Origin of the sequence: Sulfitobacter sp. 1A15258 (genome assembly GCF_043557045.1) — a bacterium.
GTDB classification, from domain to species: Bacteria; Pseudomonadota; Alphaproteobacteria; order Rhodobacterales; family Rhodobacteraceae; genus Sulfitobacter; species Sulfitobacter faviae.
Genome location: NZ_JBIFFK010000003.1, coordinates 111,301 through 223,747 on the forward strand (window position 1 = coordinate 111,301; position 112,447 = coordinate 223,747).

104 protein-coding genes, 2 tRNA genes and 2 riboswitches (2 of these 108 running past the window's edge) are annotated in these 112,447 nt (G+C 62.6%); of the genes, 59 read left to right on the forward strand and 47 right to left on the reverse strand.

What is annotated here, in order from left to right:
- The 3 genes from ACGYK9_RS07860 to ACGYK9_RS07870 all read left to right on the forward strand — a co-directional run.
- A protein-coding gene (locus tag ACGYK9_RS07860; RefSeq protein ID WP_394409247.1) for a uroporphyrinogen-III synthase crosses the window boundary here: on the forward strand, positions 1-679 show its 3' portion. 20 nt of this gene lie to the left of the window's left edge; 679 of the gene's 699 nt are visible here — the last part of the coding sequence; the start codon falls outside the window, past its left edge; its stop codon occupies positions 677-679.
- A 71-nt stretch (positions 680-750) separates the two neighbouring features.
- Positions 751-2,301: a hypothetical protein gene (locus tag ACGYK9_RS07865; RefSeq protein ID WP_394409250.1), complete on the forward strand. Its 1,551-nt coding sequence runs from the start codon at positions 751-753 to the stop codon at positions 2,299-2,301.
- Between the two features lie 10 nt (positions 2,302-2,311).
- Positions 2,312-3,817 (forward strand): heme biosynthesis protein HemY, encoded by a 1,506-nt coding sequence (locus ACGYK9_RS07870; protein ID WP_394409253.1) that lies wholly within the window; start codon positions 2,312-2,314, stop codon positions 3,815-3,817.
- Here ACGYK9_RS07870 and ACGYK9_RS07875 read toward each other — a convergent pair.
- The 5 genes from ACGYK9_RS07875 to ACGYK9_RS07895 all read right to left on the reverse strand — a co-directional run bounded on the left by ACGYK9_RS07875 (position 3,807) and on the right by ACGYK9_RS07895 (position 8,776).
- A complete protein-coding gene (locus tag ACGYK9_RS07875) occupies positions 3,807-4,256 on the reverse strand; it encodes a GNAT family N-acetyltransferase (RefSeq protein ID WP_394409256.1) in 450 nt (149 codons plus the stop codon). The genes ACGYK9_RS07870 and ACGYK9_RS07875 overlap by 11 nt on opposite strands.
- A gap of 44 nt (positions 4,257-4,300) precedes the next feature.
- Entirely contained in the window at positions 4,301-5,146 is an 846-nt protein-coding gene (nadC, locus tag ACGYK9_RS07880) for a carboxylating nicotinate-nucleotide diphosphorylase (RefSeq protein WP_394409259.1), read from the reverse strand.
- Between the two features lie 2 nt (positions 5,147-5,148).
- A complete protein-coding gene (locus ACGYK9_RS07885; RefSeq protein ID WP_394409262.1) occupies positions 5,149-6,705 on the reverse strand; it encodes an L-aspartate oxidase in 1,557 nt (518 codons plus the stop codon).
- A gap of 11 nt (positions 6,706-6,716) precedes the next feature.
- Entirely contained in the window at positions 6,717-7,769 is a 1,053-nt protein-coding gene (nadA, locus tag ACGYK9_RS07890; protein ID WP_394409265.1) for a quinolinate synthase NadA, read from the reverse strand.
- A 134-nt stretch (positions 7,770-7,903) separates the two neighbouring features.
- Positions 7,904-8,776: a MurR/RpiR family transcriptional regulator gene (locus ACGYK9_RS07895; RefSeq protein WP_271692706.1), complete on the reverse strand. Its 873-nt coding sequence runs from the start codon at positions 8,774-8,776 to the stop codon at positions 7,904-7,906.
- 120 nt (positions 8,777-8,896) lie between these two features.
- On the opposite strand from ACGYK9_RS07895, the gene ACGYK9_RS07900 reads away from it, so the two are divergent.
- The 7 genes from ACGYK9_RS07900 to ACGYK9_RS07930 are packed head-to-tail and all read left to right on the forward strand — an operon-like array spanning position 8,897 to position 16,589.
- Complete coding sequence (locus ACGYK9_RS07900) at positions 8,897-9,664, forward strand: N-formylglutamate amidohydrolase (protein WP_394409268.1); 768 nt, start codon at positions 8,897-8,899, stop codon at positions 9,662-9,664.
- Positions 9,661-10,227 (forward strand): TRAP transporter small permease subunit, encoded by a 567-nt coding sequence (locus ACGYK9_RS07905; RefSeq protein ID WP_394409271.1) that lies wholly within the window; start codon positions 9,661-9,663, stop codon positions 10,225-10,227. The genes ACGYK9_RS07900 and ACGYK9_RS07905 overlap by 4 nt, the downstream gene beginning before the upstream one ends.
- Positions 10,227-11,552: a TRAP transporter large permease subunit gene (locus tag ACGYK9_RS07910; protein ID WP_067268276.1), complete on the forward strand. Its 1,326-nt coding sequence runs from the start codon at positions 10,227-10,229 to the stop codon at positions 11,550-11,552. Before ACGYK9_RS07905 ends, ACGYK9_RS07910 begins: the two co-directional genes overlap by 1 nt.
- A 50-nt stretch (positions 11,553-11,602) precedes the next feature.
- On the forward strand, positions 11,603-12,640 hold the full coding sequence (locus tag ACGYK9_RS07915) for a TRAP transporter substrate-binding protein (protein ID WP_136720278.1): 1,038 nt from the start codon (positions 11,603-11,605) through the stop codon (positions 12,638-12,640).
- 59 nt (positions 12,641-12,699) lie between these two features.
- Positions 12,700-14,064, forward strand: coding sequence for a glutamine synthetase family protein (locus ACGYK9_RS07920; protein WP_394409274.1), 1,365 nt, complete (start codon positions 12,700-12,702; stop codon positions 14,062-14,064).
- A gap of 2 nt (positions 14,065-14,066) precedes the next feature.
- The gene (locus ACGYK9_RS07925; protein WP_394409276.1) at positions 14,067-15,440 is read left to right on the forward strand and encodes an aldehyde dehydrogenase family protein; all 1,374 of its coding nucleotides are present in this window, start codon (positions 14,067-14,069) and stop codon (positions 15,438-15,440) included.
- Positions 15,441-15,443: 3 nt separating this feature from the next.
- Positions 15,444-16,589, forward strand: coding sequence for an iron-containing alcohol dehydrogenase (locus tag ACGYK9_RS07930; protein ID WP_271688672.1), 1,146 nt, complete (start codon positions 15,444-15,446; stop codon positions 16,587-16,589).
- 58 nt (positions 16,590-16,647) lie between these two features.
- Here the strand turns inward: ACGYK9_RS07930 and ACGYK9_RS07935 are convergent, their stop codons facing one another.
- Complete coding sequence (locus ACGYK9_RS07935) at positions 16,648-17,118, reverse strand: c-type cytochrome (protein WP_394408100.1); 471 nt, start codon at positions 17,116-17,118, stop codon at positions 16,648-16,650.
- Between the two features lie 195 nt (positions 17,119-17,313).
- On the opposite strand from ACGYK9_RS07935, the gene idi reads away from it, so the two are divergent.
- Both idi and hemF read left to right on the forward strand, forming a co-directional pair.
- Positions 17,314-17,844 carry an isopentenyl-diphosphate Delta-isomerase gene (gene idi / locus ACGYK9_RS07940; protein WP_394409279.1) on the forward strand — a complete coding sequence of 177 codons (531 nt, stop codon included), beginning with the start codon at positions 17,314-17,316 and terminating at the stop codon, positions 17,842-17,844.
- A gap of 18 nt (positions 17,845-17,862) precedes the next feature.
- The gene (hemF, locus tag ACGYK9_RS07945; RefSeq protein ID WP_394409282.1) at positions 17,863-18,744 is read left to right on the forward strand and encodes an oxygen-dependent coproporphyrinogen oxidase; all 882 of its coding nucleotides are present in this window, start codon (positions 17,863-17,865) and stop codon (positions 18,742-18,744) included.
- Between the two features lie 193 nt (positions 18,745-18,937).
- On the opposite strand, the gene hemE is transcribed toward hemF, so the two are convergent.
- Positions 18,938-19,978, reverse strand: coding sequence for a uroporphyrinogen decarboxylase (gene hemE, locus ACGYK9_RS07950; RefSeq protein WP_394409285.1), 1,041 nt, complete (start codon positions 19,976-19,978; stop codon positions 18,938-18,940).
- An 84-nt stretch (positions 19,979-20,062) separates the two neighbouring features.
- Between hemE and hemC the strand changes: the two genes are divergently transcribed.
- The 5 genes from hemC to ACGYK9_RS07975 all read left to right on the forward strand — a co-directional run bounded on the left by hemC (position 20,063) and on the right by ACGYK9_RS07975 (position 26,579).
- A complete protein-coding gene (hemC, locus tag ACGYK9_RS07955) occupies positions 20,063-21,010 on the forward strand; it encodes a hydroxymethylbilane synthase (protein WP_394409287.1) in 948 nt (315 codons plus the stop codon).
- On the forward strand, positions 21,007-21,939 hold the full coding sequence (locus ACGYK9_RS07960; protein WP_394409290.1) for a LysR family transcriptional regulator: 933 nt from the start codon (positions 21,007-21,009) through the stop codon (positions 21,937-21,939). Before hemC ends, ACGYK9_RS07960 begins: the two co-directional genes overlap by 4 nt.
- Before the next feature lie 62 nt (positions 21,940-22,001).
- Positions 22,002-24,077, forward strand: coding sequence for a hydantoinase/oxoprolinase family protein (locus ACGYK9_RS07965; protein WP_394409292.1), 2,076 nt, complete (start codon positions 22,002-22,004; stop codon positions 24,075-24,077).
- A gap of 4 nt (positions 24,078-24,081) precedes the next feature.
- On the forward strand, positions 24,082-25,791 hold the full coding sequence (locus ACGYK9_RS07970; protein WP_394409295.1) for a hydantoinase B/oxoprolinase family protein: 1,710 nt from the start codon (positions 24,082-24,084) through the stop codon (positions 25,789-25,791).
- A gap of 98 nt (positions 25,792-25,889) precedes the next feature.
- Positions 25,890-26,579, forward strand: coding sequence for a fumarylacetoacetate hydrolase family protein (locus ACGYK9_RS07975; protein ID WP_394409298.1), 690 nt, complete (start codon positions 25,890-25,892; stop codon positions 26,577-26,579).
- A gap of 15 nt (positions 26,580-26,594) precedes the next feature.
- On the opposite strand, the gene ACGYK9_RS07980 is transcribed toward ACGYK9_RS07975, so the two are convergent.
- The 4 genes from ACGYK9_RS07980 to gabT all read right to left on the reverse strand — a co-directional run bounded on the left by ACGYK9_RS07980 (position 26,595) and on the right by gabT (position 31,383).
- A complete protein-coding gene (locus tag ACGYK9_RS07980; RefSeq protein WP_394409301.1) occupies positions 26,595-27,962 on the reverse strand; it encodes a tetratricopeptide repeat protein in 1,368 nt (455 codons plus the stop codon).
- On the reverse strand, positions 27,959-28,768 hold the full coding sequence (locus ACGYK9_RS07985; RefSeq protein WP_394409304.1) for an alpha/beta fold hydrolase: 810 nt from the start codon (positions 28,766-28,768) through the stop codon (positions 27,959-27,961). The genes ACGYK9_RS07980 and ACGYK9_RS07985 overlap by 4 nt, the downstream gene beginning before the upstream one ends.
- Complete coding sequence (locus ACGYK9_RS07990) at positions 28,761-29,750, reverse strand: P1 family peptidase (protein WP_394409987.1); 990 nt, start codon at positions 29,748-29,750, stop codon at positions 28,761-28,763. Before ACGYK9_RS07990 ends, ACGYK9_RS07985 begins: the two co-directional genes overlap by 8 nt.
- A gap of 232 nt (positions 29,751-29,982) precedes the next feature.
- Positions 29,983-31,383, reverse strand: a complete 1,401-nt coding sequence (gene gabT, locus ACGYK9_RS07995; RefSeq protein ID WP_394409307.1) for a 4-aminobutyrate--2-oxoglutarate transaminase — start codon at positions 31,381-31,383, stop codon at positions 29,983-29,985.
- 180 nt (positions 31,384-31,563) lie between these two features.
- On the opposite strand from gabT, the gene ACGYK9_RS08000 reads away from it, so the two are divergent.
- Entirely contained in the window at positions 31,564-32,115 is a 552-nt protein-coding gene (locus tag ACGYK9_RS08000; RefSeq protein ID WP_394409310.1) for a cupin domain-containing protein, read from the forward strand.
- Positions 32,116-32,185: 70 nt separating this feature from the next.
- On the opposite strand, the gene ACGYK9_RS08005 is transcribed toward ACGYK9_RS08000, so the two are convergent.
- The 4 genes from ACGYK9_RS08005 to ACGYK9_RS08020 form a co-directional block, all read right to left on the reverse strand.
- Entirely contained in the window at positions 32,186-32,353 is a 168-nt protein-coding gene (locus tag ACGYK9_RS08005) for a hypothetical protein (protein WP_209216953.1), read from the reverse strand.
- 139 nt (positions 32,354-32,492) lie between these two features.
- Complete coding sequence (locus tag ACGYK9_RS08010; RefSeq protein ID WP_394422474.1) at positions 32,493-34,187, reverse strand: sensor histidine kinase; 1,695 nt, start codon at positions 34,185-34,187, stop codon at positions 32,493-32,495.
- A gap of 32 nt (positions 34,188-34,219) precedes the next feature.
- Positions 34,220-34,777, reverse strand: coding sequence for an RNA polymerase sigma factor (locus ACGYK9_RS08015; protein ID WP_067264157.1), 558 nt, complete (start codon positions 34,775-34,777; stop codon positions 34,220-34,222).
- Positions 34,777-34,947, reverse strand: coding sequence for a NepR family anti-sigma factor (locus ACGYK9_RS08020; RefSeq protein WP_197470876.1), 171 nt, complete (start codon positions 34,945-34,947; stop codon positions 34,777-34,779). The genes ACGYK9_RS08015 and ACGYK9_RS08020 overlap by 1 nt, the downstream gene beginning before the upstream one ends.
- A gap of 93 nt (positions 34,948-35,040) precedes the next feature.
- On the opposite strand from ACGYK9_RS08020, the gene ACGYK9_RS08025 reads away from it, so the two are divergent.
- The 3 genes from ACGYK9_RS08025 (at position 35,041) to ACGYK9_RS08035 (ending at position 36,613) form a co-directional block, all read left to right on the forward strand.
- A complete protein-coding gene (locus ACGYK9_RS08025; RefSeq protein WP_067264155.1) occupies positions 35,041-35,850 on the forward strand; it encodes a response regulator in 810 nt (269 codons plus the stop codon).
- Positions 35,851-35,956: 106 nt separating this feature from the next.
- On the forward strand, positions 35,957-36,262 hold the full coding sequence (locus ACGYK9_RS08030) for a YqjD family protein (RefSeq protein WP_394409317.1): 306 nt from the start codon (positions 35,957-35,959) through the stop codon (positions 36,260-36,262).
- On the forward strand, positions 36,263-36,613 hold the full coding sequence (locus ACGYK9_RS08035) for a phage holin family protein (protein ID WP_394422476.1): 351 nt from the start codon (positions 36,263-36,265) through the stop codon (positions 36,611-36,613).
- Here ACGYK9_RS08035 and ACGYK9_RS08040 read toward each other — a convergent pair.
- On the reverse strand, positions 36,564-36,935 hold the full coding sequence (locus tag ACGYK9_RS08040) for a hypothetical protein (RefSeq protein WP_394422478.1): 372 nt from the start codon (positions 36,933-36,935) through the stop codon (positions 36,564-36,566). The two genes, ACGYK9_RS08035 and ACGYK9_RS08040, sit on opposite strands and share 50 nt — an antisense overlap.
- A gap of 90 nt (positions 36,936-37,025) precedes the next feature.
- Here ACGYK9_RS08040 and ACGYK9_RS08045 point away from each other — a divergent pair, with 90 nt between their 5' ends.
- On the forward strand, positions 37,026-37,754 hold the full coding sequence (locus ACGYK9_RS08045; RefSeq protein WP_394409326.1) for a Crp/Fnr family transcriptional regulator: 729 nt from the start codon (positions 37,026-37,028) through the stop codon (positions 37,752-37,754).
- Between the two features lie 3 nt (positions 37,755-37,757).
- Here ACGYK9_RS08045 and ACGYK9_RS08050 read toward each other — a convergent pair whose 3' ends face one another.
- From ACGYK9_RS08050 to ACGYK9_RS08060, 3 genes are all read right to left on the reverse strand, one after another.
- A complete protein-coding gene (locus tag ACGYK9_RS08050; protein WP_394409329.1) occupies positions 37,758-38,693 on the reverse strand; it encodes a YihY/virulence factor BrkB family protein in 936 nt (311 codons plus the stop codon).
- Positions 38,694-38,735: 42 nt separating this feature from the next.
- A complete protein-coding gene (locus tag ACGYK9_RS08055; RefSeq protein WP_394409332.1) occupies positions 38,736-39,581 on the reverse strand; it encodes a formate/nitrite transporter family protein in 846 nt (281 codons plus the stop codon).
- A gap of 167 nt (positions 39,582-39,748) precedes the next feature.
- On the reverse strand, positions 39,749-41,011 hold the full coding sequence (locus tag ACGYK9_RS08060; protein ID WP_394409335.1) for an Hsp70 family protein: 1,263 nt from the start codon (positions 41,009-41,011) through the stop codon (positions 39,749-39,751).
- A gap of 158 nt (positions 41,012-41,169) precedes the next feature.
- Here ACGYK9_RS08060 and ACGYK9_RS08065 point away from each other — a divergent pair, with 158 nt between their 5' ends.
- Positions 41,170-42,654: an ABC transporter substrate-binding protein gene (locus tag ACGYK9_RS08065; RefSeq protein WP_394409338.1), complete on the forward strand. Its 1,485-nt coding sequence runs from the start codon at positions 41,170-41,172 to the stop codon at positions 42,652-42,654.
- A 77-nt stretch (positions 42,655-42,731) separates the two neighbouring features.
- Here the strand turns inward: ACGYK9_RS08065 and ACGYK9_RS08070 are convergent, their stop codons facing one another.
- Positions 42,732-43,169, reverse strand: coding sequence for an HdeA/HdeB family chaperone (locus tag ACGYK9_RS08070; protein WP_394409341.1), 438 nt, complete (start codon positions 43,167-43,169; stop codon positions 42,732-42,734).
- Between the two features lie 251 nt (positions 43,170-43,420).
- Here ACGYK9_RS08070 and ACGYK9_RS08075 point away from each other — a divergent pair, with 251 nt between their 5' ends.
- From ACGYK9_RS08075 to ACGYK9_RS08125, 11 genes are all read left to right on the forward strand, one after another.
- On the forward strand, positions 43,421-44,368 hold the full coding sequence (locus ACGYK9_RS08075) for an ABC transporter permease (protein WP_322329653.1): 948 nt from the start codon (positions 43,421-43,423) through the stop codon (positions 44,366-44,368).
- Entirely contained in the window at positions 44,365-45,180 is an 816-nt protein-coding gene (locus tag ACGYK9_RS08080) for an ABC transporter permease (RefSeq protein ID WP_067268208.1), read from the forward strand. The genes ACGYK9_RS08075 and ACGYK9_RS08080 overlap by 4 nt, the downstream gene beginning before the upstream one ends.
- Positions 45,177-46,778: an ABC transporter ATP-binding protein gene (locus ACGYK9_RS08085; protein WP_394409344.1), complete on the forward strand. Its 1,602-nt coding sequence runs from the start codon at positions 45,177-45,179 to the stop codon at positions 46,776-46,778. The genes ACGYK9_RS08080 and ACGYK9_RS08085 overlap by 4 nt, the downstream gene beginning before the upstream one ends.
- 222 nt (positions 46,779-47,000) lie before the next feature.
- Positions 47,001-47,960, forward strand: a complete 960-nt coding sequence (locus ACGYK9_RS08090) for a TAXI family TRAP transporter solute-binding subunit (protein WP_067268205.1) — start codon at positions 47,001-47,003, stop codon at positions 47,958-47,960.
- A gap of 102 nt (positions 47,961-48,062) precedes the next feature.
- The gene (locus ACGYK9_RS08095) at positions 48,063-50,816 is read left to right on the forward strand and encodes a TRAP transporter permease (RefSeq protein ID WP_394409347.1); all 2,754 of its coding nucleotides are present in this window, start codon (positions 48,063-48,065) and stop codon (positions 50,814-50,816) included.
- Between the two features lie 12 nt (positions 50,817-50,828).
- Positions 50,829-51,260, forward strand: coding sequence for a universal stress protein (locus ACGYK9_RS08100; RefSeq protein WP_067268202.1), 432 nt, complete (start codon positions 50,829-50,831; stop codon positions 51,258-51,260).
- 67 nt (positions 51,261-51,327) lie between these two features.
- Positions 51,328-52,410 (forward strand): carbon-nitrogen hydrolase family protein, encoded by a 1,083-nt coding sequence (locus tag ACGYK9_RS08105; protein ID WP_136720276.1) that lies wholly within the window; start codon positions 51,328-51,330, stop codon positions 52,408-52,410.
- 66 nt (positions 52,411-52,476) lie between these two features.
- Positions 52,477-55,212, forward strand: coding sequence for an aminotransferase class I/II-fold pyridoxal phosphate-dependent enzyme (locus ACGYK9_RS08110; RefSeq protein ID WP_394409350.1), 2,736 nt, complete (start codon positions 52,477-52,479; stop codon positions 55,210-55,212).
- A gap of 17 nt (positions 55,213-55,229) precedes the next feature.
- Positions 55,230-56,687, forward strand: a complete 1,458-nt coding sequence (locus tag ACGYK9_RS08115; RefSeq protein WP_394409353.1) for a biotin carboxylase — start codon at positions 55,230-55,232, stop codon at positions 56,685-56,687.
- Positions 56,688-56,704: 17 nt separating this feature from the next.
- Positions 56,705-57,676, forward strand: coding sequence for a C45 family autoproteolytic acyltransferase/hydolase (locus tag ACGYK9_RS08120; RefSeq protein WP_394409356.1), 972 nt, complete (start codon positions 56,705-56,707; stop codon positions 57,674-57,676).
- On the forward strand, positions 57,673-58,776 hold the full coding sequence (locus tag ACGYK9_RS08125; RefSeq protein WP_394409359.1) for a CaiB/BaiF CoA transferase family protein: 1,104 nt from the start codon (positions 57,673-57,675) through the stop codon (positions 58,774-58,776). The genes ACGYK9_RS08120 and ACGYK9_RS08125 overlap by 4 nt, the downstream gene beginning before the upstream one ends.
- A gap of 50 nt (positions 58,777-58,826) precedes the next feature.
- Here the strand turns inward: ACGYK9_RS08125 and ACGYK9_RS08130 are convergent, their stop codons facing one another.
- Positions 58,827-59,387: a type 1 glutamine amidotransferase domain-containing protein gene (locus ACGYK9_RS08130; RefSeq protein WP_394409362.1), complete on the reverse strand. Its 561-nt coding sequence runs from the start codon at positions 59,385-59,387 to the stop codon at positions 58,827-58,829.
- A 157-nt stretch (positions 59,388-59,544) separates the two neighbouring features.
- Between ACGYK9_RS08130 and ACGYK9_RS08135 the strand changes: the two genes are divergently transcribed.
- The 7 genes from ACGYK9_RS08135 to ACGYK9_RS08165 all read left to right on the forward strand — a co-directional run bounded on the left by ACGYK9_RS08135 (position 59,545) and on the right by ACGYK9_RS08165 (position 68,463).
- Entirely contained in the window at positions 59,545-60,192 is a 648-nt protein-coding gene (locus ACGYK9_RS08135) for a paraquat-inducible protein A (RefSeq protein ID WP_067268191.1), read from the forward strand.
- Positions 60,150-60,809 (forward strand): paraquat-inducible protein A, encoded by a 660-nt coding sequence (locus ACGYK9_RS08140; protein WP_394409990.1) that lies wholly within the window; start codon positions 60,150-60,152, stop codon positions 60,807-60,809. The genes ACGYK9_RS08135 and ACGYK9_RS08140 overlap by 43 nt, the downstream gene beginning before the upstream one ends.
- Complete coding sequence (locus ACGYK9_RS08145) at positions 60,802-62,886, forward strand: MlaD family protein (protein WP_394409365.1); 2,085 nt, start codon at positions 60,802-60,804, stop codon at positions 62,884-62,886. The genes ACGYK9_RS08140 and ACGYK9_RS08145 overlap by 8 nt, the downstream gene beginning before the upstream one ends.
- A 3-nt stretch (positions 62,887-62,889) precedes the next feature.
- Positions 62,890-63,456 carry a membrane integrity-associated transporter subunit PqiC gene (locus ACGYK9_RS08150; RefSeq protein ID WP_394409368.1) on the forward strand — a complete coding sequence of 189 codons (567 nt, stop codon included), beginning with the start codon at positions 62,890-62,892 and terminating at the stop codon, positions 63,454-63,456.
- A gap of 122 nt (positions 63,457-63,578) precedes the next feature.
- Complete coding sequence (locus tag ACGYK9_RS08155) at positions 63,579-64,052, forward strand: GbsR/MarR family transcriptional regulator (protein ID WP_394422480.1); 474 nt, start codon at positions 63,579-63,581, stop codon at positions 64,050-64,052.
- 41 nt (positions 64,053-64,093) lie between these two features.
- Positions 64,094-65,335 (forward strand): efflux RND transporter periplasmic adaptor subunit, encoded by a 1,242-nt coding sequence (locus ACGYK9_RS08160; protein WP_394409374.1) that lies wholly within the window; start codon positions 64,094-64,096, stop codon positions 65,333-65,335.
- A complete protein-coding gene (locus ACGYK9_RS08165) occupies positions 65,332-68,463 on the forward strand; it encodes an efflux RND transporter permease subunit (protein WP_394409377.1) in 3,132 nt (1,043 codons plus the stop codon). The genes ACGYK9_RS08160 and ACGYK9_RS08165 overlap by 4 nt, the downstream gene beginning before the upstream one ends.
- Before the next feature lie 37 nt (positions 68,464-68,500).
- On the opposite strand, the gene ACGYK9_RS08170 is transcribed toward ACGYK9_RS08165, so the two are convergent.
- The 15 genes from ACGYK9_RS08170 to pcaF form a co-directional block, all read right to left on the reverse strand.
- Positions 68,501-68,965, reverse strand: coding sequence for a PTS sugar transporter subunit IIA (locus ACGYK9_RS08170; RefSeq protein WP_067630567.1), 465 nt, complete (start codon positions 68,963-68,965; stop codon positions 68,501-68,503).
- 40 nt (positions 68,966-69,005) lie between these two features.
- Positions 69,006-69,572: a ribosome hibernation-promoting factor, HPF/YfiA family gene (gene hpf, locus ACGYK9_RS08175; RefSeq protein ID WP_067267651.1), complete on the reverse strand. Its 567-nt coding sequence runs from the start codon at positions 69,570-69,572 to the stop codon at positions 69,006-69,008.
- Between the two features lie 308 nt (positions 69,573-69,880).
- Positions 69,881-70,639: an LPS export ABC transporter ATP-binding protein gene (gene lptB, locus ACGYK9_RS08180; protein ID WP_136720275.1), complete on the reverse strand. Its 759-nt coding sequence runs from the start codon at positions 70,637-70,639 to the stop codon at positions 69,881-69,883.
- Complete coding sequence (lptA, locus tag ACGYK9_RS08185) at positions 70,636-71,130, reverse strand: lipopolysaccharide transport periplasmic protein LptA (protein WP_271692745.1); 495 nt, start codon at positions 71,128-71,130, stop codon at positions 70,636-70,638. Before lptA ends, lptB begins: the two co-directional genes overlap by 4 nt.
- 5 nt (positions 71,131-71,135) lie before the next feature.
- Positions 71,136-71,744 (reverse strand): LPS export ABC transporter periplasmic protein LptC, encoded by a 609-nt coding sequence (gene lptC / locus ACGYK9_RS08190; protein WP_394409380.1) that lies wholly within the window; start codon positions 71,742-71,744, stop codon positions 71,136-71,138.
- 6 nt (positions 71,745-71,750) lie between these two features.
- Complete coding sequence (locus tag ACGYK9_RS08195) at positions 71,751-72,719, reverse strand: SIS domain-containing protein (RefSeq protein ID WP_394409383.1); 969 nt, start codon at positions 72,717-72,719, stop codon at positions 71,751-71,753.
- Positions 72,716-73,330 carry a ribonuclease D gene (locus ACGYK9_RS08200; RefSeq protein WP_394409386.1) on the reverse strand — a complete coding sequence of 205 codons (615 nt, stop codon included), beginning with the start codon at positions 73,328-73,330 and terminating at the stop codon, positions 72,716-72,718. The genes ACGYK9_RS08195 and ACGYK9_RS08200 overlap by 4 nt, the downstream gene beginning before the upstream one ends.
- Positions 73,331-73,384: 54 nt before the next feature.
- The gene (locus ACGYK9_RS08205; RefSeq protein ID WP_394409389.1) at positions 73,385-74,164 is read right to left on the reverse strand and encodes a PaaX family transcriptional regulator C-terminal domain-containing protein; all 780 of its coding nucleotides are present in this window, start codon (positions 74,162-74,164) and stop codon (positions 73,385-73,387) included.
- Positions 74,154-76,178, reverse strand: coding sequence for a phenylacetic acid degradation bifunctional protein PaaZ (gene paaZ / locus ACGYK9_RS08210; protein ID WP_394409392.1), 2,025 nt, complete (start codon positions 76,176-76,178; stop codon positions 74,154-74,156). Before paaZ ends, ACGYK9_RS08205 begins: the two co-directional genes overlap by 11 nt.
- Before the next feature lie 10 nt (positions 76,179-76,188).
- Positions 76,189-77,253, reverse strand: coding sequence for a 2Fe-2S iron-sulfur cluster-binding protein (locus ACGYK9_RS08215; protein WP_394409395.1), 1,065 nt, complete (start codon positions 77,251-77,253; stop codon positions 76,189-76,191).
- 7 nt (positions 77,254-77,260) lie between these two features.
- Positions 77,261-77,809 (reverse strand): 1,2-phenylacetyl-CoA epoxidase subunit PaaD, encoded by a 549-nt coding sequence (gene paaD, locus ACGYK9_RS08220; protein ID WP_394409398.1) that lies wholly within the window; start codon positions 77,807-77,809, stop codon positions 77,261-77,263.
- Positions 77,803-78,525, reverse strand: coding sequence for a 1,2-phenylacetyl-CoA epoxidase subunit PaaC (gene paaC, locus ACGYK9_RS08225; RefSeq protein WP_394409993.1), 723 nt, complete (start codon positions 78,523-78,525; stop codon positions 77,803-77,805). Before paaC ends, paaD begins: the two co-directional genes overlap by 7 nt.
- 35 nt (positions 78,526-78,560) lie before the next feature.
- Entirely contained in the window at positions 78,561-78,905 is a 345-nt protein-coding gene (gene paaB, locus ACGYK9_RS08230) for a 1,2-phenylacetyl-CoA epoxidase subunit PaaB (protein ID WP_247744734.1), read from the reverse strand.
- A 5-nt stretch (positions 78,906-78,910) separates the two neighbouring features.
- The gene (gene paaA / locus ACGYK9_RS08235; RefSeq protein ID WP_394409401.1) at positions 78,911-79,903 is read right to left on the reverse strand and encodes a 1,2-phenylacetyl-CoA epoxidase subunit PaaA; all 993 of its coding nucleotides are present in this window, start codon (positions 79,901-79,903) and stop codon (positions 78,911-78,913) included.
- Between the two features lie 28 nt (positions 79,904-79,931).
- Entirely contained in the window at positions 79,932-81,137 is a 1,206-nt protein-coding gene (gene pcaF, locus ACGYK9_RS08240; RefSeq protein ID WP_394409404.1) for a 3-oxoadipyl-CoA thiolase, read from the reverse strand.
- A 206-nt stretch (positions 81,138-81,343) separates the two neighbouring features.
- On the opposite strand from pcaF, the gene ACGYK9_RS08245 reads away from it, so the two are divergent.
- A complete protein-coding gene (locus tag ACGYK9_RS08245) occupies positions 81,344-82,891 on the forward strand; it encodes an alkaline phosphatase (protein WP_209219578.1) in 1,548 nt (515 codons plus the stop codon).
- Between the two features lie 57 nt (positions 82,892-82,948).
- Here the strand turns inward: ACGYK9_RS08245 and cobO are convergent, their stop codons facing one another.
- The 3 genes from cobO to aroC all read right to left on the reverse strand — a co-directional run bounded on the left by cobO (position 82,949) and on the right by aroC (position 85,683).
- Positions 82,949-83,554: a cob(I)yrinic acid a,c-diamide adenosyltransferase gene (gene cobO, locus ACGYK9_RS08250; RefSeq protein WP_394409407.1), complete on the reverse strand. Its 606-nt coding sequence runs from the start codon at positions 83,552-83,554 to the stop codon at positions 82,949-82,951.
- A 70-nt stretch (positions 83,555-83,624) separates the two neighbouring features.
- On the reverse strand, positions 83,625-84,563 hold the full coding sequence (locus ACGYK9_RS08255) for a DMT family transporter (RefSeq protein ID WP_067265788.1): 939 nt from the start codon (positions 84,561-84,563) through the stop codon (positions 83,625-83,627).
- 10 nt (positions 84,564-84,573) lie between these two features.
- Positions 84,574-85,683 carry a chorismate synthase gene (gene aroC, locus ACGYK9_RS08260; RefSeq protein ID WP_394409410.1) on the reverse strand — a complete coding sequence of 370 codons (1,110 nt, stop codon included), beginning with the start codon at positions 85,681-85,683 and terminating at the stop codon, positions 84,574-84,576.
- Positions 85,684-85,775: 92 nt separating this feature from the next.
- A riboswitch (TPP riboswitch) is annotated at positions 85,776-85,877 on the forward strand.
- Positions 85,878-85,911: 34 nt separating this feature from the next.
- On the opposite strand from aroC, the gene thiB reads away from it, so the two are divergent.
- Genes thiB through ACGYK9_RS08275 form a run of 3 tightly spaced genes read left to right on the forward strand, consistent with a single transcriptional unit; the run spans position 85,912 to position 89,100 of the window.
- Entirely contained in the window at positions 85,912-86,889 is a 978-nt protein-coding gene (gene thiB / locus ACGYK9_RS08265; protein ID WP_394409413.1) for a thiamine ABC transporter substrate binding subunit, read from the forward strand.
- A complete protein-coding gene (locus ACGYK9_RS08270; protein ID WP_394409416.1) occupies positions 86,865-88,421 on the forward strand; it encodes a thiamine/thiamine pyrophosphate ABC transporter permease ThiP in 1,557 nt (518 codons plus the stop codon). The genes thiB and ACGYK9_RS08270 overlap by 25 nt, the downstream gene beginning before the upstream one ends.
- The gene (locus tag ACGYK9_RS08275; protein WP_394409419.1) at positions 88,408-89,100 is read left to right on the forward strand and encodes an ATP-binding cassette domain-containing protein; all 693 of its coding nucleotides are present in this window, start codon (positions 88,408-88,410) and stop codon (positions 89,098-89,100) included. Before ACGYK9_RS08270 ends, ACGYK9_RS08275 begins: the two co-directional genes overlap by 14 nt.
- Here ACGYK9_RS08275 and ACGYK9_RS08280 read toward each other — a convergent pair.
- Positions 89,097-89,579 carry a 6,7-dimethyl-8-ribityllumazine synthase gene (locus tag ACGYK9_RS08280; protein WP_394409422.1) on the reverse strand — a complete coding sequence of 161 codons (483 nt, stop codon included), beginning with the start codon at positions 89,577-89,579 and terminating at the stop codon, positions 89,097-89,099. The two genes, ACGYK9_RS08275 and ACGYK9_RS08280, sit on opposite strands and share 4 nt — an antisense overlap.
- 77 nt (positions 89,580-89,656) lie before the next feature.
- Positions 89,657-89,796, reverse strand: a riboswitch (FMN riboswitch).
- A 58-nt stretch (positions 89,797-89,854) separates the two neighbouring features.
- On the opposite strand from ACGYK9_RS08280, the gene ACGYK9_RS08285 reads away from it, so the two are divergent.
- The 5 genes from ACGYK9_RS08285 (at position 89,855) to ACGYK9_RS08305 (ending at position 94,654) form a co-directional block, all read left to right on the forward strand.
- Positions 89,855-90,469, forward strand: coding sequence for an FMN-binding negative transcriptional regulator (locus tag ACGYK9_RS08285; protein WP_394409425.1), 615 nt, complete (start codon positions 89,855-89,857; stop codon positions 90,467-90,469).
- Positions 90,470-90,529: 60 nt separating this feature from the next.
- Positions 90,530-91,138 carry a glutathione S-transferase gene (locus ACGYK9_RS08290; RefSeq protein WP_394409428.1) on the forward strand — a complete coding sequence of 203 codons (609 nt, stop codon included), beginning with the start codon at positions 90,530-90,532 and terminating at the stop codon, positions 91,136-91,138.
- A 190-nt stretch (positions 91,139-91,328) separates the two neighbouring features.
- A complete protein-coding gene (gene petA / locus ACGYK9_RS08295) occupies positions 91,329-91,889 on the forward strand; it encodes a ubiquinol-cytochrome c reductase iron-sulfur subunit (protein ID WP_276153787.1) in 561 nt (186 codons plus the stop codon).
- 15 nt (positions 91,890-91,904) lie between these two features.
- Complete coding sequence (petB, locus tag ACGYK9_RS08300; protein WP_067265773.1) at positions 91,905-93,248, forward strand: cytochrome b; 1,344 nt, start codon at positions 91,905-91,907, stop codon at positions 93,246-93,248.
- Between the two features lie 11 nt (positions 93,249-93,259).
- Positions 93,260-94,654 carry a cytochrome c1 gene (locus ACGYK9_RS08305; protein WP_394409431.1) on the forward strand — a complete coding sequence of 465 codons (1,395 nt, stop codon included), beginning with the start codon at positions 93,260-93,262 and terminating at the stop codon, positions 94,652-94,654.
- 271 nt (positions 94,655-94,925) lie between these two features.
- Here the strand turns inward: ACGYK9_RS08305 and mtaB are convergent, their stop codons facing one another.
- The gene (mtaB, locus tag ACGYK9_RS08310) at positions 94,926-96,179 is read right to left on the reverse strand and encodes a tRNA (N(6)-L-threonylcarbamoyladenosine(37)-C(2))-methylthiotransferase MtaB (protein ID WP_394409434.1); all 1,254 of its coding nucleotides are present in this window, start codon (positions 96,177-96,179) and stop codon (positions 94,926-94,928) included.
- Complete coding sequence (gene dapF, locus ACGYK9_RS08315) at positions 96,176-97,009, reverse strand: diaminopimelate epimerase (protein ID WP_394409436.1); 834 nt, start codon at positions 97,007-97,009, stop codon at positions 96,176-96,178. Before dapF ends, mtaB begins: the two co-directional genes overlap by 4 nt.
- Positions 97,010-97,113: 104 nt before the next feature.
- On the opposite strand from dapF, the gene ACGYK9_RS08320 reads away from it, so the two are divergent.
- Positions 97,114-97,189 (forward strand) — tRNA-Lys (locus ACGYK9_RS08320).
- Positions 97,190-97,251: 62 nt separating this feature from the next.
- Here the strand turns inward: ACGYK9_RS08320 and ACGYK9_RS08325 are convergent.
- The 4 genes from ACGYK9_RS08325 to ACGYK9_RS08340 are packed head-to-tail and all read right to left on the reverse strand — an operon-like array spanning position 97,252 to position 101,589.
- Positions 97,252-98,100 carry an ABC transporter permease gene (locus tag ACGYK9_RS08325; RefSeq protein ID WP_394409439.1) on the reverse strand — a complete coding sequence of 283 codons (849 nt, stop codon included), beginning with the start codon at positions 98,098-98,100 and terminating at the stop codon, positions 97,252-97,254.
- A 4-nt stretch (positions 98,101-98,104) separates the two neighbouring features.
- Entirely contained in the window at positions 98,105-99,334 is a 1,230-nt protein-coding gene (locus tag ACGYK9_RS08330; protein WP_394409442.1) for an ABC transporter permease, read from the reverse strand.
- 60 nt (positions 99,335-99,394) lie between these two features.
- A complete protein-coding gene (locus ACGYK9_RS08335; protein WP_067265759.1) occupies positions 99,395-100,438 on the reverse strand; it encodes an ABC transporter substrate-binding protein in 1,044 nt (347 codons plus the stop codon).
- 59 nt (positions 100,439-100,497) lie between these two features.
- Positions 100,498-101,589: an ABC transporter ATP-binding protein gene (locus tag ACGYK9_RS08340; protein ID WP_394409444.1), complete on the reverse strand. Its 1,092-nt coding sequence runs from the start codon at positions 101,587-101,589 to the stop codon at positions 100,498-100,500.
- Positions 101,590-101,838: 249 nt separating this feature from the next.
- Here ACGYK9_RS08340 and ACGYK9_RS08345 point away from each other — a divergent pair, with 249 nt between their 5' ends.
- The 3 genes from ACGYK9_RS08345 to ACGYK9_RS08355 all read left to right on the forward strand — a co-directional run bounded on the left by ACGYK9_RS08345 (position 101,839) and on the right by ACGYK9_RS08355 (position 103,689).
- Complete coding sequence (locus tag ACGYK9_RS08345; RefSeq protein WP_394409447.1) at positions 101,839-102,921, forward strand: NAD(P)/FAD-dependent oxidoreductase; 1,083 nt, start codon at positions 101,839-101,841, stop codon at positions 102,919-102,921.
- Positions 102,922-103,039: 118 nt separating this feature from the next.
- On the forward strand, positions 103,040-103,219 hold the full coding sequence (locus tag ACGYK9_RS08350) for a hypothetical protein (RefSeq protein WP_067265753.1): 180 nt from the start codon (positions 103,040-103,042) through the stop codon (positions 103,217-103,219).
- Positions 103,220-103,293: 74 nt separating this feature from the next.
- Positions 103,294-103,689: a PleD family two-component system response regulator gene (locus ACGYK9_RS08355; protein WP_394409450.1), complete on the forward strand. Its 396-nt coding sequence runs from the start codon at positions 103,294-103,296 to the stop codon at positions 103,687-103,689.
- Between the two features lie 95 nt (positions 103,690-103,784).
- Here ACGYK9_RS08355 and ACGYK9_RS08360 read toward each other — a convergent pair.
- Positions 103,785-103,870: transfer RNA gene (locus ACGYK9_RS08360), tRNA-Leu, on the reverse strand.
- Positions 103,871-104,038: 168 nt separating this feature from the next.
- Here ACGYK9_RS08360 and ACGYK9_RS08365 point away from each other — a divergent pair.
- The 5 genes from ACGYK9_RS08365 to ACGYK9_RS08385 all read left to right on the forward strand — a co-directional run.
- Positions 104,039-105,025 (forward strand): complex I NDUFA9 subunit family protein, encoded by a 987-nt coding sequence (locus ACGYK9_RS08365; protein ID WP_394409453.1) that lies wholly within the window; start codon positions 104,039-104,041, stop codon positions 105,023-105,025.
- Positions 105,025-105,831 carry an undecaprenyl-diphosphate phosphatase gene (locus ACGYK9_RS08370; protein ID WP_271688732.1) on the forward strand — a complete coding sequence of 269 codons (807 nt, stop codon included), beginning with the start codon at positions 105,025-105,027 and terminating at the stop codon, positions 105,829-105,831. Before ACGYK9_RS08365 ends, ACGYK9_RS08370 begins: the two co-directional genes overlap by 1 nt.
- A 159-nt stretch (positions 105,832-105,990) precedes the next feature.
- A complete protein-coding gene (locus tag ACGYK9_RS08375; protein ID WP_394409456.1) occupies positions 105,991-107,424 on the forward strand; it encodes an NAD(P)-dependent oxidoreductase in 1,434 nt (477 codons plus the stop codon).
- A 164-nt stretch (positions 107,425-107,588) separates the two neighbouring features.
- The gene (gene gltB, locus ACGYK9_RS08380) at positions 107,589-112,121 is read left to right on the forward strand and encodes a glutamate synthase large subunit (protein WP_394409459.1); all 4,533 of its coding nucleotides are present in this window, start codon (positions 107,589-107,591) and stop codon (positions 112,119-112,121) included.
- A 120-nt stretch (positions 112,122-112,241) separates the two neighbouring features.
- Positions 112,242-112,447, forward strand: partial view of an SGNH/GDSL hydrolase family protein gene (locus ACGYK9_RS08385; protein WP_394409462.1) — the beginning only. It continues 499 nt past the right edge of the window; 206 of the gene's 705 nt are visible here — the first part of the coding sequence; it begins with the start codon at positions 112,242-112,244; the stop codon falls past the right edge of the window.

Sequence of the window (112,447 nt, forward strand, 5' to 3'; positions counted from 1 at the left end):
TCTGACACGTCCCCAGCCCGGTGCCGCGCAGTTTCTGGATCGGCTTTCGCCTGCGCTGCGCGACGGGGCCGTGATCTCTCCGCTGATCGAGATTACCGCGACGGGTGAGCCTGTCGATCTTTCGCCCTATGCCGGGGTGATCTTTACCTCGGCCAATGCCGTGGCCCATGCGCCTCTGGGGGAGGGGCGGCCTGCCTATTGTGTCGGCCCGCAGACCACGGCGGCGGCGGGCAAAGCGGGCTGGCAGGCGCAGATGGTCGGGTTGGATGCCGAGGCGCTGATCGCGACCTTGGCGGAACGCCCCCAGATCGGCCCGCTCTTGCACCTTGCCGGGCGGCACCGGCGGGCAGATATTGCCGGAATTTTAAGCGCCGCAGGTCTGAAAGTGGAAACCGCCACGGTCTATGACCAGACACTTCTGCCGCTCTCCACCGCCGCGCAGACCCTTCTAAAGGGCCCTAACCCTGTCATCGTGCCGCTGTTTTCTCCGCGCAGCGCGCAGCATTTCGCCCGCGAAGCAAGCTCGACGGAACGGGTCATCGCCCTGTCGATCAGCCGCGCCGCCGCTCAGGCGCTTGAAGCTCTGCCGCTCTATGCGCATGATGTCGCCACAGAACCCACCGGCGAGGCCATGGCAGAGGCGGTTGAAAAACTATTCCGCTGCACCACCTTGCCTTGAGGGGCATAGGTATGCCGGATAAGCTCGCCATTGCGAGTGAATGACAGGTTCAGAATCGAAAGGCGTGAGGCGTGGCAAAACCCAAAAAGACGGTCAGCAAAAGCGAAGCGGACAAGACCTCGGCCGATCAGACGCCTCCCGGGGCGGATAAGGCGACCACGGCAGAGAAGGCCGAGGCCGCGAAACCCAGCCAGACCGTTGGTAAGGGGGCGGAGACGGCAAAACCCGACACGCCAAAAACCGAGGATGCCCTGCCCGACGCGCCGAAAACCGAAACGGGCAAGGCCGACTCGTTGAAGACATCCAGCACCACGCCCACTACGGATAAAGCAACGGCGAAGCCCGCCACTGCAGCCAAGCCGGACGACAAAGCCCCGGCCAAGTCCGAAAGCGCAACGCCGGCTAAAGAGACGAAGCCCCAGACGGCTTTGCCCAAGGACGATCCCAAGACAAGCGCCACCAGCGCTGCACCCAAGGACAAACCGGCTGCCAAAGACAAACCGGCCGCTGATCCCGCGCCCTCGCGCGCCTCGGCGGCTGCGTCTAAGCCGAGCGGTAGCTCATCCAAACCCGCGCCGGAAAAGGCTGAAAAGCCAAGCGCTGCCACGTCCAAACCGACGTCCTCGCCCGCCTCGACCCCGGCGCCTGAGCCTGCCCCGAAAGAGCGCAAGCGCAGCGTGTTCTTCCCCATGCTGCTCGGCGGTGCCATCGCTGCGGGCCTCGGCTTTGCCGCATCGGAGTATGACGTCTTGGGCACCCGGGCACAAAGCGCGGCAGAATTGCAGAGCGCGATGGAAGCGCAGCAGGCCCGCATCGCGGAACTGGAAGCCCGCGTCGAAGAGCCTGCCACCCTGCCGGAAAGCCTGCCGCAGGTCGACGCGCTGCGCGAAGAACTGACCGCCAGCCGCGAGGCCCTCTCGGCGCTGCAAAGCCAATTGGCCGAGATCGACAGCCGCCTCACCACGGTTGAAAAGCAACCCGCAACCGGCGGTGGCAACCAAGTCGCGGTCGCGGCCTTTGAGCGTGAGATGGAAGCTCTGCGCGCCTCCGTCGCCGAACAGCGCAGCGAGATCGAGAGCCTGCTGGAAAACGCTCAGACCGCCGAAGAGGCTACCGCCGCCGCGGCGGAAGCGGCCCGTGCCCAGACTGCGATGACCCAGATGAACGCTGCAATCGGCGCCGGTCGCCCCTTCGAAGCGCCGTTGGCCGAGTTGCAGCAGGCCGGGGTCGAGGACATACCCGAAACCCTGCGTGAAAGCGCCGCCGGCGGTGTCGTCACCCTCGCCAATCTCCAAGCGCGCTATCCCGATGCCGCGCGTGAAGCGCTGGCCACCGCCCGTGCCGCCGTCCCGGAAGAGGGCGAAGGCGGCTTTGGCAATTTCCTGAAACGTCAACTCGGTGCTCGCTCGGTCGCGCCGCGCGAAGGGACGGATGCCGATGCTGTCCTGTCCCGCGCCGAAGCAGCGGTGCGCGATGGCCGTTTGACCGATGCGCTGGCCGAGATCGACACGCTGCCAGCCCCCGCCCAGGATGCGATGGCGGAATGGCTCGCCGATGCCCGCGCGCGTCAGGCGGCTGAAACCGCCGCCAATGAACTCTCCCAACGCCTGACGGCCAACTGAGGAACGAAAAATGCTCTGGTCTCTTATTAAAATCGTTCTCTTTGTCGTGTTGGTCGCCGCTCTGGCTTGGGGCGCAGGCTTCCTGTTGGAAAGCGAAGGTGGCATTCAGCTGACCGTGGCGGGCACGGAATATACCCTTGGGCCGCTGCAATCGGTGATCGCCGTTTTGCTGCTGATGCTTGCGGTTTGGGTGCTGCTCAAGATCGTGTCGCTGCTCTCGGCAGTCTGGCATTTTCTGAATGGCGATGAGACGGCGCTGTCGCGCTACTTTGACCGCAACCGCGAGCGTAAGGGCTATGAGGCGCTGTCGGACGGGTTGATGGCGCTGGCCAGCGGCGAGGGACAGGTCGCGATGGCCAAGGCCGCCAAGGCTGACCGCTATCTCAAACGCCCGGCACTGACCAATCTGCTGACCGCGCAGGCGGCGGAACTGGCGGGGGACCGTCGCAAGGCCGAACGGACCTATCGCAAGCTGGTCGAAGACGAAAAGACCCGTTTCGTCGGCGTGCGCGGTATCATGAAGCAGAAGCTGGCCGATGGAGATACCGCAACGGCGCTGAAACTGGCCGAGAAAGCCTTCGCGCTGAAGCCCAAACATGAGGAAACCGGCGACACGCTCCTGAAGTTGCAGGCCGAGAAACATGATTGGACCGGTGCGCGTGGCACTCTGCAGGCCAAGTATAAAAACGGCCATCTGCCGCGCGATGTGCACAAGCGCCGCGACGCGGTTCTGGCGCTCTCCGAGGCGCGCGAGGTCATCGACGAGGGCAACAGTGTCGAAGCCCGTGAGGCCGCGATCGAAGCCAACCGCCTGTCGCCTGATCTGGTGCCCGCCGCGGTGATGGCTGCGCGCAGCTATATCGCGCAGGACAAGCCGCGCAATGCTTCCAAAGTGCTGCAAAAAGCGTGGAGCGTGCAACCGCACCCCGATCTTGCCGCCGCCTTTGCCGAGATTCAGCCGGATGAGACACCGCCCCAGCGGATCAAACGGTTCCGCGCGCTGACCAAATCTCAGCCCGACCACCCCGAGACCAAGATGCTGCTGGCCGAATTGCACATCGCCAACGAAGACTTCCCCGAAGCGCGCCGGGCGCTTGGCAATCTGGTTGAGACTGATCCCTCGGCCCGGTCCGTCACCCTGATGGCGGCGATCGAGCGGGGCGAGGGCGCGCCGGACACCGTGGTCAAAGGCTGGCTGACACGCGCGCTGAACGTCTCACGCGGGCCGCAATGGATTTGCGAGAACTGCCACCACATCCATGCCGAATGGGTGCCGATCTGCGAGAACTGCAAGAGCTTCGACACACTGGAATGGAAGACGCCGCCGCTGTCGGAGGTGGCCATGCCGAGCGGTGTTCAGATGCTGCCCCTGATCGTGGGCGCGCCGGAAACGACCCCAACGGAGGGGGCGTTGACCACGCGGACGGAGGATATCGAAGATGCGGAACTGGTGACCGAACCGGAAAAGCCGACCGATCCCGAGACGCCCAAGAAAGCGCCGGACCCTACAGCTTGATGTCGTAGGTAACCCAGTTGGTCCGGGTGGCCAGCCTGTCATAAACACCACGGCCGCGGTAGTTATCCTCGGCCGTGATCCAGCGGACGAGGCTCCAGCCGCGCTTTTCGGCGATCTTCTTCACCTCTCCGATCAGCGCATCGGCAGCCCCGCTGCCACGGGCTTCGGGAGACACGAAAAGATCGTCGAGGAAACAGCCCGTCGCCGCAGCAAGCGGTCGGGCGAAATGCCGAAAATGGGTCAGGCCGATCACCCGTCCTTCGGCATCTTCGCAGACCAGCCCTTCGACCTCGGTCAGCGGATCATGCAGCCAAGACCAGACCCGCGCGCGCATTTCCGGCGTCTGCTCGACTTTATAGAATTCGGCATAGCCTTGATAAAGCCGCTCCCAATCGGCGCGGTCATGGTCTCTCACGGTTCGGATGGTAAGGTCGGACATGGCGGGCTCCCTTCGCTGGCTGCGCGATCTTTGCCCCAGTTGGTTCAGAAATCCAGCCCAAGGTCCAGCGTTGTCGCAGAATGTGTCAGCGCGCCCATAGAGATATAGTGCACCCCCGTCGCCGCGACCTCGGCCAAGCGCGGCAGGGTCATGTTGCCCGAAGCCTCCAGCACGATGCGCCCTTGCGCCATTTCGACCGCTTGCGAGAGCGTCGGCGTGTCCATATTATCCAACAGCACCACATCCGCGCCGCCTTCGTCCAAGACCTCTTGAAGCTGCGCCAGCGTGTCGACCTCGATCTCGACCCGGATCATATGCGAGGCATTGGCCTTGACCGCCTGCAACACAGGCCGGATGCCCCCGGCGGCAGCGATGTGGTTGTCTTTGATCAGGATCGCGTCAGAGAGGGAGAAGCGGTGGTTGAACCCGCCGCCATGCAGCACCGCCTGCTTCTCGACCATGCGCAGCCCCGGCGTGGTCTTGCGGGTGCAGGTGATCCGGGTCTCCGTCCCCTTCGTTTCGGCCACGCAGGCCGCTGTCAGGGTGGCGATGCCCGAGAGCCGCCCGGCAAAGTTCAGCGCCACGCGTTCCGCCGAGAGGATCGCGGCGGCGGAGCCTTCGACCTCCATTAGCGTGTCGCCTTTGGCGATTTTGCTGCCGTCTTCTTTCAGCGTGCGCACCTCAAGCGTAGGGTCGACAAGGTGGAAGGCCAGCCGCGCGATCTGCATGCCAGAAACGACCCCCTCGGCGCGGGCGCGCAGCCGGGCGGTATAGGTCGTGCCCTCGGGAATTACGCTGCGGGTCGTGACGTCACCATAGGTGCCGAGGTCTTCCATCAAAGCGGCACGGACCAACGGCTCAAGGATCAGGTCGGGCAGGGCGGTGGTCATCTTCAGGCGTCCTCGGGGTTGGAGCGGCGGGCGGTGGCCTCGGCCAATGTCATGAAGCTGCGGGCGGCTTCGGGGAGCGTTTTGGGATAGTCCGTGCGGCAATGCGCGCCCCGGCTTTCGCGGCGGGCGAGGGCCGCGGCGGCGATGAGCGTCGCGGTGGCGGTCATGTTTTGCAACTGGGCACAATCGGGCTGCGCCGCTTCGATCTCGGCGATGGCCGTCAAGGCGCGGTGCAAGCCCGCCGCATCCCGCAGCACGCCGACCTCTGCGGTCATGGTTTGGCGCAGGCAGGTGACGAGGGTCTCGTTCGGTGTCTCGCCAGCAGGCAAATCCGGCAGCTGTACGGCGTCATCTTCGCCTGCCTCGCATTCCTCAAGCATGTCCTGCGCCGCGCGGCGGGCAAAGACCAGCGCTTCGAGCAGCCCGTTTGATGCCAAACGGTTCGCGCCGTGCAGCCCGGTCGAAGACGCCTCTCCGCAAACCCAGAGCCCGGTGAGGCTTGAGCGGCCATGCGCATCCGTCGCGACGCCGCCCATATGGTAATGCGCCGCGGCGGCGACTGGGATGGGCTGGGTCACCGGATCGATGCCATTGCGCGCGCAGGCGGCTGCGACGGCGGGGTAGTCGGTCAGCACCGCCGCACCCAAGACCGCGCGGGTGTCGAGCATGGGGCGTAGCCCCGCTTGGGTCTGGGCGAAGATTGCGCGGGCCACGACATCGCGCGGGGCAAGCTCGGCAAGGGGGTGAACCGCCTCCATAAAACGCGCGCCGTCGCGGTTGATCAGATGGGCCCCGGCCCCGCGCAGTGCTTCGGTCGCCAAGGGGGCGGGGTCTTCGCCGCAGTCGATGGCGGTGGGGTGGAACTGTACGAATTCCGCATCGGCAATGAGCGCGCCCGCGCGGGCGGCCATGCCGATCACCTGCCCGCGAATGCGGGCCGGGTTGGTGGTCAGCGCATAAAGCCCGCCAGACCCGCCGCCCGCCAGCAAGACCCCTGCGCCGCGCAGCATCACGGGGGCGGAGCCTTCGGGCCGTGCCAGTTCGACCTCGACCCCGGTGACTTTGGTGCCGTCACTTTCCAAACCGCGGGCCAGCACCCCTTCGAGCACTTGGATCGACGGTGTTTCGCGCACCTTTTCGATCAGGGCGCGCATGATCTCGGCCCCCGCTTGATCACCCTGCACGCGCACGACGCGGGCAAAGCTATGCGCCGCCTCGCGTGACATGACATAGCCACCATCGGCGCTGCGGTCGAAGGCGGTGCCGAAATCGGTCAGGGCGAGGATATGGGCCCGGGCCTCATCCGTTACAGTGGCGGCGACGCGCGGCTCGACCGTGCCCGCTCCGGCTTTGATGGTGTCGAGCGCATGGGCCTCGGGGCTGTCGGCCTGCGCCATCGCGGCGGCCACGCCGCCCTGCGCCCAAGCGGAACTGGCCCCTGACCCCAAAGGATCGGGCGAGATCAGCAAAACCGGACGCGGCGCAAGACAAAGCGCGGCATAGAGCGCGCCCAGACCGGCCCCAACGATGATGATCCTGCCGGTTGTGATCTGCTCCACGCGCGCGCCCTTCAGAGGCCGAGTTCGCGGGAGAGGTTGATCATCCGTTGCACGGCCACCCGCGCCTTGCTGGCAACCTCGGCCTCCACTTCGACGGCGCCGGACATCGTGTGAAGCGACCAGAGAACCTTCTCAAGCGTGATCTTCTTCATGTAGGGGCACATGTTGCAGGGGCCGACGAAATCGACCTCGGGCAATTCATCGGCGATGTTCGACGCCATGGAGCATTCGGTGACCAGCATCGCCTTGGCCGGTTTTTCGCGGTGCACATAGTCGAGGATTCCGCTGGTCGAGCCGGAGAAATCCGCCTCCGCCACCACGTCGGGCGGGCATTCGGGATGCGCGATGATGCGGGTGTCGGGGTTCCACTCGCGGTAGTCGGCGATATCTTTTGCGGTATAGCGTTCGTGCACGATGCAGGCGCCGTCCCACCAGACGATGCGCTTTTGCGGCACCTGTTTGGCGATGTTCTGCGCCAGATATTTGTCCGGCGTCATGATGATCGTGTCGGCCTCAAGCGCAGCCACGATCTGCGCCGCGTTCGACGAGGTGCAGCAGATGTCCGACGCCGCCTTCACCTCAGCCGTGGTGTTGACGTAGGTCACCACCGGCGCGCCGGGATATTGCGCGCGCATCTGTGCGACGCCCTCGGCGGTGATGCTTTCGGCCAGTGAACAACCCGCTTCCATGTCGGGGATCAGCACGGTCTTGGCGGGGTTCAGGATTTTCGAAGTCTCGGCCATGAAATGCACGCCGCATTGCACGATGACATCAGCCTCAACCTCGGTCGCCTTGATCGCGAGCTGCAGGCTGTCGCCGACGAAATCCGCGATGCCGTGATAGATGTCGGGCGTCATGTAGTTATGCGCGAGGATGACCGCGTTGCGCTCTTTCTTGAGCTTGTTGATCGCGGCGACATAGGGCGCATGAATGGCCCAATCGGGGGGCGAGACGACACGATCCATCTTGGCGTAGATATCGGCCATTTCAGCCGCCAGCGCTGGCGATGGCGCGAGGTCATAATGGCGCTCAAGCTCGCTGGGCGAAAAGATTTCATCACGCATGGTCGGTCCCCCTCCGGCCTTGGCGCGTGTCACGGCACCGCGCTGGACACCACACCCGGCGTGCTGGCCATAGACGACTGGCGTGGTTTGGGCAAGCCAATACCCTTTATGACAAGGCGTTACTTGCTGGGGGCTTAGGTGAATTTGCGGAACAAACGGGTCTGGTCGAACATGTCTTCCAGCCGTTCGGCGCGGTCCTTTGTATCCTCCCAGTTGATGTCCTGCATGGCCGAGATCACGCTTTCTACCAGCAGCAGCGTGGCCGCCGCGCTGTCCCAAGCCGAGGGCGCGACGATCCGGCTGGAGAAACAGATATCGGCAAGGCTATGCACCGGAGAGCGCCATTGATCGGTGAAGAGGATGATCTTGGCCCCTCGCGCATGGGCCATTTCCGCCAGCTTCAGCGTGTTGTTCTCATAGCGCCGCACGTCGAAAATGACAAAGACATCGCCTTCGCCCACGTCCAGCAGGTAATGCGGCCAAGCGTTTGATGTAGATTGGATATGTGTCACCCGGGGGCGGATGATCTGGGCGTGGAGGAACAGATATTCGGCCATCACATGGGTGATGCGCCCGCCCACGATATAGAGCGGATGCGCAGTATCGGCGATCATGGCGCAGGCGCGGTCGAAGGTGGCAGGCTCGATCTGGCCCAACGTATGGCGGATGTTGTCGATCACCGCATCGGTGAACCGGTTCAACACATGGCCCGAGGGCGCGCCTTCGGTCCAGTTGTCATGTTTGGCGATGGGGTTCTTGGCCTTGGCCTTTAGCTCTTCGCGCAGCTCGTTCTGAAACTCGGGGTAGCCCTTGAACCCCAGCTTTTGCACCATCCGCGCCACGGTAGGGGTCGAGACATTGGCATCCTTCGCCAGCGCCGTCAGCGGGCCGAGGCCGGAGGCGGGGTAGTTTTCCAGAATCGAATGGGCAAGTTGCCGTTCCGCACGGGTCAGCCGGTCCAACTCTTGCTGGATACGGTCGGAAATGGTCAGCGTCGGTTCAGCCATGGATGCCCCTCTTTTGACGAGTAATAACACAAACTGAATGGCGTTGTAATAAATTTGACATTATTCTGTTGACAGAAGCCCCCCGCCCGAATGAGGTTTGATCTAACTGAGGGGGACAGGGTGTCAGAACAGTCAGATCTTTCGAATGAAGCCGTCGAGGTGATCAACGCCGGGGCCAAGGCCCCGCTGGTATTGGTCTGCGAACATGCGGCGCGTGAGATACCGGCCTGCTACGACGGTCTGGGGCTGGATGCCGCGGCCCGCGAAAGCCATGTGGCTTGGGATCCCGGTGCCTTGGGCGTGGCCCGGGTCATGGCGCAGGATCTGGATGCGGTGCTGGTGGCGGGGCGCGTCTCGCGTCTGGTCTATGACTGCAACCGCCCGCCCGAAGCCCCCGGCGCGATGCCAGCGCAGAGCGAAATTTTCGCGATCCCCGGCAATGCCTCGCTTGATGACGCGGGCCGGGCCGAGCGGGTGGCGCGCTATTACGAGCCCTTCCGCGCGACTTTGGCGGCGACGATCAAACGGGTCGATGCGCCTGCGATCGTCACGGTGCATAGTTTCACGCCGATCTACCATGGCAAACCGCGCAGCGTTGAGATCGGCATTCTGCACGACAGCGACACGCGCCTTGCCGATGCGATGCTCGCGGTGGCGTCGGAGTTCACGGACCTCAATGTCGAGCGCAACGCGCCCTACGGCCCGCAGGACGGGGTGACCCATACGCTGAAAGAACATGGGCTGGCCCATGGTCATCCGCATGTCATGCTAGAGATCCGTAATGACCTCATTACGACCGAAGCAGAACAGCGGCAGATGGCCGAGATGATCAGCAATTGGCTCCGTGCCGCCATGGCTCGGCCCGAGATGGAGGAGGTCAAACCATGAGGTTCATCCGGGGCTATATCCGGGGCATCGACGCGATGAACCGGCGGATCGGGCGGTTCATGATGTATGGCATCTTTGTCCTGATGGGGGTGCTGTTGTGGTCCACCGTCAGCAAAGCCTTCTTCGTCCCCTCGCTTTGGACGTTGGAAATGGCGCAGTTCGTCATGGTGGGCTATTACATCTTGGGCGGTCCCTATTCGATCCAACTGGGGTCGAACGTGCGGATGGACCTCCTTTATGGCGATTGGTCGCTGCGCCGCAAAGCGTGGTTTGATCTGTTCACCGTTTTCTTCCTGATCTTCTATCTCTGCGTGCTGCTCTATGGCGCGGTAAGCTCTACGGCCTATTCGCTGGGCTACTGGGGGACAGAGCCGTTCAGCTTTTTCGGCGGCTTGATCACCGGCAGTGAAGAGGTTGGCCATATGGAGCAATCCAGTTCCGCATGGCGTCCCTATCTCTGGCCGATCAAGGTCGTGATGATCGTCGGCATCTTTCTGATGCTGCTGCAATGTCTGTCCGAGCTCGCGAAAGACGTGCTGCGGCTCAAGGGTGAGGCCATCTGATGTCCTATGAAATGATTGCGACATTGATGTTCTCGTCAATGATGCTGATGCTACTGACCGGCCAGCGGGTGTTTGGCGCCATCGGCTTTATCGCCGTGGTTTCGGCGCTGCTGCTCTGGGGCGACAAGGGCGGCTATGACATCGGTTTCGCCGCCGCGATGAAGCTGATGAAATGGTACCCGCTGCTGACGCTGCCGATGTTCATCTTCATGGGCTATGTCCTCAGCGAAAGTCGCATTGCCGATGACCTTTACCGCATGTTCCACGTCTGGATGGGCGGGGTGCGCGGCGGGCTGGCGATTGGCACAATTGGCCTGATGGTGCTGATCTCGGCGATGAATGGGCTCAGCGTGGCGGGCATGGCGATTGGCTCGACCATCGCGCTGCCGGAACTGCTGAAACGCGGCTATGACAAAAGGATGGTCACGGGGGTGATCCAGGCGGGGTCGAGCCTTGGCATCCTCGTGCCGCCTTCGGTGGTGCTGGTGCTTTACGCGATGATCGCGCGGCAGCCGGTGGGGCAGTTGTGGCTTGCCGGGGTCATCCCGGGGTTGATGATGGCAGCGATGTTCATCGCCTATATCGTCATCCGCTGCCGGATGAATCCCGAACTTGGTCCCATCCTCTCAGCCGAGGATCGCGACATCCCCCGTGCCGAGAAACTGCGTCTGCTGCGGGCGGGCATCCTGCCGCTGGTGATCTTCGCTGTGATGATGGTGCCTTTCGTCAACGGCTGGACCAGCTTGGTCGAAAGCTCGGCCATCGGGGCTGCGGCGGCGTTCTTTGCTGCCGTTCTCAAGGGCCGCATGACCCGCGAAGTTTTCGAGAACTCCGTGCGCAACACCTTGGGCATCACCTGCATGTTCATGTGGATCATCCTCGCCGCCCTCGCCTTTGGCGCGGTCTTTGACGGGCTGGGCGCGGTAAAGGCGATCGAGAGCCTGTTCACCGAGAAGATGAACCTCAGCCCCTGGATGATCCTGATCATGATGCAGCTTAGCTTCATCATCATGGGCACCTTCCTTGATGATACGGCGATGCTGGTCATCGTGGCGCCGCTCTATGTGCCCTTGGTCGGTGCGCTGGGCTTTGATCTGATCTGGTATGGTATCCTTTACACGATCACCACGCAGATCGCCTATATGACGCCGCCCTTCGGCTATAACCTGTTCCTGATGCGCGCCATGGCCCCGCCAGAGATCACGCTGCGCGACATCTACGCCTCGATCACGCCCTTCGTGCTGGTGATGGTCTTGGCGCTGATACTCGTCATGGTCTTCCCCGAGATCGCGACATGGCTGCCCGATTACATCTACGACAAATAACAATGAGAGCCGCGCAAAGACGGCCTGACATTTCAACAAAGGAGAGACGTATGACCACTCGCAGAAAGTTTCTATCCGGGGCCGCCGTCGCCGCCCCTGCGGCCCTCGCCGCGCCTTCCATCGTGCATGCCCAAGCGCCGATCAAATGGCGCATGCAGACCTATGCTGGCGCCGCTCTGGGTGAGCAGGTGACCAAACCGGCGGTCGATTACATCAACGCCGCCGCCAATGGCGAGATGGAGATCGAACTGTTCTACGCTGACCAGATCGTCCCCACCGGTGAGCTGTTCCAAGCCATGCAGCGCGGCACCATCGACATGGTGCATTCCGATGACGACTCCATGGCCTCGCCCACGCCGCTGCAACAATTCGGCGGCTACTTCCCCTTCGCCACCAAGCACATCCTCGACGTGCCAGTGCTGTTCAACCAGTACGGTTTGGCCGAAATCTGGAAAGAGGAATATGCCAAGGTCGGCGTTGAATGGCTGTCGGCTGCGGGCCAAGACCCCTGCAACTTCAACACCACCAAAGAGATCAAATCGGTCGCCGATCTGGACGGTCTGAAGCTCTACACCTTCCCCACCGCGGGCCGCTTCCTGTCAAAGTTCGGCGTGGTGCCGGTGAACATTCCCTACGAGGACGCCGAAGTCGCCGTGCAAACAGGCGAGCTCGACGGCATGGCGTGGTCCGGCATCACCGAAGACTACACCGTCGGCTGGGCCGATGTGACCGACTACTTCCTGACCAACAACATCTCAGGTGCTTGGATCGGGTCGTTCTTCGTCAACCAGCAGCAATGGGCCGATCTGCCGGATCACCTCAAGCAGTTGGTCATGGCGGGGATCGAAGCGGGCCACACCTACCGCAACCAGTGGTACTGGGGCGGCGAGGCGCGTCTGCGGGCGCAGGGCGACAAGCTTAAGCTCAGCACCGTGCCTGCCGACGAATGGGCCGAGGTTGAAAACGCGGCCAAGGACTTCTGGACAGAGATCGCCGAAGAAGGCGAAGTGCACGCCAAGATCGTGCAGATCTTCCGTGACTATAACGAAGTCATCAACAAAGCCGGTCCGCCCTATACCAACGGCTGAACCGACAACCGGGGGCGCGCTGCCTGCGCCCCCGCCTTACCCCCTGAAGTGGACAGAACATGCCCGGCACACTGACATTCGACGCGCTGAAAAAACTGGTCAAAGAAGGATCCGTCGATACGGTTCTTGCGTGCCTTGTGGACATGCAAGGCCGGTTGATGGGCAAGCGCTTCCATGCCGTCAACTTCGTCGAGACCTCTTATAAAGAAACCCATTGCTGCAACTACCTGCTGGCCACCGACCTTGAGATGGCCACGCCCGAAGGCTTTGCCTCCACCTCGTGGGAGACGGGTTACGGCGACTATGTGATGCAGCCCGACCTCGACACGATCCGCCCGGTGCCGTGGCTGGAGGGAACGGTGATGGTGCTTTGCGACGTGCTGGATCACGACACGCACCAGCCGGTGCCGCATTCCCCGCGCGGCATGCTGAAGAAGCAGATCGCGCGGCTGAAGGAACTGGGTTTCGACGCCATGATGGCGACCGAGCTGGAGTTCTTCCTTTTCGAGCAGAGCTTTGACGCGATCCGCAAGGGCGGCTACCGCGACCTCACGCCGATCAGCGGCTATAACGAAGATTACAACATCCTTCAGACCACCAAGGAAGAGAACGTGATGCGCCCGCTGCGCAACCATCTCTTCGCCGCCGGTCTGCCGATCGAGAACTCCAAGGGCGAGGCCGAGGCCGGTCAGGAAGAGCTCAACATCCGCTATTCACAGGCGCTTGATTGCGCCGATTATCACACGATTGCCAAACATGCGGTCAAGGAGATCGCTTGGCAGCAGGGCCATGCGGCAAGCTTCTTGCCCAAGTGGCACAAGGACCGCGTCGGCTCTTCCAGCCACGTCCATCAGTCGCTGTGGAAAGACGGCGAAGCGGCTTTCTTTGACAGCGAGGGCGCGTTGGGCATGTCCGACCTGATGCGCCACTATATGGCCGGTCTGATCGCCTATGCGCCGGAATATACCTATTTCCTCGCCCCCTATGTGAACAGCTACAAGCGCTTCGCCAAAGGCACCTTCGCCCCGACCAAGACCGTCTGGTCCGTCGACAACCGCACCGCGGGGTTCCGCCTCTGCGGGGCAGGGACAAAGGGCGTGCGGGTCGAATGCCGTATTGGCGGATCGGACCTAAACCCTTATCTGGCGCAGACGGTCATGCTGGCTGCCGGAATCAAAGGGATCGAAGACAAGATGGAGCTTGCCCCGCCCACACGCGGCGATGCTTATGGCGAGTCCGACGCTGTCGATATCCCCCAGACCCTGCGGGCAGCAACCGAGACCCTGCGCGGCTCGACGTTCCTGCGCGAGGTCTTGGGCGACGATGTAGTGACCCATTACACCCGCGCGGCGGAATGGGAGCAGGAAGAATATGACCGGGTGGTGACCGATTGGGAAATCGCCCGCGGCTTTGAAAGGGCCTGAGAATGACGACGGTAAAATGTATCTCTCCGATTGACGGTTCGGTCTATGCGGAGCGCGAAACCCTGAGCACGCAGGCAGCGCAAGACGCTGTCGCCCGCGCGCGTAAGGCGCAAAAGGCATGGGCCGCGCGGCCCTTGCAGGAGCGTGTCGATCTGGTGATGGCCGCGCTGAAAGAGATTGAGAATTCCACCGACCGGATGACCGAGGAACTGGCCCACCAGATGGGCCGCCCGGTGCGCTACGGCGGTGAGTTCGGCGGTTTGCAGGAACGCACCAGCCACATGGCCAAGATCGCCGCCGATGCGCTGGCACCTACGGTGATCGAAGACAGCGCCGCCTTCAGCCGCAAGATTATGCGTGAGCCGCATGGCGTGGTTTTCGTCGTGGCGCCGTGGAACTATCCTTACATGACCGCGAACAACACCATCGCGCCTGCGCTGATCGCGGGCAATTCGGTGATCCTGAAGCATGCCTCGCAGACCATTCTGGTGGGTGAACACCTCGCCGATGCCTACCGTGCCGCTGGCGTGCCCGAGGATGTGTTCCAGAACGTCGTGCTGAGCCATGACACCACTTCGGCGTTGATCGCGGATAACGCCTTTGATTTCGTCAATTTCACCGGCTCCGTCGGCGGCGGTCAGGCGATGGAGCGCGCGGCGGCGGGCACTTTCACCGGCGTCGCGACCGAGTTGGGCGGCAAAGACCCCGCCTATGTCCGGGCCGATGCCAATCTCGACGCGGCTGTCGACGGCGTGATGGACGGGGCGATGTTCAACGCGGGCCAGTGCTGCTGCGGGATCGAGCGGATCTATGTGCACGAAAGCCTCTATGACGCTTTCGTCGAAAAAGCCGTGGCATGGGTGAATAACCTCAACCTCGGCAATCCACTGGATCAGGCCACGACGCTTGGCCCGATGGCCAATGTCCGTTTCGCCAATGAGGTCCGCGCGCAGATTGATGAGGCCGTGGCGGCAGGTGCCAAGGCGCACATCGATAGAATGCCCGCCGACGATGGCGGTGCCTATCTGACGCCGCAGGTGCTCACCGATGTGACCCATGAGATGCGCGTCATGCGTGACGAAAGCTTCGGCCCCGTGGTCGGCATCATGCCGGTCAAGGACGATGAAGAAGCCATTGCGTTGATGAACGACAGCCAATTCGGTCTGACCGCCGCGATCTTTACCGCCGATGCCGATGCCGCCGAGGCCATCGGCCAGCGGTTGGAAACCGGCACCGTCTTCATGAACCGTGCCGACTATCTGGACCCGGCGCTGTGCTGGACCGGCTGCAAGCAAACCGGGCGCGGGGCGGGCCTGTCTGAACTGGGCTATCACGCGCTGACACGCCCCAAATCCTACCACCTCAAGAAAGCCTGAGACATGTCCCTGACTGCCAATTGGTCTTACCCCACCGCCATCCGCTTCGGCGCGGGCCGGATTAAAGAGATTGCCGAGGCCTGCGCCGCTGCGGGCATCAAGAAGCCGCTGCTGGTCACCGACAAAGGGCTGGCCTATCTGCCCATCACCCAGTCCACACTGGACCTGATGGAGGCCGAAGGTCTGGGCCGCGCGATGTTTTCGGACGTTGACCCGAACCCGACCGAGATGAACGCCGAGGCGGGCATCAAGGTCTACCGCGACGGCGGCCATGACGGTGTGATCGCCTTTGGCGGTGGCTCCGGTCTCGATCTGGGCAAGGTCATCGCCTTCATGGCGGGCCAGACGCGCCCGCTGTGGGATTTCGAAGATATCGGCGATTGGTGGACCCGCGCCGACGCCGACGGCATCGCGCCCATCGTCGCCGTGCCGACGACCGCCGGCACCGGGTCGGAAGTGGGACGCGCCAGCGTCATCACCAATTCCCAGACCCATGAGAAGAAGATCATCTTCCACCCCAAAATGCTGCCCGCTGTCGTGATCTGCGATCCGGAACTGACCGTCGGCATGCCGCCGATGATCACCGCAGGCACTGGGATGGATGCTTTCGCCCATTGTCTCGAAGCCTTCTGCTCGCCGCATTACCACCCGATGAGCCAAGGCATGGCGCTGGAAGGGATGCGTCTGGTCAAGGAATACCTGCCCCGCGCCTATGCCGATGGCAGTGATCTTGAGGCGCGCGGCCATATGATGTCTGCCGCTGCCATGGGCGCCACAGCGTTCCAAAAGGGTCTGGGCGCCATCCATGCCATCAGCCACCCGATCGGCGCGGTGCATCACACCCATCACGGCACCACCAACGCCGTGGTCATGCAGCCGGTTCTGCGCATGAACCGCCCCGCGATTGAGGAGCGTCTGGCCAAGGCGGCGGCCTATCTCGATATCGTCGGTGGCTTTGATGGCTTCTACGATTTCGTCGGCAAGCTGAATGAAGAGTTGAACATTCCCAGCTCGCTGACTGCCCTTGGGGTGACCGACCCGGATATTGACGCGCTGGTGGCCTCGGCCTTGCAAGACCCAAGCTGCGGCGGCAACCCCATTGAGCTTACCAAAGAAAACGTCACGCAGCTGCTGCGCGACTGCTTCTGATCTGAAACAAAAAGGGGGGCCTGATGGCCCCCCTTTCGCATTGCGCTGAATGCGCGAATTACTCGGTTGCCTCTGCCGCCGCTTCGGTTTCGGTCACTTCCGGCCCGACGGAGACCAGATAGGCCCATACGTCTTTCGCGTCTTCTTCGTCTCTCAGACGGTAAGACATTTTCGACTTGGCCCGTTTCGTATCAAGATACTCGGCCAGAAACCCCTTGGGGTCGGCGACGTAGCCTGTGAAACTCTCTTCGTCCCATGTCAGCCCGGCCTCGCCCGCAGCCACGATGGAATCGCCATAGCGGTAGTCTTCGACGGAACCCGCCACGCGGTTGTAGATCCCATAAAGGTTCGGCCCCGTACGGCCCCCTTTTTGGATATCGTTGCCCTCATCATCCGAGATCATGTGGCAGCTTTTGCATTTACGAAAGACCTTTTCCCCGGCTTCGGCGTCACCGGAGGCATGGCTTTCCGCCCAAAGGGGGGTGGCCCCGAGGCAGATGGCGAAGATCGACGCGATACGCATGTTCATTGTGAGTTCCTTTGTCTGTCTGGCTTGAAACTAGCGTTTGGGGCGAAGGGGTAAAGGATGTTCACTGCGCCAAAAGGTAGCACGGGCGCAGGGCGGGCCGGTTAGCGGTTGAGACTAGGGGGAAATCCCCCGATAACTGCCGGTGAATTTCTTCTGCGCCGAGGGTGAGATGAACACAACGGTAAGCCGCATCTGATGGAGATCATGGTCCCCGCCTGGGTCGACGGCACCTTGCAACCGGTCGAAAAGCTCGCCGCGCATGAACGCGGTTTGCGGCATATGGCGGTTTCGGTCTTTGTCATCTCCGACGGCAAGCTGCTGATGCAGCAGCGCGCGCTTGGCAAATATCACACACCCGGTCTTTGGGCGAACACCTGCTGCACACACCCGCATTGGGATGAGCCGCCCGAGGACTGCGCCGCGCGGCGTTTGGACGAAGAGTTGGGGATCACCGGGCTGGTCTTGCAGCACCGGGGCCGGGTCGAATACCGCGCCGATGTCGGCGGCGGGCTGATCGAACATGAGGTGGTCGAGGTCTATCTCGCCCATGCCGCGCCGGATCTGACGATTACGGAAAACCCCGATGAGGTGATGGCGACGCGCTGGATCACCCTCGGCGATCTACATGCCGACCTCGCGCAGCATCCCGATGCATATACGCCTTGGCTGCGGATCTACATGGCCGAACACGAAGGTCTGGTCCTTGGTGGCGGGGCGATGGAATAACAGAAAGGCGGGCCAAAGATGACCGACGACATGCAAGACCAAAAGACACTCGCGGCGGATTGGTTCCGCAAGCTTCGCGATGACATCGTTCAGGCGTTCCACGACATCGAAGCGCGTCATGTGGGCGAGGAAGAGGCCGGGCGTTTCGTGGTCAGCAACACCACCCGCACTGCCCCCGATGGATCGGACGCAGGTGGCGGTGAGATGTCCGTCATGCGCGGGGGCCGTGTGTTCGAGAAGGTGGGTGTGAATATCTCCACCGTCTACGGCGAGTTGGGCGAGCGGGCGCAGGCCGCCATGGCCGCGCGCAAGGGGCTGCCCGGCATGGCCGAAGACCCGCGTTTTTGGGCCTCGGGCATCAGTCTGGTGGCACATATGCAAAACCCACATGTGCCAGCGGTGCATATGAACACCCGCATGTTCTGGACCCCCCATGCATGGTGGTTTGGCGGTGGGGCCGACCTGAACCCTTGTATCGAGTATGACGAGGACACCGACCATTTCCATGCCGAGATGAAGGCCGCCTGCGATCCGCATGGGGCCACGCTCTATGATGAGTTGAAGGCTTGGGCGGATGAGTATTTCTACATCCCCCATCGCAAACGCGCGCGGGGTGTGGGGGGCATCTTTTACGATGACCGCAACAGCGGCGACTGGGAGGCGGATTTCGCGCTGACACAGGATGTGGGTCGCGCGTTCCTGCCCGCCTATGTGCCCGTGGTCGACAAACGGCGCGAGATGCCGTGGGACATGGACGACAAGGACGTGCAGCTGCGGCACCGGGGGATCTATGCCGAGTATAACCTTGTCTACGACCGGGGGACGAAGTTTGGTCTGGAGACGGGGCATGATCCGGATGCAGTGCTGATGAGCCTGCCGCCGATGGCGAAGTGGGTTTGAGGTAGCCACCCCGGCCCGGAATCAAGCCGCAGGCGCCGGGCCATCGCCTGCCCGCCCGGACGGGTAGGCGATTTGGTGATGCTGGGCGCCCCGTGTCGGACACACATCATGGTTGAACCATAAAGTGGTATGAACCAGCGTCGCATCGCCGACCCGCGGGCAGGCGATGGCCCTCATCACATGTGGCTAGGTCTTACCCCCGCGTCCCGCGCACCGTATCAATCATCAACTGCACATTCTCCGGATCCGCATCCGGCGTGATCCCATGCCCCAGATTAAAGATATGCGGCCCCTTCGACAGCGCATCGCAAATCGCCCGGGTCTCCTGCACCAGCGCATCCCCACCCGTCACCATATGCGAGGATTTCAGGTTGCCCTGCACACAGCCATGCGGTTGCACATGTTCGGCCACCCACGCTGCGCTCACACCGTCATCGACGGCGATACAGTCCGCCCCCGTGGCGGCATGTAGATTGGCGAAGCGCGCCCCGGCTCCACGCGGGAAGGCGATCACCGGCACGCCCGGATGACGCGCCTTCAGCGCGCTGATGATCTGGCGCAGCGGCTCTGTCGAATAGCGGTCGAAATCCGTGCCTTCCAGCGATCCGGCCCAGCTGTCGAAGAGCTTTACCACCTCGGCCCCCGCCTTGATCTGCATGTCGAGGTATTCGATCGTCGCCAGCGTGATCCGCTCCATCAGCTCATCGAACACCTCGGGGTTCTCGTCCTTTAGCGCATGGGCTGGCCCCTGATCCGGCGTGCCCTTGCCCGCGATCATATAGGTCGCCACCGTCCAAGGCGCGCCTGCGAAACCGATGAGCGTCGTCTCTTCGGGCAGTTCGCGCGACAGGATGCGCACGGTCTCGTAAATCGGGGCGAGGTGGTCGTGAATGGCGTCCGCTGGTTTCAGCGCTTCCATCTCGGCCTTGGTGGTGATCGTCGACAGACGCGGCCCCTCACCAGTGACGAACCACAGATCGGCGCCAAGCGCCTGCGGCACCAGCAGGATGTCGGCGAAAAGGATCGAAGCGTCGAAACCATAGCGGCGGATCGGTTGCAACGTCACCTCGGCGGCCAGTTCCGGGTTGTAGCACAGCGACAGGAAATCCCCCGCTTCGGCCCGCGTCGCGCGGTACTCGGGCAGATAGCGCCCGGCTTGGCGCATCATCCAGATCGGCGGCGTCGGCAGGGTTTCGCCCGCAAGGGCGCGCAGGATGGTCTTATTCGCAGTCATTATGGCGTTCCTAATTGTGGCAAACCCGTAGGTAGCGCAGGTACAGCAGTTGTCAGTTCATGTCGACGGGGGTAGGGATGCGTCATGACGTATCAGCTTCCCACCCCGGCCCGGCCCCTCAACATCGGCACACGCGGATCGCTTCTGGCGCTCGCGCAGGCGAATGAGGTGCGCGACCGGCTCGCCGCCGCCTTCGATCTGCCGTTCGAGGCGTTCACCATCGTCGTGATCAAGACCACGGGCGACAAGATCATCGACCGCCCGCTGAAAGAGATCGGCGGCAAGGGTCTGTTCACCCGCGAGATCGAGGCCGCTTTGCTGGACGGCTCCATCGACATCGCGGTGCATTCGATGAAGGACATGCCGACGCTGCAACCCGAGGGGCTACTGATCGACACCTATCTGCCGCGCGAGGATTGCCGCGATGCTTTCATCTCGCCGCATCTGAAATCCATTAGCGAGTTGCCCGAAGGCGCGGTCGTCGGCACCTCCAGCCTGCGCCGCCGCGCGCAGGTGAAGCTGCGCCGCCCCGATCTGGAAGTCGTCGAGTTCCGCGGCAACCTGCAAACCCGGTTGAAGAAGCTGGATGACGGTGTGGCCGAAGCGACCTTCCTCGCCATGGCCGGGCTGAACCGCTTGCAAATGGACGACGTGCCGCAGGCTGCCGTGCACCCCGACGACATGCTGCCCGCCATCGCGCAGGGGGCGATTGGGGTTGAGCGGCGCGAGGACGACAGCCGCGCCGCCGAGATGCTCTCGGCGATCCATGACCGCAAGACTGGCGAACAGCTTGCTGCCGAACGCGCGTTCCTCGCCACCCTCGATGGCTCCTGCGAGACCCCGATTGCCGGTCTGGCCGAACTCAACGGCAGCGAGATGCGCCTGCGCGGTCAGGTGCTGCGCCCCGACGGGTCCGATGCCATCGGCGATGACGTGACCTGCGCCATTTCCGACGGCGCCGCGGCGGGCGAGGCGATGGCCCGCAAGCTTCTGGCCGAGGCCGGACCGGGTTTCTTTGATTGGCGCGAATGATCGGCAATCTCTTCACGCTGAAACAGCTTGAAGCGCTGATCTGGGTCGCAGACCTTGGCAGTTTCCGCCGCGCCGCCGCGCAGATGAACACGACACAGCCCAATATCTCAGCCCGGATTTCCGGGCTGGAGGCAACCTTGGGCGTCACCCTAATGCAGCGCGATGCCGGGTCGATCCGGCTCACCGAAAAGGGCACCGCACTGCTGGCCCAAGCCCGCCGCGTCCTGCGCGAGGCCGAAGCGCTGGTCGAGACCGCCGCGCGGCCCGACCTGATCGACGACAGCCTCCGCCTTGGCGTGACCGAAGTGGTTGCCAGCACATGGCTGCGCCCCTTTCTGCGCGCGCTGGCCGAGGTCTATCCCAATCTGACTGTCGAGCTTACCGTCGATCTGTCGCGCGATCTGGATCAGGAGCTTGCCGCCCATGCACTCGACCTGACCCTGCAAACCGCACCCTTCTCGACCCCGGCAAGCGGGCGGCTGGACTTGGCGACCTATGACTACATCTGGGTCGCCGCGCCGGAATTGGCCGCCCAGATCGGCCCCGCACCCGACTTCGCCGCCATGCTGCGCCATCCGGTGCTGGGCCATGCGCGACATACGCAGGCCCATTCCGATCTGATTGGCCATTTCGACGGCACGACTGCGCCGAAGGCCCGTTTGGTGCCCTCCAGCAGCCTGTCGGCGGCGATGAACATGGTGCTCGACGGGATGGGCGTGGCCGTGATGCCACGTGTGATGGTGGCAGGCGCGCTGGCCGATGAGGCGCTGCGGATTCTACCCGCCGCGTGGCACCCGCGCCCGCTGCAAGTCGCCGCGCGTTATCACGCGGATCGCACCCCCGCCTATGTCGCCCGCGCTGCCGAACTGGCCCGGGATTGCGCCCGAAGCTTCGATGTCGAGGATCGAAAAAACCTTTCACACCCATAGAATATAATAATTTGCACCGATACTGTGCCCACCTCTATCCTGCGCCCAAACAGGAGTGAGACATGGCATCAACCATCCGACTGGGCGTAGACATCGGCGGCACCTTCACCGACGTGGTGCTCGAAAAGGGCGGCGAGAGTTTCTCGACCAAGGTGCTGACCACCTATGCCGCGCCCGAGAACGCGATCATCGACGGGATGCATCAGGTCTGCACCAAGGCCGGGATCACGCCCGCCGACCTCACGCAGATCATCCACGGCACCACGCTGGCAACCAACGCGCTGATCGAACGGCGCGGGGCCAAGACCGCGCTGATCACCACCCAAGGCTTCCGTGACGTGATCGAGATGCGCACCGAAAGCCGGTTCGAGCAGTATGATCTGAACCTCAACCTCCCCGAACCGCTGCTGCCGCGCCAGATGCGCTACACGGTGGAGGAGCGTGTCGATGCCACTGGGGCGGTTCTGCACCCGCTCGACCGCACCGAGGTCGAGGCGCTGGCGGACCGCATTGCCGAAGCGGGTTATGAAAGCGTCGCGGTGGGGCTGATCCATTCCTACCTGAACGATGCGCATGAGCGGATGGTCCGCGAGGTGCTGGAAGAGCGTCTGCCCGGTGTCATGGTGTCGATCTCCTCCGAGGTCTCGCCCCAGATGCGCGAGTACGAGCGGTTCAACACCGTCGTCGCCAATGCCTATATCAAGCCGCTGATGAAGAGCTACCTCGGGCGGCTCGAAGGGCGGCTGCAGGAGGAGGGTGTCGGCTGCAACATCTTCCTGATGCACTCAGGCGGCGGCATCATCTCGATCGAAAGCGCCGCCGAATTCCCGGTACGGCTGGTGGAATCCGGCCCGGCGGGTGGCGCGGTCTTTGCCGCCAACATCGCCGCGCGCTACGGGCTCGACAAGGTGCTGAGCTTTGACATGGGCGGCACCACGGCCAAGATTTGCCTGATCAAGAACCAGACGCCAAAGACCAGCCGGGTCTTCGAGGTGGCGCGGACCTATCGATTCAAAAAAGGCTCCGGCATGCCGATCTCGATCCCGGTGATCGACATGGTGGAGATCGGCGCGGGCGGCGGCAGCCTCGCCCATGTGGACGCCATGCGGCAGATCCGCGTGGGGCCGGAAAGCGCGGGCTCCGAGCCTGGGCCGGCCTGTTACGGGCGCGGCGGTCAGAAGCCCGCGGTGACCGATGCCGATCTGGTGCTGGGCAAGCTCGACCCCGACAATTTCGCGGGCGGTTCGATCCGGCTCGAGACCGGCAATTCCGAGACTGCACTGCATCAGGTCATCGGGCAGGAGCTCGACATGGACGCCGCCACTGCTGCCTTCGGTTTGGCCGAGGTGGTGGACGAGAACATGGCCAATGCCGCGCGCGTGCATGCGGTGGAGAACGGGGAAGACCTCAGCGACTATACGATGATCGCCTTCGGCGGCGCGGCGCCGCTGCATGCCGGGCGGCTGTGTGAGAAGCTGGGGGTTGAGCGCCTGCTGGTGCCGCCCGGCGCCGGGGTCGGTTCGGCCATCGGCTTCCTGCGCGCGCCCTTCAGCTTCGAGGCCAACCGCTCGGTCTATATGAAGCTGTCGGACTTCGACGCGACCCGCATCAAGGCGCTGCTGGCGGAACTGCGGGACGAGGCCACGGGCTTTGTCCGCAATTGCGATGCCGGGGCGGAGATCCTGTCGGAATACAAGGTCTACATGCGCTACAGCGGGCAGGGTTGGGAGATCCCCATCGTGCTGGATGAGGCGGACGCGCTGAACCCCGATGCCGCGCGTTTCGAGGCCTTGTTCGAGGCCGATTACGCCAAGCTTTTCGGCCGCACCGTCGAGGGCTTGGACATCGAGATCACGGTTTGGTCGGTCAATGCCACCACTCCGCCCGAAGAGGTCGCGCGCACCGCAGAGCAGTCCCCGGGTGCGGCGGCGGATGTGGCTCTAACACGGCGCATTTTCGACGCGGCGCTTTCTGAGTACTGCGAGGCCGACGTCGTGTTGCGCGGTCAGATTGCCCCGGGCCAGACCGCCCAAGGCCCCGCCGCCATCACCGAGGATGAGACGACGATCATCCTGCCCGCCTCGCGCCGGGCGATCTGCCAGCCAGACGGCTGCATCGACATCACCGTGAAAGGGTAAGGACATGGCACAGACACATTCCAACGTCGCCTATCAGGTCATGTGGAACCGCCTCATCTCGGTGGTCGAGGAACAGGCGCAGGCGCTGGTGCGCACGGCCTTTTCAACCTCGGTACGCGAGGCCGGGGACCTTTCGGCAGGCGTCTATGATACCGACGGCCGGATGCTGGCCCAAGCGGTCACCGGCACCCCGGGACACGTCAACGCCATGGCCGACGCGGTGGCGCATTTCATCCGGCGCATCGGGCGCCAGAACATCCTTGAGGGCGACGTTTATATCACCAACGACCCTTGGGAGGGGACGGGCCACCTGCATGACATCACCATGGTCACGCCGTCCTTTCACCGTGGCAAGCTTGTGGGGTTCTTCGCCTGCACCGCGCATATCGTCGACATCGGCGGGCGCGGGTTTGGCGCGGATGCGGCGAGCGTCTACGAAGAAGGCCTCTACCTGCCGATCATGAAGTTCGCCGATGCGGGCAAGGTCGATGAGACTTTGGTGCGGATCATTCGCGGCAACGTGCGCGAACCGGATCAGCTGATTGGAGACATCTACGCGCTGACCACCTGCAACGAGATCGGCCACCGCCGCCTCATCGACATGATGGAGGAGTTCGCTCTCGACGATCTCACCGGCATCGCCGCCTTCATCCTCGACAATTCCCGCCGTGCCACCTTGGAGCGGATCGCGGCGCTGCCACGGCAGCAGGCGACTGGCGAGATGACGATCGACGGCTTCGACACGCCGATCACGCTGAAGGTCACGGTGAGCATCGAAGAGGATCACATCCTGTCGGATTTCAAGGGCACCAGCGGGATCGACAAGAAGGGCATCAACTGCCCGTTGGTCTATACCAAGGCCTATGCCTGCTACGCCTTGAAATGCGCCATCGCGCCGGAGATCCCGAACAACGCCGCCTCGCTTGAGCCGTTCCGGATCACCGCGCCCGAGGATACCATCGTCAACGCCGTACACCCCGCACCGGTGGCGCTGCGGCATATCGTGGGTCACTTCGTGCCCGATACGGTCTATGCGGCACTGGATCAGATCCTGCCGAACCTCGTCCCAGCCGAAGGGGCGGGATGTCTGTGCAACTTCCAGGTCAGCCTGCGCCCCCGCACCGATGCGAAAGCGCCCGCGGGCGCGCGCCGGGCCGAGGTGCTGACCTTCAACTCCGGCGGCTCGGGTGCGCGCCCGCAGCATGACGGGCTGAACGCCACGGCTTTCCCCTCGGGCGTGATGACCATGCCGGTGGAGGCCACGGAACATGCGGGGCCGGTCGTCATCTGGCGCAAGGAATTGCGACCCGACAGCGGCGGCGCGGGGCGTCAACGCGGGGGCCTTGGGCAATACATGGTTGTCGGCGCGCGCGAAGGGCATGAGTTCGACATGCAGGCGATGTTCGACCGCGTCGAGCACCCCGCACGCGGGCGGCAGGGTGGCGCTTCGGGCGCCCCCACGAGCATCGCCCGCGACGATGGCACGCCGATGCGCGGCAAGGGCAAGCAGTTCGTCCCGCATGGGGCAAAGGTGATGATGGCCTTCCCGGGCGGCGCCGGCTACGGCCCCGCCACCGAGCGCCCCAAGGAGCAGGTGAAACGCGACCTTCTGCGCGGCTATATCAGCGCCGAAGTGGCGGCGGCGGACTATGGGCTGAGCGCCGAGGACATCCGCGAGGTCCAAGACGCCATCCGCAAAGGCGCCGAACTGTGAAAGAGTGGCCGCTCAAAGGCTTATAAGCGCAAGGGGTCATTGACTGTTACAAAGCACGGGTGTTCCTTGGCGGCATTATGCCAAAAGGAACACCCGTGATGTATGTGATTGATCCCCCCAAGCAAAGCAGCCTTGCCGTTCAAGGCACCAGCGACCGTTTCCCGGTGCGCCGTGTCTTTTGCGTGGGCCGCAACTATGAGGCGCATGTGCTTGAGATGGGCAATGACATGCGCGACCCGCCGTTCTTTTTCACCAAACCCGCCGATGCCACGCTCGATACGCCTTGCACCGTGCCCTATCCGCCGCTGACGGAGGATTTCCACTTCGAGGCGGAGCTTGTCATCGCCATCGGCAAGGGCGGCGCGAATATCGCGGAAGCGGATGTGATGGATCACATTTGGGGCGCCTCGGTGGGCATTGATTTCACCCGCCGCGATCTTCAAGCACAGGCCAAGAAGATGGGCCGCCCGTGGGACTGGTCCAAGGCCTTTGACAACTCCGCGCCCATCGCGCCGATCCTGCCCATGGCCGATGTCCCCTCGGTCGAGAAGGGCCGCCTTTGGCTCGCGGTGAATGGCGAGATGAAGCAGGAGGCCGATCTGTCGCAGATGATCTGGTCGGTGCGGGAGCATACCGCCACCCTGTCGCAGGCCGTGACCTTGGCGCCGGGTGACATCATCATGACCGGCACGCCTGCCGGTGTCGCGGCGGTGCACCCCGGCGATGTGATCACCGGGGGGGTCGACGGCATCTCCGAGTTCGAGGTCACCGTCGGCCCCCGCGCCTAAAGCGCGCGGTTCGGTCTAGGCCCCGGCCAGCGTGCGCTCTGCCCGCGCGCGGGCTTGGGCCGCCAGATCGGGCAGGCCGGTCTTTTCATAGACCTCGCCCAGCATCAGGTTCAGCGGCACGCCATCGGGGTCGTAGGTCCGGCGCATCTCAAGCACCTGCTGCGCGGCAGAGGCCCGGCCATCGCGCACCAGCGCGTCGAGGTGGATTTGCTCGAACAGGTCACGTTGCGCATGGCTGCCGCCGCATTCGGCCATGCGGGGCAGGGCCATGCCAAGCTCGCGGATCGCCGTGGCCCACTCCCCCTTGGCATGGGCGGCGATGCCACGGGCGGCGGGCAGCGCGACCTCGGCCCATGCGGCGTGGTCATGGGCGGCAGTCTCACTCGCGCGTGCGTTGATCGCGCTGAGCATCTCTGCCGCCTCGGGCCGCCCGGTGCGGCAAAGGGCATAGAGGTATTGCAGCGTCAGGAAGGGGCTCACGGTATCCGCCCCCCGCGCCGCCACATGGTCGGCCACATCGCCCCAACGGTCGCCCACATCGACACCCGCGAATTCCATCCGCGCCAGCAGAGACACGGCGCCGACTTGGTCTTGGGAATAGTCCTTTTCCAGCCCCCAGATATGCTGGTCATAGGCGGCGCGCACATCATCGTGACGGCCCTGCGACAGGTAGAACAGCGCCAGATGCCACCAATTGTGGCTCCGCATGAAGGAGTTCAGATCGCTCCACGTCTCGGCCACGCTTTCCATGAAACGCGCGCCTTCGGCGACACGGCCTTGCGTTAGCATCACATGAGCAAGGGCGTGGTGCGCCCAGGGTTCATCGTGGCGCAACTCCATCGCCCGGCGGGCAGCAGCCTCGGCCCGGTCGAGCAGATGGCATTGCTCATAACCAAAGGCGATCATGCCGTGGGTATAGGCAATGTCTTCGGCCTCGGGCAGGGATTTCAACGCCATGCGCAACATGCCTGCGGCATCGCCGGTGTTGAACAGGTGGTATTGCGCCAGTTTCAGCATCGCCAGATCGCGCGGCCATTTATCGGTGATGGCATCACAGGCGGCGACAAGAGCGGGCACATCGCCGTCGATCCAATGCCCAACGGCGCGGATGACCTCCTTTTCGCGAGCATTGGCGCCGGGGGCTGCCTTGGCGCGGTCCAGATAGGGGCGGGCCTTCTCAGGGGCGATGGGGTGTTCGAGGAACATCCACAAGAGCGCGGCATAGGCATTGACCAACGGGCCGTTGGGGTCGGCATCGGCGGCGGCGATGATGCCCGCGGCCTTGGGTTGGTAGGACAGGAAGCCGTGGATGAAGTCATTGATCGCCTGCAAGGTTTCCGGGCGGTCGGTAGAGGTTTCCAATCCGTAAAGGTCTTGTGTCATCTCGGGTCTCCGGCGGTGTCGTGGAATTGGCGCAGATGTTGGGCGACGGCCTCGGCGGCGTCCCAATGGATCGAATGGCCCGCCTCGGGCAGGGTGGTCTGGGTCACATTTGGGATCTCCGCAAAAGCCTGCTCGGCGGCGGCGCGGGGGATCAGCAGGTCTTCGGCCCCGTGGAGCACTTGGGTCGGGCAGGTCAGATCAGACGGGCGCACCGTGGGGCGAAAGCCGCGCAGCGCTTCGAGTTGATGGGCCATGGCATCCGCGCTCTGCGCATGGGGATAGGCCAGTGCTGCGGCGAGGGCGGTGTTTGTATTGTTGGGGTCAGTGAAGAAACCGGGGGCAAAAATCCAAGGATATAGCGCGCGCAGCCAAAGTTGCTCCCCTTCCGGCGCGCGGCGCACGGCGAGCAGCGCATCGAAGACTGCCATGGTCCGGGGGGCGCGAACCGGGGCAGAGGCGAGGATGCTCAACGCTCGGATGCGATCCGGCGCGAGGCCAAAAAGCTCCATCGCCATTAGCCCGCCCATCGAATGGCCGACGACGTGAAAGGTCTCATGCCCCAGATGATCCATCAGCGCCAGCGCATCCCGCGCCATCTGCGCGACGGAGGTTTCGACATCCCAAGGGGTCGTGCGCCCGGTGCTGCGGTTGTCGGGCCGGATCAGGGTGAAGTGATCGGACAGCAAGGGGGCCAGAGCGCCCCAACTCGCGCTGTCGCTCAGCATCCCGGCCAGCATCAAAAGCGGCGGGCCGCGCCCGTCGACCTCATAATGGAGTGAAATATCGGAGAGGGGCAGATCAGGCATTCAACGTGCTCCAACAAGGCAAAAGATCCCCATCGGCGGGGGTGGCCGCATAGATGGCGCGGGCAATGGCGCGCGACAGGCAGAGGGCCGCGGCATGGCCGATCATCGCCACATCCCCCGCAGGCCGCGCCGCGGTCGAGAGAGAGAAGACCAGATCGCCGTCATTGGGCATATGCGCAGGCACCACGGCGCGGGCGATGCCGTCATGGGCCGCCACGGCGACGCGCTGGCATTCGGCCTTGGTCAGCGTCGCGTCGGTGGCGACGATGGCGATGGTGGTATTGGCGCGGGCCGACATGGCCGCCATCTTGCGGCTCTCGAAGCTCAGCCCCAACCCGGTGGATGGGTCCGGTCCCAACCCGCCGAACTCTCCGTCGATCTCAAAGGGGGCGGCGTGGAAGTAGCGGTCGCCGGGGGTGGTGACGGCGCCCACCGGATTGGCCCCGACAAGCGCGCCGACCGTGCTGCCATCGGGCAGTTGCAAACTGGCGGAGCCGAGGCCCCCTTTAACCATCGCGCTCAGCGCCCCGGTGCCCGCACCGACCGAGCCGATCTGAAAATCTTCGCCCGCCGCTTCCAAGGCTTGGCGGCCAAGATCGGCATAGGGGTTCTGCGTCCAATCCTTATCGCCGCCGTTCAGCAGATCGAAGAGGATCGCGCCGGGCACCAGCGGGATCAGCGCGTCCCCCACGCGAAAGCCGCGGCCCTTTGCGCGCAGGGCATCGACCACGCCCGAACAGGCATCCAGCCCATAGGCAGAGCCGCCCGAGAGCACCAGTGCATCGACCGCCGCGACGGTCTTGTCGGGGGCCAGCAGGTCTGTCTCGCGCGTGCCGGGCGCGCCGCCCATGACGTGGACGGAGGCGGTGAAAGGCGCATCAGCGATCAGCACGGTGCTGCCGGATTTCAGCCGCGCATCCTGCGCATTGCCAACCTTCAGCCCTGCAACATCGGTGATCAGGTTGCGCGGGCCAGGACGCATTGGCGCGCTCATGGCAGGCTCTTCACGTGAAACATCCCCACAAGGGTGCGCATGGGGCAGGGGGCTAACAAGGGCATCGTCACTCCGGCGTTGATTTCGGGCGGAGTTTGCGCGCTTCCCCGACGGATGCCAAGGGCCGAGGTGGGACAGGATGCCCCCGCCGGAGGGACGCCATAAAAATGGGCGCGCAGGTTGCCCCGCGCGCCCGATCCATCCGGTGTGACCGTTTGGTTTACTTTTGCTCTTCGGCGACAGCGGCGGCGACGGCCTCTTCAAAGATGGCGAGCCCCTCTTCGACGATGGCGTCGGAGGCTGTCAGCGGGACCATCACGCGCACGGCGTTGCCATACATGCCACAGCTCAGCAGCAGCAGGCCGCGCTTCAGCGCATGGGCGATGACCCGTTTGGTGAAATCGGCGTCGGGCTTGGCGCTGTCGAAATCGGTCACGAACTCAACGGCGACCATGGCGCCAAGGCCGCGGATGTCCCAGAACCGGAAGGGCGCGGAACGCTCGCCAATCTCGGCAAAGCGGGCTTTGAGCGTTTCGCCCATCGCGGTCGAGCGGGCCAGAAGACCTTCGTCTTCGATCGCCTCGATGGCTGCCAGTGCCGCCGCGCAGGCCACCGGGTTGCCGCCATAGGTGCCGCCCAAGCCGCCGGGGGCCATCGCGTCCATCACATCGGCGCGGCCAATGACACCGGCTAGCGGATAGCCACCTGCCATGGATTTCGCCACGGTGATCAGGTCTGGCACCACGCCGGAATGCTCGATCGCGAACCATGTGCCGGTGCGGCCAAAGCCCGCCTGCACCTCGTCTGCGATCAAAAGGATGCCATGCTGGTCACAGATCGCGCGCAGCTCTTGCATCATCTCGAAGGGCACGGGGGTGTAGCCGCCTTCGCCAAGCACCGGTTCGATGATGATCGCGGCGACACGTTCGGGCTGGGCGTCGGTGAGGAAGAGGTTCTTCAGCCCGGTCAGCGCGTCCTGCACGGTGATCCCGTCGCGGACAGAGGGGAAAGGCGCGCGGAAGACATCCGCGGGGAAGGGGCCGACGTCTTTCTTGTAGGGCGTGACCTTGCCGGTCATGCCAAGCGTCAGCAGGGTGCGGCCGTGGTAGCCGCCGGTGAAGGCGATGACGCCCGGGCGGCCGGTGGCGGCGCGGGCGATTTTCACGGCGTTCTCAACGGCTTCGGCGCCGGTGGTGACCAGCAGCGTCTTCTTGGGCGCGTCACCGGGGGCGAGCGCGTTCAGCTTCTCAGCTAGGACGACATAAGGCCCGTAGGGCACGACCTGAAAGCTGGTGTGGGTATAATGATCTTCCTGCGCCTTGGCGGCCTCAACCACCTTGGGGTGACGGTGCCCGGTGTTCAGCACGCCGATGCCGCCGACGAAGTCGATGTAGCGGTTGCCTTCCACGTCCCACAACTCGGCATTCTCGGCATATTTCGCGTAGACCGGCGCGGCGGAAGCCACACCGCGCGGCACGGCGGCATTGCGGCGCGCGACGAGGTCGGCGTTGGTCTGACCGTCGGTTTGGGTCGCGGGGTTGGTCTCGACCACGGAGATCTGCGGCGCGGCTTTGGCCTTGGCCGAGGTTTTCCGGGGCGATTTCTTGACGGTGCTGGACATGGAACAGATACCTTATTGCGAAAGAGAAGGGGCGGTGACGTGTCGTTTAAAAAATCCATATTCCGTTTAATATAATTGTCAATCGGCATTGCAGCCTCTATCTAACAATTCCCGTGACCCCCGGTTGGCCCAAGGCCGTGCCCCGTGGCGGCGGCGCGGGGGCCTACAAAGGACAAGCCATTGAACGTCGGCGATAAACTCAGAGCGATCCGCAAGAAACACGGACTCTCCCAACGGGAGCTTGCTGCCAAGGCCGGGCTGACCAATGGCACGATATCGCTGATCGAGAAGAACCGAACCAGCCCCTCGGTTGCGTCGCTCAAAAGTCTGTTGGACGCGATTCCCATCAGCATGGCCGAGTTTTTCGCGATTTTGGAAGAAGACGATAGCGCCAAGGTCTTCTACCGTGCGGAGGAGTTGACCGAGATTTCACCAAGCCGTCAGGGCGGCGTATCCCTGCGCCAGTTGGGCAGTGCTGCGCATCACGCGCTTCAGGTGCTGCATGAAACCTATGAGCCCGGCGCGGATACCGGACCTGAGTTTCTGAGCCATGAGGGCGAAGAGGCGGGGGTCGTGGTGCGCGGGAGCATCGAAGTGACGGTGGATGGCGCGGTCAGCCTGCTTCATGCCGGGGATGGATATCTGTTCGACAGCCGCCTGCCGCATCGGTTCCGCAACACCGGGTCCGAGAGTTGTGAGATCGTCAGCGCCTGTACCCCGCCCAGTTTCTAAAAAAGGTGCCCCATAAATATCGACCGCCCCGAGCATTCTGCTCGGGGCGGTCGATAGGGGGTGTCAGGTCTTAGTAGTCTGACCGGTAGTTCGACCTTTGGGCCTCCGGTTGCTGTTTTTCGCGCCCGGTGCGGTCCTCATCCGGGTGAAGTTCCCTTCGGCCCGTGGTGAGGGCAAGGATGATGACCGCCGCTAAGGTCAGGATGGTCAGACCGCCGAGAAAAAGCTCCGTGGTCATCTCCGTGTTCCTTTTTAGCACTGCGTTTCAGGTGCTCAACCGCGCGCAGGCCAAAGGGTTCCGACAAATTTTTCGCCTATGACGAGTCTGTGATCGTTCCGCCACGTTTCGGGCCAGATTCCATTGGGGCTTTGGCGCCTCAGTAATCGTAGATCATTTTACTGTCGGTCGGGACGTGGAAGTTCACTCTGATCTGATAGATGTCGTCGTTGGTTTCCACCTCGACCTGGCCGTTCAACTGGCGGGTAAAGGCGAGGATCAGACGCGAGCCTAGCCCGGTGCCGGACTTCACCTCTTCGGGGTTGCCGATGGTGTTGCGCACTTCGAGCATCGCCTGCTCTGGCCCGGTTTGGATCAGTTTGAGCGAAATGAAGCCTTTGCCATGTTCGACCGTCGAGACGTATTTAAGCGCATTGGTCAGCGCCTCAGAAACCAGCAGGGTCAGCGGCGCGGCATCGTCGGCGTCGATCTTGATCGGCTCGAAGGACTGTTCCACCTTTACGCCAGAGCCGGATGGCAAGCCGACAGAAAGCATCTGGCCCACAATCTCACGCAGCAACTCGCTGGCATTGACGCGGACCAGATCGTCATTTTGATAAAGGTTCTTATGCACGGTGGCGAGGCTGAGGATACGGTCTTGCAACCGACGCAGCACGAAACGCGCATCTTCGCTTTTGGCCTGCCGGATCTGCATGTTCATGATCGAAGAGATCAGTTGCAGGTTGTTCTTAACCCGGTGATGCACCTCTTTCAGCAGGATGTTTTTCTGCCGAAGGCTGTCTTCCAACGTCGCCTCGTCCCGCAGGATGGATTCCGCCATGCCAACAAAAGCAGACTCCATCTCGACCAATTCGGTGGGAACCGAGGGGCCGAGTGTCCCACGCGGCAGGGTGCGGTTCAGCGCGAAGCGCCGCATCTGCCGCCCAAGCTTGCGGATATGGTTGATCGCCAGACGGTTCAGCGCCCAGAAGGCCACGATAAGGCTCGCCAGCCACATGACGATGGGCAAAAGCGCGCTGAGGCGGGTCGAAACGCCGGTGTCCAAAAACGGGGTGTTGCTGGGCCAAACGCTAAGCGCGAAGACCGTGTCGGGCACGATCGGCACGATCACATAGGCGCGTTCTTGGCCGTCGGAATTTTGCGAAAGAAAGACATTGGGCTCTTTCGTGGTCAGCAACGACAGGGCGACATCGCTGGGATATTCCGTCTTGGCCACCTCAAGCCCGTTTTCGGTGGTAAGGATATGACCCATCTTATTGAGGGTCATCATCGCGACGCTGCTGTGTTTGCTCTTGGGCTCGCGGATCGCGTTAATGGCATCCTCGGGGATGCTAAGTGCCATGAAGCCGATCAACTCGCGCTCTTCGTAGACCGGCGCGTTGATCAGCGTCACCACTTGGTTGCTGACCGCCCCCTGCAACACTGGCATCGCGCGGCGGACGGGGTTTTCCAGCAGGGTCTGGAAATTCTCATCCTGCGAAAAGTCATGATCCTGCCCCGTGGAGGAGCAGGTCATTTGTCCGTCTAGTCCGATGAAACCCACAAGCGAATAGATGTCTGACGCCTGTTTGTATTCCCTAAGGAAAGCCGTGCATTCCTCGGGATCTTCCCGCCTGAGCCGCACGATGGCGGTGAGAGCTTCTGCCGCGCCAAAGGCCTCTTGGATCACCCGGCGTTCCGCCGCAGAGGCTTGTTCCGTGACGGCGATCAGCGATAGCTCCGCGCTTTGACGACTCTGATCCGCGATCTGCCGTGTCTGTACAACCGCGATCAGCCCGATGGGCAAAAGCGCGAGAGACAGAAACAGCAGGATACGGATCGTCAGCCCACGCATCAGATCACCGCTGAAGAAGCCAGATGTCATATTTAGAAAGAGGAAACTTTAGATGCGGATAGGACAGACATTGTTGCGTCATCGGTCATTTCAAGCGACTCGTCGTCATGGTGACCCAGCAGTTCGGCAAGGCGGGCACGCGCCCGGTTGGTGCGGCTTTTGATGGTGCCAACAGCGACCCCACACATCTCCGCAGCTTCTTCGTAAGAGAAACCGGAGGCCCCGACAAGAAGCAGCGCTTCGCGTTGTTCGTCCTTCAAAAGGGCCAGCGCTTTGCGGAAGTCGGTCATCTGCATGTGGCCATCATGCGCGGGCTTTTCGGCCAGCCCATCGGTCAGCACGCCATCCACGTCCGAGACTTCGCGCTTCGCCTTGCGGCGCGAGGAATAGTAGGTGTTACGCAGGATCGTGAAGAGCCAAGCACGCATATTCGTGCCTTCTTGGAACTTTTCGATGTTGGTCCACGCCTTGACCAACGTGTCCTGCACCATGTCGTCTGCCGTGGCACCATTGCGTGTCAGGCTGATGGCAAAGGCCCGCATGGCCGGCAGATGTTCTACCAGCTCGTCGCGCGGATCGGGACGGGTCATCATGACGTTCCTTTTTCTGAATCCTGTTCCTTCAACTTCTGAAGCAGATCCTTGAAACGATCAGGGATGCCTTCTTCGAGCGTCTCATCGAAGACCCGTTTGAGGTTGTCGTCGATGACGCGCTCGCGCTCGTCCTTGTTTCCTGAATTCACTAACATCACCTCTGGCATCGTCGTCTCGTTTGAATAATTATGCATGCATACTGGAACCAAACACAATGTCGACGTGTTTGGTTCCAAGAAAAGTAAAAAGGATTCGACTAGATGAACGATGCGACACAAAAGACCAGCATCAGCGATGAACTGGGAGCCAACATCCCCTACCTTCGCCGGTTCGCGCGGGCGATGACAGGCAGCCAGACCAGCGGCGACACCTTTGCTGCGGCAGCCCTCGAAGCCATCTTGGTTGATCGCTCGGTGCTCGATGGAGTAGATACAAAGACGGGTCTTTTCAAGGTTTTGTACGGTATTTGGGCCAGCGCAGGTGCCCCGGTCGAAGAGGGCGAAAGCGGCCCGCGGGCCAAGGCACAGCGCCATCTTTCCAGCCTCACGAACAACAGCCGTGAAGCGCTTTTGCTGCACACGATCGAAGGCTTCTCTCACGGGGAAATCGCCAAGATCATCGGTGTGGATGAGGCCGAAGCGGGCGAGTTGATCCAGATCGCCCATCGTGAGATGGCCGACAGCACCTCGGGTTCGGTGATGATCATCGAAGACGAAGCCATCATCGCGATGGACATTGAATCCATTGTGGCCGAGATGGGCCACCGCGTGACCGGCATCGCCCGCACCCGTGAAGAGGCGGTGAAACTGGGCAAGGCCGATGTGCCGGACCTGATCCTCGCCGACATTCAACTGGCCGACAACTCTTCGGGCATCGACGCAGTGAACGACCTGCTGAACGAGCTGGGCATGCGTCCGGTGATCTTCATCACGGCCTTCCCCGAGCGTCTGCTGACCGGCGACAAGCCCGAGCCTGCCTTCCTGATTTCCAAACCCTATTCGGTGGATCAGGTCGTCTCGGCCGTGTCGCAAGCGATGTTCTTTTCCTCCACGGAAACGCTCAACGCCTGAAGCTGAGCCGCGAAAACAGGGTTCCCCGCGCGCAACGTCGCGTAGGGAACCCTTTGCATTAAAAGCATGTGCCGCCTAACATCACTCAAACATTCAGGAGGCTTGCATGGCCAAGACCACAACCGCTGCCGCAAAAGAGGTGACGATTGACGATCTGTCGGATCAGATCGCACTTCTCAAAAAAGACATCGCATCGCTGACCGAAACCCTGGGCAACTATGGCAAGGCCAAGTCGGAAGAGATGCGCGACAATGCCCGCAATGCGGCGAATGATTTCGCCGATACGGGGCGTCTCAAGGCGATGGAAGTTCAGCAACAGGCCGAGGAATTCCTCAAGGCCCAGCCCGGAACCGCTTTGGGGATTGCCGCAGGCATCGGTTTCCTCGTCGGTCTTGTGACGGCCCGCCGCTAAATGCTGTCTTCGGTGATGCAACATCTGCGCGGCTCCCTGCGACGGGCGCTGCGCACTGCCATGCTCAGCGCCGGGGCCGTGCTTTTTTTGCTGATCGGCCTGCTGTTTCTCACGCTGGCGGCATGGCTTTACCTCATCACCGTCACCACAGCGCTCACCGCCGCGCTGATCCTCGGCGCGGTCTATTTCGGTATGGGCTTTCTCTTGCTCGCCATCGCCGGGTCAGATGGTGAGGCCGCGGCGCAGCGGTCCCGGCAAGAAGGCCCCGCCGCCTACGATCATGACGGCCTGAAGAACCTGGTCATGGCATTTCTGGCTGGCATAACCGCGGGTCAGAAAGCGCGCCGTTAACCGCGGCCAGCAGGTTGCTGCTGGAAAACGGGCGGGTGATGAATTTCAGCCGCTCGCCCACCTTTGCCAGCCGTGGTGTATCGTTCATGATGCAGATGATCGGAAACCACTCCTGCAAGTTCGACAGTTCCGACAGATGCTGCTGCAACTGTTCGCGCCGCAGCGACAGGACCGCGAATTCCGTGTCGTTGACGTTGTCCACCAAGGCGCTGAGGTCAAAGCTTTCCAATACTTCAATTTGAGATTGCGGAAACGCGGCAGAAAGCGTTTCATTTATGTCTGAACAGACCAATGGGTCCGGTTCGTAGATCAAGATCGACATGGTCTTCCCCCGGGTAAGCAAAGTCGCCGGTGTAGGGGGTGCGCAAAACGCGCGCATTAAACTAAGACATATGAAGGCAAATTTTATCTAATGACGACACTATGCCGCTATTGCCCCCTTCGGCGCAAGGATGCCTTCCTGCCGATGTCGAAAGAAGAAGTGAGCTTCATGGAGAAGTTCAAGTCGGGTGAGCTGACCGTCGAACCTGGCACGCCGATCCTGATGGAAGGGTCGAACTCGCCCCAGCTTTACACGGCGCTCACCGGAATGGGCATCCGCGACAAGACGCTGGAGAACGGTAGCCGGCAGGTCATTAGCTTTGTCTTCCCCGGCGATTTCATCGGGCTACAGGCAGGCATCATGGGCGAAATGGGCCATTCCGTCGAAGCCCGGACCCATATGCGGCTCTGCGTTTTTAACCGCAGTGAGTTCTGGAATTTTTTCAAATCCCACCCCGAACGCGCTTTTGACATCACTTGGCTGGCCGCCATCGAAGAGCATTTCATGGGCGAAGTCCTCGCCACCATCGGCCAACGCACCGCGATGCAGGCCATCGCTTGGGCGATGGTCAAGATTTTCGAACGCGGCCAGTCGCTCGGGATGGTCACCCACAACCAGATGCTGCTGCCCTATTCCCAACGCGATCTGGCCGATGCGCTTGGCCTCTCGGTGGTGCACACCAACAAGACCCTCGGCGCCCTGAAGGAGCGTCAATTGCTGTCATGGTCCGACAGGGTGCTGCAAATCAACGATCTCGCCGCCTTGGCGAAAGAGGGGATGACGGATCCGGAAAGCCGCCAAAAACGCCCGCTGCTCTAACCGTCAGTCCTGCGCAACATCGATATAGGTATCCGCCGCCTCCGCCCCGCGTTGCCCGCGCGGCTTGGCCGGGCCAACGGTGCTGTCAGGCCGCGTCCGCCGCTCCACCTGCGCGTTCAACGCGGCCCCAAACAAGATCAAAAAGCTGCTGATCCAAAGCCAGATCAACATCGCGATCACCGCCCCGATCGAGCCATAGACCTGATTATAGTTGCCGAAATTGGCCACATAATAGGAAAAACCGATGGAGAGCACTGCCCAGGACAGCACCGCCAAAATCGCCCCGCTGCTGAGCCACGGCAGCCGCGCCGCCCGCCGGTTCGGGCCAAAGCGGTAGAGCACCCCAACCCCGGCAAACAAAACCACCGTCGCCACGGTCCAGCGCAAAAGGTCGGCCACCGCATTGCCAAAGGGGCCAAGCGGGATGAAGGCCAGAATGATCGGCGCGATCACTACCGCCAGCAGCGCCACGATGCCGACCGCCACAAGGCTCACCGTCAGAAGCAGGGCATGAAGGTAGTGTTTCGCGGCATTGCGGTTGCGCTCATTGTAAACGGCGTTCAATCCGATCACCATCGCCCCCACCCCGGCCCGGGCGGACCAAAGCGCCACCAGCAATGACACGATACCGGCCCAACCCAATGTATCGGCCCGCGCGGTGACCAAGCCGGTCACCTGCGTATTGATGATGTCATAGACGTCATCCGGCAGCAGTCCGCGCACTTCCTCCAATTGGGCGACGACGACGACAGGGTCCGAAATCAGCCCCAAAAGCGCGATCAATGCCGCCAGCGCCGGAAACAGCGACAGCATGGCGAAAAACGCCACCCCGGCCGAGATCAGCGCAAGGTTGTCCTCCGCCGCCTGTTTCAGGCTCGCTTTGAAAGCATCCCAATAGATCGCCGGTCGGGTCGGGGGTCTGCGCAACACCAATGCCATTCCTCTCAATTCGGCCCCGACCTTGATCGGGACCGCTTTGCCTCAACTGTCCTCCACATCGTCGCGGACCTGGCCCCAGGCAACAAGGGTGAAGACCACCGTGCCGCCAATGATGTTGCCCACAAGCACCGGCAGGAAGAAGCCAAAGATCGCCTGACCGACCCCCAAGCCGCCATGCAGGATCAGCGCTGCCATCTCGACCGACCCCGCGACAATATGCGTGAAATCCCCCGCCGCAATCAGCCATGTGAAGGTCAGGATCAGGAAAAAAGCCGTCTCATCCGCTTGCGGAAGCATCCAAACGATCAGCGCCACGATCACGCCCGCCGGAATGCCCCGCCAAAATGCTTCTGACAGCCCCATGCCGGTGGCGTGTTCCGAAAGACTAATTATGGCAGGCAGAATGTTTTCAGGGATGGCGGGCGTATAGATAAACAGCGCCGCCGCCGCGAAGGCCCCAACGACATTCGCCCCCAGCACGACACCCCAAAGCCGCAACAGGCTGCACAAAACACCCAAACTACGCTCCTGCATCAGCGGCAAGACGGTGGTGATGGTGTTCTCGGTAAACAACTGCATCCGGCCCATGATGACAGCGATGAAACCCAAGGAGTAGCCAAGGTTCTCCAGCAGGAACCGCCATTCCGCATCCGGCAGATAGGTCCGGAAAATCGCCTCGCCCAAGACAGAAAGACTGATCAGCATCCCCGCAGAAATCCCCGACCAGATCAATGACCGGTTGGTGCGGTTCAACTCATCGCGCCCCTCGCGGCGGATCACCTCATAGATCAGCTTGGGCGACAGCGCCGCCGCATCACTGACAGAGCGTTCTTCCGCCTCCTCCTGCACAGCAGAGGTCGGGGGTTTCTTCTGGATCAGTGGGGCCATGCGTGTTCTTCCTAAAAACTATGGACATAATGAACATAGCCCGCCGCAGCCTCCTGCACAGTAAAAAGACCGCAGCCTCACGCCGCACCACCAGCGGCCCTTTCGAGCCTCCCCCCTTCAACTTCATCCTTTCTCAAATACCGATCCCGCACTCTCAACCAGCCGGATCAGCCGCGTTCATCCCCACTGGCCCGCAAGGCCAACCCCTCAACAATCGCCGTCAGCGCCGCCCCCCGATGCAGTTCCGCCCGTGGAAACCGCGCCCGCATCTCCTCTTCGACCACCGCCATCAGGCTCGACCCGCCGACAAAGATCAGCCGGTCCACTGCCTCGGGCGCGAGGCCTGCGTTCTGCGCCGTCGCCTCTGCCGCATCCCCTATCTGCACAGCGAGTTTCGACAGCCGCTTGCGCATCCAGTCGCGGGGCAGGGGCAAGGTCGCGCGGGGTTTGAGCATCGAGACATCGATCACCGGATCAGCATCCCCCGCGCCCTTCGCACCATTGGCGCGGATTTTCCCCGCTTCGACAGCAAAGGCGAGGTCATGGCCAAGCTCCTCGTCGAGCACTTTAACCAAGCGAGCCAGACGTTTGGGATGTTCGGCGAACTTATGGAGTTCCGCCGCCGCCTTTCGGGTCTCCGGCCCATAGAGAAACGGAATTTTCGCCCAGGTGGCCAGATCGTTAAAGATCGCATTGGGCGCGATATGGGTGTCACCCCCGAAAGCGTGGCGAATTTCGCTGCCCATGCCAAGCTGCGGCATCACCCGCCCGATCGACAGGGACCGGTCGAAATCGGTCCCGCCCAGCCGAATGCCGTGGCTTTCCAGAATGTCGATCTCATCATTTCCGCGCTGCCGGAACAGCGTGAAATCCGAGGTGCCGCCGCCAATATCGATGACCAACCCCAGATCCCCCGGACGCAAGGCCGCGCGATTGGCAATCGCGGCGGCTTCGGGTTCGTTCATGAAGTCCACATGATCGAAACCCGCCCGGCCATAGGCCTCGCGCAGGTCTGTCAGGGCTTGTGCATCGCGGGCGTCATCGGCTGAGTGAAAGCGCACGGGGCGTCCCGAGAGCGCCCTGTCGAAGTGCAGTCCCGTGGCGGCTTCGGCCTGCGTTTTGACCCGTGCCAGAAACCGCGCAACAATGTCGATAAAGTCGAGTCTTTCGCCCAATAGCACCCTTCGTTCGCGCATCAGCCGGGTGCCAAGCAGGCTTTTCAAGCCGCGCATATAGCGGCCCTCGGCCCCGGCCAGCAGCGCGTCGGATGCCGCGGCACCGATCCGCATTTCCCGCGCTTCGAAATCAAAGAACATCGCCGTCGGAAGGGTCTGCGCCTCGGCCTCCAGCGGGATCAGGCGCGGCGTGCCGTCAACGGCGATGCCCGCCGCGGTGTTGGAGGTTCCGAAATCAATCCCCAGCGTGGCCATGATGTTCTCCTGATGCCTTTTCACGGTCGCCCCGATGCGCGGCACGCCTGTGCAAAGCACCCGCGATACCCTTCTCGCGCGCGCTTGGCAACGAAGGCTGGCGTGCCGCGTGGCTTTTGGCTAGCCTCGCAAAAAATACGCCAATATGGGAGACTTTCATGAACCGTTTGAACCGCTTGATGACCGGTGTGGCCAGCGCCGCATTGGCCGCTGCCGCCACGACGGCCCTTGCCAAGGACGACATCACCGTCGCCATGCAGCTTGAGCCGCCGCACCTCGATCCGACCTCCGCCGCTGCGGGCGCCATCGACTCGGTGCTATATACCAATGTTTTCGAAGGGCTGACCCGCTTCATGGGCGACGGCTCTGTCGTGCCGGGGCTGGCGGAATCTTGGGAGATTTCCGAAGACGGGCTGACCTATACTTTCAAGCTGCGCGAGGGGGTCACCTTTCACGATGGCACCACGATGGATGCCGAGGATGTGAAATTCACCCTCGACCGGATCAATGCCGAAGACAGCGCCAACGCGCAAAAGGCACTTTATTCCGCAATCTCCGAGGTGAATGTCATCGATCCCCAGACCGTTGAGGTCAAACTGAGCGAGCCGAACGGCAACATGCTTTTCAACCTCGCCTGGGGCGATGCGGTGATCGTGGCGCCGGAATCGGTCGAGACGATCAAACAGACCCCAATCGGCACCGGCGCATTCAAGTTCGAAAACTGGAACCAAGGCGACAAGATCACCCTGACCCGGAATGAAGACTATTGGGGCGAAGCGCCCGCGCTGGCCAGTGCGACCTTCAAATTCATCTCGGACCCGACAGCGGCTTTCGCCTCCGTCATGGCCGAAGATGTCGATGTTTTCACCGGCTTCCCCGCGCCCGAGAATATCCCCCAGTTCGAAGCCGACCCGCGGTTTCAGGTTCTGATCGGCTCGACCGAAGGGGAAACGATCCTGTCAATCAACAACCAGCGCGAACCTTTTGATAACGTCAAAGTGCGCGAGGCCGTGGCCCATGCCATCGACCGGCAGGCGATCATCGACGGCGCGATGTTTGGCTATGGCACGCCCATCGGCACCCATTTCGCACCGCATAACCCAGACTACGTCGACCTGACACAGATGAGCGCCTACGATCCCGAAAAGTCCAAGGCGCTGCTGGCCGAGGCCGGTTTCCCCGATGGGTTCGAGACGACATTGCACCTGCCGCCCCCCTCCTACGCCCGCCGCGGGGGTGAGATCATTGCCGCGCAGCTGGCCGAGGTTGGCATCAAGGCGCAGATCACCAATGTCGAATGGGCGCAGTGGTTGGAAACCGTGTTCAAAGGCAAAGATTTCGGCCTGTCGATCATCAGCCATACCGAGCCGATGGACATCAACATCTATGCCAACCCGGACTATTACTTCCAGTATGACAATGCCGAATTCCAGTCTCTGATGACCGAGTTCAACAAGACCGCCGACCCCGCCGCGCGGAGCGAAATGCTGGCCAAGGCGCAGCGTATTATCGCCGAAGACTATGTGAACGGTTACCTGTTCCAGCTCGCCTTCCCGACGATTGCCAAGGCCGGTGTCGAAGGGCTTTGGGTGAACGCACCGACACAGGCGACCGATCTGACCGGCGTCAGCTGGGCAGAGTGATCTGAAAGGATCATGTTGAGACACTAAAAAAGGGCGCGCCGGGAGGCGCGCCCTTTGTAATTAGATGCGAAGACCTATTAGTCTTTGCCACGCATGCCAGCAGCGGCTTCGCTTACCAGCGCGTCAGGGTTCTGGTTGCAGACGACCATGAAGTCTTCCATTTCCTGCTGCATGTCCGTGTCGGCCATCACGTCGGCGTCTTCGGAATCTTCAACGGCTTTGGTGTTGTCGATCAGGGAATCTTCGGCCTCTTCGGAATCTGTTGCTTCTTCAGCGGAGATGTCGCTCGGCTCAGAACCGTCGCTCTTGGTTTCGGTGATCAGGGAGCCACCGTGGCCGCCATCTTCCAGCTCGGCGATTGCCATGGAAGCGACTTTCATTTTGTCGTCATCGCTCAGTTCTTGGTACTGGGCGCAGGTCATGGTGGCCATGTCCATGTGCGCAGCGGCAAATGCGGGTGCGGAAACGGTGCCCAGAAGGCTGGCGATCGCAAGTGTTTTCAAAGTCGTTTTCATTTTCATTCTCCAGTTTTGTCTGTTCTCCCGAAAACAACACCGCATAACCGATATGGTTCCAGCGCATAGCGATAAGCCCCGCGAAAACCGCGCCCAAAGCGGCTAAGAGCATGCCTTGACTGGATTCTTTCAGCGATCATTCGGGGCGCAGCTTGCCGAACATCCAAAAAATGATCATTTTTTTCTTTCTCGCGCGGGAAACTGCACGCGGGCTCTGGACCCTCTCGAGCGTGCCGCCTAACCTCCGCGCTATGTTGCGCTATGCGTTGAAAAGATTTCTCTCCTTGCTCATCAGTCTCGCGGTCGCGTCGCTGGTGATTTTCATGGTGATCGAGGTCGCCCCCGGCGATCCGGCGTCCTTTATGCTGGGCTTGAATGCCCAGCCCGAAACACTGGCCGCGCTGCGCAGTGAACTGGGGCTCGATCAGTCCCGGCCAGAGCGTTATCTGGAATGGGTCGGTGGCATGTTGCAGGGGGATTTCGGCACCTCCTACACCTATCGCACCCCGGTGACCGAGATGATCGGCGACCGGCTTTGGGTCTCTGTGCCCTTGGCGCTTTATGCGCTTTTCCTCTCTGTCGTCGTGGCCTTTCCGGCGGGCATCTATGCTGCCTCGCGCCGCGGTAGGGCGGGGGATGTGGGCGTGATGGGGGCGACGCAATTGGGTGTGGCTGTGCCGAACTTCTGGTTCGCCATGATCCTCGTGCTGATCTTTTCGATCAATCTGCGCTGGTTTTCGGCAGGCGGTTTCGTCGGTTGGGACAAGGGGCTTTTCGCCGGGCTGCACGCGCTGACCCTACCTGCCATCGCGCTGGCCTTGCCGCAGGCGGCGATCCTTGCGCGGGTCATGCGCTCGGCCCTGCTGGATGTGCTGGGCGAAGATTTCATGCGCACCGCGCGGGCCAAGGGGCTGACCGCACGGCAGGCGCTTTGGCGGCACGGGCTGCGCAATGCGTTGATCCCGGTGCTGACCATCATCGGCTTGCAATTCTCCTTCCTGCTGGCCGGGTCGATCATTATCGAACAGGTCTTTTACCTGCCGGGCCTTGGGCGGCTGGTGTTTCAGTCGATCTCGGCACGAGACCTGATCGTCGTCGAGTCGGTCGTGATGCTCTTGGTCTTCTCAGTGATCTTGGTGAACTTCCTTGTCGATCTGGCCTATGCCGCCGTCGATCCCCGGCTGAGGGCACGCACATGAACCGCAATCTGTTTCTTGGGGCCGTGCTGACCTCGGTCTTTCTGCTGGCCGCGCTGATCTCCTTTGTCTGGACGCCCTATGACTATGCCGGGCTTGATATCGCGAACAAGCTGCGCAGCCCGTCGTTGGCGCATCCGATGGGGACGGATCACTTTGGTCGCGACATTCTGAGCATGATCATGGTCGGTGCGCGCACCTCTATCGCCGTCGCGCTGGTGGCGGTGGGCATTGGCATGGGCGTGGGTGTGCCGCTGGGGCTTTGGGCTGCGGCGCGGCGCGGCAGCCTTGTGGATGAGGTCATCATGCGTGGCAATGATCTGGTCTTTGCCTTCCCGGCCATTGTCATCGCCATCCTGATTACGGCGGTCTTTGGAGCCGGGGCGATCAATGCGATCATCGCCATCGGCATCTTCAACATTCCCGTTTTCGCCCGCATTACCCGCGGCGCGGCGCTGTCGCTGTGGCAGCGGGAGTTCATCATGGCAGCACGGGTGGCAGGCAAATCCGCGGCCCGGATCTCGTTCGAGCATATCCTGCCCAATGTCGCCAACCTGCTGATCGTGCAGGGGACCATCCAGTTTTCTCTCGGCATCCTCGCCGAGGCGGGGCTGAGCTATGTCGGCCTCGGCGCGCAGCCGCCGGTGCCGTCTTGGGGCCGGATGCTGGCCGATGCGCAGACCATGGTCAGCATCGCGCCGCATATGGCCCTGATGCCGGGTTTCGCAATCATCCTGACGGTGTTGGGGCTGAACCTGATGGGTGACGGGCTGCGCGACCTGCTTGATCCCCGCCTGAGGGTGGCACGCACATGACGCTTTTGGATGTCTCTAACCTTTCGCTGTCGATCCACGGGCTGCGCATCCTCGACGGGGTGACCTTCTCTGTCGCGCCCGGTGAAATCGTGGCTGTGACCGGGGAAAGCGGCTCGGGTAAGTCGATGACCGCGCTGGCTGCGATGCAACTGCTGCCCAAGGGCGCGAAGACCACCGGCCACATCATGCTAGGCGACGATGATCTGGCCCAAATGGACGAAGCGGCGCTTTGCGGGATGCGCGGCAATGACATCGGCATGGTGTTCCAAGAGCCGATGACCGCGCTCAACCCGGTGCAAAGCATCGGTCGCCAAGTGGCCGAAACCATCCGCGTCCATGAACCCAGCGTCTCCCGGGTCGAGGCTGAGGCCCGCGCCGCCGATACGCTGACCCGCGTCGGCCTGCCCCAAGACCACTTCCCCCTGTCGCGCTATCCGCATGAGCTGAGCGGTGGGCAGCGCCAGCGGGTGGTGATCGCCATCGCCATCGCCCTGCGCCCCCGTCTGCTGATCGCGGATGAGCCGACCACGGCGCTGGATGTTACTACGCAGGCGCAGATCCTCGCCCTGCTGACCCGCTTGGCGCGCGAAGACGGCATGGGGCTGTTAATGATTACCCATGACCTTGCCGTCGTGGCGGATATGGCCGACCGGATTATCGTCATGCGCAAGGGGCAGATCGTCGAACAGGGGGAGACGCAGGCCCTGCTGCACAACATGCAGCACCCCTATACCAAAATGCTTTTCGACGCCTCCCGCCATGAGGTGAACCTGCCCGCGCCGCCCGCGCCTAAGCCTCTGTTAGAGGTCAAAGGCGTATGCCGCGATTACCATCTGCCGCGCAAGACACTCTTTGGCGCGCCCGGCACGTTCCGCGCGGTGGACAACCTCAGCTTTACCCTAAACCGGGGGGAGCGTTTGGGGCTGGTCGGGGAATCCGGTTGCGGGAAATCGACCCTGACCCGGGCGATTTTGGGGCTGGAGCCGGTGCAAGAGGGCAGTATCACTGTCGATGGCCAGCCGGTCTTTACCGGGACGCAGCCGAACCTCGCCGTGCGCCGCAAGATGCAGGTGGTGTTTCAAGACCCTTTCGGCAGCTTCAATCCGCGCCACCGCGTTGATCGGTTGGTGACCGAGCCGTTTCACCTGCTCGACAACCCGCCACAGGGGGCCGAGCGTTCCCGCGCGATTGACGAAGCGCTGACCGCCGTGGGACTGCGCCCGGCGGATGCACGGAAATACATTCACGAATTCTCCGGCGGGCAGCGCCAGCGGATCGCCATTGCCCGGGCGCTGATCATCCGGCCCGAGTTGATCCTGTTCGATGAGGCCGTCAGCGCGCTTGATGTCTCGGTCCGGGCGCAGATCCTCGACCTGCTGGCCGATCTTTGCAGCCATTATGACCTGACCTATCTCTTCATCTCGCATGACCTGTCGGTGGTGCGCACGGTGACGGATCGGGTGTTGGTGATGCAGTCCGGCAAGATCGTAGAGGCCGGAGAGACCGCGCAGGTCTTTGACGCGCCGCAGCACGCCTATACCAAATCGCTGATCGCCGCCGCGCCGGTTCTGCCCGACTTGCCCCAGCCCGTCGGGTAGGCTTTGCGGCCCTTCGTGTCAGCCGCATTGATTGCGATGAAAAACCGACCTAACGTGAAGTTGGGGATTCCCGCCACGGGGGCATGTCTGCTCGCGGCCCGAACGGCGCGTTTGAAATTTCCCTGCCCAGTCAATTGCCTGAAGGCTGCGGCGCTCTACTTGTGCATGCAATGGCGGAGGCCTAAAGGGTGGTCCGCCAATTATAACAATGGGAGACATCTTATGAAAATGTTCAAAATGCTCGCGATGACCGGTGCCATGGTGGCCGGCACTGCGGCCATGGCTCAGGAAAAGTTCATCACCATCGGCACTGGTGGCCAGACGGGCGTTTACTTTGTCGTCGGTCAGTCGATCTGCCGTCTGGTGAACCGCGGCACCGCGGATCACAACCTGAAATGCACCGCGCCTTCCACCGGCGGGTCGATCGCCAACATCAACGCGATCAAAGCGGGCGACATGGACATGGGCGTGGCCCAGTCCGACTGGCAGTTCCACGCCTACAACGGCTCCTCCCAGTTCGAGGGCGACAAGTTCGACAACCTGCGCGCGGTCTTCTCCGTGCATGGTGAGCCCTTCAACGTCATCGCCCGTGCCGACAGCGGCATCGAGTCCTTCGATGACCTCAAGGGCAAGCGCGTCAACATCGGCAACCCCGGTTCCGGTCAGCGCGCCACCATGGAAGTCGTGATGGACGCCAAAGGCTGGACGCTGGACGATTTCGCACTGGCCTCCGAGCTGAAACCGGCTGAGCAAGCCGCCGCTCTGGGCGACAACAAGGTGGATGCGATCATCTACACCGTGGGCCACCCCAACGGTTCGATCCAAGAAGCCGTGTCGACCGTTGATGCCAAGCTGATCCCCGTGGACGGTGACGCAATCCAAGGTCTGATCGACGACAACCCCTATTATGCCGAGGCCACCGTGCCGGGCGGCATGTATAAGGGCACCGACGAAGACGTGAAAACCTTCGGCGTGAAAGCCACCTTCGTGACCTCCGCCGATGTTGACGACGAAGTCGTTTATCAGGTGGTCAAGGCGGTCTTTGACAACTTCGACCGTTTCAAGCGTCTGCACCCTGCCTTTGAGAACCTGACCCAAGAGGAAATGATCTCGGGCGGTCTTTCCGCGCCGCTGCACCCCGGCGCCGAGAAGTATTACAAAGAGCAAGGTTGGCTCGAGTAATCTATCCGTGACATGATAGCTCTGGCGGCGGTACGCTGCCGTCAGGGGCCCGGAAAAACAATATGCGCATCCGCCCCAAGGTGGAGCCTACAGGGGGACGATATGTCTGAGAAGGACCAGCAAAAGGCGGCGGCTGTCGAAACCGCCGCGACCGGTGACCGGGGTGGATTGAGCCAGGCGGAACTGGACGAACTTGTCGCTTCTTCTGACACGGGTGGGCGTTCTGTCAGCGGGTTGATGGGCACCTTGCTGCTGCTGGTGGCATTGGCTTGGTCCCTTTTCCAACTCTACATCGCCTCGCCCATCGGCCTTTTCAACGATACGCTGGCCCGCTCCATCCACCTCGGCTTTGCCGTATTCCTTGGCATCATGGTGTTTCCGGCCACGCGCACGAGTTTTCAGGTGGCGCTTGGCGTCATCGTTCCTGCCGTTCTTGCCGCGCTCTTTATGGTCAGTACGAAGGATTCCACCGCGGTCTGGTGGATCCCGTTCCCGGCGGCCTTTGTGGTCGCGACAGTGCTGCTCGGCTCGCCCAAGAACCGCATTCCGATTTGGGAATGGGCCTTGGCCATCGTCGGCACATTTTGTGCGCTGTATCTCTTTATCTTTTACCGTGACATCGCCAACCGCGTCGGCGCGCCGATCCTGCCGGATTATATCGCAGGGGTGACCGGCCTGTTGATCCTGCTCGAAGCCACCCGCCGCGCCCTTGGGCCCGCGCTGATGATCGTGGCGAGCGTCTTTCTCTTCTACACCGTGCTTGGCCCCTATATGCCCAGCATCATCGCCCATAAGGGCAACAGCCTTTCGGAGATCGTGAACCACCAGTGGATCACGACCGAAGGCGTCTTCGGCATCGCGCTTGGCGTGTCGACCTCCTTCGTCTTCCTCTTCGTGCTTTTCGGCTCGCTGTTGGACCGTGCGGGTGCGGGCAACTACTTCATTCAGGTCGCCTTCAGCCTCATGGGCCACATGCGCGGCGGCCCGGCGAAGGCTGCGGTCGTGGCCTCGGCGATGACCGGCCTGATCTCGGGCTCATCCATTGCCAACGTCGTGACCACGGGCACCTTCACCATCCCGCTGATGAAGAAGGTGGGCTTCAACTCCGAAAAGGCCGGCGCGGTCGAGGTGGCTTCGTCGGTCAACGGGCAGATCATGCCGCCCGTCATGGGGGCCGCGGCCTTCCTGATGGTCGAATATGTCGGTATCCCCTATTTCGACGTGGTCAAACACGCCTTCTTGCCTGCGGTGATCTCCTACATCGCGCTGGTCTATATCGTGCATCTTGAGGCGATGAAGGCCGGGATGCAGGGCCTGCCGCGCGCCTATACGCCTAAGCCGCTGGTGCAGCAGCTTATCGGTATCGCCTTTGCGATCATCGCAATCTGCGCGCTGTCCTTTGCGGTTTACTACCTGATGGGCTGGATCCGCCCGGCCTTCCCCGAAACCGCGGGTTATATCATCTTTGTCTTCCTTACGGCGGTCTATGTCGGCCTGCTTTATGTTGCGAGCAAAGAAGAACCGCTTGAGATGGAAGACCCCAACGCCGAGGTGACGACCCTGCCGATGCCGGGGCCAACTGCGCGTTCCGGTCTGCATTTCATCCTGCCTGTCGTGGTGCTGGTCTGGGCGCTGATGGTCGACCGCCTGTCGCCCGGCCTCTCGGCCTTTTGGGCCGCGGCCTATATGATCTTCATCCTGCTGACACAGCGCCCGCTGATGGCGATGTTCCGGGGGGAGAGCCAGTTCGTCAACGATGTCAAAGCCGGGTTCCTTGACCTGATCGACGGTCTGGTCACCGGCGCGCGCAACATGATCGGCATCGGCATCGCCACGGCGACAGCGGGCATCATCGTCGGCGCGGTCAGCCAGACCGGTGTCGGCTCGGCGCTTGCGGATGTGGTCGAAGTGCTCTCGGGCGGCAATATCCTTGCCATCCTGTTCCTGACGGCGGTGCTCTCGTTGATCCTTGGCATGGGCCTGCCCACCACGGCGAACTACATCGTCGTCTCGGCGCTGCTGGCCCCGGTGATTGTGACGCTGGGCCAGCAGAACGGGCTGATCGTGCCGCTGATCGCGGTGCATCTCTTCGTCTTCTACTTCGGCATCATGGCCGATGTGACCCCGCCGGTGGGACTGGCGAGTTTTGCTGCCGCCGCCGTTTCGGGCGGTGATCCGATCCGCACAGGTCTGGTCGCCTTCTTCTACTCCCTGCGCACCGCGGCGTTGCCGTTCCTGTTTATCTTCAACACGGAATTGCTGCTGATCGGAGTCACATGGGGGCAGGGGCTGTTCATCTTTGTGGTGGCCACCGTGGCCATGCTGCTTTTCGCGGCGGCGACCCAAGGTTTCTTTCTGGCCCGCAACCGTTTCTATGAAACCATCGCGCTGCTGCTCATCGCCTTTACCCTGTTCCGCCCGGGCTTTTGGATGGACATGATCTATCCCCCCTATAGCGAGGAAGCTCCGACCGAGATCGTTCAGGCCGCCGAAGAAACTCCCGCGGGCGAACGGCTGCGGCTGCGCATCTCGGGCGTGAACGATCTGGGCGATCCGCTGGAGTTCGTGGCCCTGCTGCCCATCGGCGAAGGTGAGACTGGTGCCGAGAAGCTGGAGGCCGCGGGTCTCATGTTCCGCGAGGATGGCGACAAGATGATCATCGACGATGTCCTCTATGACAGCCCGGCGCAGGGCGCGGGCCTTGATTGGGATCAAGAGGTGCTGCGGGTGCTGAAACCGATGCCGCAACCCAGCAAGTACTGGATGTTCATCCCCGCCCTGCTACTTCTGGCGCTGGTGGTCTTCTTGCAACGGGGCCGTGCCGCGCAGGCCCCCCGTAAGCCCGCGACAGCCTGAGGAGGGCGCATCATGTTCGATAACATTCTGCTGACCGTTGATCTGAGCGACCCGAAATCATGGGAAAAGGCGTTGCCGCAGGCGATTGATATGATCCGCCTCTCCAAGGGCACGCTGCATATCCTCTCGGTCGTGCCGGACATGGGCACGCCGCTGGTCGAAGGGTTCTTTCCCGCAGATTACGAGAAACAGGCCACGGGCCGCGCGGCCAAGGCGCTTGAACAGCTGGTCGAGCGTGAGGTGCCTGATGACGTAAAGGTGAAGCAGCACCTGAAATTCGGCAAGATCCACCGCGAGGCGCTGAAAACGATAAAGAAATCAAACGCCGATCTGGTGGTAATGGGGTCCGAGCACCCCGACAGCCTGCGTGAATTCCTCGTCGGCTCCAACGCCGACCGCATTGTGCGTCGTTCCCCTGTTTCCGTTCTGGTCGTGAGGGCGTAAGACAGGTGCTTCGCGGAGATAGGCAAGGAAATGGTCCATTGCGCCGCGTAGTTCGGAGTATTCACGCATGACCCCTTTCGCGATTGCCGGCGTGCAGATGTACGTCAATGCCTTGCAGCCCAATGTCGAGGGCATGATCCAGCGGCTCGACATTCTGATGGCGCGTTTCCCTTGGACACAGATGGTGCTGTTCTCCGAACTGGCACCTTTCGGCCCGCTCGACCGGTTTGCCCTGCCGCCCGAGAATGAGACGATCGAACAGTTTCAGGCCGCCGCGCGGCGGCACCGGGTCTGGCTGATCCCCGGTTCGATGTTCCTCAAGCATCCCGAGGATGGCCGCGTGTATAACACCTCGGTCGTCATCAACCCCGAAGGCGAAGTGGTGCGCCGCTATGCCAAGATGTTCCCGTTCCGGCCCTATGAGGCGGGCATCGCCGCGGGCAATGAATTCTGCATTTTCGATGTGCCGGATGTGGGCCGCTTTGGCCTGTCGATCTGCTATGACATGTGGTTCCCCGAAACGACGCGGCAGCTGACCTCGCAAGGGGTTGAGGTGTTGCTGCACCCGGTGCTGACCGGCACCACCGACCGCGATGCGGAACTTGCCATCGCGCGCGCCACGGCGGCGCAGTTCCAGTGCTATATCTTCGACGTGAACGGCCTCGGCGCCGGGGGCGTGGGCCGCTCCTGCGTGGTCGATCCGACTTCGATGGTGCTGCACCAATCGGCGGGGCAAGAGGACATGTTCCCGATCGAGATCGACCTCAACATGGTGCGCCGTCAGCGTGAGACGGGGATGAAGGGCTTGGGCCAACTGCTCAAATCCTTCCGCGACCGCCCGACAGACTTCCCGGTCTATGACCGTGACAGCGGCGCGGATGCCTTCCTGCACACCCTTGGCCCGCTTGAAATCCCGCAACAGGGCAGCCGCGCGGGGCTGCATGTCGATGTGCCCGCCCAGCAGGTGCCTGCCGAAATCCCGACCTATAAGGGCAAGAACGGTTTCCCGCCTGAGCCGCTTGCCAGCCCCACCGCCGGGACGGCGCCCGAGGTGGCCCAGACACCGGCGCCCGTGGCCCCGGCTGCGGGCACGCCCGACCCACAGACAACGCCCGACACGCCCGGGCAGAACGACAATACCAGCGGCTAGGCCGGGGTTAGGTTCGCACAAAGCGCTACCTGACGCATCGGTCGGCCCTCCAGCAGAGGACGACTGATGCATTCTATGAACGACTATTCCTCGGCCATTCAACTGCGGTCGGATCGGTGGAGCGCACTGCGCGCCGCCGCCGCCGCCATGTCGCGCGATCCGAAAGGCAAGAACGCGGCGCAGGGGCGCAAGGAAATTGAGGCGCTGTTTGAGTCACTGGCCCTGATTGAGCCCTATTGGGCCTTTCCGGGCATGTCCGCCTTTGACCACATGCGCCGGCAGTTCGCCCATGGCAATTACGAGGATCTGGCCTTTGCCGTGAACCGGGTAACCCGGGCGCTGACCACCGGCGCTTACCGGCGCCGCACCATCCCGTTGGAACGCGACAGTCTGGATCAGGACGAGCATGACGACGAGGCGATGTTGCCGCCCGAGGCGCGGGCGCTGGCGAAACCCTATTTCGAAGTGCTGATCGTCGACAATGTGAATGAACAGCAGGAACGCTGGCTGCGCAGCAATGTCACCCGCATGCGCCGGACCGAAGACCCGTTCATCTACGAAGCCGTCGTGGTGCCCAGCCTTGAAGACGCGCTGATCGCGGTGATGTTCAACCATAACATCCAAGCCATCGTCGTCCGCCCCGGGCTCACGTTGAAATCGAAAGTCGATCAACAGATCCTGACCCGCTACCTCGCCCGCGCAGGGGGGCAGGATGAGATCGACGCACTTCAACCCGAGAGCTATGGCCCAGAGCTTTGCCGCATGATCGCCAAGGTCCGGCCCGAGCTTGATGCCTATCTGGTCACCGAACGCTCGGTCGAGGATATCGCCGGGCTCGATCTGGGGATTTGTCGGCGGGTCTTCTACAATCAAGAAGACTTCATGGAGCTGCACCTCAACATCCTGCGTGGGGTGCAGGCGCGTAACAAGTCGCCCTTCTTCACCGCGCTGGTGGAATATTCCAAACAGCCCACCGGCGTCTTCCACGCCATGCCGATCAGCCGTGGCAAGTCGATCACCCGCAGTCACTGGATTCAGGACATGGGGGCGTTCTACGGGCCGAATATCTTCCTTGCAGAGACTTCCGCCACCTCGGGCGGGCTCGACAGCCTGCTAGAGCCACATGGACCGATCAAAGAGGCGCAGGAACTGGCTAGCCGCGCCTTCGGCTCTAAACAGACGTTTTTCGCCACCAACGGCACGTCGACCTGCAACAAGATTGTGGTGCAGGCACTGGTGCGGCCCGGCGACATCGTGCTGGTCGACCGCGACTGCCACAAGAGCCACCACTACGGCATGGTGCTGGCAGGCGCGCAGGTCAGCTACCTCGACAGCTATCCGCTTAACGAATACTCGATGTACGGCGCGGTGCCGCTGCGCGAGATCAAGGAGCGGCTCTTGGAGCTGAAGGCGGCGGGCAAACTCGACCGGGTGCGGATGCTCTTGCTGACCAACTGCACCTTCGACGGGCTGGTCTATAACGTCGAGCGGGTGATGGAGGAATGTCTGGCAATCAAGCCCGACCTCATCTTCCTTTGGGACGAGGCATGGTTCGCTTTCGCCCGGTTTAGTCCCACATATCGCCAACGCACCGCGATGAACGCGGCCAATACCCTGCGGGCGAAGTTCAAGTCCGAGGCCCATGCCGCCGCCTATGAGGCCCAGCAAAAGACCCTGAAGGACGCGGATGATGAGACCCTGCTCAACACCCGGCTGATCCCCCCGCCGCAGGCGCGGGTACGGGCCTATGCCACGCAATCGACCCACAAGACGCTGACCTCGCTGCGGCAGGGCTCGATGATCCACGTCAACGATCAGGACTTCAAAGGCGAGGTCGAGCAGAGCTTTCACGAAGCCTATATGACCCATACGTCGACCTCTCCGAACTATCAGATCATCGCCTCGCTCGACGTGGGGCGGCGTCAGGTCGAACTCGAAGGGTTCGAGTTTGTCCAGCGACAGGTCGAAGCGGCGATGTCGATGCGTCGCGCGATCAGCGAACACCCCCTCTTACGCAAGTATTTCAAAGTGCTCTCCGCCGGGGACATGATCCCCGAACAGCACCGCGAAAGCGGCGTCACCAGCTACTATGACGTTGAGCAGGGCTGGACCGACATGTGGGATTGCTGGGAGCAGGATGAATTCGTGCTCGACGCGACCCGCGTGACCCTCGCGGTGGGCGGCACGGGCTGGGATGGCGATACCTTCAAGACCCAGATCTTGATGGACAAATACGGCATCCAGATCAACAAGACCTCGCGCAATACCGTGCTGTTCATGACCAACATCGGCACCACGCGCTCTTCGGTCGCCTATCTGATTGAGGTACTGGTCGAGATCGCCAAATCGCTCGACGATCTGCTCGACGATGCCAGCCGGATGGAGCGGCTATCTTTCGACCGCCGCGTCACCAATCTGATGGAGAACTACCCGCCGCTGCCGGATTTCAGTTGCTTCCACGAAGCCTTCCGCGCCGCCGACACGCCCGAGGGCGACATACGCACGCCCTTCTTCCTCGCCTATGATGAGAAGAATTGTGACTACCTCGACCTGAACGGATCCTTGCAAGAGGTGATGGACGCGGGCGAAACGGTGGTCTCGGCCAGTTTCATCATCCCCTATCCGCCCGGCTTTCCGATCCTCGTACCCGGACAGGTCGTCAGTCAGGAAATTCTCGACTTCATGCGCGCGCTCGATGTCAGCGAGATCCACGGATACCGGCCCGATCTGGGCCTGCGCGTCTTTACCGCGGAGGCATTGAAACGCGTGCGCCGCAAAGACCTTTCTTCTTCACCCGTTTGACCAAAAGGACCTACGACATGGCAAAAATTCTCAAGAATATCTCCGAAATCCGCCGGTTCTTTCACCGAAACGAGGACCCAGTCTATTTCATCTCGGCCACCAACTTCAATCTGCTGGGCCTCGATGAGTGGGTGAAAAATTTCAAATACATCTGCTATATCGACTGCTACGGCGGCAAGCATCCCAACGTCTTTTGCCCCTCGGAACAGCCCCATGCGGAGTTCCAGAGCATCGAGGACATCAACAACTACCTGCTGCAGCACAAGGAGGTCATCGACTTCATCAAGCGCCGCGGCGGTAAGCCCAAATTCGTCTTCCTGATGTTCGACGAAGAGACCGAGCGCCTGAGCAAGGAGTTGGGCGCCGAGGTCTGGTTCCCGAAAGCGAAGCTGCGCCAGTCGATGGACAACAAGATTGAGACTGTGCGCATCGGCAACAAGGCCGGCGTGCCTTCGGTGCCCAACACGCTGAGCGAGGTGAAAAGCTACGAGCACCTGCGCGAGATCTGCGAAAAGGCCGATCTGGGCCATGACCTCGTGCTGCAATCGGCCTATGGCGATAGCGGACATACGACTTTCTTTATTAAGTCCGAAGCCGATTTCCGCCGCCACGAGAGCGAGATCGTGGGCGAGGGCGAGATCAAGATCATGAAGCGGATCGACTGTCGCGGCGCCGCGATCGAAGCCTGCGCCACCAAGGAGGGCACCATCGTCGGCCCGCTGATGACCGAACTGGTGGGCTTCAAGGAATTGACCCCCTACCGCGGCGGCTGGTGCGGGAACGAGATCCTCGCCACCGCCTTCCCGCCCAAGGTCCGCGAGAAGGCGCGCGATCTGACCTTCAAGTTCGGCGAGCAGTTGCGGAAAGAGGGCTATCGCGGCTATTTCGAGCTCGACTTCCTAATCGACAAGAAGACCGGCGACTTGTGGTTGGGGGAGTTGAACCCGCGCATCACCGGCGCGAGTTCCATGACCAACCACGCGGCCTTTGCACATGCCGATGCGCCGCTATTCTTGTTCCACCTGCTGGAGTTCAGCCGCAAGAAGTTCACCCTCGACGTGGATGAGTTGAACGCCCGCTGGGCCGATCCGGATAACATCGACGGCTGGAGCCAGATGGTCATTAAACACACCGAAGACAGTGTCGACATCTGCACCGAGGCGCCCGAGACCGGCATCTACAAGATGAAGGAAGACGGCAGCGTGGTCTTTGACCGTTTCGATTATCACCGCCGCGCGGTGGAAAGCGAGAACGAAGCCTTCTTCCTGCGCATCCTGCAACCGGGTGATTATCGTTACGAGGGCGCGGATATCGGCATCCTCGTGACGCGGGGACGTTCGATGACCAAGTCTTTCCAGTTGAACGAACGCGCGAAAAAGTGGATTCATGGGATCAAACGCAGCGTGGATGGCAAACCCTTGCCCACCGCCTCGGCCGGTCCAGAGCTTTCTGATCCGGCGTTCAAGATCCTGTAACGAGATGAAAGGCCGCGATGTACTGGCGCGCATTGTCCGAAGACCAGCCCGGCCCGAAATGGGCCGGTCTCTTCGCGGCCTATTGGCCTGATTACCACGCATGGTGGCTGAAGGAAGGGGAGGCCGCGCGCCCGACCTATGCCCAATGCCGCCGTGCGTTGGCCCTGCATATGCCCGAGATGCTGCCGCTTTATGATGAGCTTTGCACCCTCGCGGGCGGCGGCGATCACGCGGCGCGCTTCCTTAGTTTCTATTGCCCGCCGCCCTATCTGTCGGCCTGTTCGCAGGCGATCTGGGCGGGGAAAGAGCCGGTCATGGTGCGCAACTATGACTATAACCCCAATGCCTTTGACGCGATGGTGCTGCGCACCGGCTGGCAGGGGCGGCAGGTCATGGGCACCTCCGACGGGCTTTGGGGGCTGGTCGACGGGGTGAATGACGCAGGGCTGTCGATCTCGCTCACCTTTGGCGGGCGGCGGGTGGTGGGCGAAGGCTTCGGCGTGCCGCTGATCCTGCGCTATGTCTTGCAGACCTGCGAAACCGCGCAGGAGGCGGGTGAGGTGCTGGCGCGGGTGCCCACGCATATGAGCTACAACGTCACCGTACTCGACCGAAAACGCAGTTACCTGACCGCCATGATGGCCCCCGATCGCCCCGCTGTCATCACCCGCGCCGCGGTGGCGACCAATCATCAAGAGAATGTGGAGTGGATCAGCCACGCCCGCTTTACCGCCACGGTCGAGCGGGAGCGCTACCTGTTGCAACGTCTGCGTCTGCACCGCGACCCGGAGGAAAAGTTCATCGGCGCCTTCCTCAAACCGCCGCTTTATTCCACTGCCTTCAACGCCGGGTTTGGCACGCTTTACACCGCCGTCTACCGTCCGCGCAAACGTGAGATGGAGTTGCGCTGGCCCGGCACGACATGGGCCCTGTCGCTGTCGGATTTCACCGAAGGGGCGCGGCAGGTCTTGGTGCCGGGGGCGGCATGAGCGGGCGCGAGCGCAAAGGGCCGCTGTCCTCGCTCAGGGTGGTGGAGTTTTCCGGTCTTGGCCCCGCGCCGCTGGCAGGGCAACTGCTGGCCGATCAAGGCGCGGATGTCATCACGGTTGACCGCAAAGCCGCCCCGGCGGAGCCGTCGGACATCAACCGGCGCGGCAAGCGGTCGGTGGTGTTGAACCTGAAAACCGCCGAAGGGATCGCCGCGGCAAAGGCGCTGATCGCTTCTGCCGATGTGCTGATCGAAGGGTTTCGCCCCGGCGTGATGGAACGTTTGGGCCTTGGCCCTGACGCCTGCCCCGAGGCTCTGATCTATGGCCGCATGACCGGCTGGGGCCAGACCGGCCCATGGGCGCAAACGGCGGGGCATGACATCAATTATCTGGCTCTAACAGGGGCACTTCATGCCATAGGCCGCGCCGATGCGCCCCCGGTGCCGCCCTTGAACATGGTGGCGGATTACGGCGGCGGGACGATGTTCTTGCTGTTCGGCATCCTTGCTGCCGTCATCGAACGCGGAGTGACCGGTAAGGGCCAAATCGTCGACGCCGCGATGGTCGATGGGGTGCCTGCGATGATGGGGCTGATCCATGGCATGCTGGCCCAAGGCGCGTGGACCGAAAAGCGTGCCGCCAATTGGCTCGACGGGGCCGCGCCGTTTTACCGTTGCTACACCTGTGCGGATGGGAAATTCATCTCGGTCGGGGCTTTGGAGCCGCAGTTCTACGCGGTCCTGTTAGAGAGGTTGGGCCTGCCTGCGGAGCTTGTCGAGAGCCAGAACGACAGGACGACATGGGAGGCGCGTATTGCCGAGTTCACCGCGATTTTTGCCACCCGCGCCCGGGACGACTGGGCGGCGCATTTCGATGGCTCGGATGCCTGCGTGGCCCCGGTGCTCAGCTTTTCCGAAGCGCCGGATCATCCGCAGATGGCGGCGCGGGGCAATGTGGTGAGGGTCGATGGCGTGTTGCAATCAGGCCAAGCGCCGCGGTTTGACGGTTCCGCGCCACAGATGCCCAGCCCCCCACGGGCCATCGGCGCGGATACCGATGCGGTGTTGGCGGAGCTTGGCCTCCCGCGAGACCGCGCATGAAAAACCCCCGGCCAAAGGACCGGGGGTAAATCTCGTCACAGAGGCAGGGCTCAGGCCGCTTTGCGGTCGTGTTTGCCCTCTTCGATTTCCTCGACGATCTTGGCGACGAAAGCGTCGAGGTCCTCGGGCGAGCGGCTGGTCACGATGCCTTGGTCGGCCACCACTTCGCTGTCTTCGTAATGCGCACCGGCGTTCTTCACATCCGTTGCGATGGAGGAGAAGGAAGTCGCCTTGCGGCCCTTGATGATGCCCGCCTCGATCAGCAGCCACGGGGCGTGGCAGATGGCGGCGACGGTCTTGCCGCTGTCGTGGAACTTGCGGATCAAAGTCACCGCGTCTTCGTTAGCGCGCAGCAGGTCGGGGTTGATCTGGCCGCCGGGCAGCACGATGCCTTGGTAGTCGTCGACATTCACGTCCCGAAGGGCGAGGTCTGCGGGCACGGTGTTGCCCCAGTCATCTTCATCCCAACCCTTGATCTCATTGCCGTCGGGCGTGGCCACATGGACGGTGGCACCGCGGTCGCGCAGATCGTTCAGGGGTTTTTCCAGTTCGGACTGCTCAAAGCCATTGGTGGCGAGGATCAGGATCTTTGCATTGGTGATATCAGTCATTGCTTTCTCCTTTGTCATTTCTGCTAGACCAACGGTCTGCATGGCCGCCTGTTCCCCTCACATTCGCGCGAGGGCGATGATCCGCCGGTGCAGATGCGCCACAGGGCGGTGAATATTTGTTGATACGTCAAAGGGCGGCATCATATATGCGTTCAGAATGGATCGCCCCGACACCCCCCTTGCCGAATTGCCCATGGACGAATTGATCGTCTGTCCGCAATGCGACGCCGTCTATCGGCTGCGCCGCCCCGCCCATGGGGAGCGGGCGAGTTGTGAGCGGTGCCATACCGCCCTGATCACCCCCCGCAGGAACGCCGGGTTGCAGATCATCGCCGTGGCGGTGGCGGTCATGGTCTTGATCATCGGGGCGGCGGTCTTTCCTTTCCTCACCATCGACGCGGCGGGGGCCAGCAACGCGGTGTCGGTGCTGGATGCAGCGCTTGCCTTTTCCGGCGGGCCGATGATCCTCTTGTCGCTGGCCACGGCGGCGCTGATCTTTTTCATCCCGCTCTTGCGGGTGCTGCTGACGCTCTATGTACTGATCCCCGTGGTGCTGGATCGCCCGCCCGCGCGCCACGCCGTCGCCGCCTTTCGCCTGTCGGAGGAACTGCGCCCTTGGTCGATGGCCGAGGTTTTTGCCATCGGCTGTGCCGTGGCGCTGGTCAAAGTGGCCGATCTGGCCGATGTGGGCTTTGGCCCCGCGTTTTACATGTTCGGCGCGCTGGTGATCCTCGTCATCGCGCAGGACAGATTCTTATGCAAATGGTCCGTATGGAACTCTCTGGAACATCCCAAGACATCGTGAGCGCACGGGAGTTGGGCATCGTGGCCTGCACCCGCTGTAACAAGCCTGCGCCGATGGGCACGGAGCTTTGCAGCCGCTGTGGCAGCAAGTTGGTCTCGCGCGATCGGATGAGCCTTCAGCGTGTCTGGGCATTCTGGACGGTGGGGCTGATGTGCTACATCCCCGCGAATACCTATCCGATGCTCAAGACCCGCACGCTGTTTCAGGTCGAGGAAAGCACGATCATCGGCGGCGCGGTGGAACTGGCGCAATATGGCAACTGGGGGATCGCCCTGATCATCCTCTTCGCCTCTGTCGCCATTCCGTTGGCCAAATTCATGGCCGTGGCCTTTCTTGCGATCAGCGTCAAACGGCGCTCGGTCACCTCGCAGCGCCAGCGGTATTACCTTTACGAAGTGGTTGAGTACATCGGACGCTGGTCGATGATCGATATCTTTGTGGTTGCGATTTTGTCGTCTCTGGTGCAACTCAAGACACTGGCCGCCATCAATCCCGGTACCGCGAGCATCTTTTTTGCCCTCTCCGTGATCTTTACCATGCTGGCGGCCCAAGCGTTCGATACCCGTATGATCTGGGACGCTCAGACCAAGGACGAGGGCCTGAAAACCAATGACTAAGACGCCTCCCGACGTACCGATTTCCCCGACCCGCAAGATGTTTCTCAGCGGGGCCTCGGTGATCTGGATCATCCCGATACTCGCCCTGATCGTGGCGCTTTTCGTGGCCTATCGGTCTTATAGCGAGCGCGGCCCGGTGATCGTCGTGGAATTCGAAGAGGGCGCGGGCATCTCTGCCGGAGAGACCGAATTGCGCTTTCGCGACGTGACGGTCGGGGTGGTCGAGAAGGTCGGCTTCACCTCGGGTTTGGACCGGGTGACGGCGCATATCCGCGTCGACAAGGACGTGGCGCCCTATATCGACAATGGCGCGGTCTTCTGGGTCGTGCAGCCCGAGGTCACCGCACAGGGCATTACCGGTCTCAGCACGGTGCTGAGCGGTGTCTATATTGAAGGGTCATGGGACCAACAGGTCGGCCCGGCGGCAGAGCGCTTTCAGGGATCGTCGACTGAGCCGTTGATCCGCGGCGGCCAAGGCGGGCTTGAGATTGCCTTCCGTTCCACCGCGAACGGGCATCTGACCGACAATGCGCCGATCCTTTACAAGGGCATCGAAGTGGGCCGCGTCGGCTATGCCAAGATCGCCCCGCGCGGCAACTACGCCATTGTCGAGGCACTGATTTTCGAAGAGCACCGCCAGTTGATCAATGAATCCACCCGCTTTTGGGATGCATCGGGCTTTAGCGTCAACATTGGCCCCGCGGGGGCCGAGATCGACTTTTCGTCGTTGGCGACCCTCGTCGGCGGCGGCATCACCTTTGACACTTTCGTCTCGGGCGGGGCGCAGGTGTCTGACGGCACGGTGTTTGAGATTTACCCCGACAAGGAAACCGCGCGGAACTCTGTCTTCAACGCCTCCGAGGTCGATCCGCTGAAGCTGAGCGTCGTGTTCGACGACAATATCTCGGGTCTGATCGTCGGCGCCCCGGTTGAGATGAGCGGGCTGGAGATCGGTGAGGTCGAGACCCTCTCGGGGTTGGTGGATTTCGAACGGTTCGGCGACAGCCGCGTCCGGCTGAACGCCATCCTGTCGATCCAACCGGCGCATTTGGGGATGCAGGACGATGTGACCGCCGAAGCCGCGCTGGCGTTCTTGAAAGAACGTGTGGAAAACGGCCTGCGCGCGCGGCTTGCCTCGGCCAGCCTTTTGACGGGTGGTTTGAAGGTTGAATTCGTGAGAGTGGAAGACGCACCCGAAGCGTCGTTGGCCGAGACGGAGAACGGTCTTGCCCTGATGCCCACTACCGAAAGCGATGTCTCCGATGCGGCGGCCACGGTCGAAGGGGTCTTTACCCGCATCAACAGCCTGCCGATTGAAGAATTGCTCAACAGCGCGATCACCTTCCTCAATTCGGCAGAGGCTTTCGTGTCGGACGAAGACCTGCGCGAAACCCCGCAGGACGTGCGCACCCTTTTGGGTGAATTGACCGGGCTGGTCTCTTCCGAAGAGGTCAAGAACGTGCCTGTCGCCCTGAACGGCACGCTGGTGCGGATCGAAGAATTGGTGGCCCAGCTTGAGGAAGAGCGGATTGCCGAACGGCTTTCCACCGCGCTTGAGGGCGCGTCGGATGCGGCCAATGCGGTGTCCTCCTCGGTCGAAGGCGTGCCGGAGTTGGTGGAGCGCATTCAGGCGGTGGCGGCCAAGGCCGAAACGCTTGAGGTCGAAGAACTGGTCGTCGCACTCACCGACCTCACCGAATCCGCCGATGCGGTGATCGGCACCGAAGATGCGGTGGCCCTTCCGGGCGCATTGAAGCGCGCCTTGGACGAATTGAACGCCACATTGGAAGAGCTGCGCGAAGGCGGCGCGGTCGAGAATGTGAACCGCACCTTGGCCTCGGCCCGCAACGCGGCGGACAATATCGCCCTCTCGGCCCAAGACCTGCCGCAGGTGGTCGAGCGTTTGACCGCGCTATTTGCCCAAGCCAGCCGCACCATCGAAGGCTATAACCAAGGTGAACAGCTCAGCCGCAGCGCCGAACGCACCCTGCGCGACATCCAGAAAGCCGCCGATGCCCTTGCATCTTTGGCGCGGACCATCGAACGTAACCCCAATTCTCTATTGCTGGGACGGTAAAGCATGACTTTTGCAAGACCTCTGATCACCCTCGGCCTATTGGCTGCTTTGGCGGCCTGTGGCAGCACGGCTGAACGTTTCCCCGTCCGCGCCCCGGCGGTGACAGAGAAGACCTCCATCGCCTTCAGCTCTGTCGAAGTGCGCGATGTGTCTTTGCCGACCTATGCCGCCGCCGAAGAGATTTCGGTGCAATTGGCCGATGGCCGTCTGGTCAGTTCGACCGATGTGCTTTGGGCCGACGCGCCCGAACGGGCCGTGGCGCTGGAGCTTAGCCAGAACCTTGCGCGGATGACGGGGCGGCGCATCGCGTCCGAGCCTTGGCCGTTCGAAGCCTTCCCCGATGCCAGCCTCGAAGTGCGCTTTGCCGAACTGGTGGCCACTGAAGCAGGGGAATTTCGTGCCTCCGGTCAGTATTTCGTGGCCGTCCCCGATGACCGGCGGGAGCGGTCGGGCCTGTTCGACCTCAGCGTGCCTTTCAATCCCGAAGGTGGCGCAAACGCCATCGCCGCGGCGCGGGGGCAACTCGTCCTTGATCTGGCCCGCTATATCGCGCGGAACGGGTTGAAGTAGGGTCGAGCGCCGGAAGTCTACCGGCGACGCGCTTTGTTCCGTCTGTTCGGAAAATTCTGAATAGTCTTGATTTGTGCCTCGCCTTGTCTATCTACCGTCAACGCGCCTGCCGTGGACGGGGAATGATGGATAGCACTGACCAAATCGACCAAGTCCGCGATGACTTCATCACCCGCATGGGCGTCGTCGCCATGGGCGAGGGGTTGCCGCGCATGGCAGGGCAGGTCTTTGCGACGTTGGTTTTTGAGGGCGAGCCGATCGCCTTTGGCGCGCTGTCGCGCCGCCTTTCCGTGAGCCGCGCCACGATCAGCACCTCCATTCGCCTGCTCGAAGAGCGGGGCTTGATCCGGCGTGTGAACAAGACGGGCGACCGCCAGGACTACTTCCAACTCGCCGATGACGCCTATGCCGCGATGACGAAATATGCGCTGGCAGGGACCCGCCACGCCAAATCCGAGATTAACGATACGATCCGCAAGCTGCCCGAAGAGGCCGAAGGGGTGCGCCAAAGGCTCAATACTTTCGCCGCCTTCTATGACACGATCAGCGCCGCGCTTGATGATGTAGCAACCCGGGTGAGCAAGCCCAAGAATTGACGCGCGCCTGATCACAGGGCCGCGGTGATGGAGTTCGATCAATGAGTGACACATCTCAAGAGCGCCAGACGCTTTCATTCGACAGCGATGCCGGCTCGAAACGGTCGAAGTTCATCGCCGGTGGGATCGCGCTGTTGATCGCTCTTTGGATGGGCAGCGGCTATATTATCCCCTCCGAAGAGACCGAAGAAGCCGCGCCTGCACCCATTGCTCCCGAAGCGGTGACGGTGGCCGTGCGCGGCTCTCAGGCGGACAGCGTGACGCAGGTCTTCGTGGCCGAAGGGCAGGCCTTGCCGGACCGCGATACGATGGTCCGCGCCGAAGCTGGTGGTGAGATTGCCGAGGTGCTGGTCGCCAAGGGCGATGCGGTCGAAGCGGGCGCGTTGATCGCGCGGCTCAGCACCACGGCGCGCGATTCCGATCTGGCCCGCGCGCGTGAGGAATTGAGCCGCGCACAGCGCGAATACGACAACGCCCAAGCCCTACTGGACAGGGGTGTCTCGACCGTGGACCGCGTGAGCCAAGCGCGCGCGACCTTGGCCGCCGCTCAGGCTTCGGTCACCGCCGCCGAAGAGGCGCTGAACAACACCGAAATCCGCGCCCCCTTTCCCGGCCGGCTAGAGATGCTCGATATTTCAGCGGGAGAGTTCGTGTCGACCGGTGAGGAAATCGCGCGTCTCGTCGACAACACGCCGCTGACGATCCAAGTGCAGGTGCCCCAGCAGTCGCTTAAAGACATTAAAGAGGGTCAAACGGCCGAGGTCGTCTTCATCACCGGGACAGAGGCGCAGGGCGAGGTGCAATTCGTCTCAAGCAGTGCGAGCGCCGAAACCCGGACCTTTACCGCCGAAGTCAGGGTCGAAAACGCTGATGGTGCGATCCCCGCGGGCATTTCGGCCCGCGTGCGCATCCCCACGGGCGAGACCCGCGCGCATTTCGTCTCTCCGGCGATCCTGTCCTTGGACACCAATGGCACCTTGGGCGTCAAAACGGTGAACGGTGACAACAAGGTCGTGTTCAACAAGATCGCCATCGTGCGCGCCCAGACCGATGGCATCTGGATCGCGGGCCTGCCGGATGAGGCCCAGATCATCACCATCGGGCAGGGCTTCGTCAACGACGGGGAAACGGTCAACCCGCAGCCCGAAACCGGTGGCGACAATGAGGGTGAAGCGCAGCCCATGACGGGTGTGCCCGAGATTGACGAGTTGGAAGACCGGCCAAGCGGCGACGGCCAGATCACCGGCAGCGCCGAAGCCGCCCAGCCGGAGCAGGTGGAATGAACACGCTGATCGACGCCGCTTTCAGCCGCGCCCGCGTGGTGATCCTGAGTTTGGTGATGATCTTGGCGGTCGGGGCCTATGCCTATGTCGGCATCCCCAAGGAAAGCTCGCCCGAGATTCCGATCCCGACGCTCTATGTCTCCACCTCTCTCGAAGGCATCTCGCCCGAGGACAGCGAGCGGCTGCTCGTTGAGCCGCTTGAGACCGAACTCAGCGCGATCACCGGGTTGAAACAGATCACCTCGAACGGGGCCGAGGGCCATGCCTCGGTGCAATTGGAGTTCGAGCCGGGGTTCGATTCAGATGAGGCACTCGACAAGGTGCGCGAGGGCGTGGACCGTGCCAAGTCGGACCTGCCCGAAGACGCCACCGACCCGGTCGTGACCGAGATCAACACGGCGCTTTTCCCGATCCTGACCGCGATCCTCTCCGGCCCGGTGCCGGAACGGACGCTCAACTCCATTTCCGAAGAGCTGAAGGACGCGATCGAAGGGCTGTCCGGCGTGCTTGAAGTCGATGTCGGGGGGGAGCGGACCGAGCTTTTGGAGGTGCTGATCGACCCTACGGTCTTTGAGACCTACAACATCTCTTTCGAAGAGCTGATCAGCCAGATCAACCGCAACAACCGCCTGATCGCGGCGGGGGCGATTGAAAGCGGCGCGGGGCGGCTGGTGCTCAAGGTGCCGGGGCTGATCGAGAATGTCGAAGACGTTATGTCCCTGCCGATCAAGGTGCGCGGCGATACGGTGGTGACCTTTGCCGATGTCGCCACGATCCGCCGAACCTTCAAAGACCCGACTGGCTTTGCCCGCATTGATGGCCAGCCCGCGCTGGCGCTTGAGATCAAGAAACGCTCGGGCGCGAATATTATCGAGACAGTCGCGGCGGTGCGCGAATTGATTGACGAGATGCGCGCGGAATGGCCCGACAGCATCACCGTCAAATATACCCAAGACGAATCCGAGCAGGTCCAAGACATGCTCAGCGATCTTGAGGCCAATGTTATCGCGGCGGTTATCCTTGTGATGATCGTAATTGTCTGGGCCTTGGGCGTCCGCTCGGCCCTGCTGGTGGGCTTGGCGATTCCGGGGGCCTTCTTGGCCGGGGTCACGGCGCTTTGGGTCATGGGCTATACGATGAACCTCGTCGTGCTGTTTTCGCTGATTCTTGTGGTGGGGATGCTGGTGGACGGGGCCATCGTGACCACCGAACTGGCCGACCGCCGCCTGCAAGAGGGGCATTCGCCCCGCGCCGCCTATGCCCATGCCGCCAAACGCATGGCATGGCCCATCATCGCCTCAACGGCGACGACGCTCAGCGTGTTCTTCCCTCTGCTGTTCTGGACCGGCACGGTGGGGGAATTCATGAAGTTCCTGCCCATCACCGTGATTCTGACCCTGACCGCATCGCTTTTCATGGCGTTGGTCTTTATCCCCGTGGTCGGTGGCATCATCGGCAAACGGCCCCCGCAATCGGCAAAGGATAAGGCCACGCTCTATGCCGCCGAACAGGGCGATCCGCGTGACCTGAAGGGCTTTACCGGCGGCTATGTCAAACTGCTGCAATTCGCCATCCTGCGCCCGTGGATGACGCTGATCCTAGCCATCTCCCTGCTGATGGGCGGCTTTACGGCCTATGCGCAATTCGGCAACGGCATCACCTTTTTCCCTGATGTAGAGCCTGATTTCGCGCAGGTGCAGGTGCGTGCGCGGGACAATTTCTCGATCTACGAACAAGACGCGCTGGTGCGGCAGGTCGAGCAACGCCTCTTTGCCTATGACGAGATTGCCAGCGTCTATGCCCGCACCGGCAGCAGCAACCGCGACAGTGCCGACCTGATCGGCACCATTCAGGTTGAGTTCACCGAATGGGACGAACGCCGCCCCGCCGCCATCATAGGCGAGGAAATCCGGACCGAGATGGCGGCCATTCCGGGGATCGACGTGCAGGTGCAGACCGCCTCGAACGGCCCCTCGGCGGGCAAACCCGTCAATCTGCGGATCGAGGCGCATGACCCGCAGGTGCAGCAGCAGGTGGTGGATCAGATCCGCGAGAAGATGGCCGATATCGGCGGTTTCACCGATGTGACCGACTCGCGCCCCCTGCCGGGGGTGGAATGGCGCATCGCTGTGAACAGGTCCGAGGCCGCGCGGTTCGGGGCCGATATCTCGACCCTGGGGCAGGCGGTGCAACTGCTGACGCGGGGCATCACCGTGGCGGATTACCGGCCTGACGATGCCGAGGGTTCCATTGACATCAATGTGCGCTTCCCCTCCGATGAGCGCACGCTGGAAGAGTTGCAATCGCTGCGCGTGCCGACCTCCGCAGGGCTGGTGCCGATCTCGAACTTCGTGACTTTCGAGCCGAGTCCGCGGACCGGCACGATCACGCGGGTGGATCAAGAGCGGGTGGTCACGATCGAGGCCAATGTCGCGCCGGGCGTCTTGGTGAACGACCAGACCGTCGCGCTGCGCAGCGCGATCGACGCGATGGACTTGCCGCCGGGTGTCGAAGCCTCCTTCGCCGGGGAGGCGGAGGATCAGCAGGAATCGATGATCTTCCTCGTCGGTGCCTTTGTCACCGCGATTTTCCTGATGTTCGTGATCCTCGTGATCCAGTTCAACAGCTTTTACCAAGCCTTCGTCGTCATGTCGGCCATCGTCTTTTCGATTGCCGGGGTGCTCTTTGGCCTGCTGATTACCGGACGGCCCTTCGGGGTGGTCATGGGGGGCATCGGGGTCATCGCGCTGGCGGGGATCGTGGTGAACAACAATATCGTTCTGATCGACACCTATAACGACCTTAAGAAACTGGGGCTGTCGCCGCTAGAGGCAGCGCTGCGCACCGGGGCGCAGCGTTTGCGTCCGGTGGTGCTGACCTCGGTCACCACGGCGCTTGGCCTGATGCCCATGGTGATCGGCCTCAACATCAACTTCTTCACGCGTGAGATCGTCTATGGCGCGCCTTCCACCCAATGGTGGACCGAGCTGAGCTCGGCCATCGCGGGCGGTCTGGTGGTCGCCACCGTGCTGACGCTGGTGGTGACACCGGCGATGTTGATGCTGGGAGAGAAGAAAGCGAAACGCGCAAAGCCGACCCCGCCAGAGCCGGAACCGGTCGCCGTCTAGCGCAAGGTCAGGTGGCCGAAGGTCAGGCAGCCCAAAATCAGGCGGCCTTATCGGCCTTGTCTTCGGTCAGGATCGTATAAAGCGTGGCCGGGTCGGGGTTCGACCGCAGCTTGGTGCAGATGCTGGTGTCGCGCAGCGTGCGGGCCACCAGTGCCAGCGCTTTGAGGTGCTCCACCCCCGCATCTTCGGGGGCGAAGAGGGCAAAGGCCACGTCGACCGGTTGCCGGTCGACCGAGGAGAAATCAATCGGCTTGTCCAACAGCACGAAGGCACCGACGACCTTGTCGATCCCGTCCATCCGCGCGTGGGGCAGAGCAACGCCATGGCCCACGCCGGTCGGCCCAAGGGTTTCGCGCGTCATCAGCGCATCTACCACTTGGCCGGCCGGCAGCCCATAGGCTTGCTGGGCGAGTTCGCCGATATCCTGCATCAGACGCTTCTTGCTCGAAGCCGAAGTCAAAACCTTCACGGCCTCTGGCTTGAGGAGTTTGCCGAAATCCATTCCGCTCGCCCTGCTCTGTGGCGGAAGTTACCGCCGTGGGTTACGAAGGGTCGATCCAGCCGATGTTGCCGTCTTCGCGGCGGTACACGACATTCATCCCTTCCTGGCCTTCCTTGCGAAACAATAGCACCGGATCGCCCGACAATTCCATCTGCATCACCGCTTCGCCGACAGACAAAGTTGGCACCTTCGTCTGCATCTCTGCAATGATCATGGGTTGGAGGGTATCAGGTTCCTGCGCATCTGAATCGCTGTCTGACGCGAGGATATAGGAGGACGCCCCCAGAAGTTCAACCGGTTCGGCGCGTTCTTTGTGATGGTCTTTCAGGCGGCGCTTATAGCGGCGCAGCTGTTTTTCCATCTTTTCGCAGCAGCTGTCGAAGGCGGCATAGATCTCTGTCGCCTTGGCCTTGGCCGAGGCATTGAGACCGGTGGAAAGATGCACGGTCGCCTCGCAGGCAAATTCGTGGCCCGTTTTGGAAAACACCACCATCGCATCTGTCGGGCGTTCGGCATATTTGCTGACCGCCTCGTCCAGTTCGGTCCGGACATGTGTCCGAAGCGCGTCGCCAATGTCGATCTGTTTGCCACTGATCTGATACCGCATATCGTCTCCTTGTCTTTCTTGTTCCGAACATTGCCAAACGGTCCACATGCGTGGAGCGCGACAACTTTCAGATATGGAGGAATGGCGCTGCGACCAGGATGATTTTGACCGTTCCTTCGCGGGAAGGGCGATGCAGGATCAAACAGGAACGCGATGTCACCATAGCTCAATGAGGCCGCGTTTCGGTTTGAAAGTCAATGGCGCCGATACGCGCGCCATCCTTTTATCGCTACAATCAGAGCGATTTTCCGCATCATGCGAGCAAGGCTTCGCCGAGGGCTGGAAGACCCGGAAAAACGCGTTAAGTCTTAGGAAATACGGAAATTATCGCCAAGGTAGACGCGGCGCACATTCTCGTTCTGCACAACTTCTTCGGGCGTTCCGGACATCAGAACTTTGCCCTCATGCAGGATATAGGCGCGGTCCACGATCTCTAGGGTTTCGCGCACATTGTGGTCGGTGATCAGCACCCCGATGCCGCGCTTCTTGAGGTCGGCGACCAGTTGCCGAATGTCCCCGACCGAGATCGGATCGACCCCGGCAAAGGGTTCATCAAGCAGCAGATAGTTCGGGTTGGCGGCCAGACAGCGGGCGATTTCCACCCGGCGCCGCTCCCCGCCCGATAGCGCCAGCGCAGGCGCGCGGCGCAGGTGTTCGATGGAAAATTCGGTCAGCAACTCTTCCAACCGTTCGCGGCGCTGGTGGCGGTGTTTGACCCGGATATCGAGGATCGCGCTGATGTTGTCTTGGACCGACAGCCCGCGAAAAATGCTCATCTCCTGCGGCAGATAGCCGATGCCAAGCTGCGCGCGGCGGTACATGGGCAGGGTGGTCACATCTTTGCCGTCCACGGTGACGCGCCCGCCCTCGGGCGTGACCAGACCGGCCACCGCGTAGAAAGTGGTCGTCTTGCCCGAGCCGTTCGGCCCCAAAAGCGCCACGACCTCCCCCCGGTCGAGCGCCATCGAAAAGTCGCGGATCACCGCTTTCTTGCGGTAAGACTTGCGCAGATGCTGAATGCGCAGGCCGGAATCGCCCCCGGCGACTTTCAGTTCAGGCGGCATCAGTTGTCGCTGCCGGGCTGCAAAATGGTCTTCACGCCGCCCGACATCTGCGCCGTGCCGTCGTTCAGGTTCACCGTCATTTCCTGCGCGCTCAGCGCACTGGGGCCTTGGGTCATCAGCACATCGCCGCGCATTACCAAGGTGCCTGCGTCGATGTCGTAATCGGCGCGCTGCGATTCAGCGGCGTCCTCACCCGCGACCAAGACCACGCCGCCGGTGGCCGCCAGCTTGGCGATGCCCTGATCCGAGGCGCGATAGACGACCTCGACCTTCCCGGCGGAGAGGGTCATTTCGCCCTGAGAAATCAAAACATTGCCCGTGAAGACGGCGGTGCCCGTGGCATTGTCGACCGACAGGTTATCGGCGGTCACTTCGACGGGTTGGCTGGTGTCTTGCTCAAGCGCGCCGAAGGCGACATTGGCAGATTGGGCAGAGACAGGGGCGGCCTGCAGCGCGAAAAACAGCGGCAGCATCAAAATAAACAAATGTCTCAAGGCAGTTACTCTTTCGTTGCTTGCGGCGTGTATATCAGTTTCACACCCTTTGTGAAAAGCAATTGCGATCCGGCGCTGTTCTGCCGGTTGGTGATGGCCATGCTGCCGGCGGTGATCTCGCCCGCGGGGCTGGTGGCGCGCACCGGGCCGGGCGATTGCAGGTCCAGCGTGGTGAGGTTCGAGATCATCCGCTCGGACAAGATTTCGTAGCCGGTTGAGGTGCTAACCCGCACATTGCCCGCCAGTTCCGCCGCCTCTGCGCCGGTGTCGAACCGCCCGCTGTTGGAGTGCAACGTGATTTTGGAGCCACCTTCTAGGTCTAGCGTCGCCTCGATCTCTTCGGCCTCATTGGTGCCGGTCTCCCCGCCCGGGGTGGTCAGCTTTTCGGCAGAGAAAGAGATCAGATCGCCATCCGCCGTGGTGCCGGAATAGAAAGGGCCGGTGATCTGTTGGTCGCGCAGCCGTTCTTGAACCTCTTTGTCCGCGAAGGGGATCACGGCCTGCGGTTCAATCGCGCGCGACAGCAGGAATAGGGTCGATAGCAGTGCCAGCGCGATCAGCGGAAAGAGCACTTTCAGCCACGACACGACGCGAGAGTGGCGATCCCCCTTCATCCCGCGTCACCCCAGCCCGACGCGCAGGCAGTCGTGGATATGCAGCAGCCCGATGGGCGATTTGCCGTCGTTCTGCGCGGGGTCGGTCACGATAAGGCAGGTGATCTTGCGGCTGTTCATCACGCCCACGGCCTTTTCGGCCAATTCGTCGGGGGTAATGGTCACGGGCCCGGGGGTCATGACGTCGCGGGCGGTCATGGTCATCAAGCCATCCAGATGCCGGGCGAGGTCACCCATGGTGATGATCCCGGCCAGCGCGCCTTCCGCATCGGTGACGCAGACCACGCCAAAGCCCTTGCGGCTGATCTCGCTCAGCGCCTCGGGCATCGGGGCGTCGGCGGTGACCAGTGGCAGCTTATCGCCGACATGCATCAGATCGGCCACGCGGCTCAGCCTTGCGCCCAGCTTGCCGCCGGGGTGGAAGTCACGGAAATGCTCGGCGGTGAAGGCGCGGTTCTCCATCAGCGCCACGGCCACGGCATCGCCCATCGCCAGTGTCAGCGTGGTCGAGGTGGTGGGCACCACGCCGGTGCCGCAAGCCTCTGCCGTGCGGGGCAGTTCGAGCACCACGTCGCTATGGCGGCCAAGGCTGCTTTCGGCGCGGCTGGTGATGCCGATGAGCGGAATGGCATAGCGACGCGAATAGGCGATGAGGTTGGCCAGCTCCGGCGCTTCGCCCGAGTTGGAGATCGCCAGCACCACATCGGCGGCGGTGATCATGCCCAGATCGCCGTGGCTCGCCTCGGCCGGGTGCACGAATTGCGCGGGCGTGCCGGTGGAGGCCAGCGTCGCCGCGATTTTATTGCCGATATGGCCCGACTTGCCGATGCCGGTGACGATCACCCGGCCCTTGCAGGTGCGCATCAGGTCAACCGCGGCGCGAAAGCGGTCATCAAGGCTGTCGGCCAGCAGCGTCAGCGCGTCGGCTTCGCAGCGGATCACCCGGCGGGCGGTGTCGAGGAAAGGTGTGTTCATGCGTGTGCGAAGATGTCCGTATCCGGCCATCCCTCCAGATCCAGCCGGGCGCGCATGGGCAGGAAATCGAAACAGGCCTGCGCCATGTCCATCCGGCCTTCGCGTATCAGGCGTTTGTTAAGTTCATCGCGCAGCCGGTGCAGGTGAAGCACGTCAGAGGCGGCATAGTCGATCTGCGCTTGGGTCAGCTCTTCGGCCCCCCAATCGCTGGATTGCTGCTGTTTCGAGATATCGACGCTCAGAAGTTCCTGGCAAAGCTTCGCCAGCCCGTGCCGGTCGGTATAGGTGCGCACCAGTCGGCTGGCGATCTTGGTGCAATAGACCGGCGTTGCGGTGGCGCCAAAGGTATTAAGCATCGCGGCAATGTCGAAGCGGCCATAGTGGAACAGCTTCAGCACATGAGGATTCTCCAGCAGCGCGCAGAGGTTCGGTGCCTCGGTCTGGCCCTTGGCGACCTGCACCAGATGCGCGTGACCATCGCCGCCCGAAAGCTGCACGACACAGAGCCGGTCGCGATGCGGATGCAGCCCCATCGTTTCGCAATCAATCGCGACCATCGGCCCAAGGTCGAGGTCATCCGGCAGGTCGTTCTGATAGAGGAAATTTGTCATGAGCACGTCTATATCGTGCTTGTCCGGCATGGGAAAGCAGGGCTTTGCGCCGCGTCAGGCGGTGGCCAGATCCTGCAGTGCGGGGCGCGGGTAGCGGCGCAGCAGGCGGTCGACCAGCAGATGGCAGCGGTACCCGGGCCATTCGGGGCGGATCAGCCCGCCGGGAAGAGTGGGATGCTTTAGCACCAATCGCCGCCAATTGTGCACGATCAGGCAGCGCAAGACCGCGACGTCCAAGGGGGTGAGTTGCTCTGGCGCGGGAAGCTCGGCATCCAAGGCCGTGAGCGCGGCCAAGAGTGCGTCATAGTCGCCCTCAAGCTCGGCGGGTTCCACTGCGCGGCGCAGCCACTCGGGCGGTGGCGTGCCGGGCAGGGTAAGGCATCCCGTGGGGGCTGCGCTCTCGGCGCGCCCGACATAGGCGCGGGGCAGGGCGGCGATGAACCCCGCCTCTCGCAAGGCGCTGTCGGTCTCGCGCCCGTTTTCCTCGGTCACGACCATCTGCCAAGGTTCCGACAGGTCTGGGGGCGCGGCGTAGATGCGCGGACTGGCGGCTGCGCTTTCCGCGCGGCCTTGGGCGGTCAGGCTGTGCTGGCTGATGCGCCCCACCTTGTGCGACTGTAGCCAGCCGTCATTGCGCAGCCGATGCAGCGCCACGCGGCTTGCCTCGGGCCGCACGTCGAGCGCGGCCATGATCTGCGACAGCACCGGCCCGTCGATCGCGTCGCCCTGTCCCTGTGCCAGATCGCCGAAGAGGCTGACCATCAGCGACCAGACCCGCTGACCGCCAAGGCCAGCGAGTGCCGCGACGACCGAGGGGGCGTGGTCAGACGGCATTCATCGTCAGCAGGTCGTATTCGGCGACCGCCTCCTCGCGCTGGTTGGTGAGGGTCACATGCCAGCGCACCTCGCCGTATTCCTCGTTGCGCGGCGTCTTGTGCTTGACCGAGAGCCGCACCTTGATGCTGTCCCCGGCCGAGACAGGCTCAAGAAAGCGCAGGTTGTCGAGGCCGGTGTTGGCCAGCACCGGACCGGGGTCGGGCTGCACGAAAAGCCCTGCGGCAAAGCTGAGCAGGAGGTAGCCATGCGCCACGCGCCCCGGGAAGAAGGGGTTCGCCTTGGCGGCCGCGTCATCCATGTGGGCATAGAAGGTATCGCCGGTGAAATGGGCGAAGGTCTCGATATCCTCGAGCGTGACCTCGCGGGTGGGCGAATGGAAGGTCTCGCCCAGATCGAGCTCGGTAAAGCGGCGGGTGAAGGGATGTGCGCGGTCGGTGATCTCCTCGGCCCCTGGCACCCATTGCTTGCCGATGGCGGTGAGGATGTCGGGGCTGCCCTGCACGGCGGTGCGCTGCATGTAATGCATCACGCCGCGCACGCCGCCCAACTCCTCGCCGCCGCCTGCGCGGCCCGGGCCGCCATGCACCATATGCGGCAGCGGAGAGCCGTGGCCGGTGGCCTCAGCCATAGATTTACGATTGTTAAAGTAGAGCCGCCCGTGGAAGGCCGCGGAGCCCATCGTCAACTCGCGCGCGACTTCGCCGTCGTTGGTGATGATCGACGCCACCAGAGAGCCTTGGCCGCGGTTGAGAAGCTGTGTGGCGTGTGCGAGATCGCGGTAGGGCATGAGGGTGGAGACGGGGCCGAAAGCCTCGGTGTCATGCACCCGCTCGGCGGCATCGGGATCGGCGCAGTGGAACAGCATCGGCGGCAGGAAGGCGCCCTTGTCGCGGTCCGCGCCCTTCACGGTGAAGTTGTCGGGGTCGCCGAAAACGCGCTCGGCTTCGGCGCTCAGCAGCACGACCTTCTCCAACACGTCGCGTTTCTGACTGCCCGAGACCAGTGCGCCCATGCGCGTGTCCTCGGCCCGCGGATCGCCGATGGTGGTCTTGGAAAGGCGCTCGGACAGGGCCGAGATCACCGCGTCGACCTGCGCCTGCGGCACCATAATGCGGCGAATGGCGGTGCATTTCTGCCCCGCCTTGGCGGTCATCTCGCGCTGCACTTCCTTGACGAAGAGGTCGAACTCCGGCGTGCCCGGCGCCGCATCGGGGCCGAGCACGGAGGCGTTGAGGCTGTCCTGCTCGGAGGTGAAGCGCACGGAGTTTTCCATGAGCTTCGGATTGCCGCGCAGCTTCAGCGCGGTGTCGGCGGAGCCGGTGAAGGCCACGGCATCCTGACAGCCGAGCAGGTCGAGCATATCGCCCAAGCCGCCGCTCACGAATTGCAAAGCACCCTTCGGCAGCAGTCCACTGTCCAGCATCAGCCGCACGCAATGCTCGGTGACATAGCAGGTGGCGGTGGCCGGTTTCACGATCGCTGGCACGCCGGCGAGCAGCGTCGGCGCAAGTTTCTCCAACATCCCCCAGACCGGGAAGTTGAAGGCGTTGATATGCACTGCGACGCCCTGCAGCGGGGTGCAGATATGCCGCCCCATGAACTGCCCCTCGCGGCCCAGTTGCTCGGGCGCGCCGTCGAGGTAGACATGGGCGTCCGGCATCTCGCGCCGGCCCTTGGAAGCGAAGACCAGCATGGTGCCGATGCCGCCGTCGACGTCGATCTTGTGGTCCGAGAGCGTGGCTCCGGTGTCGTAGCTGAGGTCATAAAGCGCCTGTTTGTGCTCCATCAGGTGCAGCGCCAGCGCCTTCAGCATGCGCGCGCGGTCGTGGAAGGTCATGGCGCGCAGGGCGGGGCCGCCGTGTTCGCGGGCGAAGCCCAGCATGGCGCCCGCGTCCAGCGCGTCGTTCCCGGCCTGCGCGATCACCTCGCCGGTAATGGCGCTGGCGATGTTGCGGGCGCCGGCCCCGGGGGCCAGCCATTCGCCGGCGGCGTAACTGTGAATATCGCGCATGTCGGCTCCTTCAGTGGGTGTCGTAGTCGATGGTGAGTTTGTCGCTCAGCGGGTAGGACTGGCAGGTCAGCACGTAGCCGCGTTCGACTTCGTAATCCTCCAGCGCGTGGTTCGAGATCATCTCGACCTCGCCTTCCAGCACCTTGCCCATGCAGGTCGAACAGACCCCGGCCTTGCAGGAGAACGGCGCCTCCTGCCCGTTTTCCAGCGCCGCTTCGAGGACCGACTGGCCCTTCTGCATGGTGAAGCTGCGCCGCGCGCCGTCGATGATGACGGTGATCTCGGTGCCCTTCTGGCCTTCGCTGCGCTTGGCCATTTCCTGCTTCGCCAAACGGCCCTGCTGGCTTTCGCTGAAGAGTTCGAACTTGATCTGTTCCTCGCCCAGACCGTTGGTCTTCAGCGCCTCGGCGATGGCCAGCATCATCGGCTCCGGCCCGCAGATGAAGGCAGTGTCGATGGTGTCGATCTGAATCCAGTGCTTGAACAGCGCGTTGCATTTGTCCTGGTCGACGCGGCCCTCGAAAAGCTCCATGTCCTGACCGGATTCGAGGATATGGATCACCGTCAGGCGGCCCATGTAGCGGTTCTTAAGGTCTTCGAGTTCCTCGCGGAACATGATCGTGTTCACCGCGCGGTTGGCATAGACCAGCGTGAAGGTGGACTTCGGCTCGCGTTTCAGCACCGTCTTCAGGATCGACAGCACCGGGGTGATGCCCGAGCCGCCCGCGAAGCCGAGGTAGTTCTTGGCGACCTCCGGTTCGATCCGGGTGAAGAACTTGCCCTGCGGCGGCATGGCGTGCAGCACGTCGCCGACCTTGAGCTCGGTATTGGCATAGGTCGAGAAGGCCCCGCCATCGACGCGCTTGATCCCGACCTTCAACTCGCCATCGTCCAGCCCTGCACAGATCGAGTAGTTGCGGCGCAGCTCGGTGCCGTCGAAATCCTGTTTGAAGGTCAGGTACTGGCCTTGTGTGAAGGCGAAGGCGTCGGGGTCTTCCGGCTTCAGCGTCAGCACCACGGCATCGCGGATGGTGTGGTGGATGTCGGTGACGGTGAGGGGGTGGAACTGGCTCATCGGGGCCTCAGATACATTTGAAATAGTCAAAGGGTTCACGGCAGTCCAAGCACCGCCATTGCGCCTTGCAGGGGGTCGAGCCGAACTGGCTGATCCGCTGCACCGCTTTCGATTGGCAGTGCGGGCAGTGCTGCGGCCCGCCGGCGGGGCGCGGCGGCGCGATGCCGTAGGCTTCGAGCTTGGCGCGGCCGGTGTCACTCATCCAGTCGGTGGTCCAAGGCGGGGAGAGCTGGCGTTTCAGCTCCAGCTTCTCGATCCCGTGGCCGTGCAGCGCCGTCTCGATGTCGAGGTTGATGATGCTGGTAGCCGGGCAGCCCGAATAGGTCGGTGTGATGGTGACGACCAGCGTGTCGCCGTGCCATGCCACATCGCGGATGATGCCCAGATCGGTGAGGGAGATCGCCGGGATCTCGGGGTCCGGGATCCCGGAGAGCCACGCCCAGACCGTCTCGACCGACGGCCTTTCGCCGCGGGCGGGGCCGCGCGAGGGGGACCCGCGCACCACCCCCGGCACCGGCGCGGGGGCGGGCCGGCTGTGGGGGGCGGGTTTCACCATGTGGCGTCCGGGTAGGCGCGTTGCAGCCACTGCATCTGGGTCAGCATATGGCCCAGATGCTCGCTGTGCCGCGCGCCGGTCTTCCCGCCCCTATGGGCAAAGTCATCCTCGGGCTTGGTGAGTGTCGCCGCCGCCAAGGTGTCGCCGACCAGTTGGTCATAGCTTTTGCGCATGCTCGCCGGATCGGGGGCGATACCGGCTTCGGCCATGGCGGCGTCGACATCATCGCCAATGAACATTTCGCCCACATAGGGCCAAAGCAGGTCGAGCGCCGCCTGCATCCGGCGGTGGCTTTCCTCGGTCCCGTCACCAAGGCCGATCACCGTGTCGGAGGACCGCTCCAAATGATATGTCACCTCTTTCGCCGATTTTTCGGCGATGGCGGCGATTTCTTTATCGGTGGAGTCGATCAGCGCGGTGAGCTGCGCCAAATGCCATGCGTCGAACAGGAACTGCCGCATCATGGTCTGGCCGAAATCGCCGTTGGGCTGTTCCACCAGCAGAACATTGCGGAAGTCCCAGACATCGCGGTGAAAGGCGAGCTTGTCGGCGTCGCGGCCTGCGCCCTCGACCTCGCCCGCCAGACCCAGCCACAACTGGGTCTGCCCGATCAGGTCGAGCGCCACGTTGGCCAGCGCGATGTCCTCTTCCAGCACCGGCGCCACGCCGCACCATTCCGAGACGCGGTGGCCAAGCACCAGCGCGTTGTCGCCCATCCGGCAGAGGAATTCGAACTTGGGATCGGTGCCGCTCACATCGCCCCCACTTCGTCGGGAATGTCGTAGAAGGTGGGGTGACGATAGACCTTGTCGTTGGCTGGCTCGTAAAGCGCGCCTTTCTCCTCGGGGGACGAAGCGGCGATGGCGCTGGCCTCGACCGCCCAGATGCTCACACCTTCGTTGCGGCGGGTATAGACGTCGCGGGCGTTCTTGATCGCCATTTCCGCATCCGCCGCGTGTAGGCTGCCGACATGGCGGTGGCTCAGCCCGTGCTGGCCGCGGATGAAGATTTCCCATAGGGGCCATTCGGTGGGCCGCGCTTCGCCGTGGGGGGCGGCTTCGGTGCCTTTGTATTCGCTGGATTCAGGGCTGCTCATGTCGCTTACTCCGCTGCCATTTGTCTGCTGCGCTTTTTCTCGGCGTGGGCCAAAAGCCCCTCGCGCACCCAGCGGCCTTCGTCCCAAGCCTTGTTGCGCGCCGCCAGCCGTTCGGTGTTGCAGGGGCCATTGCCCTTGAGCACCTGAAAGAACTCTTCCCAATCCGGCTCGGCAAAGTCGTAATGGCCGGTCTCTTCGTTGAACTTCAGTGTCTCGTCGGGAATCGTCAGGCCAAGGTACTCGGCCTGCGGCACCGTCTCGTCGACGAACTTCTGACGCAGCTCGTCATTGGTGTTCATCTTGATCTTCCACGCCATCGACTGCGCGGAATGGACCGAGTCCTTGTCCGAGGGGCCGAACATCATCAGCGCCGGGAACCAGAAGCGGTTAAGCGCGTCCTGCGCCATCTTGCGCTGGGCGGGCGTGCCATTGGCCATCTTCATCATGATGTCGAAGCCCTGGCGCTGGTGGAAGCTCTCTTCCTTGCAGATGCGGACCATGGCGCGGGCGTAGGGCCCATAGGAGGTGCGCTGCAGCGGCACCTGATTCATGATCGCGGCACCATCGACGAGCCAGCCCACGGCGCCCATGTCGGCCCATGTCAGCGTGGGATAGTTGAAGATCGAGGAGTACTTCATCTTGCCCGACAGAAGGTCACGGGTCATCTGGTCACGGGTGACGCCGAGCGTTTCCGCCGCGCAATAGAGGTAGAGGCCATGGCCCGCCTCATCCTGCACCTTGGCCAAAAGGATCGCCTTACGCTCGAGTGTTGGCGCGCGGGTGATCCAGTTGCCTTCCGGCAACTGGCCCACGATCTCGGAATGCGCATGCTGTCCGATCTGGCGGATCAGGTTCTTGCGATAGCCGTCGGGCATCCAGTCCTTGGGCTCGATCTTGCCGCCCGCGTCGATGCGTTCCTGAAAGGCGCGCTCGTCGGGGTCCATCTCGTCGAGGGATTTGATGCCCTTGCCGGTGGATTTGATCATCTGTGCATACATCGGTCCGTTCCTTTCGAGGAAAGAAGTGTCAGCCTGCGTTTTCGAGGATCAGGGCAACGCCCTGACCCACGCCCACACACATGGTACATAGCGCGTATTTGCCGCCCGTCCGCTTTAGCTGCAGCGCCGCCGTCATCACCAGACGCGCGCCGGACATGCCCAGAGGGTGGCCGATGGCGATGGCACCGCCGTTGGCATTTACATGGGGCGCATCGTCCAGCACGCCAAGCGCGCGCAGGGTGGCGAGGCCTTGGCTCGCGAAGGCTTCGTTAAGCTCGATCACGTCCATCTGCTCAATCGTGAGGCCCGCGCGGTCCAGCACCTTGCGCACCGCCGGGATCGGGCCGATGCCCATGACGCGCGGCTCGACGCCCGCCGCGGACATGGCCACAACGCGGGCGATGGGGGCAAGGCCGTGGTCCTTCACGCCGGCCTCGGAGGCGAGCAGCATCGCCGCGGCACCGTCGTTCACGCCCGAGGCATTGCCGGCGGTCACGGTCAGGTCGGCGCCGTTGATGCCGCGCAGCTTGCCCAGTTTCTCCAGCGTGGTGCCAGGGCGGGGGTGTTCGTCGCTGTCGACGACCACGTCATCACCCTTGCGCTGCGGAATGGTGACCGGGGCGATTTCCTCGGCGAAGAGGCCTTTCTCGGCCGCGGCGGCATAGCGTTCTTGGCTGCGTGCGGCGAAGGCGTCTTGGTCTTCACGCGACACGTCATAATCGGCGGCGACGTTGTCGGCGGTCTCGGGCATGGAATCCACGCCGAACTGGGCCTTCATCTTGGGGTTCACGAAGCGCCAGCCGATGGTGGTGTCATAGACGGCGTTGCTGCGCGAAAAGGCGGTTTCGGCCTTGGGCATTACGAATGGCGCGCGCGACATGCTCTCAATCCCGCCCGCGATGGCAAGGTCCATGTCGCCCGCGCGGATCGCCCGGGCGGCAGCACCCACGGCGTCCATCCCGCTCGCGCAGAGACGGTTGATCGTCGCACCCGGCACGTCGACCGGCAGGCCAGCCAATAGCGACGCCATGCGCGCCACGTTGCGGTTGTCTTCGCCCGCCTGATTGGCGCAGCCCATGACCACGTCATCGACGCGCGCCCAATCGACGGAAGGGTTCCGCTCCATCAGCGCCTTCAACGGCACGGCGGCCAGATCATCGGCGCGAACCGAAGAGAGGGCGCCGCCGTAACGGCCAATGGGGGTGCGCTGCGCGTCGCAGATGAATGCCTGCATGGGGGTCTCCTGTTGTTGCACCGCAATCTACACATCGGGGCGATTCGGTTCAATCAAAATGTTACGGAATGAAAATAGGGTACGGATTTTGGTAACACGTCATCGCGCTGTCACCAAAGCTTTGCCAAAGAGTCACGCCGCTGTCGGCCATCTGTCACGCATCGGGGGTTCTGTGCCGCCATCGCCACCCTCAGAGGAAGCTCACGATGACCAAACTGATCCGCCCGACCCGTCGCGCTGTGCTGGCGGGCTCCACCGCCTTTGCCGCAAGCCTTGCCATGCCCAGCCTCAGCCGTGCGGCCTCGCGCCCGGTGTTTACCCATGGGGTGCAATCGGGCGATGTCGACACGCAGTCCGGTATGATCTGGACCCGCACCGACCGCCCGGCGCGGGTGCAGGTCGAAATCTCCACCACCGAAAGCTTTGCCAACGCACGCCAGCTTGCGCCGATGAACGCGCTGCCGAACCACGATCTGGCGGTGAAACGTCTGGTCGAAGGGCTGCCCTCGGATCAGGATATCTTTTACCGCTTCACCGCCGCCGATCTGAGCGACATCAACGCCACCTCCGAGCCGATCATCGGCCAGTTCCGCACCGCGCCCACCGCGCGCCGCGACGTGCGCTTTGCTTGGTCCGGTGACACCGCCGGTCAGGGCTGGGGCATCGACGATGAGGGCATGCGCACCTATGCGACCATGGCCAAACACCGCCCCGACTTCTTCCTGCATTCCGGTGACACCATCTATGCCGATGGCCCGCTTGAGGATGAGGTGCAGCTTGACGATGGCACGATGTGGAAGAACACCACCATCATCGACGAGAAGCGCAAGGTGGCTGAGACGCTGGACGAATACCGCGGTCAGTGGAAATACAACCTGATGGACGACCATGTGCGTGAGATGAACGCTCATGTGCCGACCTTCATGCAGTGGGACGACCATGAAGTCGTGAACAACTGGTCCTCCTCGCGCAGCCTGATGGAAGACGACCGCTATAGCGAGAAGTCGATCCATGTCCTCGCCGCTCGTGCTTCGCAGGCCTTCCATGAGATGACCCCGCTGCGCATCACTCCTGCCGAGCCGGGCCGGGTCTATCGCAAGATCAACTACGGTCCGATGCTGGATGTCTTCTTCCTCGACCTGCGCAGCTACCGGGGGCCGAACAGCGAGAACATGCAGACCGAGATGTCGCAGGCCACCGATATCCTCGGGGCCGAGCAGATGGCATGGCTCAAGCGGGAGCTGACCAATTCGGCGGCCACATGGAAGGTCATCGCCTGCGACATGCCCATCGGTCTGGTCGTCGGCGGCGGGGCCGAGGCGGTTGCCAATGGTGACAATGGTGCCGCCAAGGGGCGCGAGCAAGAGATCGCGGGGCTGCTGCGTTTCATCAAAACCGCGCAGGTCGACAACGTGGTCTGGTTCACGGCGGATGTGCATTACACCGCCGCGCATTACTACAACCCCGACAAAGCGCAGTTTCAGGACTTTGACCCGTTCTGGGAGTTTGTCTCGGGCCCGCTGCACGCCGGCACCTTTGGCCCGAACGAATTGGACGGCACCTTTGGCCCTGAGTTGAAATACGTCAAAGCCCCCGAAGAAGGTCAGGTGAACCTGCCGCCCTCCGCCGGTCTGCAATTCTTTGGGTTGGTCGATATCGACGCCAAGACCCAGCAGATGAAAGTGCGCCTGATGGACCGCGCCGATACCGAGCTCTACTCGGTGACGCTCGACCCCAAGGGGGCGGCGATCTAAGCGCCCTCTGCATGGCACAGTGAGAGGATCGCCCGGAACCGGGCGATCCTTTTCGTTTCAGTAGTCGACGCCGCGCTGGGCTTTGATGCCCGCTTTGAACGGGTGTTTGACCTCGGACATCTCGGTCACCAGATCGGCATAGTCGCAAAGCTCGGGCCGGGCGTCGCGGCCTGTCAGCACCACGGCTGTGCGCTTGTCGCGGGCGTCGAGCCCGGCGATCACATCTTCGATCTTGAGGTATTCATAGCGGATGGCGATGTTGATCTCATCCATCACCACAAGGTCATACTCTCCGCTCGCCATCATTTCGCGCGCCTTGCCGAATGCGGCCTCGGCGGCGGCGATGTCGCGGTTGCGGTCTTGGGTGTCCCAAGTGAAGCCTTCGCCCATCGTGTGCCATGTCACCTCGTCCAGCCGTTCAAAGAACAGCCGCTCGCCGGTTTTCCATTTGCCCTTGATGAACTGCACCACACCGACGCGCTGTTTCCAGCCAAGCGCGCGCACCACCACGCCGAAAGCGGAAGAGGATTTGCCCTTGCCCGGGCCGGTATGGACCAGCACCAGACCCTTGTCCGGATCTTGCAACTCGGCCACCTTGGCGCGCTGTTCGGCCTGACGCTGCTGCATCTTTTCCTTGTGATCTTTCGGATCCGCGTCGCTCATCGGTCATCTCCTCTATCCGGTTTCGGGGCACCATAGGCAGAGGTAGGGCCGGGCGAAAGCCCGCAATGAATTACGCCTTGGGATCGGTGACAGACCGCGCTTTGCCGCGCTCCATCCCCAATTGCCGCTCGCGCCAGATCACCAGCGCACCCGCGCTGATCACCAGCGCCGCGCCCGCCAGCATCATCATCGTGGGCAGTTCGGCAAAGAAGACATAGCCCAGCAAAATGGCGAAAAGCATCGAGGTATAGTCATAGGGCGCCAGCATCGAGGCCGAGCCGAAGCGATAGGCCGAGGTAATCAGGATTTGCGCCACCCCGCCGATCAACCCGGCGAGGACCAGCAGGCCAAAGGTTTGCAGATCGGGGATGACCCAGCCGAAGGGCAGGGTGCAGAGCGCCAGCAAGGAGGCGGTGCAAGAGAAGTAGAAGACGATCGCGGCGGTGTCTTCGTTCTGCACCAATTGACGAATGTGGATCTGCACGAGGCTGCGCACCATCGTCGCCATCAGGATCAGCAACGCGCCGATGGTGGCTGTCTGCTCCATCGTTCCGATGCTGGTGAAGCGCGGCCAGAGGATGATCATCACCCCCACCAACCCAATCGCCACAGCACTCACGCGGATCAGCCGGATTTTCTCGCCCAGCAACACGGCAGCGAGGATGACGGTGAAAATCGGTGTGGCAAAGCCGATGGCCGTGACCTCGGGCAGGGGCAGCAGGCCGAGGCCGGTAAAGGTCAGCCCCATCGCCGTGGTGCCGAAGAGCCCGCGCCAGACATGGCCCATCGGGTTTTGCGTCTTTAGCCCGCTTTTCAGTTTGCCGCGCTGCGCGAGCCAGATCAGGATCACCGGAATGGCAAAGAAGGACCGGAAGAAGACCGACTCCCCGGCGGGGACCTCGTCGGCCAGCGATTTGATGATCGCGGACATGCAGGTGAAAAGCAGGATCGCCGTGATTTTCAGTCCGACACCAAGGGCGGGGCGGGCGGAGAAATCATCGACTTTCATGCTTTGATCCTCACGCCTCGGGGCCAATTATGCCGCGGTTCTGGCCAATCTGTCCGCGATGCAGCAGCAGGTGATCCAGCAGCACGCAGGCCATCATCGCCTCGCCCACCGGCACCGCGCGGATGCCGACGCAAGGATCGTGGCGGCCCTTGGTGATGATCTCGGTCTCTTCACCCTGTTTGGTGATGGTGCGCCGCGTGGTCAGGATGCTGGAGGTTGGCTTCACCGCGAAACGCAGCACCACATCCTGCCCGGTGCTGATCCCGCCCAAGATGCCGCCGGCGTGGTTCGAGGAATATTCCGGCCCATCGGGCCCCATGGTGATCTCATCGGCGTTCAATTCGCCCGTCAGCATCGCCGCCGACATGCCCTCGCCGATCTCCACGCCTTTGACGGCATTGATGCTCATCATCGCGGCGGCCAGATCGGTGTCGAGCTTGCCATAGACCGGCGCGCCGAGGCCCGCCGGCACGCCGCGCGCCGTCACCTCGATGATCGCGCCGACGCTGCTGCCCGATTTGCGCAGCCCGTCGAGGTAGTCGGCCCAGTCCGCCGCTGCCTTGGCATCCGGCACCCAAAAGGGGTTTTGGTCGATCTGGTCCCAGTCAAAGGCATCGCGGTCGATCTTATGCGGCCCCATCTGCACCATGTAGCCGGTGATCTGAAGCTCCGGCACCAGCGCCTTGATCGCCTCACGCGCCAGACCGCCCGCCGCCACCCGCGCAGCGGTCTCCCGGGCCGAGGAACGGCCACCCCCGCGATAGTCGCGGATGCCGTATTTTTGGAAATAGGTGATGTCGGCGTGGCCGGGGCGGAACTTGTCCTTGATGTCGCCGTAGTCTTTCGAGCGTTGATCGGTGTTCTCGATCATCAACTGCACCGGCGTGCCGGTGGTGACGCCCTCAAAGGTGCCCGACAGAATCCGCACTTCATCCGCTTCGCGCCGCTGCGTGGTGTATTTGTTCTGGCCCGGTTTGCGCTTGTCGAGCCACTGTTGAATCATGCCCTCGTCAATCGGCACGCCGGGGGGGCAGCCGTCGATGGTCGCCCCAAGGGCGGGCCCGTGGCTCTCGCCCCATGTGGTGACCCGGTAAAGATGGCCAAAGCTGTTGATCGACATGGGCGGACCTCCTGTTGTCAAACCCTTAGCCGGGGCAGCGCCTTGCCTCAAGGGGATTTGCCTTGCCAATTGTGCAGGTCCGATCTACCCCTGACGCTACCTCGGGGGGCCTTTGGGCTGAGATGTGCATGTTGTGCGGACCCGTTGAACCTGAACCGGTTAACACCGGCGGAGGGAAGGTCAGGACAGACATCCACCTTTTACCTTTCGCCGCAAAAGGAGGATGCGATGAAGTATCTTACACTTGCTGCGGGCGTCATGGGCGCATCGGCCGCATGGGCCGAGACGCCTGAACTGACGGTCTATACCTACGACAGTTTCGTCACCGAATGGGGGCCGGGCCCCGCCATCGAAGAGGGGTTCGAGGCGCAGTGCGGCTGCGATCTGAAATTCGTCGGTATGGGCGATGGTGCGGCACTTCTGGCGCGGCTCAAGCTTGAGGGCGCACGGTCGGACGCGGATATTGTGCTGGGGCTGGACACCAGCCTCGTCGCCGCCGCGAAAGAGACCGATCTGTTCGCGCCGAGCGGTTTGCAGGCCGACTATGACCTGCCGATCACTTGGGAAGACGAAGTTTTCGTGCCCTATGACTGGGGCTACTTCGCCTTTGTCCACGGCACCGATCTGGACGCGCCCGGTAATTTCAAAACGCTGGCCGAGAGCGATCTGAAAATCGTGATCCAAGACCCGCGCTCTTCGACGCCCGGTTTGGGGCTGCTGATGTGGGTCAAAGCGGCCTATGGCGATAAGGCGCCCGAGGTTTGGACGGGACTGGCCGATAACGTCGTGACCGTGACAAAGGGTTGGTCCGAAGCCTATGGCCTCTTCCTTGAAGGCGAGGCCGACATGGTGCTGAGCTACACCACCTCTCCGGCCTATCACCTGATCGCGGAGGAGGACGACAGCAAGACCGCAGCGCTGTTCGACGAGGGCCATTACATGCAGATCGAAGTGGCGGGGAAGCTTGCCGGGTCGGATCAGCCGGAACTGGCGGATCGGTTCTTGCAATACCTCGTATCCGATGCCGCGCAATCGGTGCTGCCGACGACCAACTGGATGTATCCCGCCGTGACGCCCGAAAGCGGTCTGCCCGCAGGGTTCGAAGGCATGATCCAGCCCGGCAAGGCGCTGTTGGTGCCGAACGGCGAGGTCCCCGCGCTGCGTGAGGAGGCTTTGGACGAATGGCTGACCGCGCTGTCGCGTTAAGCGGCAAAACGGGGCTTTTCGCCGCCGCGCTGGTCGCGGGGCTGATCCTTGCCGCTTTGGTCGCCGTCTTCGCGGCGGCCGATGTGGGCGCGGGGCTCGGCCCGGCGGATTGGGCGGCGGCGCGGTTTACCGCGACACAGGCGGTTTGGTCGGCGGTGCTTTCGGTGCTGCTGGCCGTGCCGGTGGCGCGGGCGCTGGCGCGGCGCCGGTTTTGGGGGCGCGGCGCGCTGATCACGCTGCTGGGCGCGCCCTTCATTCTGCCGGTGATCGTGGCGGTGCTGGGGCTGCTGACGGTCTTTGGCCGCTCGGGCGTGCTCAACCAATTTGGCGCGGCTCTTGGCCTGCCGCCGGTGTCGATCTACGGGCTGCATGGTGTGGTACTGGCGCATGTCTTCTTTAACCTGCCGCTGGCGACGCGGCTTTTGCTGCAAGGTTGGCAGAGCATCCCTTCTGAGCGGTTTCGGCTCGCGGGGCAGCTTCAGATGACGCCGCGGGCGCTGTTTCTGGCGCTGGAATGGCCGATGCTGCGGCAGGTGCTGCCCGGCGTGGCGGCGCTGATTTTCGTGATTTGCCTGACCAGTTTTGCCGTGGCCCTGACGCTGGGCGGTGGGCCGCGGGCGACGACGATTGAATTGGCGATCTATCAGGCCTTTCGGTTTGACTTTGATCTGGGGCGCGCCGCGCTGTTGTCCGTGGTGCAGCTTGTTCTGGCTGGCGCAGCGGCGGTGGCAGCGCTTTGGCTGATCCCGCCGATCAGCTTGGGCGGCGGGTTGGACCGCCCCCTGCGCCGCTGGGATGCGCGGGGCGGCGCGCAGCGGGTGTTGGACGGGCTGGTGATCGCGCTCGCCGCGCTGTTCTTGCTGCTGCCGCTGGGGGCCGTGGTTCTGCGCGGGCTGGCGGGGGTCGCGGAACTGCCTGCCTCGGTCTGGCAGGCCACCGGTAATAGCATTCTGGTGGCGGGGTTGAGCGTGGCGGTGCTGGCCCTGCTGGCGCTGCCGATGGCAGGCTGGATCGCCACCCGGCGGCGCGGCGGGGTGGAGGCGATTGGCCTGATGGGGCTTGCGGCCTCTCCGCTGATGATTGGCACGGGGTGGTTCATCTTGATCAACCCTGTGCTGGACCCGGCACGGCTGAGCCTGCCGGTTACCGCCCTGGTCAACGCGCTGATGGCGCTGCCTTTCGTGCTGCGCATTCTGGTGCCGCGCCTGCGCGAGACCTTGCAGGATTATGGCCCCCTGACCCAAACCCTCGGCATGACGGGTTGGGCGCTGTGGCGGCTGCTGGTCCTGCCGCGTCTGCGCCCGCAACTGGGCTTTGCCGCAGGGCTGACGGGGGCGCTCTCGGTGGGGGATCTCGGCGTGATCGCGCTTTTCGCCGATCAGGAACGTGCGACGCTGCCTTTGCAGATGTATCGTCTCATGGGCGCCTACCGGATGGAGGCCGCGGCGGGCGCAGCGCTGCTTTTGCTGGTCTTGGCGCTGGCGGTGTTTTTCATCTGCGACAAATGGGGGCGCTGGCATGCTGACGCTTGAAGACATGCGCATTGAGCGGGGCGAGTTCTCCCTCGTGGCCGATATGACACTGGCGCAGGGGCGCAACTACGCGGTGATCGGCCCCTCCGGGTCGGGCAAGTCGACCCTGCTGGCGGCAATCTGTGGGTTCGTGCCGGTGGCGGCGGGGCGGTTGTTGCGGGAGGGGGAGGAGATCACGGATCAACATCCCGGCCAGCGCGGCATGACGATGCTGTTTCAGGACAACAACCTATTCCCGCATCTCACCGTGCGGCAGAACGTCGGCCTTGGCCTGCGCCCCGATTTGCGGCTGAAAGCAGCGGATCGGGAGGCGGTCGATACCGCCCTCGCGCGGGTGGGGCTTGCCGCCCATGCCGCCAAACGCCCCGGCGCGCTGTCGGGTGGGCAGCAAAGCCGCGTGGCGCTGGCGCGGGTGTTGGTGCAGGCGCGGCCATGGGTGCTGTTGGACGAACCCTTCGCCGCGCTCGGCCCGGCGCTGCGGGTCGAGATGCTGGATTTGGTCCAAGACCTCGCCCGTGAGACCGGCGCGGGGCTGATCATGGTGACCCATGCCCCCGATGACGTGCGCCGCATTGCGGATGAGGTGATCTTTGTCGAAGGCGGGCGCGCCCATGCGCCGGGACCGGCGACGGAATTGCTCGACAACCCGCCCCCGGCCCTGCGGGCCTATCTCGGCTAGGCGGCGGAAATTTTTGAAATTTCCGCGCCGTTTTCTTTTGAAGAAAACGTCTCCAGCGCTTGGGTCATGCCAAGGGCGGCCTGCGCAGCCTCGCGGCCCTTGGTGACGAAGTGATCGCGGTAGATCGCGTTGTGATGATCCGTTTCCTGATAGTGGTGCGGCGTGAGCGAGACCGACAGCACCGGCAGGTCGCAGTCGAGCCCCACGCGCATCAGCCCATCGACCACCGTCTGCGCTACGAAGTCATGCCGGTAAATGCCGCCATCCACCACGAAGGCGGCGCAGATCACGGCGTCGTAGCGCCCGGTCTTGGCCAAACGCTGTGCCATGAGCGGCAGTTCAAAGGCACCGGGAACGGCAAAGCTGTCCACCTGCGCGGCGTCGATAACTTCGGTAAACCCATCATAGGCGCGGTCAACGATATCCGCATGCCAGCTTGCACGCACAAAGGCGAAACGGGCGGAACGTTCTTGTGTCATGGTGATCTCCTTTAGGTTCAGACACGTCCACCCAAGGCGATCACGCGCAAAGACCGAGGCTTCGCCCCCGTCCTTGTTCGCATTCTCTTTCATCCGGACTGTGACCGTCGGCTCTGGAGTCGCACCAGATCTGCTGACACCTTCGAAAAGGCCGCTCGCGGGCTTGCGGGGACCGCTTACCGCCGGTGGGGAATTTCGCCCCGCCCTGAGAATGATGTCAGGTTGCCAAGTTGCGCAAGGCTCTGCAATACCAAAAGAAACGCATAGGAGGCACCATGCACCCCAATCCGATCTACCGCAAAGAGGGCCGCGACCGGAACCTTGCCTTTGCTCGTGACACCGGCTTTGGCGTTCTGGCGATCAACGGGGCAGAGGGACCGTTGATGGCGCATGTGCCGTTTATCTTGAACGAAGCCGGGGATTTGGCTGAGTTGCATCTGGTACGCTCGAACCCCATCGGGCGGGCGCTGAAGACCCCGCAGGCGGTGCGTTTGGCGGTGACGGGGGCCGACAGCTATGTCTCGCCCGATTGGTACGGGATCGCGGATCAGGTGCCGACATGGAATTATGTGGCCGTCCATCTGACCGGCACGCTGGAGCTGCGCCCGGCGGCGGAACTGCCCGACCTGCTGGCGCGGCAATCGGCGGTCTATGAGGCACGGCTGGCCCCCAAGACCCCGTGGAAGATGGATAAGATGACCCCCGAGGCGCGGGACAAGATGCTGCGGATGATCGTGCCTTGCCGCCTCCGCGTCACCGGGATCGACGGCACATGGAAGCTGGGCCAGAACAAGGATGAGGCCGTGCGTCTCGCAGCGGCGGAGCAGATGGCGGCGCATGGGTTCGGCACGGATCCGGCGGTGATGGCGGCTCTGATGCGCGGGGTGTGATCGCCGTTGCGTCTGGCGCGGCGCCGTTGAATAGTGCGGGCAACCAAGGGGGGACTTCACGTGAAACTATTTTATTCTCCAACCTCGCCCTATGTCCGCAAGGTCATGGTGCTGCTGCATGAGACCGGCCAGCTTGACGATGTCGCGCTGGAGCCGACATCGGGCACGCCGCTGGCCCCGGCGGAGGGCTTTGCCGCGCGCAACCCGCTGACCAAAGTGCCCGCGCTGGAGCGGCCGGACGGCTGCACGCTTTATGACAGCCGGGTGATCTGCGCCTATCTGGATGACCGCGCCGGGGTGGGGCTTTACCCCCAAGGCACAAGCAGGTGGGACACTTTGACGCTGGAGGCCACGGCGGATGGGATGCTCGATGCCGCGCTCGCCATGGTCTATGAGGGCAAGCTGCGCCCCGAAGACAAACGCATGTCGGAATGGGTCGAAGGCCAGTGGGGCAAGGTCGATCGGGCCTGTAAGACGCTTAACAATCAATGGGCTGCGCATTTGGCCGGGCCTTTGGATATGGGGCAAATCGCGCTTGGCTGCGCCTTGGGATATATCGATTTTCGCCATTCTGCGCGGGATTGGCGGGCCGGAAACCCCGATCTGGCGGCATGGTTCGATGCCTTTGATTCGCGCCCCGCGATGACCCATACCGCGCCGCCGCAGTAATCGTGCCGTAATGATATTGCCACAATCGCGGTATTTTTGCCGCGTTGTGGCGCGGTTGATCCAAGATGCGCGGCTTTGACATCTGGACGGGCGCGGTCCATCCCGGTAGATAGCGGCGAGAAGTCAGGTGGCAAGGTGACGCCACCCCTATGTCTGTCGGCCAAAGTCGGCCAAGAATTGGAGTAAACCCGTGTCCCAAGCAGAAGAACACGCAGGCACCCGGAGGGATTTCCTGTATTACGCGACAGCCGGTACAGGTGCCGTCGCCGTTGGTGCCGCCGTCTGGCCGCTGGTCAACCAGATGAATCCCTCTGCCGACGTAAAGGCGCTGTCGTCCATTCGTGTGGATGTGTCCGGCGTCGAAGTCGGGACGCAGCTGACCGTGAAATGGCTGGGCAAGCCGGTGTTCATTCGCCGCCGCACTGAGGCCGAGATCGAAGAGGCAAACGCTGTCGACGTGTCCAGCCTGCCTGACCCCATCGCGCAGAACGCCAACCTGGGCGGCGACGTGCCCGCCACGGACGCGAACCGCGCCTTGGACGAAAGCGGCGAGTGGCTGGTTCAGATGGGCGTTTGCACACACCTCGGCTGCGTGCCCTTGGGTGATGCTGGCGACTTTGGCGGCTGGTTCTGCCCCTGCCACGGGTCGCACTACGATACGGCGGGCCGCATCCGTAAAGGGCCGGCGCCGCGCAACTTGCCGGTGCCTGTCGCCGAATTCGTGGACGAGTCCACGATCAAACTGGGTTAAGGGAGCGGAAGAGAGATGTCTGGAATTCCTCACGACCATTACGAGCCGAATTCGAACGGCGAAAAGTGGCTGCACCGCCGCCTTCCCATCGTTGGCCTTTTGTACGACACATTGATGATCCCCACGCCCAAGAACCTGAACTGGATGTGGATCTGGGGCATCGTGCTGACTTTCTGTCTGGCACTGCAGATCATCACCGGCATCGTTCTGGTGATGCACTACACGCCGCATGTCGATCTGGCCTTCTCGTCGGTTGAGCACATCATGCGCAACGTGAACGGCGGCTATATGATCCGCTATCTGCATATGAACGGCGCGTCGCTGTTCTTTATCGCGGTCTATGCGCATATTTTCCGTGGTCTCTACTATGGCTCCTATAAAGCCCCGCGTGAGATCACATGGATCATCGGCATGTTGATCTATCTGCTGATGATGGCCACCGGCTTTATGGGCTACGTTCTGCCTTGGGGTCAGATGTCCTTCTGGGGCGCGACCGTGATTACCGGCCTCTTTGGCGCGGTGCCCTTCGTCGGTGAAACACTGCAGACATTCCTGCTGGGTGGACCTGCCGTTGATAACGCGACGCTGAACCGCTTCTTCTCGTTGCACTATCTGCTGCCCTTCGTAATTGCGGGCCTTGTGGTTCTCCACATCTGGGCCTTCCACACGACCGGCAATAACAACCCCACCGGGGTCGAAGTGCGCCGCACCTCGAAGGAAGACGCCAAGAAAGACACGCTGCCGTTCTGGCCCTACTTCGTGATCAAGGACTTGTTCGCGCTGGCCGTGATCCTGACGCTGTTCTTCGCGGTTGTTGGCTTCATGCCGAACTATCTGGGCCACCCGGACAACTACATCGAAGCCAACGCTCTGGCGACGCCTGCACACATCGTGCCGGAATGGTACTTCCTGCCTTTCTACGCGATCCTGCGGGCCTTCACCTCTGAGGTTTGGGTTGTGCAGATCGCGTCCTTCGTGACCGGTGGCATCATCGACGCCAAGTTCTTCGGCGTGCTGGCGATGTTCGGTGCGATTGCCGTGATGGCGCTGGTGCCATGGCTGGACACATCCTCTGTACGTTCGGGCCGGTATCGTCCGATGTTCAAATGGTGGTTCGCTCTGCTGGTGATCGACTTCTTCGCCCTGATGTGGCTGGGTGCGATGCCCGCAGAAGAGCCCTATGCGAGCTTCTCACTGATCGCTTCGGCCTATTGGTTCGCCTACTTCCTCGTGATCCTGCCCCTCTTGGGCGTGATCGAGAAGCCGCTGGCGCAGCCTGAAACCATCGAAGCCGACTTTGACGCGCATTACGCGCCGAAGGCAGGCGGCACCAAGACGCTTGTGAACCCGGCGGAATAAGGATCATGACCATGATGAAGACCAACCTCCTTTCTGCCGTGGTAACTCTGGGCCTTGCCCTGCCGGGGACGGCGGTGCTGGCGCAGGACACAGCGACAGAAGAAGAACTGCTAACAACTCCGGCGGAAACGCCGGAGGCCGAAGCCGAAACCGCGCCTGCTGAAGCGCCAGCGGCGGAAGAGGCACCTGCTGAAACTGACGCGCCCGCAGCCGAACCCGAGGTCGACGCGGCCCCGGCTGACGAACCCGCGGTTGAGGCAGCCCCTGCTGAGGACACCGCAACCGAAGAGGCACCTGCTGCCGAGGCTCCGGTTGATGACGCACCAACTGAAGAGGCGACAACCGAAGAAGCTCCGGCTGAAACGGCGCCTGCCGAGGAAGCACCAGTAGCGGAAGAGGCCCCGGCCGAAGAAACCGCCACTGAGGATGCTGCCACCGAGGAAGCGCCCGAAGAGGTTTCTGCCGAAGACGCCGAAGAAGCGCCTGCCGAGGAAGTCGAAGCCACGGACGAAGCGCAATCGACAGCCGAGGAAAACGCTGAAAACGAAGTGATCGCCGAAGACGATGTTGCCGGTCAGGCGCATAGTGATGACCCCAACGTGGGTGTCATGGAAGCGGAAGACCACGGCGAGGAAACTGCCGCTGAAGATCACGCCGGTGACGACGATCAGGGTGACGATTCCCACGCCACACCGCATATCGACAACATCGATTTCTCTTTCGATGGTCCGTTCGGCGGTTACGACGTAAACCAGCTCCAGCGCGGTCTGCAGATCTACACCGAGGTTTGCGCGGCCTGCCACGGTCTGGAGTATGTCGCGATGCGGACATTGTCGGACGAAACCGGTCCGAACATGCCCGAAGAGCAGGTGATCGAATACGCCAAGGGCTATGACGTCTATGATGCCGAGCTGGACGATTTCCGCCCCGGCACCCCGGTTGACCACTTCCCCGGCTCCAACCTGTCCAACGCGCCTGACCTGTCGCTGATGGCCAAGAAGCGTGCCGCGTTCCACGGCCCCTATGGTCTGGGCATCAACCAGTTCCTCAAAGGGATCGGCGGGCCGGAGTATATCACCGCGCTTCTGACCAGCTACACCGGCAAAGAGAAAGAGCAGGCCGGCACGGTTCTTTACGAGAACACCGTTTTCCCCGGCGGCTGGATCGCTATGGCACCCCCGCTCTCCGATGGGCTGGTCGAGTTCGCGGATGAGCATGCCAATGACGTGCAGCACATGTCCGAGGATGTCTCTGCCTTCCTGATGTGGACGGCCGAGCCGAAGCTGGGCGCACGCAAACAAGCTGGCTTTGCCGGGGTTGTTTTGCTCGGTCTGCTCTCGGTCCTGCTCTATCTGACCAACAAGAAGCTTTGGGCGCCGGTCAAGAACCGCCGCAAGGACGGCTGATCGGGCCACGGCTTTTGGAAATAAGAAGGGCGTCGGGAAACCGGCGCCCTTTTTTGTGGCCATGCGTTATGGTGGCGGCCACTTGGCCTAAAACCTCTCAACAGGTTCCGCCCGGTGGCACACCGGGCATCGCCCTCCCTCCCCCCGGAGGGCGATTTTGCGAGGTTCCATGAAGCGGAGTCGTCTCGAGTACGGCAGCCATTCCGACCGCAATCTCGTTCCATCGCCCCCCAGGGAGGGCAATGCGCTCCGCGCTGCAGAGCAGCTGTTTTCAGGCGGTCAGCTGATTGCCTGAAATCCCGGTGATCTCGGCCCGCACGATCGCACCCTCAACTTGCGGAGCGGCAAAGTTCACCTCGGTGAACTGCGCCGTGCGGCCCATGTGGGGGTTCTCCATCAACACGTCATGCGTGCGCCCGACCTGCGCCTCCAGATGCCGTTGCACCTGCAGCTCGCCAGCCGCGCGCAACCGGGCCGCGCGTTCCTTGATCGCCGCACCGTTTACCGCGGGCATCCGTGCCGCGGGGGTGCCGGGGCGGGCGGAGTAGGGGAAGACATGCAGCCATGTCAGGTCGCATTCCTCGACCAGTTTCAGCGAGTTCTCGAACATCGCCTCGGTCTCGGTCGGGAAACCTGCGATGATGTCCGCGCCGAAGGTCATATCGGGGCGCAACGCGCGGGCCTCTTGGGCAAACCGGATCGCATCGTCGCGCAGGTGACGGCGCTTCATGCGCTTGAGGATCATGTCGTCACCGTGCTGCAACGACAGGTGCAGATGCGGCATCAGGCGCGGCTCGGTGGCGATGGCCTGCATCAGGTTCTCGTCCACCTCGATCGAATCGATTGAAGAGATCCGCAACCGCGGCAGGTCGGGTACCAGCTTCAGGATGCGCATCACCAAGTCGCCAAGCTTCGGCGTCGCCGGGAGATCGGCGCCCCAAGAGGTCAGGTCGACCCCGGTCAGCACCACCTCGTTGAAGCCCTTGTCCACCAGCCGCTTGATCTGGTCCACGACCACGCCCGCGGGCACCGAGCGCGAATTGCCGCGGCCGTAGGGGATGATGCAGAAGGTGCAGCGGTGATCGCAGCCGTTCTGGACCTGCACATAGGCCCGGCTGCGGGTGCCGAATCCGTCGATCAGATGGCCCGCGGTCTCGGTCACCGACATGATGTCGTCGACCTGCACGGTCTCAGTCTCGCCGATGAAATCGGCGGCCATGCCCTGCCATGTCGCACCCTGCATCTTCTCGGTGTTGCCGATCACGGCATCGACCTCAGGCATGGCGTTAAAGGTCTCGGGCTCGGTCTGGGCCGCGCAGCCGGTCACGATCAGCCGCGCCCCGGGATGCGCCTTACGCAGCTTGCGGATGTCCTGCCGTGCCTTGCGGACCGCCTCGGCCGTGACCGCGCAGGTGTTGACGACCACGGCGTTCTCCAGCCCCGCCTGTTCGGCGAGTTCCTTCATCGCCTCGGTCTCATAGGCGTTGAGGCGGCAGCCCATGGTGCTGAAAATCGGGGCGCTCATGTCAGGCTCTCCAAAAATGCGGGGGTGAGGCTGCCGGAGAAGACATGCATCGTCGGCCCGGTCATCCAGACGCCATCCTCGCGCCAGTCGATATGCAGCGTGCCGCCGTCGAGATCGATGCGCACGGCACGGCCCGTGAGGCCCCTGCGCGCGGCGGCCACGGCGGTTGCGCAGGAGGAGGAGCCAGACGCCAGCGTCACGCCGACGCCACGCTCCCAGACGCGCATGCGGATATGATCCGGCCCGACGATCTGCGCGACCTGCACGTTGGTGCGTTCGGGGTAGAGCGGATCATGTTCGGCGCGGGGGCCGAGGTCGGAAAGGTCCACCGCCTCGGCATTCTCGACGAAGAAGGTGCAATGGGGGTTGCCCATGCCGGTCGCGACCGGATCGCCCTCGATCGGCAGGTGCAGCGTGTCCATCTCGCGCGCCAGCGGCACCTCGTCCCATTTTAACTGCGGGTGGCCCATGTTGACGGAGGTCAGGCCACCCCCGACGTCCTTCGCCGCCAGATCGCCCCGCGCGGTGGTCAGATGCAGCGAATCGCAGCCTGTGTCGTCCATCAGATAGCGCGCGATGCAGCGGGTGGCGTTGCCACAGGCGGCGGAGAGGGAGCCGTCGCTATTGTAAAACGTCAGGTGCGCGTCGCCGGCCCCGCGCGTGATCACCGCAAGCTGATCGAATCCCACGCCAAATTGCCGGTGTCCGATGGCCTGCGCCATCGCCGGGGTCACGTCGATTGCCTCCGCGCGTGCATCGAACACGACGAAGTCATTGCCAAGCCCATGCATCTTCATGAAGGGCAATCCGGGGGTCTGAGCGCTGTACATTCGGCGCATATAACCCCGGCATGAAAACTAATCCAGCATCTCGCGAGATTTTCGTAATTAAGGGCTTGACCCTGCCGCCCGTAATTTCTAGTTACCCGCCTAGTGGGCCGTTAGCTCAGTTGGTAGAGCAACTGACTTTTAATCAGTAGGTCGATGGTTCGAACCCATCACGGCTCACCACTCACCCCCATTCCTAAATGGTTATGGATCAGGTGTTTGGTGCCGCCCCCGGGCGGTTTCGCCTATTCCTGACCGCGCAGCCGGGCCGAGCGTCTGCGCAGGGCTTCCAGTACGAAGAGCATCGTCGCCGAGAGCACCACCAGCAGCGTCGCCACCGCCAGAATCGTCGGGTTGATCTGCTCGCGCAGGCCCGAGAACATCTGCCGTGGAATCGTGCGCTGTTCAGGCCCTGCGAGGAAGAGCACCAGCACCACCTCGTCAAAGGATGTGACAAAGGCGAAAAGCCCGCCCGAGATCACGCCGGGGCGGATGAGCGGAATCACCACGTCCCAGAACACCTTGATCGGAGAGGCCCCGAGGCTCAGCCCCGCCACGAAGAGTGAGCGGTCAAAGCCGCTGAGTGTGGCGGTAACGGTGATGATGACAAAGGGCACGCCGAGCGCCGCATGGGCGATGATCAGCCCGGTGAAGGTGCCGACCAGATTGAACTGCGTATAGAAAAAGAACATGCCCGCCGCGATGATGATCAGCGGCACGATCATGGGCGAAAGCAGCAGCGCCGTGATGACCCGTTTGAACGGCATCCACGGCGAGGAGAGGCCGACGGCCGCCAGCGTGCCGAGCACCGTGGCGATGCTGGCCGCCGCGATGCCCACGAGGAAGGAATTGCGGATCGCGATTCGCCATTTCTGGTCGTCCACGATCTCTTGATACCAGCGCGTCGAATAGGCGTCGGGGTCGAGCGACAGCATGCCTTGGGTGAAGGTAAAGAACGGCTCGGCGTTGAACGACAACGGCATGATCACGAGGATCGGCAGCATCAGGAAGATGAGCACCAGCGCGGCCATGACGCGCAGGCCGTAATGCCCCGCCTTGTGCCAGATCGTGTAATAGTCGGGCAATGGGCTCATGACGTCATCCCAGCTTGAGGTTGTCGGTGCCGACGAAACGGTCGAACAGCCAGTAGAGAACGAGGATCAGGATCAGCAGGAGCGAGCCTAGGGCCGCCGCCAGTTCCCAGTTGTTCGACACCTGCATGTGGAAGGCGATGATGTTGGAAATCATCTGCCCATCGGTGCCGCCCACCAGTGCGGGCGTGATGTAGTAACCGACCGAGATGATGAAGACCAAGAGCGCCCCCGCAGAAAGGCCCGGCAGGCTCATCGGCAGGTAGATTTTGTACCACGCCCCGATCGGGTTCGACCCCATGGAGATCGCCGCGCGCATGAAGCTCGAATCGATCCCGCGCATCACCGCGTAGAGCGGCAGCACCATGAAGGGCAGCAGGATGTGGGTCATGGCGAGGATGGTGGAGAATTCGTTGTAGAGCAGCTCGATCGGCTCATCGATCAGCCCGGCCCAGAGCAGGGAGGAGTTCACCACGCCCCCGGCTTGCAAGAGCGCGATCCACGCGGTGGTGCGCACCAAGAGCGAGGTCCAGAAGGGCAGCAGTACAAAGACCATCAGGAAGTTCGCCGTCGCGGGGCTGGCCTGCGACATGTAGAAAGCCAGCGGATAGCCCAGTAGCATCGTCAGCCCGGTGATGATCAGCGCCATCTTCAGCGTTTTGGTATAGAGCTGTTTGTAAATCTGCGTGTCGCGTTGGACGATGTCCCCTTCGGAGTCGTATTCCATATCGACAGCGGTGAGGTAGTAGCTCGACGTATAGATCTGCCCGGCGCTGCGGATCGCGCGCCAAGTGGCGGGCTTGGCCCAACGGTCGTTCTTTTCGAGCAGCATCTCGGCGCCATTGGCGGTAAGCTCGGCATCCTCGGCGCGGCGCAGGCCCCGGGCGGTGGATTTGATGACGCTCGACATGCCCGGCAGGGCGCGGTTGATCTCATCGGCGAACCTGCCGGAGGTGCGGTTGTTTGCCATGCGCTTCATGTCGATGGCCATCTGGGTGATGACCGCCGTGTCGGGCAGGCTTTCGCCCTCCCAGTCTTCGAGCATCTCCAGCGTTTCGGGCACCAGTTCGGCCACGGTGGGGTTGTAGACGCTGCGGAACAGCATCGTGGTGATCGGTGCGACAAAGGCGAAAAGGATGAAGAGCAGCAGCGGCACCACGAAAAGAAACGCCTGCAGGCGGCGTCTGCGCATTTGGCGACGGGCGTTGGCGGCGTCTTGGGAAGTGAGGCTGGACACGCGGTTACTCTTCTATAGGGGTTGGGTGCCCCGCGCCCGGTCAGGCGCGGGGCAGGGGGCTTATTGCAGCAGCCATTCGTTGAACTTCTCGCCCAACGTCTCACCATAGTCGGCCCAGAAGATGCCATCGGCCTTGACGCCTTCGTCAAGATGCGCGGTGGGCAGATCTTGCTTTACGTCCTCAGGCAGCAGCGCTTGGGCAGAGGCGCGGGTCGGGCCATAGGCCACGTCCTGCATGCCCGAGAGCGGCACGGTGCCGGTGGCGAATTTGATGAACTCCATCGCCTCTTCTTTCTTCTCCGTGCCCTTCATGATCGCCCAAACATCAAGGTCATAGATGTGGCTGTCCCAGACGATCTCGAAAGGGGCGCCATCATCCTTGATCGCGGCGAAGATGCGGCCATTGGCGGATTGCACCATGGTCGCCCCACCGTCGTTCAGCAGAACGGGGGCCTGCGACCAGCTGTCGTACCAAGTGATGTCGTCCTTGATGGTGTCGAGTTTGGCAAATGCGCGTTTCTGCCCCTCTTCGGTGGCCAACACCTCATAAACTTCTTCCGGGGCGACGCCATCGGCCAGCAACGCCCATTCCATGTTGACCTGAGGCCGCTTGCGCAGACCGCGTTTGCCGGGGAACGCCTCGGTATCAAAGAAGTCTTCGATGGTTTTCGGGCCTTCGCCGTTCTCGGTGTTCACGGCAAAGACGACTGACCAGACGATATTGCCCACGCCGCATTCATTGGCCAGCGCATCATCGATGAAGTCATCCGCCGCCGGGGTGCCATCGTCGCCATCGGGCAGAACCGATTGGTCGATCACTTCCAGATAGCCCTCGGCACAGGCGCGTTCGAGGTCGATCACCTCAATGTCGACGACATCCCACAGGATGTTGCCCGCCTCGACCTGCGCCTTCATCTCGGCCACGCCGCCGCCGTAATCTTCGAACAGGATGTTGGTGCCGGATTTATCCATATAGGGTTGGATCATATGTTCCATCTGCGCGGCGCCATAGGCCCCGCCAAAGGACGTCACCGTCAGATCCTCGGCCAAGGCGGGGCTGGCGATCAGCGCCGCGGTGGCCAGATAACTCAGATGCTTCTTCATCGGTCTCTCCTTGTCATGTCCAGGTTTTATGCGGGGCCCCGGTTTGCCCCCGGTCGCCCTTAATTGGCAAAGGCGATGCAGTCTTTCGTCAGGGACAACAGCTGCGCCGTCGCGCCCTCTTCGAACTCGGGCGCGGACAGGTCGTTGAGCACCTTGACGATAATGTCGGTGCCGTCCGGCAGGCGGAAATAATAGCGGATAAAATCGCCCACATAGATGCGCGTGACGAAGGTTGCCGTCAGCGCGTTGTCATGGGCGTGGGTCGTGGGATGGATGAACAGTTTCTCGGGACGGATCGAGACGCGGCATTGCGCGCCTTCGGTCAGCCCTTCGGAGGTTTGCGTGGTGATCGTGCCGGTATCGGTCTCGACCTTGGCGATCTCGTCTTCGATCCGGGTGACGCGGCCCTGCACAAAGTTGTTCTCGCCGATGAACTCGGCCACGAAGGCATTCACCGGGCGCTCGTACAATTCCGCGGGCGGGGCGCATTGCTGCACCACACCGTCGTTAAAGACGGCGATCCGGTCGGACATCGACAGCGCCTCGGTCTGGTCGTGGGTGACGTATATGACGGTAAAGCCGATCTGCTTGTGCAGGCGGGTGATCTCAAACTGCATCTGCTCGCGCAGGTTCTTGTCGAGCGCGCCCAGAGGTTCGTCCATCAGAATGAGCGTCGGCTGGAAGATCATCGCGCGGGCAAGCGCCACGCGCTGCCGTTGCCCGCCCGAAAGCTGCCCGGGGCGACGGTCGCCAAAGGCGGAAAGCTCGACCAGCGACAGATACTCGGTCACCCGCTCTTTGATATCCGCCTTGGACATTTTGCGCACGCTCAGCGGATAGGCGAGGTTTTCGGCCACGGTCATATGCGGGAACAGCGCGTAGTTTTGGAACACCATGCCGATGTTGCGCTTGTTCGGCGCGGTCTTGTTGATCGACCGGCCATTGATCGCGATATCGCCTGAGGTGACGCTCTCAAACCCCGCCAGCATCATCAATACGGTGGTCTTGCCCGAGCCCGAGGGGCCAAGAAGGGTGATGAACTCCCCCTCCTGCACATCCATGTCGAAGCCTTTGACGACGAGATTTTCCTGATCGTAGCTCTTCTTGACGTTATCGAAACGCAGAAAAGTCTCTGCTTTGGTGTCTTTCATTGTGTCGCGGCTCTCCCTGTCGCTGGGGGGAGTTAAACAGGTGCGATGATTCTAAACAATATGTTGCACCATTTAAGAGAATCGCGCCCTTCCCGGCGCTTATCGCATGGGCATTTAGCCCCCGGTGATGGCAGGATCGGCGGCTTTCGCCACGTTCGGCGAGAAATCGGTGATAGAGCACCTATGTAGAAAGCTGACCACGCGGGCAGACTGTCCGGCAGGCGAAACCGATCAAAAGGAGAGGCACCGATGGGCAAGCGTATCGCAATCGTAGGGGGCGGCTATCTGGGGGCCGAACTGGCCAAGGCGATGGACCAGATCGCCGAGGTGACCTTGATCGAGCCGCGCAGTCATTTCGTCCATGCCTCCGCGATGATCCGCGCCGTGGTGCAGCCCAGTTTGGTCGAGGAATCGCTGATCCCCTATGACCGGTTGCTGAAACGGGGCCGCGTCGTCGCGGCGCGGGCGACTGCTGTCGATGGCGAGGGTGTCACGCTGGAGGACGGCACGCGGGTCGAGGCGGATTACATCGTCGTCGCCACCGGCTCGGACTATGCGACGCCGTTCAAGCCCAAGGGCGCAGATATCGACGGGCTGCGGGCCGCGAACCAAGAGACGCGTGAAAAACTTCTGGCGGCTAAGACCGTAGGCATCATCGGCGCGGGCGCTGTCGGGGTCGAGCTTGCCGGTGAGATCGCCCATGCCATGCCCGACAAAGAGATCACCCTGATCACCAAAGACGACAAGCTTTTTGCCGGAAAACCCGACAGCCTCGGCGCCTCGCTGAGCAGGAAGCTGAAGCGCGCCGGGGTGGAGCTGATCCTTGGCAAGAAGGCCGAAGGGCTCGCCTCCATGACAGAGCCACATGCGGGCAGCCTCACCCTCGACGGCGGGGCGGAGCGGGCATTCGATCTGATCTTCCCCGTCTTGGGCGCGCGTGCTGCGTCAGAATTGTTGAAGAACCTGCCGGGGGCCGAGGTTACCGCCGCCGAGCGGATGAAGACCGACGGCTATCTGCGCCCCTCATCCCTGCCCAATGTCTTTGCCGCAGGTGACGTGGCGGACCCCGGCGACAATATGACCATCGTCGCGGTCAGCCGGCAGTTGCCATGGCTGAGAAAGACCCTCACCGGGCTGATCACGGGCCGCAAGCTGGCGGATATGAAAACCTATCGCCCTTGGGGGGCGGAGGCGCCGATTCTGCTGCCCTTGGGACCGGTGCGCGGCAATAGCTTTTTGATGCTCTTCACCGCCGGCGATTGGGTGACGCAAAAGATGAAGGGCGCGCATCTCTTTGTATCGAAGTACCAAAAGCTGCTGAACAGGCATTAGCCGCAGCCCGAGGGAGGGGCGCTCTATACCTAAGAATAGGGCGCTTATCCCGACGCCAGCAGGCATTGCGCGGCGAGATGTGTGAAGGTTGAGACAAGTCAACTCAGGAGCACAAGCCATGTCCATTCAGTTCAGCAACAGTTTCGACGCCGCCCAAGCCGTTAGCGAAATCACCCCGATCACCGCCTGCGTCAGCATGGGCAAATACGCGACCGCACAGGGGGAGCTTATCTGGCAAAGGGGTGAGATCGCCTGCGTGCGTTCCGACTCGGCGATGTTCGTCGGCAAACGCATTTAAGCATTCACGTCATATTAAGTCCCGCACCACTAGGGTGGCCCTTGGGGCGTGATTAAAGTGTAAGGCGGGGCGTGATGAACTGGAATGCTATCGTTATCGACGATTCTGAAATCGCGCGACAGTTCATCCAAGCGTCCCTCGCCGAGGTCGGGTTTTCGTGCGTGGCGGACTATGGCTGCCCCGCCCAAGCTCTGGTCGCGCTGGCGCAGAAGCGGATCGCGACGGATGTGATCATCACTGATTTCATGATGCCCGCGATGGATGGGCTTGAGTTCTGTAGCCATGTCAGGGGCCTGCCGTTCTATCGGGGCATCCCGGTCGTCATGATCTCCACCCGGAAAGACGCCGATCTGCTGCGCCGCGCTTTGGCGGTGGGGGCAAGCGATTGTTTGAAAAAGCCTTTCAGCTTGGCCGAGCTTGCTGCGCGGCTACAGCTTTGCCTGCAAAATGCGGGTGTCCGCGTCCAATAGGGCCGTGCGTGACCGGCGGGTCGCAGCGCCCCGAAGGGATGGTGCGTCGGGGCCGTTTAAGGCCTGACCTTTAGTCAATCATCTGTCGGGGAATATGGTGCCCAGGAGAGGACTCGAACCTCCACACCGTTGCCAGTACTAGCACCTGAAGCTAGCGCGTCTACCATTCCGCCACCTGGGCACGTATCGTGTGGGGTGCTCTAAGGCTCAGCCGGGTGACTGTCAATCGCAATTTATGCGAAAATCGGAAAATCCTGCCCGCGAGGCGCTGCAACCGGGGGTTTGGCCTTGTGACAGGGGCGGTGCGCGGGTACATCCTGTCAGAGAATTTATCTACAGGAGCGGCAGAATGTCTAAGCTGGTCACGATTTATGGCGGTTCGGGGTTTGTCGGACGCTATATCGCGTATCGCATGGCCAGAGCTGGTTGGCGGGTGCGGGTGGCGGTGCGCCATCCCAACGAGGCGCTCTTTGTGCGGACCTATGGTGTGGTCGGCCAGGTCGAACCTGTTTTGTGCAACATCCGCAACGATGGCTCCGTGGCCGACGCGCTGCGCGGCGCGGATGCGGTGGTGAACTGCGTTGGCATTCTGGTCGAGACCGGCAAGAACAGCTTTGACGCCGTCCAATCCGAAGGGGCCGAGCGTATCGCCCGCATGGCCGCCGCCGAGGGGATCGGCCATTTCGTGCATGTCTCTGCCATCGGCGCGGATATGGAAGCCGAGAGCGACTATGCCCGGACCAAAGGCGAGGGCGAGGCGGCCATTCTCAAACATATGCCCCATGCCGTGATCCTGCGACCCTCGATCATGTTCGGGCCAGAGGATGAATTCTTTAACCGTTTTGCAGGCATGACCCGAACCGGCCCGATCCTGCCGGTCGCCGGGGCTTCGACCCGGTTCCAGCCGGTGTTCGTCGATGACGTGGCCAAGGCGGCGGAAAAAGCACTGGAGGGGCAGGTCTCTTCGGGCGTCTATGAACTCGGCGGTCCCGATGTGGATACTTTCCGCGGGTTGATGCAGCGCATGCTCAAGGTGATTCACCGCCGTCGTTTGGTACTCAACATGCCGTGGTTCCTCGCCAAGATCGTCGCCTTCGGGTTCGATATGGTGCAGACGGCTACCTTTGGGCTGTTCACCAACAAGATGCTGACCCGCGATCAGGTCAAGAACCTGCGCAAGGACAATGTCGTAGCGGAAGACGCGCGCGGCTTTGCCGAGCTTGACATCACCCCAACCGCGATGGATGCGGTGCTCCCCGACTATCTCTGGCGGTTCCGGCCCTCGGGGCAATATGACGCCATCAAAGCATCGGCACGTAACCTGCGGCAGGGATAATGGAACAATCGACCACTCTGATCGCCGCCTTTCTGGGTTTGCTGGAGGGGCTGACAGAGTTCATCCCCGTATCTTCGACCGGGCATCTCTTGTTGGCCGGTCATTTCTTGGGTTTCGAAAGCGCCGGACGGACCTTTGAGGTCGTGATCCAATTGGGCGCGGTTCTGGCGATCCTCACGGTCTATTCCGCGCGGCTTTGGGCGGTCTTTTCGGCCGCGCCGCATGATCCGCAGGCGCGGCGGTTCATCTGGTCGGTGCTTCTGGCCTTTCTGCCTGCGGTCGTGATCGGCGTTTTGGCGCATGACTTCATCAAAACGGTCCTTTTCGAGACGCCCCTGCTGATTGCCGTCATGTTGGTACTGGGCGGGGTGGTCTTGCTGGTCGTAGACCGCATTGCCCCTGCGCCGACCCATTCCGATGCGACCAAATTCCCGCTCTCCATGGCCTTCAAGATCGGCGTGATCCAATGCCTCGCCATGGTGCCGGGCACCTCACGTTCGGGGGCAACGATCGTTGGCGCCCTATTGCTGGGGGCCAGTAAGCGGGCGGCGGCGGAATTCTCCTTCTTTCTGTCGATGCCGACGATGGCGGGCGCTTTCGCCTATGACATCTACAAGAACCGGGATGTGCTGGATGCCTCGGCCATGGGGGAGATTGCCGTGGGCTTCGCCATGGCCTTTATCTCTGCCGTTTTCGTGGTGCGTTGGGTGCTCGATTACATCAGCCGCTATGGCTATGCGCTTTTCGGGTGGTGGCGAATCCTTGTGGGCGGGGTGGTTATCCTCGCGCTTTGGGCTGGGTTTTAGTGGGTAGGTCCGCATCGGACCTTAAATGATGCATAAAAATGATGGCCGAGCCGCTCATTTGCTCGGAAAGAGGTAAATAGGTCAGCATTGCTGTCTTTTATTTACTTCGGCGCTCTCGTATACGAGCCTTCTGACGGAATTTGTCGAAGGAACGGGTATATGGCGAAGCAGGTCATGCTAAAATTTACAGACGTTGCGCGGGATATGCCCGAAAAACGCCCGCCCGATTTGCGCCGGACGGATTTCGATGAAATTTACGCCGAATATGCGGATACCAAAGCGGCAGAGCAGTCGAGCCGGTGTAGCCAATGCGGCGTGCCCTACTGCCAGACCCATTGCCCCCTGCACAACAACATCCCCGACTGGCTGCGCCTGACCGCCGAGGGGCGTCTGCAAGAAGCCTATGAGATCAGCCAGGCCACCAACACCTTCCCCGAGATCTGTGGCCGTATCTGCCCGCAGGACCGCCTCTGCGAAGGCAACTGCGTGATCGAACAGTCGGGCCATGGCACCGTCACCATCGGCTCGATCGAGAAATACATCACCGACACCGCTTGGGAGCAGGGCTGGGTCAAACCCGCCGCCCCGCGCGAAGAGCGGCCCGAAAGTGTCGGCATCATCGGCGCGGGCCCGGGCGGTCTGGCGGCGGCGGATATGCTGCGCCGCGCGGGCGTGCAGGTCACCATCTATGACCGCTACGACCGGGCGGGCGGCTTGCTGACCTATGGCATCCCCGGCTTCAAGCTTGAGAAAGACGTGGTTGAGCGCCGCAATGCGCAGTTGGCCGAAGGTGGCGTGACCTTTGAGTTGAACTGCGATGTCGGTGTCGACATCAGCTTTGGCGCGATCCGGGGCAAGCATGACGCCGTGATCATCGCGACCGGCGTCTACAAAACCCGTGAGATCGAAGCCCCCGGTGTGGGCGGTTTCGGCGTGGAGCGGGCGATCGACTTCCTCACCGCCTCCAACCGCAAAAGCTTTGGCGACTCGGTTGAAGAGTTCGAGAATGGCCGCCTGAACGCCGCGGGCAAGAAAGTCATTGTGATCGGCGGCGGCGACACGGCGATGGACTGCGTGCGCACCTCGATCCGTCAGGGTGCGGAAAGCGTCAAATGCCTCTACCGCCGCGACCGGGCCAATATGCCGGGCAGTCAGCGGGAAGTGCAAAACGCCGAAGAAGAAGGCGTGATCTTTGAATGGCTGAGCGCGCCCAAGGGCTTCGTCGGCGATCCGGTGACCGGCGTGATGGTGCAAAAGATGCGCCTCGGCGCGCCTGACGTGACGGGCCGCCAGTCGCCCGAGGTGATCGAAGGCGCCGACTATGTCGAAGAAGCCGACATGGTGATTATGGCCCTCGGCTTTGAGCCCGAAGACCTGCCGACGCTTTGGAACGAGCCGGAGCTGCCGGTCAACCGCTGGGGCACGATCAAGGCCGATTACGTCACCGGGGCGACCGCGCTCGACGGGGTCTATGCCGTGGGCGACATCGTGCGCGGGGCGAGCCTTGTGGTTTGGGCGATCAAGGACGGGCGCGACTGCGCGCAGGCGATCCTTGACGATTTCAACGGCGCGCAGCGCATCGCGGCGGAGTGATGGTACCGGGGCGGCTCTGCCGCCCCGCGCCCTGCGGCGCTGCCCGAGACCAAGAGTGAAATAGACGTGACGCCCGACGGCCCTGCCTTTGCCGCAGCGCACGAGAATAAAACCAAGGCCCAAGTCAAAGCAGGATTTGCGGCGTTTGTGGAAGGAACCAAGCCATGACCAAATATGATGACGCCTGGGTGGCCCGCGAAGAAGCCAAACGCGCGATGATGGCCGAAAAGGGCATGTATAGTTTCGAGGAAGAGCATTCCTCCTGCGGCGTGGGCCTTGTGGTCAACATCAATGGCGAAAAGACCCGCGAGGTCGTGGTCAATGGGATCAACGCCCTCAAGGCGATCTGGCACCGCGGCGCGGTCGACGCAGATGGGATGACCGGCGACGGCGCGGGCATCCATGTACAGATCCCCGTGCCCTTCTTCTATGAGCAAGTCCGCCGCACCGGCCACACCCCGCGCGAAGACGAGTTGATCGCCGTCGGTCAGGTCTTCCTGCCGCGCACCAACTTCGCCGCGCAAGAGACATGCCGAACCATCGTGGAGACCGAAGTGCTCCGCATGGGCTACTACATCTATGGCTGGCGGCATGTGCCGGTCGACATCTCGGTGCTGGGTGAAAAGGCTAATGCGACCCGGCCCGAGATTGAACAGATCCTGATCTCCAACGCCAAGGGCGTGGATGAAGAGACCTTTGAGCGTGAGCTCTACGTGATCCGCCGCCGCATCGAGAAAGCCGCCATCGCGGCGCAGGTGCCGCAGATGTATATCGCTTCGATGTCCTGCCGTTCGATCATCTACAAGGGCATGATGCTGGCCGAACAGGTGGCGGAGTTCTATCCCGACCTGAAAGACGACAAATTCATCAGCGCCTTCGCGATCTATCACCAGCGCTATTCCACCAACACTTTCCCGCAGTGGTGGCTGGCGCAGCCCTTCCGCATGTTGGCCCATAATGGTGAGATCAACACCCTCAAGGGCAATATGAACTGGATGAAGAGCCATGAGATCCGCATGGCGAGCGCGACCTTTGGCGAGATGGCCGAGGACATCAAGCCGATCGTGGCCTCCGGCTCCAGCGACTCCGCGGCACTCGACTCGGTCTTCGAAGTGCTCGTGCGCGCGGGCCGCTCCGCGCCGATGGCCAAGACAATGTTGGTGCCGGAATCCTGGTCCAAACAGGCCGTGGAACTGCCGCAGGCATGGCGCGACATGTATTCCTATTGCAACTCCGTCATGGAACCTTGGGATGGTCCCGCCGCCTTGGCGATGACCGATGGCCGCTGGGTCTGCGCCGGGCTTGACCGCAACGGGCTGCGCCCAATGCGCTATGTGGAGACGTCGGACGGCATGTTGATCGCCGGATCCGAAGCCGGGATGGTGCCGCTGGACGAGGCGCGCGTCGTGGCCAAGGGCGCGCTTGGCCCCGGCCAGATCATCGCGGTGGATATGGCAGAGGGCAAACTCTTCCATGATACTGAAATCAAAGACAAACTAGCCGCCAACCAGCCCTTCGGCGAATGGGTCGGCAAGATCACCGAGATGGATGGCGTCCTTGCCGGTGTCACCGAAAAACCGCTGTTCGAAGGCGCCGAGTTGCGCCGCCGTCAGGTGGCCGCGGGCTATACCATCGAAGAATTGGAACAGATCCTCGCGCCGATGGCCGAAGACGGCAAGGAAACGCTGGCCTCGATGGGCGACGACACGCCCTCGGCGGTGCTTAGCGGCCAGTACCGCCCGCTGAGCCATTTCTTCCGCCAGAACTTCAGCCAAGTCACCAACCCGCCAATCGACTCCTTGCGCGAATTCCGGGTGATGAGCCTCAAGACACGGTTCGGCAACCTCAAGAACGTGCTCGACGAAGACAGCTCCCAGACCGAGATCATCGTGCTCGACAGCCCCTTTGTGGGCAATGCGCAGTTCGATGAGCTGATGGCCCAGTTCAAGGTGCATACCGTCACCATCGACTGCACCTTCGAGCCCGGCAACGGCAATCTGAGCGCCGGTCTGGCGCGCATCCGGGCCGAGGCGGAAGACGCCGTGCGCTCGGGCGCGGGGCATCTGGTGCTGACCGATCAGCACAGCGGTGCTGACCACGTGGCGATGCCGATGATCCTTGCCACCAGCGCGGTGCACAGCCACCTCGTGCGCAAGGGGCTGCGGACCTTTACCTCGCTCAACGTGCGCTCTGCCGAATGTGTCGATCCGCATTACTTCGCCGTGCTGGTGGGCTGCGGTGCGACCGTGGTGAACGCCTATCTGGCCGAGGATTCCCTCGCCGACCGGATTGAACGCGGGCTGCTGGACATGACCCTGACGCAGGCGGTGCAGAAATACCGTGAGGCGATTGACCAAGGTCTGCTCAAGATCATGGCGAAGATGGGGATTTCCGTGATCTCGTCCTATCGCGGCGGTCTGAACTTCGAGGCGGTGGGCCTGTCCCGCGCCATGTGTGCCGAATACTTCCCCGGCATGACCAGCCGCATCTCCGGCATCGGTGTCGTCGGCATCCAGCGCAAGGCCGAAGAGGTTCACGCCAAGGGCTGGCAGGGCGACGGTGTCGTGATGCCCATCGGTGGCTTCTACAAGCTGCGCCGCTCGGGTGAGAAACACGCTTGGGAGGCGAGCAGCATGCATATGCTGCAAATGGCCTGCAACAAAGCGTCCTACCAGATGTGGCAGCAGTATTCGAAAAAGATGCAGAGCAATCCGCCGATCCATCTGCGCGACCTCTTGGACATCAAGCCGCGCGGCAACCCGGTGCCGTTGGAGGAGGTGGAGAGCATCACTTCGATCCGCAAGCGTTTCGTGACCCCGGGCATGTCGCTGGGGGCGCTGTCGCCCGAGGCGCATAAGACGCTGAACGTGGCGATGAACCGCATCGGCGCCAAGTCTGACAGCGGCGAGGGCGGCGAAGATCCGGCGCATTTCGTGCCGGAGGCCAATGGTGACAACCCCTCGGCCAAGATCAAACAGGTCGCCTCGGGCCGTTTCGGCGTGACGGCAGAGTACCTCAACCAGTGCGAAGAGCTGGAAATCAAGGTCGCACAGGGCGCCAAGCCCGGTGAGGGGGGCCAGCTTCCGGGCATGAAGGTCACCGACCTGATCGCGCGGCTGCGCCATTCGACCAAGGGGGTGACGCTGATCTCCCCGCCGCCGCACCATGACATCTACTCGATCGAAGACCTCGCGCAGCTGATCTACGACCTCAAACAGATCAACCCGCGCTGCAAGGTGACGGTGAAGCTGGTGGCAAGCTCCGGCGTCGGCACGATCGCGGCGGGCGTGGCCAAGGCCAAGGCCGACATCATCCTGATCTCGGGCCATAACGGCGGCACTGGGGCATCGCCTGCGACCTCGATCAAATATGCGGGTCTGCCGTGGGAGATGGGCCTCACCGAAGCGCATCAGGTTCTGTCGATGAACAACCTGCGCGACCGGGTGACCCTGCGCACCGACGGCGGGCTGCGCACCGGGCGCGACATCGTCATGGCGGCGATGATGGGGGCCGAGGAATATGGCATCGGCACCGCCGCACTCATCGCCATGGGCTGCATCATGGTGCGCCAGTGCCAGTCCAACACCTGCCCCGTCGGCGTCTGCACGCAGGACGAAGCGCTGCGCGGCAAGTTCACCGGCAATGCGGATAAGGTCGTGAACCTCATCACCTTCTACGCACAGGAGGTGCGGGAAATTCTCGCCTCCATCGGGGCGCGCAGCCTTGATGAGGTCATCGGCCGTGCGGACCTGCTGACGCAGGTCAGCCGAGGCTCGGCGCACCTTGATGATCTGGACCTGAACCCGCTGTTGATCACCGTCGATGGCGCGAATGAGAACGTCTATGACCGCGACAAGCCGCGTCAGGTTGTGCTCGACACGCTGGACGCGCAGATCGTCCGCGATGCCGCGCGCTTCCTTGAGGACGGTGAGAAGATGCAACTGTCCTATGCCGTCCAAAACACCCATCGGACCGTCGGCACGCGGGTGTCGAGCCATATCGTCAAGCGCTTCGGGATGCGCAATTCGCTGCAACCGGACCACCTGACGGTGAAGCTGACCGGCTCGGCTGGGCAGTCGCTGGGGGCCTTCGCGGCGCCGGGGCTCAAGCTCGAAGTCTCGGGCGATGCCAATGACTATGTCGGCAAGGGTCTGTCGGGCGGCACGATCGTGGTGCGGCCTTCGATGGCGAGCCCCGTGGTGGCGTCGGAGAATACGATCATCGGCAACACGGTGCTTTATGGTGCGACGGCGGGCTATCTCTTTGCCGCGGGCCGGGCGGGCGAGCGTTTTGCCGTCCGCAACTCGGGCGCGCATGTGGTGATCGAAGGCTGCGGCAGCAACGGGTGTGAATATATGACCGGCGGTGTGGCGGTGATCCTTGGTGAGATCGGCGCGAACTTTGCTGCCGGGATGACCGGGGGGATGGCCTATCTCTATGATCCCGAAGGCTCGGCCCACAAGTTGATGAACGCCGAGACCATCGTGACTTGCCCGGTCACCGTCGATCATTGGCTCGATCAGTTGCACGGTCTGCTGGAACGCCATGTCGCCGAGACCAAGAGCCGCAAGGCCGCCCATATCCTTCAGCATTGGGAGACCGAGAAGCACAACTTCTTGCAGGTCTGCCCGAAGGAGATGTTGGTGCATCTGCCCGCGCCGCTCAGCGTGGAAGAAACCGCGGTTCCGGCGGAGTAAGTTATCCCCCGCGCGGCTTCGGTCGCGCGGGGAGGCAATGGCCCGGCGCCTTCGGCTTGCTTCCGGGCCGGGGTGGTAGACGGAACGGGATGCGCTACTTCCTCCGCATCGGAGGACTCCATGCATAAAATCCTAGTCGCCCTCGCCCTAGTCACCGGCCTTGCCGCTTGCACCGACACCGCCCCGCGCGGCGGGGGTGACATCCTCGTCTTGGGCGATTCCATCATGGCGTGGAACGGGGCCCGCGCCATCCCCGATGTCATTGCAAATCAAACCGGCCGCAACGTCACCAGCCGCGCCGTACCGGGCGCTCAGTTCGTCAATGC

What these genes read in the sequence shown, in the direction of transcription:
- aroC (WP_394409410.1), bottom strand. Translation starts at nt 85,683, where the DNA reads ATGTCGATCAACAGCTTTGGCCATCTTTACCGGGTCACCACATGGGGC.
- ACGYK9_RS08205 (WP_394409389.1), bottom strand. Translation starts at nt 74,164, where the DNA reads ATGCCGTCTGACCACGCCCCCTCGGTCGTCGCGGCACTCGCTGGCCTT.
- ACGYK9_RS08055 (WP_394409332.1), bottom strand. Translation starts at nt 39,581, where the DNA reads ATGGCCCCACTGATCCAGAAGAAACCCCCGACCTCTGCTGTGCAGGAG.
- ACGYK9_RS08305 (WP_394409431.1), top strand. Translation starts at nt 93,260, where the DNA reads ATGATGAAGACCAACCTCCTTTCTGCCGTGGTAACTCTGGGCCTTGCC.
- ACGYK9_RS08335 (WP_067265759.1), bottom strand. Translation starts at nt 100,438, where the DNA reads ATGAAGAAGCATCTGAGTTATCTGGCCACCGCGGCGCTGATCGCCAGC.
- ACGYK9_RS08085 (WP_394409344.1), top strand. Translation starts at nt 45,177, where the DNA reads ATGACGCTTTTGGATGTCTCTAACCTTTCGCTGTCGATCCACGGGCTG.
- ACGYK9_RS08040 (WP_394422478.1), bottom strand. Translation starts at nt 36,935, where the DNA reads ATGTCGATCTTGATCTACGAACCGGACCCATTGGTCTGTTCAGACATA.
- ACGYK9_RS08155 (WP_394422480.1), top strand. Translation starts at nt 63,579, where the DNA reads ATGATGGATAGCACTGACCAAATCGACCAAGTCCGCGATGACTTCATC.
- ACGYK9_RS08370 (WP_271688732.1), top strand. Translation starts at nt 105,025, where the DNA reads ATGGAACAATCGACCACTCTGATCGCCGCCTTTCTGGGTTTGCTGGAG.
- pcaF (WP_394409404.1), bottom strand. Translation starts at nt 81,137, where the DNA reads ATGCAGGCATTCATCTGCGACGCGCAGCGCACCCCCATTGGCCGTTAC.
- ACGYK9_RS08130 (WP_394409362.1), bottom strand. Translation starts at nt 59,387, where the DNA reads ATGACTGATATCACCAATGCAAAGATCCTGATCCTCGCCACCAATGGC.
- ACGYK9_RS07960 (WP_394409290.1), top strand. Translation starts at nt 21,007, where the DNA reads ATGATCGGCAATCTCTTCACGCTGAAACAGCTTGAAGCGCTGATCTGG.
- ACGYK9_RS08070 (WP_394409341.1), bottom strand. Translation starts at nt 43,169, where the DNA reads ATGAAAACGACTTTGAAAACACTTGCGATCGCCAGCCTTCTGGGCACC.
- ACGYK9_RS07905 (WP_394409271.1), top strand. Translation starts at nt 9,661, where the DNA reads ATGAGGTTCATCCGGGGCTATATCCGGGGCATCGACGCGATGAACCGG.
- ACGYK9_RS08065 (WP_394409338.1), top strand. Translation starts at nt 41,170, where the DNA reads ATGAACCGTTTGAACCGCTTGATGACCGGTGTGGCCAGCGCCGCATTG.
- hpf (WP_067267651.1), bottom strand. Translation starts at nt 69,572, where the DNA reads ATGCGGTATCAGATCAGTGGCAAACAGATCGACATTGGCGACGCGCTT.
- ACGYK9_RS08270 (WP_394409416.1), top strand. Translation starts at nt 86,865, where the DNA reads ATGGCTGACCGCGCTGTCGCGTTAAGCGGCAAAACGGGGCTTTTCGCC.
- ACGYK9_RS08365 (WP_394409453.1), top strand. Translation starts at nt 104,039, where the DNA reads ATGTCTAAGCTGGTCACGATTTATGGCGGTTCGGGGTTTGTCGGACGC.
- petB (WP_067265773.1), top strand. Translation starts at nt 91,905, where the DNA reads ATGTCTGGAATTCCTCACGACCATTACGAGCCGAATTCGAACGGCGAA.
- ACGYK9_RS08060 (WP_394409335.1), bottom strand. Translation starts at nt 41,011, where the DNA reads ATGGCCACGCTGGGGATTGATTTCGGAACCTCCAACACCGCGGCGGGC.
- ACGYK9_RS07925 (WP_394409276.1), top strand. Translation starts at nt 14,067, where the DNA reads ATGACGACGGTAAAATGTATCTCTCCGATTGACGGTTCGGTCTATGCG.
- lptC (WP_394409380.1), bottom strand. Translation starts at nt 71,744, where the DNA reads ATGAAGGGGGATCGCCACTCTCGCGTCGTGTCGTGGCTGAAAGTGCTC.
- ACGYK9_RS07975 (WP_394409298.1), top strand. Translation starts at nt 25,890, where the DNA reads ATGTATGTGATTGATCCCCCCAAGCAAAGCAGCCTTGCCGTTCAAGGC.
- ACGYK9_RS08045 (WP_394409326.1), top strand. Translation starts at nt 37,026, where the DNA reads ATGACGACACTATGCCGCTATTGCCCCCTTCGGCGCAAGGATGCCTTC.
- nadC (WP_394409259.1), bottom strand. Translation starts at nt 5,146, where the DNA reads ATGACCACCGCCCTGCCCGACCTGATCCTTGAGCCGTTGGTCCGTGCC.
- ACGYK9_RS07915 (WP_136720278.1), top strand. Translation starts at nt 11,603, where the DNA reads ATGACCACTCGCAGAAAGTTTCTATCCGGGGCCGCCGTCGCCGCCCCT.
- ACGYK9_RS07930 (WP_271688672.1), top strand. Translation starts at nt 15,444, where the DNA reads ATGTCCCTGACTGCCAATTGGTCTTACCCCACCGCCATCCGCTTCGGC.
- ACGYK9_RS08150 (WP_394409368.1), top strand. Translation starts at nt 62,890, where the DNA reads ATGACTTTTGCAAGACCTCTGATCACCCTCGGCCTATTGGCTGCTTTG.
- ACGYK9_RS08275 (WP_394409419.1), top strand. Translation starts at nt 88,408, where the DNA reads ATGCTGACGCTTGAAGACATGCGCATTGAGCGGGGCGAGTTCTCCCTC.
- ACGYK9_RS08025 (WP_067264155.1), top strand. Translation starts at nt 35,041, where the DNA reads ATGAACGATGCGACACAAAAGACCAGCATCAGCGATGAACTGGGAGCC.
- ACGYK9_RS07870 (WP_394409253.1), top strand. Translation starts at nt 2,312, where the DNA reads ATGCTCTGGTCTCTTATTAAAATCGTTCTCTTTGTCGTGTTGGTCGCC.
- nadA (WP_394409265.1), bottom strand. Translation starts at nt 7,769, where the DNA reads ATGCGTGATGAAATCTTTTCGCCCAGCGAGCTTGAGCGCCATTATGAC.
- paaZ (WP_394409392.1), bottom strand. Translation starts at nt 76,178, where the DNA reads ATGCGCGATATTCACAGTTACGCCGCCGGCGAATGGCTGGCCCCCGGG.
- paaD (WP_394409398.1), bottom strand. Translation starts at nt 77,809, where the DNA reads ATGGTGAAACCCGCCCCCCACAGCCGGCCCGCCCCCGCGCCGGTGCCG.
- ACGYK9_RS07990 (WP_394409987.1), bottom strand. Translation starts at nt 29,750, where the DNA reads ATGCGTCCTGGCCCGCGCAACCTGATCACCGATGTTGCAGGGCTGAAG.
- gabT (WP_394409307.1), bottom strand. Translation starts at nt 31,383, where the DNA reads ATGTCCAGCACCGTCAAGAAATCGCCCCGGAAAACCTCGGCCAAGGCC.
- ACGYK9_RS08080 (WP_067268208.1), top strand. Translation starts at nt 44,365, where the DNA reads ATGAACCGCAATCTGTTTCTTGGGGCCGTGCTGACCTCGGTCTTTCTG.
- ACGYK9_RS08105 (WP_136720276.1), top strand. Translation starts at nt 51,328, where the DNA reads ATGACCCCTTTCGCGATTGCCGGCGTGCAGATGTACGTCAATGCCTTG.
- ACGYK9_RS08100 (WP_067268202.1), top strand. Translation starts at nt 50,829, where the DNA reads ATGTTCGATAACATTCTGCTGACCGTTGATCTGAGCGACCCGAAATCA.
- ACGYK9_RS08160 (WP_394409374.1), top strand. Translation starts at nt 64,094, where the DNA reads ATGAGTGACACATCTCAAGAGCGCCAGACGCTTTCATTCGACAGCGAT.
- ACGYK9_RS08110 (WP_394409350.1), top strand. Translation starts at nt 52,477, where the DNA reads ATGCATTCTATGAACGACTATTCCTCGGCCATTCAACTGCGGTCGGAT.
- ACGYK9_RS08355 (WP_394409450.1), top strand. Translation starts at nt 103,294, where the DNA reads ATGAACTGGAATGCTATCGTTATCGACGATTCTGAAATCGCGCGACAG.
- ACGYK9_RS08030 (WP_394409317.1), top strand. Translation starts at nt 35,957, where the DNA reads ATGGCCAAGACCACAACCGCTGCCGCAAAAGAGGTGACGATTGACGAT.
- ACGYK9_RS08195 (WP_394409383.1), bottom strand. Translation starts at nt 72,719, where the DNA reads ATGAACACACCTTTCCTCGACACCGCCCGCCGGGTGATCCGCTGCGAA.
- hemE (WP_394409285.1), bottom strand. Translation starts at nt 19,978, where the DNA reads ATGACTGCGAATAAGACCATCCTGCGCGCCCTTGCGGGCGAAACCCTG.
- ACGYK9_RS08345 (WP_394409447.1), top strand. Translation starts at nt 101,839, where the DNA reads ATGGGCAAGCGTATCGCAATCGTAGGGGGCGGCTATCTGGGGGCCGAA.
- dapF (WP_394409436.1), bottom strand. Translation starts at nt 97,009, where the DNA reads ATGTACAGCGCTCAGACCCCCGGATTGCCCTTCATGAAGATGCATGGG.
- ACGYK9_RS08340 (WP_394409444.1), bottom strand. Translation starts at nt 101,589, where the DNA reads ATGAAAGACACCAAAGCAGAGACTTTTCTGCGTTTCGATAACGTCAAG.
- ACGYK9_RS08375 (WP_394409456.1), top strand. Translation starts at nt 105,991, where the DNA reads ATGGCGAAGCAGGTCATGCTAAAATTTACAGACGTTGCGCGGGATATG.
- ACGYK9_RS08145 (WP_394409365.1), top strand. Translation starts at nt 60,802, where the DNA reads ATGACTAAGACGCCTCCCGACGTACCGATTTCCCCGACCCGCAAGATG.
- ACGYK9_RS08200 (WP_394409386.1), bottom strand. Translation starts at nt 73,330, where the DNA reads ATGACAAATTTCCTCTATCAGAACGACCTGCCGGATGACCTCGACCTT.
- paaC (WP_394409993.1), bottom strand. Translation starts at nt 78,525, where the DNA reads ATGGGCGACAACGCGCTGGTGCTTGGCCACCGCGTCTCGGAATGGTGC.
- paaA (WP_394409401.1), bottom strand. Translation starts at nt 79,903, where the DNA reads ATGTATGCACAGATGATCAAATCCACCGGCAAGGGCATCAAATCCCTC.
- ACGYK9_RS08005 (WP_209216953.1), bottom strand. Translation starts at nt 32,353, where the DNA reads ATGACCACGGAGCTTTTTCTCGGCGGTCTGACCATCCTGACCTTAGCG.
- ACGYK9_RS08020 (WP_197470876.1), bottom strand. Translation starts at nt 34,947, where the DNA reads ATGCCAGAGGTGATGTTAGTGAATTCAGGAAACAAGGACGAGCGCGAG.
- ACGYK9_RS07875 (WP_394409256.1), bottom strand. Translation starts at nt 4,256, where the DNA reads ATGTCCGACCTTACCATCCGAACCGTGAGAGACCATGACCGCGCCGAT.
- idi (WP_394409279.1), top strand. Translation starts at nt 17,314, where the DNA reads ATGGAGATCATGGTCCCCGCCTGGGTCGACGGCACCTTGCAACCGGTC.
- ACGYK9_RS08120 (WP_394409356.1), top strand. Translation starts at nt 56,705, where the DNA reads ATGTACTGGCGCGCATTGTCCGAAGACCAGCCCGGCCCGAAATGGGCC.
- ACGYK9_RS07985 (WP_394409304.1), bottom strand. Translation starts at nt 28,768, where the DNA reads ATGCCTGATCTGCCCCTCTCCGATATTTCACTCCATTATGAGGTCGAC.
- ACGYK9_RS08050 (WP_394409329.1), bottom strand. Translation starts at nt 38,693, where the DNA reads ATGGCATTGGTGTTGCGCAGACCCCCGACCCGACCGGCGATCTATTGG.
- ACGYK9_RS07965 (WP_394409292.1), top strand. Translation starts at nt 22,002, where the DNA reads ATGGCATCAACCATCCGACTGGGCGTAGACATCGGCGGCACCTTCACC.
- ACGYK9_RS08245 (WP_209219578.1), top strand. Translation starts at nt 81,344, where the DNA reads ATGACCAAACTGATCCGCCCGACCCGTCGCGCTGTGCTGGCGGGCTCC.
- ACGYK9_RS08125 (WP_394409359.1), top strand. Translation starts at nt 57,673, where the DNA reads ATGAGCGGGCGCGAGCGCAAAGGGCCGCTGTCCTCGCTCAGGGTGGTG.
- ACGYK9_RS08095 (WP_394409347.1), top strand. Translation starts at nt 48,063, where the DNA reads ATGTCTGAGAAGGACCAGCAAAAGGCGGCGGCTGTCGAAACCGCCGCG.
- gltB (WP_394409459.1), top strand. Translation starts at nt 107,589, where the DNA reads ATGACCAAATATGATGACGCCTGGGTGGCCCGCGAAGAAGCCAAACGC.
- ACGYK9_RS08090 (WP_067268205.1), top strand. Translation starts at nt 47,001, where the DNA reads ATGAAAATGTTCAAAATGCTCGCGATGACCGGTGCCATGGTGGCCGGC.
- ACGYK9_RS08140 (WP_394409990.1), top strand. Translation starts at nt 60,150, where the DNA reads ATGGTCCGTATGGAACTCTCTGGAACATCCCAAGACATCGTGAGCGCA.
- ACGYK9_RS08280 (WP_394409422.1), bottom strand. Translation starts at nt 89,579, where the DNA reads ATGACACAAGAACGTTCCGCCCGTTTCGCCTTTGTGCGTGCAAGCTGG.
- ACGYK9_RS07980 (WP_394409301.1), bottom strand. Translation starts at nt 27,962, where the DNA reads ATGACACAAGACCTTTACGGATTGGAAACCTCTACCGACCGCCCGGAA.
- ACGYK9_RS07920 (WP_394409274.1), top strand. Translation starts at nt 12,700, where the DNA reads ATGCCCGGCACACTGACATTCGACGCGCTGAAAAAACTGGTCAAAGAA.
- ACGYK9_RS07895 (WP_271692706.1), bottom strand. Translation starts at nt 8,776, where the DNA reads ATGGCTGAACCGACGCTGACCATTTCCGACCGTATCCAGCAAGAGTTG.
- ACGYK9_RS08170 (WP_067630567.1), bottom strand. Translation starts at nt 68,965, where the DNA reads ATGGATTTCGGCAAACTCCTCAAGCCAGAGGCCGTGAAGGTTTTGACT.
- ACGYK9_RS08255 (WP_067265788.1), bottom strand. Translation starts at nt 84,563, where the DNA reads ATGAAAGTCGATGATTTCTCCGCCCGCCCCGCCCTTGGTGTCGGACTG.
- ACGYK9_RS08115 (WP_394409353.1), top strand. Translation starts at nt 55,230, where the DNA reads ATGGCAAAAATTCTCAAGAATATCTCCGAAATCCGCCGGTTCTTTCAC.
- ACGYK9_RS08325 (WP_394409439.1), bottom strand. Translation starts at nt 98,100, where the DNA reads ATGAGCCCATTGCCCGACTATTACACGATCTGGCACAAGGCGGGGCAT.
- hemC (WP_394409287.1), top strand. Translation starts at nt 20,063, where the DNA reads ATGACGTATCAGCTTCCCACCCCGGCCCGGCCCCTCAACATCGGCACA.
- ACGYK9_RS08350 (WP_067265753.1), top strand. Translation starts at nt 103,040, where the DNA reads ATGTCCATTCAGTTCAGCAACAGTTTCGACGCCGCCCAAGCCGTTAGC.
- mtaB (WP_394409434.1), bottom strand. Translation starts at nt 96,179, where the DNA reads ATGAGCGCCCCGATTTTCAGCACCATGGGCTGCCGCCTCAACGCCTAT.
- ACGYK9_RS07910 (WP_067268276.1), top strand. Translation starts at nt 10,227, where the DNA reads ATGTCCTATGAAATGATTGCGACATTGATGTTCTCGTCAATGATGCTG.
- ACGYK9_RS08135 (WP_067268191.1), top strand. Translation starts at nt 59,545, where the DNA reads ATGGATCGCCCCGACACCCCCCTTGCCGAATTGCCCATGGACGAATTG.
- ACGYK9_RS08015 (WP_067264157.1), bottom strand. Translation starts at nt 34,777, where the DNA reads ATGACCCGTCCCGATCCGCGCGACGAGCTGGTAGAACATCTGCCGGCC.
- paaB (WP_247744734.1), bottom strand. Translation starts at nt 78,905, where the DNA reads ATGAGCAGCCCTGAATCCAGCGAATACAAAGGCACCGAAGCCGCCCCC.
- thiB (WP_394409413.1), top strand. Translation starts at nt 85,912, where the DNA reads ATGAAGTATCTTACACTTGCTGCGGGCGTCATGGGCGCATCGGCCGCA.
- ACGYK9_RS08075 (WP_322329653.1), top strand. Translation starts at nt 43,421, where the DNA reads ATGTTGCGCTATGCGTTGAAAAGATTTCTCTCCTTGCTCATCAGTCTC.
- ACGYK9_RS07935 (WP_394408100.1), bottom strand. Translation starts at nt 17,118, where the DNA reads ATGAACATGCGTATCGCGTCGATCTTCGCCATCTGCCTCGGGGCCACC.
- ACGYK9_RS08010 (WP_394422474.1), bottom strand. Translation starts at nt 34,187, where the DNA reads ATGCGTGGGCTGACGATCCGTATCCTGCTGTTTCTGTCTCTCGCGCTT.
- cobO (WP_394409407.1), bottom strand. Translation starts at nt 83,554, where the DNA reads ATGAGCGACGCGGATCCGAAAGATCACAAGGAAAAGATGCAGCAGCGT.
- hemF (WP_394409282.1), top strand. Translation starts at nt 17,863, where the DNA reads ATGACCGACGACATGCAAGACCAAAAGACACTCGCGGCGGATTGGTTC.
- ACGYK9_RS08215 (WP_394409395.1), bottom strand. Translation starts at nt 77,253, where the DNA reads ATGAGCCAGTTCCACCCCCTCACCGTCACCGACATCCACCACACCATC.
- ACGYK9_RS08165 (WP_394409377.1), top strand. Translation starts at nt 65,332, where the DNA reads ATGAACACGCTGATCGACGCCGCTTTCAGCCGCGCCCGCGTGGTGATC.
- ACGYK9_RS07970 (WP_394409295.1), top strand. Translation starts at nt 24,082, where the DNA reads ATGGCACAGACACATTCCAACGTCGCCTATCAGGTCATGTGGAACCGC.
- ACGYK9_RS08285 (WP_394409425.1), top strand. Translation starts at nt 89,855, where the DNA reads ATGCACCCCAATCCGATCTACCGCAAAGAGGGCCGCGACCGGAACCTT.
- ACGYK9_RS08035 (WP_394422476.1), top strand. Translation starts at nt 36,263, where the DNA reads ATGCTGTCTTCGGTGATGCAACATCTGCGCGGCTCCCTGCGACGGGCG.